Genomic DNA, 115,343 nt, shown 5'->3' with positions numbered 1-115,343 from the left:
ACCGCCCCTCGGCCCGCTGCTCCCGTGCGCGCTGCACGGCCAGCGAGCGGTCGGTCGGCTCGATGTCGAACTCCAGGTGTACGACGCCGTCCTCGAAGCTGCGCTTCTGGATGTACCCGGCGTCCGTGAACACCTTGATCATCTTGGTGTTGGCCGGAAGCACCTCGGCGGTGAAGCGCCGGATGCCGCGCTCACGGGCGACGGCCGCGATGTGCTCCAGGAGCGCGGAGGCGACCCCGCGTCCCTGGTGGGCGTCCTGCACCAGGAAGGCGACCTCGGCCTCGTCGGAGGGCGCCGAGGCGGGCATGCCGTCCGCGCCGATGCGGTCGTAGCGTACGGTGGCGATGAACTCGCCGCCGACCGTGGCCGCGAGTCCCACCCGATCCACGAAGTCGTGGTGCGTGAAGCGGTGGACGTCCTTCGCGGAGAGGCGCGGGTAGGGCGCGAAGAAGCGGTAATACTTGGATTCGTCCGACACCTGTTCGTAGAAGCTGACCAGACGGCCGGCGTCATCGGCGGTGATGGGGCGGATCCGTGCGGTGCCGCCGTCGCGCAGTACCACGTCGGCCTCCCAGTGGGCGGGGTACTCGTGCCGGTCCGGCGAGGTCTGCATGGGGCCCAGCGTACGGCTCGCGTCCGGCACCGGCGCGAGGCAGTCTGTGGAGGACACACGTCGGACCGAGGCCGCGGTCCGACGCCCCCCGGAGCGGCGCACACCCCCGCTCCGGGCTCGCTTCACGTGTGGAAAACTGGTCTAGACAACCCTGATCACCCGAAGGGCAGCAACACATGGCTGAGCGCCGCGTCAACGTCGGCTGGGCCGAGGGCCTCCACGCCCGCCCCGCCTCCATCTTCGTCCGGGCCGCCACGGCCGCAGGCATCCCCGTGACGATCGCCAAGGCCGACGGGACGCCCGTCAACGCGGCCTCCATGCTGGCCGTGCTCGGCCTCGGCGCCGAGGGCGGCGAAGAGGTCGTCCTGGCCTCCGACGCCGACGGCGCGGACGCCGCGCTGGACCGGCTGGCCAAGCTGGTCGCCGAGGGTCTCGGGGAGCTTCCCGAGACCGTCTGACCGGCAGGACCGGTCCAGCGCCGAAGCCGTGCCGCCCGGATCGGGTGGCACGGCTTCGGCGTGCCCGGCGGGGCCCCGGAACACCGGAACACCGGAACGGAACACGGAGGGGGACACCGGAAGCCCCGGCTCGGGAGCCGGGGCTTCGGGAGTGTCGCGTGGCGCGCCGGGCGGTGCGCCGGCGCGGCGGGTCAGACGTTGACGCCGTGCTTGCGGAGGTAGGCCACGGGGTCGACGTCGGAGCCGTAGTCCGGGGACGTACGGGCCTCGAAGTGCAGGTGCGGTCCGGTGACGTTGCCGGTCGCGCCGGACAGGCCGATCCGCTGGCCCGGGACGACCTGCTGGCCCACCGAGACCCCGATGGACGACAGGTGCCCGTACTGGGTGTACATGCCGTCGGCCATCCTGATCACGACCTGGTTGCCGTACGCCCCGCCCCAGCCGGTCTCGACGACGGTGCCGATGCCGACCGCGTGGACGGTGGTGCCGCTCGCGGCGTGGAAGTCGATGCCGGTGTGGGCGCCGGAGGACCACAGGGAGCCGCCGGTGCGGTAGCCGGTCGATATGTACGAGTCGAGGATCGGCGTCACGAAGGCGTTGAGACGCTCGCGCTCCGCCTCGCGGGCGGCGCGCGCCTTGGCCTCGCGCTCCTCCGCGGCCTTCTTGCGCGCGGCCTCCTCGGCCTGCTTGCGCGCGGCGGCCCTGTGCTGGGCGACGGCCTGGGCGTCGATCTTCTCGGCGACACTGTCGCCGATGGTGACGACCGGGGTGAGGCCGGTGTCCTCGGGGGCGGGGGCCTCCGCGGCGAGGGCCGGGGCGGCGAGGGTGCCGATGACGCCGGTGGTGGCCAGGGCCGCGACGCCCGCCGCGCGGGCGGTGGTGCGGTGCATCCGGCTCGGCCGGCGGTGCTTCCCGGCGGCGCGGGTGAACGCCATGGAGACGTGGGTCCTTTCCTTCCCTGTCGCCTACCGGGTTAGCTGACGGGTTCGGAGCAGGAAGGTCTCCTACGGCCCCCTCGCGGCGTGCGCGGGTGTCCGATTCACCCCAGGGACGGTGGGTCCCCGGCTCCCCTGGCTCACGCCGTACGGGGACTCGGCGATGACTGTCCGGTGCCGCGGACGCGGCGCACTGCCCGACGAACAGCCGGACCGACGCTAAACGGGGCCGCTTTCAATTCCCAAACGGATCAGAAGTTTTGTAGCGCATACCACAGGGCAGACAGGCAACCTCCCCCTCAATTCGGACATCGTGGGGCCCTGGTGACGCTTCGGTCACCAGGGCCCCACGTGCGCGTGTGCCGTTCGTCGCGCGTGCGACGGCGGCGGCAACGAGGTGCTACCGCTACTCGGCCGCGACGACGGTGACCCGGCCGGCGCCCAGGGCCTCGACCGGCTCCCTGATCTGCGCCGCGTCACCGACGAGGACCGTCACCAGCCGGTCCACCGGGAACGCGTTGACGACGGCCGCGGTCGCCTCCACCGTGCCGGTCGCGGCGAGCTGCTGATAGAGCGTCGCCTGGTAGTCGTCGGGCAGGTGCTGCTCGACCTGGTCGGCGAGCGTGCCGGCCACGGCGGCGGCCGTCTCGTACTTCAGCGGCGCCACGCCGACGAGGTTCTGCACGGCGACGTCCCGCTCGGCGTCGGTGAGACCCTCGGCGGCGAGCTTGCGCAGCACCGTGAACAGGTCGTCCAGGGCCGGGCCGGTGTTCGGGGTGTCGACCGAGCCGCTGATGGCGAGCATCGCGGCGCCCGACCCGTCGGGGGCCGAGCGCAGCACCTGGCCGAACGCCCGCACCCCGTAGGTGTATCCCTTCTCCTCGCGCAGGACGCGGTCCAGGCGGGAGGTGAGGGTGCCGCCGAGGCAGTAGGTGCCGAGCACCTGGGCGGCCCACACGCGGTCGTGCCGGTCGGGGCCGATCCGGCCGATGAGCAGCTGCGTCTGCACGGCGCCGGGCCGGTCCACGATGACCACGCGGCCGGTGTCGTCGGCGGTCACCGGCGGCACGGGCCGCGGCTTGGCGGGCGAACCGGTCCAGGCGCCCAGGGTCCGGCCCAGCAGCTCGTCGAGGTCGACGCCGGTGAGGTCGCCGACGACCACGGCGGTGGCCGTGGCCGGGCGCACGTGCCGGGCGTAGAAGGAGCGGACGGCCGCGGAGTCGATGGTGACGACCGTCTCCTCGGTGCCCTGGCGCGGACGCGACATGCGCGAGCCGGCCGGGAAGAGCTCCTTGGACAGCTCCTTGGCGGCGCGGCGGGCCGGGTTGGCCAGCTCGTGCGGGATCTCGTCGAGCCGGTTGCGCACCAGCCGCTCGACCTCGGAGTCGGCGAACGCGGGCGCCCTGAGGGCGTCGGACAGCAGGCCGAGGCCCTTGGCCAGACGGGAGGCCGGGACCTCCAGGCTCAGCCGTACGCCGGGGTGGTCGGCGTGCGAGTCGAGGGTGGCGCCCGCGCGTTCCAGCTCGGCGGCGAACTCCTCGGCGGAGTGCTTGTCGGTGCCCTCGGAGAAGGCCCGCGCCATAATCGTGGCGACGCCGTCCAGGCCGGCCGGCTCCGCCTCCAGGGGCGCGTCCAGCAGCACCTCCACGGCGACGACCTGCTGGCCGGGGCGGTGACAGCGCAGCACCGTCAGGCCGTTGTCCAGCGTCCCGCGCTCGGGCGCGGGGAACGCCCACGGCTTGGCCGCGCCGGCCCGGGGCTGGGGGTGGAACTCCATCGTGGCGAGCTCGGTCACTTCGCCGCCTCCTCGGTCTCGTCGGTGGCCGCGGCGTCCGCGTCCCGGTCGTCGTCCTGCACGTCGGCGGCGGTCGGCTCGTAGACGAGCACCGCGCGGTTGTCGGGGCGCAGGCGGGACTTGGCGGCCTCCTGGACCTCCTCGGGCGTCACCTCCAGGACGCGCTTGACCGCGGTCAGGGCGAGTTGCGGGTCGCCGAACAGGACTGCGTAGCGGCACAGTTCGTCGGCGCGGCCGGCGACAGTGCCGAGACGGTCCAGCCACTCGCGCTCCAGTTGGGCCTGGGCGCGCTCCATCTCCTCGGCCGTCGGGCCCTGTTCGGCGAACCGGGCGAGCTCCTCGTCGATGGCCGACTCGATGACGGGGACCTCGACGTCGCCGGAGGTCTTCACGTCCAGCCAGCCCAAGGAGGGCGCGCCGGCCAGCCGCAGCAGTCCGAAGCCGGCCGCGACGGCCGTACGGTCGCGGCGCACCAGCCGGTTGTAGAGCCGGGAGGACTCGCCGCCGCCGAGGATGGTGAGCGCCAGGTCGGCCGCGTCGCACGCGCGCGTGCCGTCGTGCGGGAGCCGGTAGGCGGCCATCAGGGCGCGGGCCGGGACCTCCTCCTCGACGACCTCGCGCAGCTGCCCGCCGATGACCTCGGGCAGGGAGCCGTCGCGGGGCTCGGGCTTGCCGTCGTGGGACGAGATGGAGCCGAAGTACTTCTCGATCCAGGCGAGCGTCTGCTGCGGGTCGATGTCACCGACGACCGACAGGACGGCGTTGTTGGGCGCGTAGTACGTGCGGAAGAACGCGCGCGCGTCCTCCAGGGTGGCCGCGTCCAGGTCCGCCATCGACCCGATCGGCGTGTGGTGGTACGGGTGGCCCTCCGGGTAGGCGAGGGCGGTCAGCCGCTCGAAGGCGGTGCCGTAGGGGACGTTGTCGTAGCGCTGGCGGCGCTCGTTCTTGACGACGTCCCGCTGGTTCTCCATGGACTCGTCGTCCAGCGCGGCGAGCAGGGAGCCCATGCGGTCGGCCTCCAGCCAGAGGGCGAGCTCCAGCTGGTGGGCGGGCATGGTCTCGAAGTAGTTGGTGCGCTCGAAGCTGGTGGTGCCGTTGAGCGAGCCGCCCGCGCCCTGCACCAGCTCGAAGTGGCCGTTGCCCTTGACCTGGGCGGAGCCCTGGAACATCAGGTGCTCGAAAAGGTGAGCCAGGCCTGTACGCCCCTTGACCTCGTGGCGCGAGCCGACGTCGTACCAGAGGCACACCGCCGCGACCGGGGTCAGGTGGTCCTCGGAGAGCACCACGCGCAGGCCGTTGGCCAGGCGGTGCTCGGTCGCTGTCAGGCCGCCGGAGTCTGCCTCGGCTGCGGCCGTGTGACCCATGGGCATGTACGTCCCTTCGATCGCGGTGGCGGTCTGCGAACCGCCCTTTTCCTACCGGTCCTGCCACTGTATGCAAGCGTGCGGATCCCTGGCGAAGTTCCCACGACCCGTACGCCGAGAGCGAGACGGAAAGCCACGCGCCACGGCGGCGGGGCAGCGGAGTAGGACGTGAAGGGGCTTCGCACGCGCCACAGAAGCACCACCGACCTCAGGAACCACGGGACGGACAAGCGCGCGGCAGCCGACGGCGGGAGGGCGCCACGGCGGCGGGACGGGATGGCGGAACGGCCCTGTGGGGACGGGGCGTGGTCCGCGTTGTCGGTCGCGCGGTCCACAATGGTCCGCGTCAGATCCCGTCACGCTTCAGCAAGGAGCCGGCAGCGATGGCCCGCCGCAGCACGAAGACCCCGCCGCCCGACGACTCGTACGAGGAGAGGATCCTCGACATCGACGTCGTCGACGAGATGCAGGGCTCCTTCCTCGAGTACGCGTACTCGGTCATCTACTCCCGCGCCCTGCCGGACGCCCGGGACGGACTCAAGCCGGTGCACCGCCGCATCGTCTACCAGATGAACGAGATGGGGCTTCGTCCCGACCGCGGCTACGTGAAGTGCGCGCGCGTCGTCGGCGAGGTCATGGGCAAGCTGCACCCGCACGGCGACGCGTCGATCTACGACGCCCTGGTGCGCCTGACCCAGCCCTTCTCGATGCGTGTCCCGCTCGTCGACGGCCACGGCAACTTCGGCTCGCTGGGCAACGACGACCCGCCGGCCGCCATGCGGTACACCGAGTGCCGGATGGCCGAGGCCACGAGTCTGATGACGGAGTCCATCGACGAGGACACCGTCGACTTCTCCCCCAACTACGACGGCCAGGAGCAGGAGCCGGTGGCCCTGCCGGCCGCCTTCCCGAACCTGCTGGTGAACGGCTCCTCGGGCATCGCCGTCGGCATGGCCACGAACATGCCCCCGCACAACCTCAACGAGGTCATCGCGGCCGCCCGCCACCTGATCCGCCACCCCAACGCGGACCTGGAGGCCCTGATGCGGCACGTCCCGGGTCCGGACCTGCCCACCGGCGGCCGGATCGTCGGCCTGTCCGGGATCAGGGACGCCTACGAGAGCGGCCGCGGCACCTTCAAGATCCGCGCGACGGTCTCGGTGGAGACCGTGACGGCGCGCCGCAAGGGGCTGGTCGTCACCGAGCTGCCCTTCTCCGTGGGCCCGGAGAAGGTGATCGCCAAGATCAAGGACCTGGTCGGTTCCAAGAAGGTCCAGGGGATCGCCGACGTCAAGGACCTCACCGACCGCGAGCACGGACTGCGCCTGGTCATCGAGATCAAGAACGGCTTCGTGCCGGAGGCCGTCCTGGAGCAGCTCTACAAGCTGACGCCGATGGAGGAGTCCTTCGGCATCAACAACGTCGCCCTGGTCGACGGCCAGCCCCTCACGCTCGGCCTGAAGGAGCTGCTGGAGGTCTACCTCGACCACCGCTTCGACGTCGTACGGCGCCGCAGCGAGTACCGCCGGACCAAGCGGCGCGACCGGCTGCACCTGGTCGAGGGCCTGCTCACCGCGCTGGTCGACATCGACGAGGTCATCCGTCTGATCCGCTCCAGCGACAACTCCGCGCAGGCCAAGGAGCGCCTGATGCGGCGCTTCTCGCTGAGCGAGGTGCAGACGCAGTACATCCTCGACACCCCGCTGCGCCGTCTGACCAGGTTCGACCGCATCGAGCTGGAGGCGGAGAAGGACAAGCTCGTCGCGGAGATCGAGGAGCTGACCCGGATCCTGGAGTCCGACGCGGAGCTGCGCAAGCTGGTCTCTGCCGAACTGGCCGCGGTCGCCAAGAAGTTCGGCACTCCGCGGCGCACGATGCTGCTGGAGGCGAGCGACACCCCGACCGCCGTGGTGCCGTTGCAGGTGGCGGACGACCCGTGCCGCGTCGTGCTGTCCTCGACCGGCCTGATGGCCCGCACGGCGAACGGCGACCCGTTCGCGCGGGGCCGGGACGGCAAGCGGCAGAAGCACGACGTGATCGTCTCGGCGGTCCCGGCGACCGCCCGGGGCGAGGTGGGCGTGGTGACGTCAGGGGGCCGCCTGCTCCGCGTGAACGTCGTCGACCTGCCGCAGTTGCCGGAGACGACGTCGGCGCCGAACCTCGCCGGCGGCGCGCCGCTGGCGGAGTTCGTCTCCCTGGAGGACGACGAGACCGCGGTCTGCCTGACCACGCTGGACGAGTCGTCGCCGGGCCTGGCGCTCGGCACCGAACAGGGCGTCGTCAAGCGGGTCGTCCCCGACTACCCCTCCAACAAGGAGGAGTTGGAGGTCGTCACGCTCAAGGAGGGTGACCGGATCGTCGGCGCCGCCGAGCTGCGCACCGGCGAGGAGGACCTGGTCTTCATCACGGACGACGCCCAGCTCCTGCGCTACCAGGCCTCCCAGGTCCGCCCGCAGGGCCGCGCGGCCGGCGGCATGGCCGGCATCAAGCTCGCGGAGGGCGCCAAGGTCATCTCGTTCACGGCCGTCGATCCGGCCGCGGACGCGATCGTCTTCACCGTGGCTGGCTCGCGCGGCACGCTGGACGACTCCGTGCAGACGACGGGCAAGGCCACGCCGTTCGACCAGTACCCGCGCAAGGGCCGCGCCACCGGCGGCGTGCGCTGCCAGCGATTCCTGAAGGGCGAGGACTGCCTGGCCTTCGCGTGGGCGGGTCCCACCCCGGTCCTGGCCGCCCAGAAGAACGGCAGCCCGGCCGAACTCCCGGAGATCGACCCGCGCCGTGACGGCTCGGGCGTGTCGCTGCCGAAGACGGTGGCGGTGGCCGCCGGGCCCGTTTAGACCGGCAGTTCCGCAGGGTCCGGGTCCGGGTCCGGGAGGTCCGGGTCCTCGGGGTGGTGTCCCTCGGGATCCCGCACGTAGCGCAGGACGCCCCACATGCCGTGCTCGTCGGCGTGCGGGGCGTCCTGCTTGCACGCCTCCAGTTCCTTGCCGAGGGCGCCCGCGTCGATGCCGGAACCGATGAGCACGAGCTGGGTGAGGCGGGGCCCGCCGTCCGGCCAGCGCTCGGGGTAGAAGCGCAGGAAACGCCCGACGGCGTGCACGGCGTAGCGGTTGCGCGCGTCGTACGGGCCGAAGCCGACGTATCCCTTGATCCGGTAGAGCCCGTCGGGGCGGCTGTCCAGGAACCGCATCAGCCGGCGGGGATCGAGCGGCACGTCGGAGACGAAGGAGAGGCTGTCGTAGCCGGCGTGCAGATGCCCGGCGTGGTGGCCGTGGGCGTCGTCCGCCTCGGGCACGTCCAGGTCGTCGAAGGAGAGCTGCCCCACCCGCTCCTCGCTCGGCCGGCAGTCGAAGAGGAACTCGGGGTCCACCCTGCCGTACGAGGCAGGGACGACGGCGGCCCCGTCGGCCAGGGACCGTACGAGTCCGAGCACCTCCTCGCCGTCGGCGGCCCGGTCGGTCTTGTTGACCACGACGAGGTCGGCGAGCGCCAGATGCCGGTCGATCTCGGGATGCCTCGCGCGGGTGTCGCCGAACTCGGCGGCGTCGACGACCTCGACGAGCCCGCCGTAGACGACCCTGGGGTTCTCGCTCGCCAGCACCATGCGGACGAGTTCCTGGGGTTCGGCCAGTCCGCTGGCCTCGATGACGACGACGTCGATACCGGCGGCCGGGCTCGTCAACCGGTCGAGGTACACGTCGAGTTCACTGGCGTCGACCGCGCAGCACAGGCACCCGTTGCCGAGGGAGACGGTGGAGTCACCGAGGGCGCCCGCGACCGCCATGGCGTCGATCTCGACGGCCCCGAAGTCGTTGACGATCGCGCCGATGCGGCTGCCGCCGCCGCGGTGCAGCAGATGGTTGAGGAGCGTGGTCTTCCCCGAGCCGAGAAATCCGGCGAGCACCACGACCGGGATCTGCGCCGCGCTGCGACTCGGACTCGGGTAACGGCTCGGCTGACTCACCGTGCGACCTCTCTCACGCCGACGCGTGCACCGGCTCAGGGCCCGGCGCACGTACGAGGATGGAATGCCGACCAAGGATACGAGCCGTGCGCATCACGGCTGCCGGAACCGCCGCCCGGCGACTTCCGGAGGAGAACACTCCGACGACTGGAACTCGATCCGGCTCGAGTCAGGTTAGGCTCACCTGTGTGAGTACGTGCTCGACCGCCTCCAGGCAGCTCGACGAGCCGATGGCCGCCACCGCGGCCACGGCGACGACATGGCTGCTGCTGGAACAGCCCGGCCCCTGGGGTGCCAAGGCGCTCACTTCGAGTCACCTGGACCCCGCGCTCGGGCGTGCGCTGGAGCGCGCGGCGCGGGGCACCGGCGTCCGGATCGCGCTCATCCGCCGACCGGGGCGGCACGCCGACCGCCGCACCCAGTCCGTACGGCATGTGTACGCGGCACACACCGTCCCGGGGAACGTATGGCTGCGCAGCGCCATGACCGCCGACCCGGAGCACCTGCTGGACCTCGACTTCGCCGCCCTGGGCAAGGGTGACCACCACACCTTCGACGCCGCGCTCCAGGGCGGGCCCCACACAGGCGATCCGCTCGCGCTGGTGTGCACCAACGGCAAGCGGGACCAGTGCTGCGCCCTGCTCGGCCGCCCCCTCGCGGCCGAACTCGCCGCCTCCGGGGTCCAGGACGTCTGGGAGGTCACCCACCTGGGCGGCCACCGCTTCTCGCCGACCCTGCTCGTGCTGCCGTTCGGATACGCCTACGGCCGGGCCGAGGCCCACGCCGTCAAGGAGGTCCTGCACAGCGTGGGCGAGGGCCGGGTGGTCCTCGACGGCTGCCGGGGCCGCACGGCCTGGGAACGGCCCGGACAGGCCGCGGAACTGGCGGTGAGGGAGACGGCGGGCGAGTACCGGGCGGACGCGCTGAGCGTCGTGCGCACCGACGACGTGCCCACCGACGGCCCGGCGCCGTGCTGGGAGGTCACCGTCGCCCATACCGACGGACGCCGCTGGCACGTGACCGTGGCCCAGGGGGCCGCCCTGCCGCCGCACCCGGAGAGCTGCGGCGCCTCGCTGCTGGGCGGGCCGACGCGCATGGAGGTGGTCGCCGTCCGCGAGTCGGCGACCGCGCGGCTGGCCGGCTGACCGCTCACCGCTGACGGCTCACGGCTCACGGCTCACGGCTCACCGTCCGGGCCGTCCGCTGAGGCGCATGGCGGGAGATCCGCACCACACCCCGGGAGCACACCGCGCACCCCGACGTACTGTCATGGTCATGAGCGTCTCTCCTCCCGCACGCCGCCGGCGGCTGGGCCTGCCGCGACGCGTGTTCTCGCAGGTGCTGTTGATGCAGCTGGCGATCGCCGCCGGAGTCGCCGTGCTCGCGACCGGCCTGTTCCTCGCGCCGCTGGGCCACCAGCTGGACGATCAGGCGATGCGCCGGGCCCTCGCCATCGCCGAGGCCACCGCCGAGAACCGGCAGATCGCACGGGACCTCCAGCGCACCGCACCGAGCGTCGACGGTCCCGTGCAGCAGGAGGCGGAGCGGATCCGGAAGGCGACCGGCGCCGAGTACGTCGTGGTGATGGACACGCGGGGAACGCGCTGGTCGCACACGGATCCCGAGCAGGTCGGCAAGCACGTGTCGACGGAGCCCTGGACGGCCCTGGCCGGCCGGAAGGTCATGGAGATCGACACCGGCACGCTGGGGCGCTCGGCACGCGGCAAGGTCCCCCTGTACGACGCCGGCCACCACATCGTGGGCGCGGTGTCGGTCGGCATCGCCTACGACAGCGTGCGGGCCAAGCTGATCGACGCCATACCGGGCCTGTTCGCCTACGCCGGCGGCGCCCTGGCCGCGGGCGCGCTGGCCGCGTGGCTGATCTCCCGTCGGGTCCAGCGGCAGACGAGGGACCTGGCCTTCTCGGACATCGCGGCCCTGCTCGCCGAGCGCGAGGCCATGCTGCACGGCATCCGGGAGGGGGTCGTGGCCCTGGACCGCGGCGGGCGGATCCGGCTGCTCAACGACGAGGCACAGCGGCTGCTCGGCCTCGGCGACGAGGCGGTCGGCCGGTCGCTCGACGAGGCGCTCGGGGAGGGCCGTACGACCGACGTCCTGGCCGGGCGGGTGACGGGCACGGACCTGCTCACCGTGCGCGGGCAGCGCGTCCTGGTCGCCAACCGGATGCCGACCGACGACGGGGGTGCCGTCGCCACCCTGCGGGACCGCACCGAGCTGGAGGAGCTGGGCCGGGAGCTGGACTCGACACGCGGCCTGATCGACGCCCTGCGCGCCCAGGACCACGAGCACGCCAACCGCATGCACACGCTGCTCGGGCTGCTGGAGCTGGAGATGTACGACGACGCCGTGGAGTTCGTCGGAGAGGTGGTCGGCGACCACCGGGCCACCGCCGAGCAGGTCACCGAGAAGATCCAGGACCCGCTGATCGCCGCCCTGCTCGTCGGCAAGGCGACCGTCGCGGCCGAGCGCGGGGTCGCGCTGTGGCTGTCGGACCGCACGCACCTGCCGGACCGGGTCGTCGACCCCAGGGGGCTGGTGACGATCGTCGGCAACCTGGTCGACAACGCGCTCGACGCCGTCGCGGCGACCCCACACGCGCGCGTGGAGGTCGAACTGCGCGCGGAGGCACGTACCGCCGTGCTCCGGGTGCGCGACACCGGGCCCGGGGTCCCGGCGGGCCGGCGCGACCTGATCTTCACGGAGGGGTGGTCCACCAAACAGCCGCCGGCGCACGGCAGGCGCGGTATCGGTCTGTCCCTGGTGCGCAGGCTCGCCGAGCGGCAGGGCGGAACCGTGGCGGTGGGCGAGGCCCACGGCGGCGGCGCGGAGTTCACGGTCGTACTGCCCGAGGCGCTGGCCGAGGCGGAGCCGGCACCCGTCCTCGGCGCCGCCGGGACCGGCGCGCACGAGGAGGAGCGGTGATCGAGGTCCTGATCGTGGACGACGACCTCCGGGTCGCGCGGGTCAACGCCGCCTATGTGGAGAAGGTGCCGGGCTTCCACGTCGCCGGTGAGGCGCACAGCGCGGCCGAGGCGCTGCACCGGCTCGATACGCTGCCGCGGCTCGACCTGGTCCTCATGGATCACTGCCTGCCCGACGACACGGGCCTGTCGGTCGTACGGGAGATGCGCAGCCGCGGCCTCCGTACCGACGTGATCATGGTGACGGCGGCCCGGGACGTGTCGACCGTGCAGGCGGCGATGCGGCACGGTGCGCTGCAGTACCTGATCAAGCCGTTCACCTTCGCCGGGCTGCGGTCCAGACTGGAGGCGTACGCGGCGCTGCGCCGTGTCCTGGACGGTGGCGGCGAGGCCGAACAGGCCGAGGTCGACCGGCTCTTCGGGGCGCTGTCGGCGGCGCCGGAACCCGGGCTGCCCAAGGGGCACTCCCCCGCCACCACCGATCTCGTCCGCCGGACCCTGATGCGGGCCGACGGGCCCCTGTCGGCCCAGGAGGTCGCCGAGCGGACCGGGGTGAGCCGGCAGACCGCCCAGCGCTGTCTGAAGTTCCTGGAGCGCACCGGGCGGGCCAGGCTGACGCTGAAGTACGGCGGCGCGGGCCGCCCGGAACACCGTTACGTGTGGGCGGCCCGCGCCTGAGGCCACGGCTCGGGGGGAGGGGAAGAGGCCGTGCCCCCCGTGCATACGGATGTCAGCCCGCGGCCTTCTCAACGAACTCGGTGGTGAACGTCTTGCTCAGGTCCACGTCGGCGTTCTGGATGTTGGGGTTGAACGCCTTGAGCACCTTCTCCACGGTCTCCGGGCCGTTCTGAGGCATGACGCCGTCGGTGGTGAACATCGGCAGCGTGCTCTTGATCGCCTCCGCGTAGAGCGCCTTGTTGCCCTGGGAGTAGTCGGCGGGCATCTTGGCGGCGATCTCGTCGGCGCTGTGGGTGGACATCCACTTGAGCGTCTTGACGAACGCGTTGGCCAGCTTCTGGACGGTCTCCTTGTGGCCGTTGACCCAGTCCGTCTGCATGTACAGGCTGGACGACGGGTACGGGCCGCCGAGCGCCTCCTGCGAACCCTCGGGCGTCCGCATGTCGACGAGGACCTTGCCCGCCTTCTTGTCCAGGATCGTCGCGACGGTCGGATCGGTCGTCATGCCGCCGTCGATGGAGCCCTTCTCGAGCGCGGCGATGAAGGTCGGTCCCGCGCCGACGGCGACCGGGCTGAACTCGCTGACCGCCACACCGTTCTTGACCGCCAGGTACTTGGTGAGGAAGTCGGTGGAGGAGCCGAGGCCGGTGACACCGAGCTTCTTGCCCTTGAAGTCCTTCGGCGACTTGATCTTGTCCGCCGCCTTGTTGGAGACGACCTCCACCTCGCCGGGCGCGTGCGAGAACTGCACCACGGACTCGACGTACTTGCCCTTGGTCTGGAGGTCCAGGGTGTGGTCGTAGAAGCCGACGGCGCCCTGGACCTGGCCGGAGACGAGCGCCGTCTCGGCCTGGACGCCGGCGGGCTCGCTCAGCAGCTCGACGTCCAGGCCCTCGTCGGCGAAGTAGCCGAGGCGCTGGGTGAGCATCGCGGGCATGTAGATGACCTTGTCCAGGCCACCCACCATGATCTTGACGTGCTCGCCCTTGCCGCCGCCCCCGCCGCTGCCGGCGTGCGTCGAGCTCGCCGCGTCGTTGGCGCAGGCGGTGAGGGAGGACAGGGCGAGCAGGCCGGCGGCGGCCGACGCGGCGAATCTGGCGGTCTTGCGCATGAGGGTCACGTCCTTGTGAGAAAAGCGGTACGGGAAGCGGGGAGCCTGGGGGAAAGCCGGTGCGGCGGGGGGCCGTCAGTGCCCGGAGTCGGCCGGCTTCCAGCGGAAGATGCGGCGCTCGGCGAAGGTGAGCAGGCCCTCGGCGACGAGCGCGACCGCGGCGAGGATGACCATCGCGGCGTACACACCGGCCGCGTTGAACGTGCCCTGGGACGCCGCGACGAGCAGGCCTATGCCCTTGGTGGCGCCGATGTACTCGCCGACGATGGCGCCGATGAGCGCGAAGCCGAAGCTGACGTGCAGGCTGGTGAAGATCCACGAGGTCGCGGACGGGATGACCACCTGGAAGGTGACCCTGCGGTCGCTCGCGCCGAGGATCCGCGCGTTGGCCACCAGGTTGCGGTCGACCTCCCGGGCGCCCTGGAAGGCGTTGAAGAACACCGGGAAGAACACGAGGACCACGGCCGAGGCGATCTTGGAGACCGGTCCGAGCCCGAACCAGATCACGAAGATCGGGGCGAGCACGATCCTGGGGAGGGAGTTGAGCACCTTGATGTAGGGACCGAGGACGTCGGCGAGGAAGGGGATGCGGCCGAGCGCGATACCGAGGATCACACCGGCCACCACGCCGAACACCCAGCCGATCAGGGCCTCGTAGAGCGTGTACCAGATCTGCTCGCCCAGCGAGCCCTGCGCGGTGCCGTGCGTGATCCAGGTCCAGATCTGGTCCCAGATCTTCGAGGGCATCGAGAAGTTGAACGGGTCGATGACCGCGGCCCGGGAGAGCGACTCCCACAGGCCGAGCACGGCCACCAGCACCAGGACGCGGGCGCAGGTGACGACCACCTTGCGCCTGCGGGCGGCGCGGGCCCGGGAGTGGGCGCGGTCGGTCGTCTTGACCGTGTCGACGACCGGAGTGCTGAGAACCTCAGGCGACATGGGCGGCACCTCTTTCACGGGTGATGCGGACCTCTTCGCCGAGCGACTCCCAGATCTCGCGGTAGATGTCGATGAACTCCGGCAGCAGGCGCACCTGCTCGACCTTGCGCGGCCGCGGCAGGCCGATGTCGAAGACCTGCTTCACGGTCGCGGGGCCGGCGGTCATGACGACGACCTTGTCGGCCAGGGCGATGGCCTCCTCCAGGTCGTGGGTGACGAAGACGACCGAGGCGCCCGTGCCCTCCCACAGCTCCAGGAGCTCGTCCGACATCAGCGCCCGGGTCTGCACGTCGAGCGCCGAGAAGGGCTCGTCCATCAACAGGATCTCGGGGTCGTTGACGAAGGTGGCGGCGAGGGCGACGCGCTTGCGCTGACCGCCGGAGAGCTGGTGCGGGTAGCGGTCCTCGAAGGCGGCGAGTCCGACCCTGGCCAGCCAGGCGCGGGCCTTCTCCTTCGCCTCGGCCTTCGGCACGCCGCGGAATCGCGGCCCGGCCATCACGTTGGACAGCACCGAGCGCCAGGGGAAGGTGGCGTCCTGCTGGAAGACGAAGCCGACCTTGCCGCCGACGCCGGTCACCGGCTCGCCGGCCACCAGCACGTCACCCTCGGTGGGCTCCTCCAGCCCGCTGACCAGGGTCAGGGTGGTCGACTTGCCGCAGCCGGTGGGGCCGACCACGGCCACGAACTCGCCGCGCCGCACGGTGAGATCGAGGTCCCTGACGGCCGTGTGCAGGCCCCCTGACGGGGTCCTGAACGTCTTGCTGGCGCCCCGCAGTTCGATGGCGGGGCTGGTGTCTGTGCTCATGGCCGGGACGGTAGATGTGGCCCCGGCCACAGCAGCAGTCTTCTGTGCGCAACCCGTTGTTTTGCTCGCAAGCACCTGTTGTGCTCGTTTTGCGCGCGCTACAACAGCGGAGCCGAAACACGGGCGCAACATTGCCCGCATGGCCTTGAGGGAGAGAGGCCCGATGATCGACGTCCTGGTGGTCGACGACGACTACCGTGTCGCTGAGATAAACGCCAAGTACGTGGGAAAGGTTCCCGGCTTCCGGGTCACCGCCCGCGCGCACAGTGCCGCACAGGCCCTGACCACCGTGCAGCGCGGAAGCATCGACCTGGTCCTGCTCGACCACTACCTGCCCGACCGCACGGGTCTGGAACTCGTCAACCGCATGCGGGAACAGGGCATCGGCACCGACGTCATCATGATCACGGCAGCCGGGGACGTGGCGACCGTCCAGCAGGCGATGCGGCTGGGCGCGCTGCACTACCTGGTCAAACCGTTCACCTTCGTCGCGCTGCGTACCCGCCTGGAGTCCTACGCCGCCCTGCGCCGCACCGTCGACCGCGTCGGGGGACACGGTGTCACCGGGCAGGAGCAGGTGGACCGGATCTTCGGCGCCCTGCGCGCCGCGCCCGCGCCCCCGTCGCCGGGGCTGCCCAGCGGCCACTCGGAGCCGACGACGGACCTCATCTGCGGTGTGCTGCACCGCGCCGACCAGCCCCTGTCCGCCCACGAGGTGGCCGCCCGCACCGGCCTGAGCCGCTCCACCGCCCAGCGCTACCTGCGCCACCTGGAACAGGCCGGACGCCTGCGCCTGTCCCTGAAGTACGGCGACACGGGACGACCGGAGCACCGCTACGCCTGGGTGGCGCCGTAGGTCCTGTCGTCACGTTCCCGTCGTCCGCCCGACGGGTGGGCCGCGCGGGGTCTGGTGCGTGCGATCGCAAGGTGCCGGAGCGTCCTCGTGGCGGAGCCACGTGGGCGGTTCGGCAACGCGGCTGGGGGTCCCCCTGCTCGAAGAGCTTGGGGGAGTGCGTGCCAGACGCCGTGCGGCAGGCGGGAATGTGACGACAGGGCCCAGGTGGGCCGTCCCGGGACGCACGGCAGTACGCCGCCGCGCGGCGCTACACGGCCCCCGCGCCCGTCAGCGACCGCACCTCCGTCTCGGCGTGTTTGGCCTTGTCCGGCGCCTCGGTGGAGGTGGCGGTGCCCAGCCAGCCGGCGAGGAATCCCAGCGGGACGGAGACGATGCCGGGGTTCTCCAGCGGGAAGAGCTGGAAGTCGACACCCGGGAACAGCGCGTCGGGGCTGCCGGAGACCACCGGGGAGAGCACGACGAGCCCGAGCGCGGGAACCAGCCCGCCGTACACGGCCCACACCGCGCCGCGGGTCGTGAAGCCGCGCCAGAACAGGGAGTAGAGCAGCACCGGCAGGTTCGCAGAGGCGGCGACGGCGAACGCGAGGCCCACCAGGAAGGCCACGTTGAGGTTGCGGGCGAGCAGGCCGAGGGCGATCGCGACCACGCCGATGCCGACCGCGGCGACGCGCGCCACGGCCACCTCGCCGCGCTGCCGGGCACCGCGGCGCCGCAGCGACGCGTACAGGTCGTGGGCCACGGACGCCGAGGAGGCGAGCGTGATCCCGGCGACCACCGCGAGGATCGTGGCGAAGGCGACCGCGGCCACCACCGCGAACAGGACCGTCCCCGCCGTGGAGTCGGCGCCGCCGCCGAGGTCGAGTGCCAGCAGCGGGACCGCCGTGTTCCCGGCCGCGTTGGACCCGCGCAGGGCGTCCGGTCCGACGATCGCGGCCGCACCGAAGCCGAGGACGATCGCCATCAGGTAGAAGCCGCCGATCAGTCCGATGGACCAGATCACCGAGCGCCGGGCGGCCCGCGCGGTCGGCACGGTGTAGAAGCGGGACAGGATGTGCGGCAGCCCCGCCGTGCCGAGCACCAGCGCCAGTCCGAGACTGATGAAGTCCAGGCGCGCGGTCAGGTCCCCGCCGTACTTCAGTCCGGGCACCAGGAAGGCGTCCCCGTGGCCGCTGCGCTCGGCCGCGGTGAGCAGCAGCCGGTCGAGGTCGCCGTGGAACCTGACCAGGACGAGCACGGTCAGCACGACGGTGCCGCCCAGCATCAGGACCGCCTTGACGATCTGGATCCAGGTGGTGGCCCGCATTCCTCCCAACGACACGTAGATCACCATCAGCGCGCCGACGCCGACGACGGTCCAGGTCTGCACCCCTGCGCCGGTCCGGCCGAGGAGCAGCGCCACCAGGCTGCCCGCGCCCACCATCTGCGCCACCAGATACAGAACGGACACGGTGACCGAGGAGGTTCCCGCCGCGATCCGCGCCGGCCGCTCGCTCATCCGCGCCGCGACCACGTCGGCGAGCGTGAACCGCCCGCAGTTGCGGACCAGTTCGGCGACGAGGAACAGCACGACCAGCCAGGCCACCAGGAAGCCCACCACGTACAGCACCCCGTCGTAGCCGAACAGGGCGATCAGCCCGGGGACCCCGAGGAAGGAGGCGGCCGAGGCGTAGTCGCCCGCGACGGCAAAACCGTTCTCCATGGGCGTGAACAGCCGCCCGCCCGCGTAGAACTCCTCCGCCGACCCGTGCCGGTTGCGGCTCACCCACGTGGTGATCCCCAGGGTGACCGCCACGATCACGCTGAACAGCACCAGTGCCAGCGTCTGGTGGTCTCCCGTCACGAGGCACCTCCGCGCGCGCCGCGCGTCAGCTCCTGGGTGTCCCAGCGCAGTTCGAGCGCCGCGCGGTCCCTGCGCAGCCGTGCGTGCCGGGCGTAGGCCCAGGCGAGGAGGAAGGTGCTGAGGAACTGCCCGAGGCCCGCCAGCATCCCCACGTTCACCGCGCCTGCCACCGGTCGCGCCATGAACCCCGGCGCGGTCGTGGCGGTCACGACGTAGCTCACGTACCAGACGAGGAAGAGGGCGACCGCCGGCATCACGAACCTCCGGTAGCGGGTGCGCACCTCCTGGAACGCCGCGCTGCGCTGCACCTCGAGGTACGCCTCGGCCGCCGCACCGGCCTCCGGCCCGGTCTGCCCCTCCCGGCGAGCCGCCGGTACCGGTGCGGTAGGAGCTCCCGTGCCGTTGCCGTCGCCCCAGCCGGAGGCCAGCGCGTCGTACCAGGGGTCGCGGTACCTGATGTCCTCGGGCTCCGGGTCCTGGCCTTCGTCGGTCCCGGGCACGTTCCCGGGACCGTCACCGCCAGCGCGGAAGCGGTCGTTGCTTGACTGCATGCCCAAGGATGGGCAGAACCGGAAGTTCCCTGACTTCTCTTCTCCCCGCTCTTCACCCCATCAGGTGACTCACCCCTGTCGGTGGACGCGCCGGCACCGACAAGTCGGCGCGGGCCTCCCCCGGAAGGGAAGGCCCGCGCCGGAAGGGACAGAAAGGGACAGAAAGGGACAGGACCGGACCGGAAAGGACCGGAGGGGCCCGGTGCCCTAGGCGTCGATGCGCGAGCGGTCCAGGGTCGCGGCCGAGCTGGCGATGAACTCCTTGCGGGGTGCCACGTCGTTGCCCATCAGGAGGTCGAAGACCTGCTCGGCGGCCTCCAGGTCGGAGAGGTTGATCCGGCGCAGGGTGCGGTGGCGCGGATCCATGGTGGTCTCGGCGAGCTGGTCGGCGTCCATCTCACCGAGGCCCTTGTAGCGCTGGATCGAGTCCTTGTACCGCACGCCCTTGCTCTGGAACTCGAGCAGCTTGTCGCGCAGTTCGCGGTCCGAGTAGGTGTACACGTACTTGTCCTGGCCCCGCTTCGGCTGGACCAGCTCGATGCGGTGCAGCGGCGGCACCGCGGCGAACACCCGGCCCGCCTCCACCATGGGGCGCATGTAGCGGTGGAACAGCGTCAGCAGCAGGGTCCGGATGTGGGAGCCGTCCACGTCGGCGTCGGTCATCATGATGATCTTGCCGTAGCGGGCCGTGTCCAGGTCGAAGGTACGGCCCGAGCCGGCTCCTATCACCTGGATGATCGCGCCGCACTCGGCGTTCTTCAGCATGTCCGTGACGGACGACTTCTGCACGTTGAGGATCTTGCCGCGGATCGGCAGCAGCGCCTGGAACTCGGAGTTCCGCGCCAGCTTCGCCGTACCGAGCGCGGAGTCGCCCTCGACGATGAACAGCTCGCTGCGGTCGACGTCGTCACTGCGGCAGTCGGCGAGCTTGGCCGGCAGCGAGGAGGACTCCAGGGCCGTCTTCCGGCGCTGCGCGTCCTTGTGCTGGCGGGCGGCGATGCGCGTACGGGCCGCGGCGACCGCCTTCTCCAGCACCACGCGCGCCTGTTGTGCGGCGTCGCGCTTGGTGGAGGTCAGGAACGCCTTGAGTTCCTTGGTGATGACGTTGTTCACGATGCGGCGGGCCGCCGAGGTGCCGAGGACCTCCTTGGTCTGGCCCTCGAACTGGGGCTCGGCCAGGCGGACCGTGACGACCGCGGTGAGGCCCTCCAGGGCGTCGTCCTTGACGATGTCGTCCTCGGCGACGCGCAGCATCTTCTTGGCCCGCAGCACCTCGTTCATCGTCTTGGCGACGGCCTGCTCGAAGCCGGCCACGTGCGTGCCGCCCTTGGGCGTGGCGATGATGTTGACGAAGGACCGCAGCGTGGTGTCGTAGCCGGTCCCCCAGCGCATGGCGACGTCGACGCCGAGCTCGCGGGTGACCTCGGTGGGCGTCATCTGGCCGTGCTCGTCGAGGACCGGGACCGTCTCCTTGAAGGTCCCGTGCCCGGTGAAGCGGAGGACGTCGCAGACCGCCCTGTCGCTCGCCAGGTACTCGCAGAACTCGCTGATGCCGCCGTCGTATCGGAAGGACTCCTCACCCTTGCTGCCGCCGTCGCCGAGACCGTACTCGTCACGGACGACGATGGTCAGCCCCGGCACCAGGAACGCCGTCTGGCGGGCGCGCTGGTGCAGGGTCTCCAGGGAGAGCTTGGCGTCCTTGAGGAAGATCTGGCGGTCGGCCCAGTAGCGCACGCGGGTGCCGCTGCGGCTCTTGGGGATCTTCTTGGCCTTGCGCAGCCCGCTCCCGGCCTCGAACCTGGCGTCGGGTCCGCCCGACGTGAACGCGCCGGGCACGCCGCGCCGGAAGCTGATGGCGTGGGTGTGGCCGCCGCGGTCCACCTCCACGTCCAGCCGGGCGGACAGGGCGTTGACCACGGAGGCGCCGACGCCGTGCAGACCGCCGGAGGCGGCGTACGAGCCGCCGCCGAACTTGCCGCCCGCGTGCAGCTTGGTCATCACGACCTCGACGCCGGACAGGCCGGTCTTGGGCTCGACGTCGACCGGGATGCCTCGGCCGTTGTCCCGCACCTCCACCGAGCCGTCGTCGTGCAGGACGACCTCGATGTGGTCGCAGTAGCCGCCGAGGGCCTCGTCGACGGAGTTGTCGATGATCTCCCACAGGCAGTGCATCAGACCGCGGCTGTCGGTCGAGCCGATGTACATGCCCGGGCGCTTGCGCACGGCTTCCAGTCCCTCGAGGACGAGCAGGTGCCGAGCGGTGTAGTTGGAACCGTCGCGGTCTGCTCCTGCCAGCAGCGCTGTGGACGGCACGGACGTCTCGGCGGTCACGCGGTTCGCTCCTCGCTGAATTTCAGTTGGGGCCCTGATGGGTAAGGGCACGGCTCGGGTAGCCGCTCAGAGGGTACCGAGGCCTGGTAGAGCCCTTGTAACGCAACCCTCGGCAGAAACACAGACTAGTAGAGAGTCGCATACACGTTCGATCCTTCAGCCGAGTGAAGCACATATCACGTTCCCTTCGAGGCATGAACCATTTAGGCTCCGGGCACGTCCTCATGAACAACCGGCAACCCGGCCGGGGAGGACCGACCATGACCGATAGCGCGAACCCGTACGACACATAGACACGCAATACGGCACATTCGCCGCCAAACCGGCAGCAGCCCACCGCCCCGAAGAAGAATCTTCGAGGAAAAGCCACGATCGGGAACGTTTGGGGCTGGTTGGATGTTGACCCTGGTACGACAGCTCGTCGAGCTAGAGAAGAGGCGACGTGACTACTGTTCTGACCCCCGCGAGCCCACTGACGGCCGCTGATCGCTGCGACCGCTGCGGCGCCCAGGCATACCTGCGCGTCGTCCTGCTCAGCGGCGGAGAACTGCTCTTCTGCGCCCACCACGGTCGCAAGTTCGAGCCAGAACTCAAGAAGATCGCCGCTGAGATACAGGACGAGACCGAGCGCCTGACCTCCGTTCCGGCGAACGCCTCCGAGGAAGAGCGCTGACCTCCCCGCCCGACGAGCCTCCGGCGCAGGCCGGCGAACGGGCGGTCGCTTCTGGCACCCAGGAGCGACCGCCCGTCCTCGTGACCCACGAAGCCGGTCAGGACTCGCCGGACGACAGGCGGGGCACCTTCGTGCCGGCCCGGCTCAGCGCCCGGACCACTTCGGACACCCGCGTGTAGACGCCGGGGCTCCCGGCGCGCCCGCAGCCGCTGCCCCATGACACAAGCCCGATCAGCCGCCCCTGCGCGACGAGGGGCCCTCCGCTGTCCCCCTGGCACGCGTCACGGCCCCCGGCGGTCTCCCCCGCGCACAGCATGCTCTGGGGCAGGTATTTGCCCTCGCTGCCGCCCGGATAGGCCTTCTTGCATTCGGCGTCGGGCAGGATATGGAGTGGCGCGGCATACAGGCTGTGGGCATAGGCGGCGGTACCCGTGGTGTCCCCCCATCCGTAGACCGTGGCACTCGTGCCCGGCGAGTACGCCGGGTCGCCCGCCCTGGCCATGGGGATGACGGCACTCTGCGGCAAGGTCTCGGCAAGGGTGAGCACGGCGAAGTCACCGGCATTGGTGGTGGAATCGTAGTGCGGATTGACCCAGGTGCCACGCACGGAGACCTCCTTGCCCTGATGCGAGAGCAGATCCGTACGTCCCGTGATCACCTTCAGATCCGGCGTCGGTGGCGCGCCCACGGCCTCTCTGGACAGACAGTGGGCCGCGGTGAGCACCACGGTGCGGCCGATGGCCACGCCCCCGCAGAACTGCCCCGCACGGGTGCCTCCGAACCGGTCACGGCTGGAGAGCGCCACCGTCCACGGGCTCTGCGAGACATCGATGGGGAAGCCGCCGATGACAACGCTGTCGGCGGCGGCGGGCGCCGCCGCGGCCAGCGGTATCGCGGCTCCGGCGGCCGCCAGGACCAGCGGCCCGATCAGGGCACGGGCAATACGGCGTCGCATGGATGCTCCTCACTCTCGAGTGATCACGGAACACCCAGAGTCATGCACGGTGGCGCGACGCGCAGCACGAGGGCCCGGTCCCCCTGGGGGACCGGGCCCTCGTTGTCGTATGCCCGGACTAGTCGAGGTAGTCGCGCAGCACCTGCGAACGCGACGGGTGGCGCAGCTTCGACATGGTCTTGGACTCGATCTGACGGATCCGCTCACGCGTGACGCCGTAGACCTTGCCGATCTCGTCGAGGGTCTTCGGCTGACCGTCGGTGAGACCGAAGCGCATGGAGACGACGCCCGCCTCACGCTCGGACAGGGTGTCGAGGACCGAGTGCAACTGCTCCTGGAGCAGCGTGAAGCTGACCGCGTCGGCCGGGACGACCGCCTCGGAGTCCTCGATGAGGTCACCGAACTCGCTGTCGCCGTCCTCGCCCAGCGGGGTGTGCAGCGAGATGGGCTCGCGGCCGTACTTCTGGACCTCGATGACCTTCTCCGGGGTCATGTCGAGTTCCTTGGCCAGCTCCTCCGGGGTGGGCTCGCGGCCCAGGTCCTGGAGCATCTGACGCTGCACGCGCGCGAGCTTGTTGATGACCTCGACCATGTGCACCGGGATACGGATGGTGCGGGCCTGGTCTGCCATGGCGCGGGTGATCGCCTGACGGATCCACCAGGTGGCGTACGTGGAGAACTTGTAGCCCTTGGTGTAGTCGAACTTCTCCACCGCGCGGATCAGACCGAGGTTGCCCTCCTGGATGAGGTCCAGGAAGAGCATGCCGCGGCCGGTGTAGCGCTTGGCCAGGGAGACCACCAGACGGAGGTTGGCCTCCAGGAGGTGGTTCTTGGCGCGGCGGCCGTCCTCGGCGATGATCTCCAGCTCGCGCTTGAGCTTGGGGGCGAGCTTGTCCGAGTTCGCCAGCTTGTCCTCGGCGAAGAGACCCGCCTCGATGCGCTTGGCCAGCTCCACCTCCTGCTCGGCGTTGAGCAGGGGGACCTTGCCGATCTGCTTGAGGTAGTCCTTCACCGGGTCGGCGGTTGCGCCGGCCGCGGCGACCTGCTGGGCGGGCGCGTCGTCCTCGTCCTCGTCGGAGAGCACGAAGCCGGCGCTCTCGGCGCCCTCGGGCTCCTCCGCGCCCTTGGCCTCCTCGAGCACCTCGTCCTCGAGAAGCTCGGCGTCGTCCTTCTTGGCGGAGGTGGTCTTCTTGGCCACCGTCTTCTTGGCGGCCGTCGTCTTCTTGGCCACCGTCTTCTTGGCGGCGGTCGTCTTCTTGGCAGCGGCCTTCTTCGCGGGGGCCTCTTCCTCGACGGACGCGTTGGCGGCGGGCGCCGCCGGAGCTGCGGCGGCGGTGGCCTTCCTGGTGGTCACCGTCTTCGCCGCGACCGTCTTGGTGGCGGTGCGCTTGGCCGGACTCTTCGCTGCGACGCTCTTTCGGGTGCGCTTGTTGGGCTCCGCGGCACTGACCATCAGCGTCACACCCTCTTCCTCGAGGATCTGGTTGAGGCTGCGCAGTACGTTCTTCCACTGAGTGGCCGGAATCTGGTCAGCTTCGAAGGCCCGACGCACATCGTCGCCGGCGATCTGCCCCTCAGCCTTTCCCCGCTCAATGAGCGCCATGACAGAGACGGACTCGGCGATCTCCGGCGGGAGCGTACGGGATGTGCTGGCCGACACGAACAACCTCTCGGAACGTTGGAAAACGGCTTCCGGCCCCGTCCATCGTGGACAGGAGCCGACCACCGGCCTGGGGATTGGGCCGACGGCGCGGGCGGGAGCCGGGAAGTTGCACAGCGCCGTGTACGGCGTCCGTATTCCCTCCGCGGCTGTCACCTCTTAGGTCATCGCGTTGTACCCAGGAGTGTTACGCCCAATCTGCGTGGCCCCAGTCACACCCCGTAAGTGCGTAAAAACGGCCAGACGTGGGCAGATGGAGTGGGGTGGTCGCCACGCACATACGACCCCACCGGCGGCTCGCCCCGGTCACTCGTAGCCCCCGCCGGCTCGCGGAGGGATCGGCGCCCGCGGTCGGCCGGCGAACCGCCTCTCACCGGACCCCGCCGGAGGACGGCAGGGCCACAGCCGTGCCGCCCACGCAGGGATCGACGCCCGAGCGGTTCAGTGCTCGCGCGGCGCGGGGACCACCCGCTCGACCTCCGGGTGCACCGTGAGCAGTTGGCGCATGGCGTTCTCCGCCGCGGTGCCGTCGCCGCCCGCGACCGCGTCGACGATCCGGGCGTGCTGCGCGAGGGAGGCCTCGTTCGGCCGGTCGCAGCCCGTGACGGGGCCGCCGGACACCTGGAGGGCGGCCGAGACGATCCCGGAGAGGTGCTCCAGCATCCGATTGCCCGCGATCTGGATGAGCAGCGAGTGGAACTCGGCATCCGCGCGGGAGAAGGTGAGCGCGTCGCTCTGCCCCAGGGCGTGCCCCATGATCTCGACCATGTCGGACAGGCGCTGCTGGATGTCCTCGCGCGCGTGCCCGGCGGCGAGACGCGCGGCGAGCGGCTCGATCGTCCAGCGCAGTTCGCTGAGCTCGCGACGCTGGTCGTCGCGCTGCGGCCCGAAGGCCCGCCACTCGATGATGTCGGGGTCGAGGAGGTTCCAGTCGCTGACCGGGCGCACACGCGTGCCGACGTTCGGGCGGGCGCTGACCAGGCCCTTGGCCTCCAGGACGCGGAGCGACTCGCGGACGACGGTACGCGAGACCTCGAAGCGCTGGCCGATCTCCTCGGGCACCAGCGGACGGTCGGCGCCCAGGTCCCCGGAGACGATCATCTGACCCAGCTGCTGGACGAGTTGGCCGTGCAGTCCGCGGCCGCGGCTGCCCGCGGTACGCCGGCCCACGCGCCCCAGTTCCGGGTCGGCGCCCTCCCAGGCGGGGCTCGCGACGCGGTCGGGGGCGGTCGCCTCGGTGTAGGGGTAACGGTCGAGTTCGCCCGGGCCGACGAGACCTGAGTCTGTGGAGCGGGCGGCGGTCATCATGGTGTGCGCAAGGGTACTCACGGATCCTTTGTCGGCGTCGTCTCCAACTCCCTTGAGGTCTTTGGTGAAAAGCACACGAAAGGGTGATCGCTCACTTCGCCTCAATTGACGCCTTATCGGAAAGAAATGGGCTCTCCCTGGGAAGTTGCGTGCAGAGCCCGACCGAAAGGGAGCGAACCCCCGTCATCGGGTCCGGCTCCGCAGGGCTGTCAGCAGGTAGGCGCACAGCAGCGCGACGAGCGTCAACGCCAGGGCGCCGCCCACGGGTTGGGCGATCATCCGCGCCGCGGCGGCCAGGTAGCGGTCACCGCCGAAGGGCCACTGGAGCAGGAAGACGTGGCGCAGCCGGGCGGGCAGACCGGTGGCGTTCCACGCCTTCCCTCCCATCGCCCACCGCACCAGGGGAGCGACGAGCACCGGTACGGAGAGCACGGCCGCGAGACCTCCCGTGGTGGACCGGAACACTCCCCCGGCCAGCACGCCGGCCCAGGCGCATCCCACCGCGAGGCCGATCCAACTCACGCTCAGCGAGAGCCAGTCGCCGGGAACCTGGGTGAGTTCCTGCCCGTACACGGCATAGAGCACTTCGGCGTTGCAGCCGACCGTGAGGAAGGCGAGCAGCAGCGCGGTCGCGGTGGCCACGGTCAGCTTCGCGGCGAGCAGTCCGAGCCGGCGCGGGACGGTACCCCGGTCCGCCGCCAGCGCGGGGTGGCGGAACTCGTCGCCGAAGGCGAGCGCGCCGAGCAGCCCGGCGCCGAGGGCCGCCGGCGGCAGGGGCAGTTGTCGCGGCCATGCCGCCAGCAGCCGGGGCTGGGGGGCGTGGCCCATCCGCCCCATGACCAGGGCCGTGACGGCGGAGCAGACGAGGACGGAGGCACTGACGAGGAAGCCGGTCCGGACACCGGCGGCCCGGCGCAGTTCGTACCGCAGGGGACGCAGGGGGCTGGGCCCGCGGCGGACGGAGATCGGGGGTGGGAGAACGGACGAGGCAGCGAGTGCGACGGCCTCGGCGGGGCGAGGAGTCGGGATCGAAGGCTGCGGGATCGAAGGCTGCGGGATCGAGGGCTGCGGGGGTGCGGGGTGGTCGGTCGCAGGGTGGGCGAGCGCGGGGTGGGCAAGCGCGGGGTGGCTGGGCGCGGGGTGGCTGGGCGTGGCGTGGGTGGGCGCGGGAGGTGCGGGCGCGGGGTGGACGGTCGTGGAGTGCGCGGCCATGGGCTGCCCGGTCGCGGAGTGGCCGGCCGCAGAGTGCCCGGCCGCAGAGTGCCCGGCCGCAAGGTGCCCGGCTGCGGGCTGCCCGCTCATGGGGTGCGCGGCCGCGAGGTGCCCAGTCGCGGGATGAGCGGCCGCCCGCTGCTCGGCGGGAGGTTGGTCGGGGCGCGTGGTTGCCGCGGCGGCTCCGTCCGGGGCTTCCGCAGATGCAGACGGCTCCCGGGAGGGCGCGGAGACGCAGGCGGCGCCGGTGGCGGTAGCGGCCCTGGCCTCGGAGTCGGCGGTCGGGTCGCGGGGTTCGGGGGTGGTGGTGGGGCCGAGGACTTCGGAGCCGCTGGTCGAGTCGCGGGTTTCGAAGTCGGCAGCGGAGTCGAGGGGCAGGGAAGCGGTGGCAGGGGTCCTGGCCTCGGGGCCGTGAGTCGGTCCCGGTGGCTGGGAACCATTGGTGTGGGCCGCACCGCCGGGGTGGGTCGCGGGCCACGAAGCACCGCTGCCGGCACCGGCACCGGTAAGAGCGACCGAGTCGTCGGGGTGAGTGGTGATGTCCGGGCCATCGGAGCCGATTGTGAGATCCGGGCCGTCGGAACGGGTGGCGGGCGCCTCTTCGCCGGGGCCGGCCGCCCCTTCGTCGGCGCCGGCCGCCGGGACTCGGCTTCCCGTGTGAGCCGCGGGGGAAACCACCTTCGCCCGCGGCTCCGGGGGTGCGCCGACGCCTTGCGCGGCGCCTGACGCATTGTCGGGACGCGGACTGACCGAAGGCGTCTCGCGCGTGGCGACGGACGGCTCCCCCGGGTACGTGCTGACGGACGGTTCCTCCAAGACCGAGCTGACGGAGCCGTCGCCTCCGGCCGAAGCGGCGTACGTGCCCCGTTCACCCCCCGCGAGCCGGGCCCCCTCGGAGCACGGGACGCCTGCGGCGCTCGCTGCGAGCGCGGCCGCGGCCGGCTGCCTCTTCCCGGCGGCCGGTACGACAGCGGACGGCTGCCGCCCGTCGGGGGCCGTCACCGTGTCCTCGGCCCCGGACTCCTCGACCGGGGTCGCCGCCGAAGCCGGTGAACCCGCACCGGCGCCCATGTCACCGACCTCGTCGGCGAGTTGGTGGATGAGGATGCCGTGACGGAACGCCGCCTCGCCGACATCGGCACACGTACTGCCGTAGACGTACAGACGGTTGCCGCTCTCGCCTACGACCTCGACGGAGCGGCGGGCGGTCCGGGCCTCCTTGGCCAGGAGGGCTCCCAGGCGGGAGGCGTGCGGACTGCGCACGGTGACTCGGGGACGCAGCCGGTGGCGGGCGAAGTCCGCGGCCTCCTGATCCGCGACGAGCCTGCCGCGTTCGAGCGTGACGACTCGGTCGGCGGCGCGGGCCGCCTCCTTGGGGTCGGCCGTGGTGAACAGGACAGTACCGCCCTGGTTCGCATGGGCCCGCAGCACACCGTGCAGCCAACGGCATTCCCGCGCCGGCAGTCCGTCGGCGGGTGCGTCGAGCACCAGCGCGTGCGGGTCGGCCAGCAGGACGCAGGCCAGGCCCAGTCGGCGGTCCGCCCCCCGGGACAGTGTGCCCAGTCGCTCCTCTCGGAAGCTGACGAGGCCAACGGTCTCGAGGACTTGGTCGGCGCGCCGCGCCGGGAGACCCACCACGGCACAGAGCATGCGCAGATGGCCACGGACCGTACGTGCGGGGTGTCCTGGGACGCCGCCCAGGAGAACGCCGACCTCGCGCGAGGGATGGGCGACACGGTGCAGGGGGCGACCCCTGAAGTAGGTGACGCCGCAGCCCTGTTGGAGCTCGAGCATGAGTCTGAGCGTCGTCGTCTTGCCCGAGCCCGCCGTTCCGAGGAGTGCGGTGACACGGCCCGCGTGCGCTTCGAAGGAGACGTCGTCGACGGAGGGCGGAAGGTCCTTACGGGAATCGCTGGTCAGTCCGAAGGCCTGGATCACCCGCAGCAAGATAGCGCGTCATGTCCGGTTTTTTCGGGTATCACGCCTCGCATTCGACAACCGCTGGCGTTACTCGGCTCCCTTCTCCGATGGGGCGACAGGATCCGTTCGGCGGGCCCGGCACCGACTTGGCGAACGCGCCGACGCACGACGGCGACGGGCGGACGAGGGTCAGACCTCCGGGCGCAGCATCGGCGGGTTGAGCAGGGTGGCTCCCCCGGCCCGGAAGAGCTGGGCCGGCCGGCCGCCCTGGCGAGTGGTCGTCCCTCCGGTCGGCACGAGGAAGCCCGGGGTGCCCGTCACCTTGCGGTGGAAGTTGCGCGGGTCGAGGGCCACGCCCCACACCCCCTCGTACACACGGCGCAGTTCACCGACGGTGAACTCGGGCGGACAGAACGCGGTCGCCAGCGAGGAGTACTCGATCTTCGAGCGTGCCCGTTCCACTCCGTCCGCGAGGATCTGGGCGTGATCGAAGGCCAGCGGCGCCACCGGCTCTCCGTCACGGCCGTAGCCGCCCTGTTGCAGCAGTTCCTCCACGGGCGCCCAACGGGCGTGTTCGGCGTCGCCGCCCGCCCGAGGCGCGGGCAGGTCGGGAGCCAGGGCGAGGTGAGCGACGCTGACGACCCTCATCCGCGGGTCACGCTTGGGGTCGCCGTAGGTCGCGAGCTGCTCCAGGTGCGCGCCGTTGTCCTGGACCGGGGCCAACGGGTCGTGCACGCACAGCCCGGTCTCCTCCACCAGCTCCCGCGCCGCCGCCTGCGCCAGATCCTCGTCGGCCCGTACGAAGCCTCCGGGAAGCGCCCACCGGCCCTGGAACGGCGGCTCACCCCTGCGCACCGCCAACGCGCACAGGGAATGACGACGCACGGTCAGCACGACCAGGTCTACGGTGACGGCGAAAGGCGGAAAGGCTGACGGGTCGTAGGGCATGCCGCGATCATAGTCGTCTGCCTGACGATAAACACTCCCTTCGCCGGTCGCATCGATGGCTGATCCACATCGGTCCTCCGCTCTCCCGCGAGCCCGGCGGGCGTTCGTTCACGGGCGCTTCTCGGCGGCGCCGCTCCCCCGGTCGGCACCCGACCTGTCGGCGCCTCGGCGACGCGGACCACCCCGTCCCGAGGTGCGCGTACGCGGACGACCCGGCGCCCTTGAAGGACCCGCGCACGGGCCGCCGGTCCGCGAGGTCGCGGGGCGCGACCCGGCCGGGACGGGTCCGTCCACGCGCGTCCGGCGGCAAGGGCGGGACGCCGGTTCCGGCCCCGTTGGGGCAGCGCCTCCGTCGGTTCCGATCGCCTCGCGCGGCACCGTGGCGACCGCGTCGGCCCCTGCGGCCGCGTCGTCCCTGGCGGCCGGTCCGTCCTGCGGCGTCTCGGCCCCGACCGCTGCCGCTACCGCACCGGCGTCCGCGGTTTTCGACCGAGCGCGTCCCTGTCGCTCGGCGCGCAGGCAGCGCCGGACCGACTCGGGGTCGAGCCCCTCGTTGCAGGCCTGGTGCAGAAGGCGGGCGAAGAGGTAGTCGGGGTCCGCTCCCAGCGCCATGGCCAGGGCCTCCCGGGCCTCCAGCTGGTCCCCGGCCGACCAGGCCACCCAGCCCGCGAGGGTCAGGGGCGCCGCGGCGTGCTCTCCGTACGGACCGACGCAACGTCGGGCGAGCGCCCGCCACAGCCGCAGCGCCGGACCGGCCTCGTCTCCCTCCATCCACTCGGCGGCGCGGTCCCGTGTCGTACGGTCCTGGAGGCCCAGGATCAGCGCTGCCGCTTCCTCATGGTCGAGCAGCTGGTCGTCGCGGAGGTCCGCACGGGCGTCACCGGGCAGGAAAGCCGTCTCGGCGAACCGGGTCATGACGCGCTCGGCGAGCTTCAGGGTCTCCTCGGCCACCGACGCGCGCTCGACCTCGTCGAGGATCCTGGGCACCAGGGACAGTCCGGCGGTGTCCAGGGCGATCTCCTGCTCCAGGGCCGCGGCGGTCTCCCAGGGGAGCAGCCTGGCCCGCAGCTCCTTCAGGCTTCCTCTGACCTGGACGCCCGCGTACGCCGCCGCGGCGGCCAGCACGGAGGTGCCGGGCAGTCCCATGGGCAGTCCGTCGTCGGGACAGCAGCCGTCGGTCGGGCAGCAGTACGACCAGAAGCGCCCGTCGGAGATGCACAGCGCCTCGATCACGGGGACGTCGAGGTGGCCGCATTCCGTACGCAGTTTCTGGGCCAGCGGCTCCAGCCGCTGCACGACGTCCCGGCCCGACTCGTCCGCCGCCGGCTCCTGACAGAGGAAGGCCACCATCTGCTCGGGCTTGGCACCCCTGCGCTCGCTGCCCGTGATCAGGCCGTGGGCCAGCTGACGGGCGGCGAAGGGCCAGTCGTCCTTGCTGCCCGGAATGCCGAGCCGGGCACGGCCACCGAAGCGGCCACGCCCGCCCCGGTCGTTCAGCGCGACCAGGACGATGCTGTCCTCGGGGCGGTACCCGAGGAGATACGGCAGGGCGTCGGCGAGCTCGGCGGGGGTGCGGAGGGTGACCTGGTGTTCGGGGGCGGATCCGTCGTACGCGATGTCACCGTTTTCGAAGGATCCTGTCGTTTCGCTGTGATTCGTCATGTGCCGACGATCTCGCGGATCGCGAAAGTCCGCTTGGGCCTGTGGACAACTCTGGACGAGGACACGTCAGCCACAGCCCGCCTTCCGGCACGGCCCGGCTGCCGCCCACCTCTGGTCTTTCCCGGTTGTCAGTGCCGTCCTGTTGTATGGGACGCATGGAGCACACGAACAACGCGGACCTCAGGGCGGCGGCCGACGCGGTCCTCGCCCGTCTGGTCGCGGACGGCACGGGCACGGCCCGACTGCGCGAGGACCAGTGGAAGGCCATCGAGGCCCTGGTCGCCGACCGGCGCCGGGCCCTGGTCGTACAGCGCACCGGCTGGGGCAAGTCCGCGGTGTACTTCGTGGCCACCTCCCTGCTCCGGGCGCGCGGAAGCGGCCCCACCGTGATCGTCTCCCCGCTGCTCGCCCTCATGCGCAACCAGGTCGAGGCCGCGGCCCGCGCCGGCATCCACGCCCGGACGATCAACTCGGCGAACACCGAGGAGTGGGACACCGTTCAGGGCGAGATCGCCGAAGGGGCGGTCGACGTCCTGCTGGTCAGCCCCGAGCGGCTCAACAACCCGGACTTCCGCGACCAGGTCCTGCCCAAGCTCGCCGCGGCGACGGGACTGCTCGTGGTGGACGAGGCGCACTGCATCTCCGACTGGGGCCACGACTTCCGCCCGGACTACCGGCGGCTGCGCACCATGCTCACCGAGCTCCCGCCCGGCGTCCCCGTCCTCGCCACCACCGCCACCGCCAACGCGCGTGTGACCGCGGACGTCGCGGAGCAGCTGGGGACAGGAGACGCCTTCGACACCCTGGTACTGCGTGGTCCGCTGGACCGGGAGAGCCTGAGCCTGAACGTGCTGCGGCTGCCGGACGCCGCGCACCGGATGGCCTGGCTCGCCGACCACCTCGACGAACTGCCGGGTTCCGGAATCGTCTACACGCTCACGGTCGCGGCGGCCGAGGAGGTCACCGCCTTCCTGCGGCAGCGCGGCCACACGGTCGCGTCCTACACCGGCAAGACGGAGAACGCCGACCGGCAGCAGGCCGAGGAGGACCTGCTCGCGAACAAGGTCAAGGCCCTGGTCGCCACCTCGGCGCTGGGCATGGGCTTCGACAAGCCCGACCTCGGTTTCGTCGTGCACCTGGGGTCGCCGTCCTCCCCCATCGCCTACTACCAGCAGGTGGGCCGCGCGGGCCGTGGCGTGGAGCACGCCGAGGTGCTCCTGCTTCCCGGGAAGGAGGACGAGGCGATCTGGGAGTACTTCGCGTCGCTCGCCTTCCCCTCCGAGGATCTGGTGCGCCGGACCCTCGACGTGCTCGCCCGCGCTGAGGGGTCCCTGTCGCTGCCCGCTCTGGAGCCCCTGGTCGAGCTGCGCCGTTCCCGGCTGGAGGCGATGCTCAAGGTGCTCGACGTGGACGGAGCGGTCAAGCGGGTCAAGGGCGGCTGGATCGCGACCGGCCGGCCGTGGACGTACGACGCGCGGCGGTACGAGTGGGTCGCGCGGCAGCGGGAGGCCGAGCAGCAGGCGATGCGCGAGTACGCGGCGGCGACGGGCTGTCGGATGGAGTTCCTGCAACGCCGGCTCGACGACGACAGCGCCAGGCCCTGCGGTCGCTGCGACAACTGCGCGGGCGCCCGTTTCACCGCGGACACCTCCACCGCGGCGCTGGACGCCGCGCGCGTGGACCTCGGCCGGGCCGGTGTGGAGGTGCAGCCCCGACGTATGTGGCCAACTGGCCTGCCCGCGGTGGGCGTCGATCTCAGGGGGCGTATCCCGGCCGGTGAACAGGCCGCTGAGGGGCGGGCTTTGGGGCGTCTCTCGGACATCGGCTGGGGCAACCGGCTGCGGCCGATGCTCGCGTCCCGGACATCCGACGCTCCCCTGCCGGAGGACGTGGCGCGTGCGGTGGTGGGCGTACTGGCCGACTGGGCGAAAGGACCCGGCGGCTGGGCCCCGGGCGCGGCGGACGCGGGACCGCGCCCGGTCGGCGTCGTCACCATGCCCTCTCGCACCCGGCTCCGGCTGATCCACTCCCTGGGCACGCACATCTCGGAGGTCGGCCGTCTGCCGCTGCTGGGCGGCGTGGAGTACACGCCGGAAGCGCGGCGTGTACCGCGGAGCAACAGCGCCCAGCGTCTGAAGGCCCTGGACGGGGCACTGACCGTGCCCTCCGACCTGGTCTCCGCCCTGGCCGTCCATCCCGGCCCGGTGCTGCTCGTGGACGACTTCACCGAGACCGGCTGGACCCTCGCGGTCGCCGCCCGCCTGCTCAGAAGGGCCGGCGCGCAGGCGGTGATGCCACTGGTCCTGGCGGTGCAGGGCTGATGGGACACGTCTGGGTCCCATGTGCACGACGCGGTCGGTCCCAGGAGTCGCGGGGCGAGCGCCGGGTAGGGATATAAGCCGTGGGTCGCCTGATAACGGCCGGTGCCCTCAATTGCTCGTTGCCGCATCCCAGTTCGACAGGAAGAATTGAAGTCCGCTCCCCGCACGGCTCAGCCGTTGGCCGGTAGGGCTCTCCTGCGGTGTGCGCTCCCCCGAATCCGATCCCGCCCGCAGTGTGGGCGCGTAGCCGAAGGGAGGAACGTGACCTTCGGATTCGCTCCGTCCTCGGCGGCATCGTTGTCGACGTCCGCCACCTCCGTCCACCGTGTGCTCGAACCCGCGGAGTGGGCGGCCGCGGGCATCCCGCTGCTGCGCAATCCGCGGGAGGTCGTCAGCGGACTGCACGCCCGGCACCACCCCAGGCCCGCCACCGCCGTGGTCGCGGTCCTCGACCTGGACGAGCGGCTGCGGGCGAGCGCCTCCTTCTCCCGTCGGTCGGCGCCCGCCGACGGCTGGATGTTCCGCAACGCGCTGCTGGCCCAACTGCGCCAGGTCATCCCGCACGACCTGCGGCGCCGTACCCCGGTGCGCACCGCCGTACTGCTCTACTGCCGTGACGGGGACGCGCGTTGGACCGAGGAGGACGGGGCGTGGATGTGGGGACTGCGTGACGCCTGCACACTGCACGGGCTGCGCTGCGGGGCGTACATCACGCTGACCCGGGACGGCTGGCAGGTCCTCGGCGAGGGCCGCGGGGGCCGGCGGCCGCACGCGTACTCGGCACCCGAGCCCTTCGGCACCGCCGAGGCTCCGTCCCCGCTGCCGCGCACCGGCGGCGCGGCCTCCGAGGTGCTGCGCCGCGCGGCGGCCCGCTGACGGACGGCACGCCCCCTGCCGTCCGCTCGTGCCGGACGGGCAACCGGAGCGCGCACGCCGAAGGTCCCGCCGCCGGTCTTGCGGCGCGGCGGGCACGACGTCACCTTCTCTCGGCCCCCGAACAGGTTCAGGACCCCCCGGGAGGGCCGCAGGACCGCCGGACGGACTGAAGGCCGCACGGACTCGAAGCGGTACGGGCTCAGGACCGCCGGACGGGCCGGACGCGGCTCAGACAGCCGCGCCCAGCGCCGAGTTGATCTGCTGTGGGTCGCCGCAGACGACCAGCAGCGCGCCGGCCTTGGTGTGCGCCAGGGACAGGGTCTTGGCGCCGGCGGCCTCGGGGCCGCCGTTGACCGCGACCACGACCACGGGGCGGGACGCGGCACGCGAGGCCACGGCGGCGTCCGTGTAGAACACGTCGTCGCGCGCGTCGTGCTGCGCCCAGTAGGACGCTTCACCGAAGGACAGTTCGTGCACGGCCCACGGATGCGACTGACCGGTGGTGATCACCAGTACGTCGCCGGGGGCACGGCCCGACTCCAGGAGCAGGTCGACCGCTTCCTCGGCGGCGTCGAGCGCGCCGTCCGCGGAAGCCGGAACGAGTTGGATCTGAGGGGTCGCCGAGGCGGCGGGGGCGGTCGCCCGCGACGGCGCGGACTTGGCCGGGGCCGATTCCCGCGACACGCGCTGCGCCGGCGGCGCGGGCCGTACGGGACCTGGACGACCGGGGCGCGGCGGAGCCGCGGGACGGGGGCCGGGAACGGGGCGGGGGGTCGGCGCGGTACGGCCGGCGGACGGCGTGACGCGGGGACCCTGGGCACTCTCGTGAATCTGAGGCTCCTCGGGAATGAGAGGCATGGGCTGATATTTATCAAACGTTGGTGCGGCTCGCGTGGGCGGGTGGCACTTCGGGCCGAGCGGAACGATCAGAAGTCGAAACCGAGCTGGCCTTCGACCTCCGGAACGCCTCCGTCTGCCCAGACGCGGACCTTCTTGAGATGCCGCCACCGGGGCAGCGCATCAAGATACGCCCACGACAGCCGGTGGTACGGGGTGGGTCCCCGCTCCTCCAGCGCGGCCTTGTGCACGGGCGACGGATATCCGGCATTGGCCGCAAAGCCGAAGTCTGCATGCTCGATACCCAGTTCGGCCATCATTTTGTCGCGGTGAACCTTGGCGATCACCGAAGCCGCCGCGACGGCCACGCACGACTGGTCCCCCTTGATGACCGTACGGACCCTCCAGGGGGCGCCGAGGTAGTCGTGCTTCCCGTCGAGGATGACCGCGTCCGGGGGGATGGGCAGTGCCTCCAGGGCGCGCACGGCCGCGAGCCGCAGCGCCGCCGTCATCCCCAGGCTGTCGATCTCCTCCGGAGAGGAGTTACCGAGGGCGTACGCGGTCACCCACGTCTGCAGTTCCGACGCGAGTTCGGTGCGTCGCTTGACGGTCAGCAGTTTCGAGTCGGTGAGCCCGACGGGCGGCCGGCGCAGTCCGGTGACCGCCGCGCAGACGGTGACGGGGCCGGCCCAAGCGCCGCGCCCCACCTCGTCGACACCGGCAATGACCTTCGCTCCGGTCGTGGCCCTGAGAGAGCGCTCGACGGTGTGAGTGGGTGGTTCGTACGGCATGGCGCCCTTAGCCTACGCTGCGCGGATCCCGCTTCGACACCCCGGTTTCCCCGGAGAACCGCGACGTCCCGCACCCGTACGGTCAGCGGTCGGTCGGGGCGGTGGCGGAACCATCGGCCGACCGGTCACCCCTTGGCGATCACGGCCCGCTCGTTCGCTCGTGCACATCCCGGCGTGGCGGGTCGTCGCCACCCGGACGGCTGTGCACACGAGGCTGCCAGCAGCGTCGGACCCCGCTCCACCCGGCCGCGTTCCAAGAATTACAACGTCCAGAAGAAGCCTGATCGTCGGCTCGATCGCCCCTGCGGAGATCACACCTGGAAGCACTCCGCCCGCGTCGGATCGCATTCGTGAATCGACGTGCGAAACACGGAGCGGGGACGCCCCGGGCGCTCGCCCCCTGCGCCGGCAGCGACCGCGAGCCGGAGGTCACACGGACATCGGGACCCAGTCGGGCAGCGCCTCCGTGCGCCGCACCCACTCGGCGGGCGGGGCTCCGGCCTTCCCCGAGGCGAGCACGCCGCCCACGATGGCGCAGGTGGTGTCCACGTCGCCGCCGGCCCGGGCGGTCGTCCAGAACGCGTCCTCGAAGTCGGCCAGGCACCTGGCGGCGGACCACAGCGCGAAGGGCACCGTGTCGTGCGCCGTCGTGCGCCGTCCGCTGCCGAGGACCGCGGCGACGGTGGCCACGTCGCCGTAGTCCAGCATGTCTCGGGCACGCCGCAGACCGGCGCCGACGGCGCTCCTGGCCGGTACGAGGTCGATGACACCGCCGAGCAGCGCCTCCGCGCTCGGCGGCCCGCCGGGCGCTGCGGCCAGCGCGGCGGCCGCGGCCACGGCCATGGCGCCGACGACGGCCTCACGGTGCTGATGGGTGGGGTAGGCGGAGATCTCGGCCTGGTGAGTGGCCTGCTCCGGGTCGTCCGCGTACCAGGCGCCCAGGGGCGCCGTGCGCATCGCGGCGCCGCTCCCCCACGACCCGTGCCCCTTGAACAGCGCGGGCGCCAGCGTGCGCCAGTCGCCGCCCTCACTGATCCGCCGCAGCAGACCGGCCGTCCCCGCGCCGTACCCGCGCTCCGGTGCGTGGCGCCGGGCGAAGGACTCGGCCAGGGCGTCCTGGTCGACACGGTGATGGGCGGCCAGGACGGTGACGACGGAGCAGGCCATCTCGGTGTCGTCCGTCCACTGCCACGGGCCGGACGGCAGCTCGCGGCGCCTGAGCAGCGGGTAGTTCACCGGGGCGAAGAACTGCGAGCCCAGCGCGTCCCCCACGGCGAGCCCGCGCATGCTGGCCAGGGCGCGCTCCAGGCGCACGCCCGGAGAGGAGTCAGGGATCATCGCTCAGCCGTTCCATCCAGTGGTCCCGTACGATTCCGGCTCACACCACTGCTCGAACGGACGGTCGAGCGTGTACTTGCCGTCGTCCCCGAGAACGAGCATCCGCATCTCGGCGTTCCCCGGGTTCGAAAGGCTCTCGAACTCGGCGACGGTCCAGTGGAACCAGCGCATGCAGAAGAGCCGCATGGCCAGGCCGTGGGTCACCAGGAGGACGTTGGGCGGGTGGTCGGGGTCCTCGAAGCTGCGGAAGAGGCTCTCCAGGAAGCCGCCGACCCGGTCGTAGACGTCGGCTCCGGACTCGCCCTGTACGAAGCGGTAGAAGAAGTGCCCGTAGGCGTCCCGGTAGGTCTTCTGGAGGCGCACGTCGTCGCACTCCTGCCAGTTCCCCCAGTCCTGCTCGCGCAGCCGCGGCTCTTCGCGCACGCGTATGAGGTCGGGGTCCAGGTGGAAGGAGCGGAGGGTCTCGTGGGTGCGCCGGTAGGGGGAGACGTAGACGCTCACGCGTTCGCGTCCGAACAGGTCACGCAGTTCCTTGCCGGTCTCCTCGGCCTGTCGTCGGCCCCGCTCGGTGAGTGCCAGCGCGTGGTCGGGTTCGCGCTCGTACACGGTGTCATCGACGTTGCCCGTTGACTCGCCGTGCCGGACAAGGATGATGCGCCGTGGTCGTGCCATGCCAGAACAGTAGATCGGGTCGGCGCTGATCGAGGACTCCAGCGGGCCTCGTACGGCGCAGATCACACAAATCACGCGGCCCACGCCACACGAGCCCGTGGGCGCCCGTCCGCCGTCAGACCGTCCAGGAGCTCTCGAGTTCCACGATGTCGCCCGTGAGCGACACCATGTCGGCCTCCGTCTGGGCGCGCAGCGCCAGGCGCTCCACACGCTCCGTGCGGTACTTGCCGTGCTCGGCGGAGGACTGCCACATGGACAGCACGAGGAACTCGTTGCCGGGAGCCTCACCGAACAGGCCGCGCACCATGCCGGGCGAGCCGGCCATCGCCGGGTTCCAGACCTTCTCCTGCATCAGCGTGAAATGCTCGGCGCGCTCCTCGTGGACCCGGCAGAGGGCGACCCGCAGGAGATCGGCGTCCGCGAAGCGGGGTTCGAAGCCCGTCTTCACGTCGAACCGGTAGTCGAACAGCCGGACCTGGGCGTCCTTGAAGGTGCCGGCCTGCGCCGCCGCCAGCCGGTCGTGGGAGCGGGCCATGAAGGAGTCGTAGAAGGCACGGCTCTCCCAGAAGGCGAAGATGTGCGCGACACCCGGCCGTCCCCGGCTCCACCCGCCCCCCTGTCCCCGAAACCCCGGCTCCCCCAGAAGCCCCGCCCACTTCCGCTGCCCCCGCTCGAAGCCCCGGCGGTCCACCACGGTGCAGCGAATCCACTTGACCAGCACCGCGCCATCGTAAGGCCCTGCGACGTGGCATCGGTCACTCCTGTGGGGACAGCGCCCGCGCAAGCGCCCCCGCGCGCGTGGCACGATGGACAACAAGCGCCCCTGGAACGGAAGTTGAGGCAGAGGGGCGCACGGGGTCGGTCAAGGGGGAGTCGGATGAGCGGACTCAGCAAGGGGATCGGCAAGGTCGAGGTCGCGGTCAAGTGGGATCCCAGTCCCGCGGGGCAGCCACCCACTGATCTGGATCTGGTCGCCGCGGCCTACAGGGCCGGCGACCCGCATGGTGATCCGGCCTATGTGGTGCATTTCGCGAGCCGTTCCCCCGACGGAACCATCTATCTCAGCCGGGACAGCAGGGACGGCCAGGGCTTCGGGTGGGACGAGGTCATGACGCTCGAACTCGACCGGCTCGACGACGGGTACGCGCGCGTGGTGGTCGGCGTCGTCATCCAGCAGCGTCCGGCGCACCGCACCTTCGCCGGCGTGCTCGGTCCGGGAATGCGCGTCCGCGAGGGATACACCGTCCTGGCGGAGTACGACTTCGGCGGTGTGCTCGGCGCGACGGCGGCCACGGTCGCGGAGTTCGTGCGGAACGGGGCGGGCAACTGGGAGTTCCGCCCCGGCGTCCTCGGCTTCGCGGACGATCCGGAGACCTTCACCCGCGCCATGGGCCGGGCGCGCCCGTCATAGCCGAAACGCGTAAGGGGCGCGGCCCATGGCCGACGCCCCTTACTTCACGGCGTTACCGTCAGGTACTGGCGCAGACCACTTATTTCTGGGGCGTCGTATTCCTCTGCCGACGAAGGTCTGCGGCGCGGGCGGCGAGGTAGTCGGCCCAGGAGGTCTTGGCGAATCCTGCCCAGCGGACTGCAGTGTTGGGGTGGAGGCCGAGGATGCTCGCGAGGACTGGTGCGGGCAGGTCGCTGGCGAGCGCGACCAGGGCCGCGTTTCGGGCTGGCCTGGTGTCGATGCCGTGCGACAGGAGTTTTGAGCTGAGGCCGGTCTGAGAGGTGGGGCGGCCGGGGACGAGGCCGGGGAAGAGCCATGGCTCGCCGCGGTTGGTGCGGGTGAGGGCGGCCCGGGTGTGGGGTGCTTCGGCCAGTTGGTGGAGGAGCCTGGCGAGCCGGGGCGGCAGCAGGATCGGGTGCCGATCGATGGTGAGGTAGCTGTTGCCGTCGCGGTGGGTGAGTTGGGTCGCGGTGAGGTGCCGGACGTGGGACGCGTGCAGGCCGAAGAGCAGGATCAGTGCGCCGGCGGCCCGGGTGTCCAGGGCCAGGGTGGAGTCGGTCAGGCACCGTTTCAGCAGTTGCCAGCGGCCGTCTTCGTCCATCAGCCGGCTGGGCTGCTGGCGCGGGATGGAAGGGACGGTGAGTTTGTCGGTGAGGCCGCGGCTGGTGGTCCAGGACAGGAAGTAGCGGATCGCGTAGGTGCGGGTGTTGCCCGCGTCCAGCCAGCGGTCGAGGCCGTCTTGCCGAAGTCCGTCCAGGTCGAGGCCGTGCTCGTCCAGCCAGGCGAGGAACTCCAGAGCCACCAGGACGCGGGTGCGGAGGAACGAGCCCGGCTCCGCCGGGCGGCGTCGCTGGGTGGCGCGTCGTCGGGCTCGTCGCAGCAGGTGCCAGTGCGCGTAGGGGCGGACCAGTTGGATGTGGCCGGCGGGACGGTCGGCCAGGACGGTGTCAAGCCAGGCGGGGATTCGGTCGAGTTCCTCATCTCGCTCTGGGAGGGCTCCGAGGTGCACGAGGGTGTGGCGGACGTAGTGCAGGTGTCGGCTGGGTGGGAGCTGATCGAGCCGCTGGTGGGTGATCGGTTCGCCGGAGGCGGCCAGGCTGGCGAAGAGGGCGGCGTTCGGGCTGTGCGTGAGCCAGTGCAGGATGCCGCGGGGCCGTTCGGCCAGGGCGAGAGTGTCCCGCAGCGGCTGTAGGGGTGCTGGGATGTGCCCGGCGGGGCTAGCCAGCAGCTGCTTGAGGCGGGAGGTGAGGACGCAGCGGGCGCATTGGGCGTCGGCGTAGGTTCGGCCGCCGAGCCCGCAGGTGCGGCAGGTGTAGTCGAAGGCGGTGCCCGCGCAGGCTCCGCAGATCCTGGTGCCGTCCTCGGTGATGCCGATCAGCGGCTGGTGGCGGCCGCAGCCGGTGCAGGTCGCGGGTGTGTCCAGCACGACGGTGTAGCAGGTCGAGCAGACCGGGCCGATCGGCCAGCGGGTGTGGACGCGGCGGGTCCGCCCGCAGCGGCAGCATTTCTGGGTCAGCCTCGGGCGACAGCTCCGGCAGGCCCAGGCGCCATTCGTCCCGCGGTGGCAGGGGCGGACTTTCCTGCAGATGGAGCAGGTGTTGGTGGGCCCGCTGTGGCAGTCCTCGCAGATGTCCGGCCGCGAGCCGGTGGCCCGACGAGCGATGCGTCGGACTTGTCCGCAGCGGCCGCACTCCCGGACCGGCTTCTGCTGCCGGTGGTGGCAGGACGCGCAGAGTGGTCCGTCCGGGCCGTTCGACTTGGCCGGTCCAACGGTGCCGCAGCTCACGCAGGTGTGCTGGGGGCCGACCCAGCAGGACACGCAGAGCGGGGAGTTGTCCGGGCGGCGGGTGACCGGCATGCGGAGTTGGCCGCAGACGGCGCATTCCTCAACGACGTCCGCGTCGACGCGGTAGCAGGAGTAGCAGATGAGGCCCTCGGTCCGGCGGGCAGCGAGCCGGGTGTCGGTGCGACCGCACCGGTCGCAGGTGCCCTTGCTGCTGCGGGCCGAGCAGTTGATGCAGAGGCGTCCGTTGGGGCCGAGCCGTGGGAGGTCCAGGTTGGATCTTCCGCAGTCGGTGCAGGCCGGTCGGACCACGGCTGTGTGTCCCGCAGTGTGCAAGATCTTGGCGAGGCGGACGACGGCAGGCGGGCAGTGGGCTTCGCCGGAGATCAGGGCCGTGGGGTGGTCGGCGAGGTGCTGGTCGAGGTCGCGGAGCGGGATGCCCCGGGCGGCTTGTGCCTCGGACACGGCCTGGACGGCCTCCGCCCGATCGAGGTCGGGCAGCGAGGTGGTGAGCACGGTGATCACGCGGTCCAGGGCGGCCTGCCGCTGTTCGGCTCGGCGGCGGTCGCGAGCCTTGGTCATAGTCCCTCGGGGCGACGGATCGTGGTCCGGCGTGCGGCCGGCAGCGGCCGGACCGGTGCTTCGTCTGCGGTCTTGCGGATCTCCTCGTTGACGACCCGGACCTCGATGAGGTCGCCGGGCTGGCAGCCGAGGATGTCGCAGAGCGCCGCGAGGGTGTCCATCGAAAGCCGCTGTGGGGGCTGGGTAACCAGGCGGAAAACCTGTTCCCGGGACAGGGTGATGCCTCGCTCGGCGAGTGGGCCAACCAGGTCGGTGGTCAGGAACATCTGCCGGGTGGCCATGATCTGCCGCAGGTGCCACTGGTAGCCCATCTTCTTGATCACGTCTCGTCCTCCTCCCAAAGCTCGGCGTGCCGTTCCTTCAACATCCGCTGGAGCAACCGGTTGCGGTACTCGTCCGAGACGCCGGTGTAGATCGCGGTGGTGCTGGCGTAGGCGTGGCCGACCTGGTCCTGGACGAACCGCTCGGGGTAGCCGAACTCGACGAGATGCGTGACGTAGCTGTGGCGAAGCCCGTGCAAGTCGAGTTCTTCGGGCAGGTCTGCAGCTTTGCGGGCGGTCTCGAAGGCTTCGTCCAGGCGGCGGGCGGACATCCGACCACGGCGTTCGGTGATCCAGAGGGCGGGGTGCCTTCCCGGGGAGAAGGCCGGGCGGACCTCCTGCAGGTACTGGTCGAGGAGGTCGACACTCCAGTCCAGTTCGGGGACGGTCAAGACGGTGCGGCGCTTGGGCGGCCCTCCCTTCGAGGACTTTCCGTAGCGTACGAACAGGCCGCCAAACCGGCCGTACTGCGGCATCTTCGGATTCCGACGTAGGTCAGCCACGTCCAGCCCGCAGGCTTCCTGACGGCGGAGCCCGTAGGCGTAGACGGTTTTGAGGAGGATCGCGTCCCGAAGGGCAGCAAGCGAGCCCTTGCGACGCCGGGCCCGGATCTCGGCGACCCGTGCGTCAGCCGCGTCGAACAGAGCCTGGACCTCGTCGTAGGTCAGCGGGCGCCGACCGGCGTCGCCCTCGTATTCGCTGCTGTGGGTGACCGTGTTCCACTCGTGCAGGATCTGCACGGGCGCCTGGCCGAAGCGTTCCAGACAGCGCACGGGCCAGCCGTAGCGAGCGTCAGTGGCGTACTCGCAGAACATTCGGAGCGCGTTCTGGTAGTTCCGCCCGGTGGACGCGGCGAACTTCTTGCGCCGCGACCTTAGGTGGTCGATGAACGCCTCGACCTCGGCAGGCTCCCACTGCCAGGGGTACTGATTAGTGAACTCCGCGAACCGCCGCACCACCGACAGCCGCGGCTTGATCGTCCCGTCCTCGTCCAGGAACCGGGTCCTTTGCTGCCGGGCCCAGCCGTCCAGCATCGCCTCGAAAACCGCCGGCTCCGGTTCCAGATGCACGACGCCGTCGGCCAGCACCAGGTGCGCGGCACCCGGCAGATCCACCCCTCGACTCACGATGCATTCAACGCAACATCGTTGAATCGGTTACGGCGGCGTGCCTGGCCAGCGGAAACGGGGCTGGCCGCCCCGGGTGTAGGCCCGGGACGGCCAGTATCACTTCTTCTTGGTCTTGCCGGTCTTCGTCTGCGACAACGCGCTGGCCGCCACAGACTTCTGCGCCGGGGTCGACTTCGGGCTGGTCAGCTGCTTGCTGGCCTTCGCGGCGACCTTCTTGCTGGTCTGACGCTTGTTCGTCATGTCCATCACTCCCTTCCTGGTTGCTTTTGCATCGCAGACCAGGACGTGATGTCATGCAGGTCCTTACACGCGCAGGACATTACGTTCCTGACCGCAACGACCGCCCGGCCCCCTACAAGGCTGGGCGTTCGTCATTCCAGGGGCTTGCGCCCCCGGAACGATCTCTTCTCGCGCCTTCGGCGCGACGCGTGTTCTCAAACGCAGTCGTGGTGTACCAACTGCGGAAAGGGAGGGGCGTGAGCCCAGGGCTGACGCCCCTCCCTCTCAGAGATCACGCTTCAGGTGCAGCTACGTCGGGTGTTGCATCTGACGCAATTCCGCCCGGTATCAGCTGCAACCGCTGGTCGAGCCACAGCCCTCGCAGATGTAGCAGGAGCCGGCCCGCTGCATCTTCGTACCGCAGGAGAAGCACAGCGGGGCGTCGGCCTGGATGCCCAACTGCATCTCCACCAGCTCGGCGCTGGTGTGCGCCTGCTTGGGGGCGGGCTTGGCCGCCTCGACCTCGGCCTTCGGCGTGGCGACCGCCTTCAGGTCGGTCTGCCGGGGCGCCGACTGGGCCAGGCCCTCGACGTCGAGCTCGTCGTCGGTCGGCTCGTAGGAGCCGGTCTCGAGGTGGCGCTGACGCTCCTCGGCGGAGTGGATGCCGAGCGCGGAGCGCGTCTCGAAGGGCAGGAAGTCCAGCGCCAGGCGGCGGAAGATGTAGTCGACGATCGACTGCGCCATCCGCACGTCCGGGTCGTCGGTCATACCGGCCGGCTCGAAGCGCATGTTGGTGAACTTCGAGACGTACGTCTCCAGCGGCACGCCGTACTGAAGGCCCACCGACACGGCGATCGAGAAGGCGTCCATCATTCCCGCGAGCGTCGAGCCCTGCTTGGACATCTTCAGGAAGACCTCGCCGAGACCGTCGTCCGGGTACGAATTGGCGGTCATGTAGCCCTCGGCACCGCCGACCGTGAAGGAGGTGGTGATGCCGGGCCGGCCCTTGGGCAGGCGCTTGCGGACCGGGCGGTACTCGACGACCTTCTCGACCGCGCTGCGGATCGTGCCCTCGGCCTTCTCGGTGATCTCGGCCTTCTCGTCCTCCTTCTTCTTGGCGGAGAGGGGCTGGCCGACCTTGCAGTTGTCGCGGTAGATGGCGAGCGCCTTGACGCCCAGCTTCCACGCCTCGAAGTAGATCTCCTGGACCTCCTCGACGGTCGCCGACTCCGGCATGTTGACCGTCTTGGAGATGGCGCCGGAGATCCACGGCTGGATCGCGGCCATCATGCGGACGTGGCCCATCGGGGAGATGGCGCGCTCGCCCATGGCGCAGTCGAACACCTCGTAGTGCTCGTGCTTGAGGCCGGGGGCGTCGATCACGTTGCCGTGCTCGGCGATGTGGGCGACGACCGCCTCGATCTGCTCCTCCTGGTAGCCCAGGCGGCGCAGGGCCTGCGGGACGGTGCCGTTGACGATCTGCATCGAGCCGCCGCCGACCAGCTTCTTGAACTTGACCAGCGCGAGGTCGGGCTCGACACCCGTGGTGTCGCAGGACATGGCCAGGCCGATGGTGCCGGTGGGCGCCAGGACGGACGCCTGGGAGTTGCGGAAGCCGTTCTTCTCGCCGAGCCGCAGCACGTCCTGCCAGGCCTCCGTGGCGGCGGCCCAGACCGGCGTGTCCAGGTCGTCCATGCGGACGGCCGTGGTGTTGGCGTCGGCGTGCTGCTTCATCACCCGCAGGTGCGGCTGGGCGTTGCGGGCGTAGCCGTCGTACGGGCCGACGACCGCGGCGAGCTCGGCCGAGCGCCTGTAGGCGGTACCGGTCATCAGGGAGGTGATGGCACCGGCGAGGGCGCGGCCGCCGTCGGAGTCGTAGGCGTGGCCCGTCGCCATCAGCAGCGCGCCGAGGTTGGCGTAGCCGATGCCGAGCTGGCGGAACGCGCGGGTGTTCTCGCCGATCTTCTGGGTCGGGAAGTCCGCGAAGCAGATGGAGATGTCCATCGCCGTGATGACCAGCTCGACGACCTGGGCGAAGCGCTCGACCTGGAAGGACTGGTTGCCCTTGCCGTCGTCCTTGAGGAACTTCATCAGGTTCAGCGAGGCCAGGTTGCAGGACGTGTTGTCCAGGTGCATGTACTCGCTGCAGGGGTTCGAGCCGTTGATGCGGCCGGACTCCGGGCAGGTGTGCCAGTGGTTGATCGTGTCGTCGTACTGGATGCCCGGGTCGGCGCAGGCCCAGGCGGCCTCGGCCATCTTCCGGAACAGGTCCTTCGCGTCGACCTGCTCGATGACCTCGCCGGTCATCCGCGCGCGCAGGCCGAACGTCCCGCTCTGCTCGACCGCCTTCATGAACGTGTCGTTCACGCGGACCGAGTTGTTGGCGTTCTGGTACTGAACAGAGGTGATGTCCTCGCCGCCGAGGTCCATGTCGAAGCCCGCGTCGCGCAGGGCGCGGATCTTCTCCTCCTCCTTGACCTTGGTCTGGATGAAGTCCTCGATGTCGGGGTGGTCGACGTCGAGGATGACCATCTTGGCCGCGCGGCGGGTGGCACCGCCGGACTTGATGGTGCCCGCGGAGGCGTCGGCACCGCGCATGAAGGAGACGGGCCCGGAGGCGTTTCCGCCGGAGGAGAGCAGCTCCTTGGAGGAGCGGATACGGGAGAGGTTCAGGCCGGCGCCGGAGCCGCCCTTGAAGATCATGCCCTCTTCCTTGTACCAGTCGAGGATCGACTCCATGGAGTCGTCGACGGACAGGATGAAGCAGGCGGAGACCTGCTGGGGCTGCTTGGTGCCGACGTTGAACCAGACGGGGCTGTTGAAGCTGAAGATCTGGTGCAGGAGGGCGTAGGCCAGCTCGTGCTCGAAGATCTCGGCGTCGGCGGGCGAGGCGAAGTACTTGTGGTCCTCGCCGGCCTTCCGGTACGTCTTCACGATGCGGTCGATCAGCTGCCTGAGGCTGGTCTCGCGCTGCGGGGTGCCGACGGCACCGCGGAAGTACTTGCTGGTGACGATGTTGACCGCGTTCACCGACCAGAAGTCGGGGAACTCGACGCCACGCTGCTCGAAGTTGACCGAGCCGTCGCGCCAGTTGGTCATGACGACGTCACGGCGCTCCCAGGCCACCTCGTCGTACGGGTGCACGCCGGGGGTGGTGTGGATGCGCTCGATACGCAGCCCCTTGCTGGCCTTGGTGCCCTTGGCTCGGGAACCTCGTGCCGGACCGCTCGCCGTCTCTGTCATGCCGCCTCCCTGTACGGGCGTAAACGCCCTGAAGTGCCCCTGTGTTCCGGAGCACGGTGTTCTGTCTGGTGTCGCGGGCAACCCTCGCTGCCACCCGCGACAGGTCTTCCTCACCGCCGCCGAGCCGGGTCCGGACGCACCGCCCGGACCGGCCCGCTGCTCAGTCGGCGGTGCCTGCGGGCAGGGGGACCTCAGCCGTCCCGCCGCGCCCGCGGCCGTCTTCCTGGCACCCCTCACAAACGCCGTCGCCGTCCTGCGCGGCGAGGTGTCCCGTTCCTTCCCTGAGTTCCGCGATGGCGGACTCGAAGTCCTCGAGCGAGTCGAACGCCCGGTAGACCGACGCGAACCGCAGATAGGCGACGAGGTCGAGCTCCTTCAGGGGGCCGAGTATGGCGAGCCCCACGTCATGAGCGGCCACCTCGGCGCTCCCGCTGGCGCGCACCGCCTCCTCGACCCGCTGGCCCAGCTGGGCGAGCGCGTCCTCGGTGACGGGCCGCCCCTGGCATGCCTTGCGCACACCGTTGATGACCTTGATCCGACTGAAGGCCTCGGTGACTCCGGACCGCTTGACCACCATGAGCGAGCACGTCTCCACTGTCGTGAACCGACGGGAGCAGTCAGGGCACTGGCGGCGCCTGCGGATGGACGTGCCGTCGTCCGTCGTACGACTGTCGACCACGCGGCTGTCGGGGTGCCTGCAGAAGGGGCAGTGCATGGACTCCAACCCTCCTCACAGCAGGCTCAATGGCCTCACCGGACCCATGGGCCCCGCGAAGCAGCCACAAGCATAGGCGATGAACGGCGGCCCGAAGACCGGGGGGAACACAATCTGTGGGCTGCTGTAGCTATCCAACCACTACATGTGGGGATTGGCTCCATACAGGCAGGCGAGGCGCGCGTGTCGCACGGATACGGCGGCGCGCCGTGCGCCGGAGCCGCCGCGGGCAACACGTCGGTGGCGCCCGTGCCCGCCGGGGAGCTTACGGAGATACCGTGAGCGCCGCACGGAGGACGCGTGGGACTCCCGGGCAGACGGGAGGCGGCACCCGGCCGGCGGGACCCCGGATGGCAGACTGGGGCGGCAGCCCACGAGGTCGCATCCCGGCGGTGAAGAGTACAACAATGAGCCCTTTTGCCAGCCGGGCACCGCGTTGCCCATACACCCAGAAACGCGATCAAGTCCGGTTGACGGCGTTTTTTCACTCGAACGTGTGTTTGGCGCAACCTTTCGAAAGCAACTACCGTTGTGCCGGAGGGAGACCATCGAGAGGGGCCGACGTGACCACCACCGCAGACAGTGCCACCATCACTGCCCAGGACCGCTCCCAGGGCCGACTCGAGCCGGTGCATGCGATGAACGAAGCCACGAATCCCGAGGGGCACAAGCGCTCCCTGCCGGGCCGACCTCCGGGCATCCGGGCCGACAGCTCGGGCCTCACCGACCGTCAGCGCCGGGTGATCGAGGTCATCAGGGACTCCGTGCAGCGGCGCGGCTACCCGCCGTCCATGCGGGAGATCGGGCAGGCGGTCGGCCTCTCCAGCACTTCCTCGGTCGCACACCAGCTGATGGCGCTCGAGCGCAAGGGATTCCTGCGGCGTGATCCGCACCGTCCTCGCGCGTACGAGGTCCGCGGTTCGGACCAGGCCACCGCGTTGCAGCCGACGGACACGGTGGGCAAGCCGGCCGCCTCCTACGTCCCTCTGGTCGGCCGGATCGCGGCCGGTGGTCCCATCCTCGCCGAGGAGTCGGTCGAGGACGTCTTCCCCCTGCCCCGCCAGCTGGTCGGTGACGGAGAGCTGTTCGTCCTCAAGGTCGTCGGTGACTCGATGATCGAGGCCGCGATCTGTGACGGCGACTGGGTCACCGTCCGCCGCCAGCAGGTCGCCGAGAACGGCGACATCGTGGCCGCGATGATCGACGGCGAGGCCACCGTCAAGCGCTTCAAGCGCGAGGACGGGCACGTCTGGCTCCTCCCGCACAACGCGGCGTACGAGCCGATCCCGGGCGACGACGCGACCATCCTCGGCAAGGTGGTGGCGGTGCTGCGGCGCGTGTGAGAACCGCGCCGGGCGGCGGGCTCGCCCACCTGCCCCTTGATCGGGCCCCGGGACCCCTGCGCCGGTTCCGGGGCTCCGTGCTGCGCGTCGCCCCCGTACTGAACGGCCCTGGTCGACGCGCTTTCGGATCGCGGGGGTAGCCTGACCGGCGCCGGTCAGGCTACCCCCGCGATCACTTCCCCTCCTGCTCGGCCATCGCGTTGATGGCCGCCAGTGACTTGCGCACCTGGTTGCGGTCCGTGGTGTTCCAGAAGTCGGGCAGCGACGCCTTCAGATAGCCGCCGTACCGGGCCGTCGCCAGACGCGGATCCAGTACGGCGACCACACCCCGGTCCCCCGAGGCCCGTACGAGACGTCCGGCGCCCTGGGCCATGAGGAGCGCCGCGTGGGTGGCGGCCACCGCCATGAAGCCGTTGCCGCCGGCGTCCTCCACGGCCTTCTGGCGGGCGCTCATCACCGGGTCGTCGGGACGCGGGAACGGGATCTTGTCCATGACGACCAGCTGGCAGCTGGGCCCGGGGACGTCCACGCCCTGCCAGAGCGACAACGTGCCGAAGAGGCAGGTCTTCGGATCCGCCGCGAAGTTCTTGATCAGTTCGCCCAGCGTCTCCTCGCCCTGGAGCAGGATCGGGAACTCGGGGATACGGCTGCGCAGCTCCTCCGCGGCCAGCTGGGCGGCCCGCATGGAGGAGAACAGCCCGAGCGTGCGTCCGCCCGCCGCCTGGATCAGCTCCGTCAGCTCGTCGAGCATGTCGCCCCGGTCACCGTCCCGCGCGGGACGCGACAGGTGCTTGGCGATGTACAGGATGCCCTGCTTGGGGTAGTCGAACGGCGAGCCGACGTCGACGCCCTTCCACTGCGGAACGTCGTCGCCCTCGGTGCCCTCCGGCGCGAGGCCGAGGGAGGCGCCGACGCCGTTGAAGTCGCCGCCGAGTTTGAGGGTCGCGGAGGTCAGGACGACGGAGCGGTCCGTGAAGAGCTTCTCCCGCAGCAGGCCCGAGACGGACATGGGCGCGACGCGCAGAGAGGCGCCGAAGCGGTCGTGGCGTTCGTACCAGACGACGTCCCACTCGGAACCGTTGGTGATGCGCTCCGCCACGTCGTGCACGTTCTCCACCGAGGCGAGTGCCTGCTTGCGGACGGCGTCCTCGTCCTGGACCGACCTGTCCCGGGTCGTGCCGAGTGCGGAGATGACGTTGCGCGAGGCGTCCCGCAGCGCCAGCAGCACATAGCCGAGGTCCTCGGGGATCTCCTCCAGGCGGCCGGGCAGGGCGAGCTCCATCAGGCGCTCGAAGCCCTCGGCCGCGGTCTGCAACTGGTCGGCGGCCTTCTCGTTCACCAGCTTGGCGGCACGGCGCACCGCGCGGTTGACCTGGCCGGGAGTGAGCTCACCGGTGGCGACGCCCGTGACCCGGGAGACGAGTTCGTGTGCCTCGTCGACGATGAGCACCTCGTGCTGCGGGAGGACCGGCGCGCCCTCGATGGCGTCGATCGCGAGCAGCGCGTGGTTGGTGACGACGACCTCGGCGAGCTTGGCGTGTTCCCGGGCCATCTCGGCGAAGCATTCCGCACCGTAGGCGCACTTGGAGGCGCCCAGGCACTCCCGCGACGAGACCGACACCTGCGCCCAGGCCCGATCGGACACTCCGGGCGCCAGGTCGTCGCGGTCACCGGACTCGGTCTCGTCTGCCCAGTCGCGCAGCCGCAGCAGGTCCTGGCCCAGCTTGCTGGTGGGCGCGGCGGCCTCGAACTGGTCGAACAGTCCCTCCTCCTCGTCCTGCGGCATGCCCTCGTGCAGGCGGTGCAGGCACAGATAGTTCGACCGGCCCTTGAGCATGGCGAACTCCGGGCGGCGGCGCAGCAGCGGGTGCAGGGCGTCGACGGTGCGCGGCAGGTCCCGCTCGACGAGCTGGCGCTGGAGGGCGAGGGTGGCGGTGGCCACGACCACTCTCTCCCCGTGGGCGAGGGCGGGCACGAGATAGCCGAGGGACTTTCCGGTGCCGGTGCCGGCCTGGACCAGCAGATGCGAGCTGTCGTCGATCGCGTCCGCGACGGCTTGGGCCATGGTCACCTGGCCGGGGCGCTCCGTACCGCCGACGGCGGTGACGGCGGCATGCAGGAGTTCGGGGAGGGAGGGCTTCGTCATAGCGCGACCACCCTACGGCTCGGGACCGACAATCGGGCGATCAAGGCGGGGACCGGTGGCCGGGTATCCCTCATGCGGATCCGGCGGGGCGGGAACCGGATCGGCCCGAGGGGTGTACCAGAAGTGATGACACTGTGGCGCGCTGTCACAGCAGATCACGCAGGGACCGGTCGCGGATCATGAGGGCGGCCCGCTTGGCGGGCAGGTCGACCTCGGCGGCGAACCGGAAGCCGGCGCTCAGAAAAGCGGCCAGGGAGGGTGCGTTGCGAAGGTCGGGTTCCGCCAGGACGCGGGCACAAGGGATGCGTTGGTCGAGTACCAGGTCGGCCACGGCTCTGAGCAGGGTGCCGCCGAGCCCCCGCCCACGGTCGGCGACGCCGCCGATGAGGAGATGGATACCGGTGTCGTGCGGTCGGGCCGGGTAGTGCCGGGCCAGCGGATCGAGGTCGGCCCGGTAGATCTCCCAGTAGCTCATCGGAGTGCCTTCGAGCAGGCCGATGCAGGGGACGCTGCGACCGTCGCCGTCGAGTTGCGCGAGCAGATGAGCCTCGGTCACGTCCCGCGGCCCGGCCAACTGCCAGAACTCCGCGACGGCGGGGTCGTTCATCCAGCGGCTGATCAGCGGCAGATCCTGCTCGAGCCGGACGGGGACCAGCTGGAAGGTGCCGGCGGGTGTGCGGGTGGGGCCCCAGCCACCCACGCCGTCGAGCAGGTCGGCCGTGGCCGGGGTGTCCGTCCCGGTCGTCTGCCGGAAGAGCGCGACGAAGTCGTCCGGCAGACGCAGGTCGAGCGTGTCCTCGCCGTCGGCGCCCGCCTTGGCCGGACGGCGGTGGGGAGCGGTTGCCTGCGCTTGACCGGTGTCGGCGCCGGCATCGGTGGGAGGCATGGCGCGCTCCTCTCGGAAGACGGGTTTACGGGGGACGGAGGGTTTACGGCTGACGCGAGTCGGGGTGCGGGTCAGAGGTAGGGGCGCGGATCAGAGGTACAGGGGGTTGGCGATGGTGACGTAGACGGACTGGGTGTCGACCGGGCCGACGAGTTCGTCGAGGCCGTGCAGCCGGGTCAGCAGGTTGGCCTTGCAGCGCAGGACCGGGGAGTCGAGCAGGCGGAAGGGCAGGGTGGAGCGCGTACGGGCGGGGCCGGAGGCCGCGTCGGCGAGGAAGCGGCGGAAGGCGGCCAGCAACAGCCGCTCGTCGGCGAGCCGTTGGGAGCCGAAGGCGCCGATGAGACCGAACACGTTGTTGATGGCGAGGTAGTAGGCGAAGCGTTCGTCGGTGACGTCGTCGGAGACGAAGGTGTCGCTGTGCTCGCCGATGCCGGGCAGCCGGGCGTCGAGTTCCGCGTGCCGGGAGACGCGGAAGTAGTAGCCCTGGTTGTCGCGGTAGCGACCGCCCGCGGGCCAGCCTTCGTCGTCCAGCAGGAGCAGCGTGTTCTGCTGGTGGGCCTCCAGGGCGACTCCGGCCTCGCCGTCCAGCCACAGCACGGGGCGGACCACCTGCTCGAGGTAGCGCAGGAACCACTCGGTGGCGACGGCTCTCGACGGGCGGCCGGTGCGTAGGGCGAGGCCGGTGACGACCTCGGCCAGGCGGGACCGCAGGGTGAGGGGGGCGTCGGCCCGGGGGTAGGGCCGGGGTGCCACGAGTCCGGCGACGCAGGAGACGTCGTCCGACGGGTTGAACGGGTTGTGCCGGATCATCACGTCCAGGCCCGGCACGGGTGTCCCGTCCTGGTCGTCCACGGCAAGCCAGGCCGGGTCCCGGACGATGTCGAAGCCGGGGTGCGCCGCACGCAACTGCTGGGAGAGCCCGCTGCGCAGCAGCCGGTGGACCTCTACACCCCGGTGCAGTTCCTTGCGGAGGTTCTCACGACGGGAGTTGGTGATGTGCAGGCCCAGTGACAGCTTGAGCATGGCGGCCGCGCCCGTGCGGTGGACGGTGCGCACGGAGGAGGTGGGATACCAGGGCGGCCCGTAGGGACCCAGATCGCGCAGCAGTCCCGCGTCGAGCAGGGCCGCCGTGCCCGCGCGGTGGCGCACTTCGCGCAACTGCCATGGATGCAGCGGCAGGGCGGCGTATCCGTCGGGCAGGGGCAGGCCCGCTCCGGCGAGCCGGGCGGTGAGCAGGTCGGCGGGTACGGTCCGGCCGCATTCGGTCCAGGCCGAGTCGGTGGCCAGGACGGAGCGGGCGACCGCCATCCAGTGCAACGGGAAGGAGCCTCGCAATTCGGGCGAGTAGTGGCGGACTTCGGCCTCCGACAGGCCCTCGCGGCTCTTGGGGGTCGGGTGCAGCGGGTGTCCGAGCAGGAGGGCCTGCTCGGCGGAGAGGAAGCGGTCGGTTCCGTCGGTGGGCCGGTGCCGGCGGTCACGAAGGAAGAGGGTGGTGCCACGAACGGAGTCGGCGACACGGGCGACGAGGTCGAGGGCGGCGGTGCCGGTGGGCTCGGTCAAGGCCCGGTTCGCTGACGGGGCGGCGGCTGTGGGCGCCTGCGAGGCCCTGGGGGCGCGGTTCCTGGTGCGTGCTTCCCGGACCAGCAGGGTGGCGACCGTGACGGCGTCGGCCGGCGGGGCGTCTTCCGGGGCGTCGGCCAGGTACGGGAGGCCGAAGCGGTGCCAGCCCGTTGGGGACCAGTGGTGAACGGGGACGAGCAGGGCTGTCCCGCTGGCCCGGAGGGGAATACGGAGGGTGCCGTAGCAGGGAGCCGCCGTTCCGGTCTCGCGCACCCAGCAGCGCAAGAGGTTCTCCACGGCCGCGGCCTGGGCGGCGGTGTGAGGGTCGGGGTGTTCGAGGAGGTCTGTGGCCCTGCCGTCGGGCCGCAGGGCGGCCGGTGTCCTTCTCGGCTGACGGGGGACCTTCTCGGCCGGGTCGTGGGTGTGGGAGCGGCCGTGGGGGGCGGAGGTGAGGTTCAAGACGGCTCCTCAGGGTGATGTTCGGGTCGATGCGTCCGGGCGGATGGCGGGCCGGCCGGGCGACGGCGGGGGCGGGGCGGGGCGGGGCGGGGCGGACCAAGCGGTAGGGCTCGGAAGGGGTGAGGATCTGGGTGTTTCGAAGGGTGCTGGTGGGGCGCCCGGGGGGGTGGGGCGGTCGCCTTCGGCGGTCTGTCCGGCTCCAGGCTCCAGGGTCTGGCGGGGTGGGGGCGGCGGGGCCGGACGAGGCAATCGGCTCAGCCGTCCGAGTCCGCCCCCGGTGGCACGGTCCGGGTCGGCCGAGCGGGGTCGGTGTCGGCTCGGACCTGCTCGCCCGAGGCGCCCGGGGCGCCCGGGGCGCCCGCCGACAATCGCGGCACAGGGGCGCTACCCCGTGCCTGCCGTGTGACCGGTGGGTTGCGGCCGTCTCCGCGGGGCCCCGCGCTCCTGACCGTCTCGGCCGGTGTGGCTCCGGGCCGCCGCCTCGACCGCGTCGGCCAGGCGACCGACGACCGCGGCGGCCTGCTCGTCGCTGATCGTCAGCGGGGGAAGGAGCCGTACGACGCTTGCGTGGCGGCCGCCGAGTTCGACGATCAGGCCCCGCCGCAGGCATTCCCGTTGGACGGCGGCGGCGAGTTCGGGTGCGGCGGGATGCGGCTCCCGGACGCGGGTCAACGTCGGCCCGGCACCCGGGCCGTGCTCGACACCGCCACGCCCGCCACCACCGCCACCACCGCCACCACCGTCGACGCCCCCGGCGCCCCTGGGGCAGATCAGGTCCGAGCCGGCGCCGGCCCCGCTGTCGCCCTCGGGTTCCCCCTCAGGGTTCACCAGTTCGAGGCCGATCATCAGTCCCCGTCCCCGTACCTCGCCGACGCAGGGGAAGTGGCCAGCCAGGTCGCGGAGTTGGGTCAGCATGTGGAGGCCGAGGGATGCCGCGCGTTCGGCGAGGCGGTTCTCCCGGACGTGGGCCAGGGTGGCCGTGCCCGCGGCCATGGCGAGTTGGTTGCCGCGGAACGTTCCCGCGTGGGCACCGGGTTGCCAGACGTCGAGGTCGTCGCGGTAGACCACGACGGCCAGCGGAAGGCTGCCGCCGATGGCCTTGGACAGCACCATCACGTCCGGTGTCACACCGCTGTGCTCCACCGCCCAGAAGGTGCCCGTGCGGCCCACCCCCGTCTGGATCTCGTCGGCGATCAGCGGGACGGACCGGTCCTCGGTGATCCGGCGCATGCGCCGCATCCATTCGTCCGGGGCGGGAATCACCCCGCCCTCGCCCTGGACGGGTTCGAGGATCATCCCGGCGGGCAGCGGTACGCCCGACTTCGGGTCGTCCAGGACGGACTCGGTCCAGCGGGCGGAGAGTTCGGCCCCGCGCGCGCCGCCGACGCCGAAGGGGCAGCGGTAGTCCTGCGGGTAGGGCAGGCGCGCGACCCGTACGTCGGTGGCGTGGCCCGAGGCGGCGAGCGCTCCCTCGGTCATCCCGTGGTAGGCGCCGGAGAAGGCCAGGATTCCGGTGCGGCCGGTGGCGGCCCGGACGAGTTTGAAGGCGGCCTCCACCGCGTCCGTGCCGGCCGGGCCGCAGAACTGCACGCGCGCCCGGTCGGCGAGTCCGGGCGGCAGAGTGTGGAACAGCTCGGTGACGAAGGCGTCCTTGACGGGTGTGGCGAGATCGAGGGCGTGCAGGGGCGCGCCCGAGTCGAGTACGTCGCGGATGGCCTCCAGGACGACGGGGTGGTTGTGGCCGAGGGCGAGGGTGCCCGCACCCGAGAGGCAGTCCAGGTAGCGGCGGCCGTCCGCGCCCTCGATGGTGAGCCCGCGGGCCCGGACGGGCACGATCGGCAGGGCGCGCGCATAGGTGCGCGCCGCCGACTCACGCGCCGACTGCCGCCGCAGGATCCCCTCGAACGAGGCGGGCGCCCCCGCCGACGCACAGCCTCCGGGCGCAGACTCCGTCACGGTCACGGTCCTTGTCCTCCCGCTGTCCCAGAGCGTCGGCCTGCCACTGATACGAGGCGCCGGCATCACGCCACCGGGGCGAGTGGCCGCCCACGGCAGGGGGTCCCGGACGCAGACATCAGGACCCTCACCGCTACAACCCCGGACGGTCCGCACGGTTACGGGTGCGCTCAAGATCCTTGCGTTCGTGGAGCGTTGCTCACCGGCGTCCTCGGCCGGACCTGGCGAGACCACGGGGACCACTCACGGCCCGCGGCCGCACAAGGCCGGCGTGCGACGGCAGGGGCGGGAGGCAGAACAACAGACGCCGGGAGGCACCGTGAGGCGGCAGGCGAATCACCGTGCCGCGGGAAGCACCGTGAGGCGGCAGGCGAATCACCGTGCGGCGGGAGACAACTCGCATCGGACTCGCATCGGACAATGGGGATCGCAGGGGAAGCCGGCCGAGCGAGGTACGGGGACATGAGCGACGAAACACCGCCCGCGGCGGGGCTGACCACGGGCGCCCTGGCCCGCCGCCTGGGCGTCTCCCCGACCACCCTGCGCTCCTGGGACCGCCGGTATGGTCTGGGGCCCGCCGTCCGGGAGCGGGGACGACACCGCCGCTGGAGTCCCGAGGACATCGCGATGGTGGAGGAGATGTGCCGGCTGACGGCGGCGGGCGCGCCACCCGCAGAGGCCGCCCGGCTGACCCGCCTCGGGCGCGGCCCGGCCGGGCGTGCCGAACCGGCCGCCGCCGTGACCTCCGACCGGCCCGCGCCGTCGTCCGGCGCGGGAGAGCCGCCCCGCCGCGGGGGCGCCGGCGGCGGGCTGCCGCTGGGCGACGTGCGGCAGGAGTGCCGGGGCCTGGCCCGCGCCGCGGTGCGCCTGGACTCGCCGGAGCTGGAGAGCCGGCTGCTGGAGGCGGTCGGGCGGTACGGGCTGACGGTGGCGTGGGAGGAGGTGATGGTGCCGACCCTGCGCGCGGTGGGCCGTAAGTGGGAGTCGTCCGGCGACCGGTACGTGGAGGTGGAGCACCTGCTGTCCTGGCAGGTGTCGAGCACACTGCGCAGCGCGCCGCTGCTGCTGCCGCGCGCAGCGGCGCGGGTGGACATTCCGCCGGTGGTGCTGGCCTGCGCGCCCGGTGAGCAGCACTCCCTCCCCCTGGAGGCGCTGAACGCGGCGCTGGGCGAGCGCGGGGTGCCGACCCGGATGCTGGGCGCCGCCGTGCCGGTGGAGGCGCTGATCGCCTGCGTCCGTCGCACCGGTCCGACCGCCGTGGTCCTGTGGTCGCAGGCCCGCTCCACCGCGTCGGTGCCGCTGGCGCGGCACGTCGCGGCCCTGGAATGGGGGGCGCCGGGTGCGCGCAGGCGGCCTGCCGTCCTGCCCGCCGGTCCGGGCTGGGAGCGGCGGACCTGCGGAGGCTTTCCGCGCTGCGCCGGTCTGCGGGACGCGGTCGAGACGCTGAGCCGCCTCTGCGGTGACGACGGTGCCGTGGCGCACGCCCCACGGGCCCGCTGAGGGGCGGGACTCGGACGAACTGCCAGACCAGGCAGCCTGTGGCGAAACCGCTGCCCGTAGCGAAACCGTTGCCGATCCGTCGGCGGTCCCCCGCGCCGAGCGCATAGTGTGTGGTGCCGTTCGCGCCCGCCGAGAGACCAGGGTGAACTGGGCCTGATTTCAAGGTGGGAACGCGAAGGCAAGGGGCAAGTCCGTTCACAGCAGGGGGAGTCAGAGCATGCGACCCATACGCCCGTTCTTCAACGCTCGTCGAGGAGGGGGCGCCCGCCGCACAACCTCACCCGTGCTGACCTCCGTGGCCCTGGCCTCGGTGCTCGCGCTCTTCGCCACCGGCTGCGACTCGGGCGACAGCGAGGCCGACAACCGGCCCACCGCCGTCGCGACCGCCGACGACACGGGCGCAGCCGGCGACGGAAAGATCAAGATCCCGGACGACCTCAGGAAGAAGCTCAAGGAACACGGGATCGACATCGACAAGTGGAAGAACGGCGCCTGGAAGGACTGGAACGAGGACGACTGGCTCCGTGAGGCGAAGGACTTCGTCAACCCGATCATCAAGGACCTGTGGGATCCCGACCGCATGCGCCGTGCGAAGGACCCGGACAAGGGCGTGGACGACAACGACCTCTCCGGCGACCAGGGTGTCACCGACCCGACCCCGGCCCCGGTGAAGGCGGCTGCGGTCCAGCCGACGTACCACGCGAACGCGGCGACGGCGGGGAAGGTGTTCTTCGACTCCCCCGAGGGCACGATGGTCTGTTCGGCGACGGTCGTTCAGGACCCGGCCCACCCGGGCAAGTCCAACCTCGTGTGGACGGCCGGCCACTGCGTGCACGCGGGCAAGAAGGGCGGCTGGTACCGCAACATCGCCTTCGTGCCGTCGTACAACGACGCGGGCCGCAGCACCGCCGAGCTGGAGAACGCCGGCAGGGACGAGGTCGCGCCGTACGGCGTGTGGTGGGGGGACTGGGCGCAGACCTCGGAGCAGTGGATCGAGCAGGGCGGTCCGACCGGCGGGCAGGGTGCCGCCTACGACTTCGCCGTCATCCATGTGACGCCCGAGCAGGGCGGCGCCGGCAAGTCGCTGGAGGAGACCGTCGGCGCGGCGCTGCCCGTGGACTTCGCCGCCCCGGCCGTACCGCAGGTGCGGAGCCTGACCGCGACCGGTTATCCGGCCGCGCCGCCGTACGACGGACAGCGGCTGTACCAGTGCCAGGACAAGCCGGGCCGGCTGTCGCTGAACGCCTCGGACCCGACGATGTACCGCATCGGCTGCACCATGACCGGCGGCTCCTCCGGCGGCGGTTGGGTCGCGACCGGCTCGGACGGCAAGCCCGCTCTGGTCTCCAACACCTCGATCGGTCCGGTGACGGCCGGCTGGCTGGCGGGTCCGCGGCTGGGCCCGGCGGCCAAGGGCGTGTACGACTCGGTCAGCGGCAAGTTCGCAGGACAGTAGGCAGGCCGAAGGCGGCGGGGTGTCTCACGGGAACCTTCACCATCCCGCCGCCGTTCGCACTCGACTCCCCGGGCATAGTGGGGTGCCGCTCCGGACGGCTCCGCGGGGAAACGCCCGGATGACAAGCGCGTGACACCAAGGGCGCACGGCGCTCGGTCCGGGCGCACGGCGTCTCACACCAACCGACGGGGGTTCATCGCACCATGCAGTTCATACCTGGTTCCGCCACGCCCCGGCGCGCGCGCCGGCGCACCGTCCTGGCCGCCACCGGGCTCGTCGCGGCCCTGGCGCTCACCGCCACCGCCTGCGACGGCTCGGGCAAGACCGACGCCGCCGGCACGCCGGACGCCGCCGCCTCGCAGTCCGCGGACGGCGGCAGCGGCGACGGCAAGGTCAGGATTCCGGCCGACATCGCGGACAAGCTCAAGGAGCACGGGATCGATGTCGACAAGTGGCAGCGCGGCGGCTGGAAGAACTGGGACAAGGACAAGTGGCTCAGTGAGGCCAAGGACTTCGTCAACCCGGTGATCAAGGGCCTGTGGCAGCCCGAGCGGATGAAGTCCGCCCAGGAGGCGAACAAGACGGTCTCCACCCAGGACGCCGCCGCAGACCAGGGTGTCAGCGACCCGGCGCCGCAGCCGGTCCGGGCGCAGGCGGAGAAGACGCCGTACCACGAGAACGCCGCTCCGGTCGGCAAGGTCTTCTTCGACTCGCCCCAGGGCTCGATGGTCTGCTCGGGCACGGTCGTCAAGGACGTCAACCACCCGGGCAAGTCCAACCTGGTGTGGACCGCCGGCCACTGCGTGCACGCAGGCAAGAAGGGCGGCTGGTACCGCAACATCGCCTTCGTGCCGGCCTACAACGACCTCGGCAGGTCCGCGGCGCAGCTGAGCAACGCGAAGGCCTCCGAGGTCGCCCCGTACGGCGCCTGGTGGGCGGACTGGGCATCCACGTCCAGCCAGTGGATCCAGGGCGGCGCGGAGACGGGCGGCGCGGGCGCGGCGTACGACTACGCAGTACTGCACGTGAAGCCGGAGTCCGGTTCCCGGTCGCTGGAGGAGACCGTCGGGGCGGCGCTGGACGTGGACTTCTCCGCGCCGCCGACGGCGCGGGTCGCCACGATGGGCGCCTGGGGCTACCCGGCCGCGCCTCCGTACAACGGTCTGAACATGTTCCGCTGCGTCGACCGGCCGGGCCGGCTGTCGCTCAGCCCGTCGCTCCCGACGATGTACCGCATCGGCTGCACCATGACCGGCGGCTCCTCCGGCGGCGGCTGGTTCCGCGTGGTGAACGGCAGGACGAAGCTGGTGTCCAACACCTCGATCGGCCCGGCGGACCACACCTGGCTGGCGGGTCCGCAGCTGGGGCGGGGCGCGGAGGCGCTGTACCAGAACATGAGCAGGACCTACGGCGGCCGCTGACCCGGTGACGACGCCGAGGGCCCGCCCCCTTCGACAGGGGGCGGGCCCTCGGGCCGTACTGCTGTGGGTCAGAGCGCGGGGGCGGGCACGAACGGCGCCAGTTCCGCCGCGAGCTCCTCGTGCACCCGGGCCTTGAGCAAGGTGCCCTCCGCGGTGTGCTCCTCGGAGATCACCTCGCCCTCGGTGTGGGCACGGGCGATCAGCTTGCCGTGGGTGTACGGCACCAGCGCCTCGATCTCGACGGACGGTCGGGGCAGCTCGCTGTCGATCAGTGCGAGCAGCTCGGTGATGCCCTGCCCGGAGCGGGCCGAGACGACGATCGAGCGCTTCTCGATCCGCAGCAGCCGCTGGAGCACCAGCGGGTCCGCCGCGTCCGCCTTGTTGACCACGACGATCTCGGGTACGTCGGTGGCGCCGACGTCCCTGATCACCTCGCGCACCGCGGCCAGCTGCTCCTCCGGGTCGGGATGGGAGCCGTCCACCACGTGCAGGATCAGGTCGGAGTCGCCGACCTCCTCCATGGTGGAGCGGAAGGCCTCGACCAGGTGGTGCGGCAGGTGCCGGACGAAGCCGACGGTGTCCGCCAGGGTGTAGAGCCGCCCGCTCGGGGTCTCGGCCCGGCGCACGGTCGGGTCCAGGGTCGCGAACAGCGCGTTCTCGACCAGGACACCCGCGCCGGTGAGCCGGTTGAGCAGGGAGGACTTGCCGGCGTTGGTGTAGCCGGCGATGGCGACGGAGGGCACCTTGTTGCGGCGCCGCTCCTGGCGCTTGATCTCGCGGCCGGTCTTCATCTCCGCGATCTCCCGGCGCATCTTCGCCATCTTCTCGCGGATCCGCCGACGGTCCGTCTCGATCTTGGTCTCACCGGGACCGCGGGTGGCGAGGCCGCCGCCGCTGCCGCCGCCCATCTGCCGGGACAGCGACTGACCCCAGCCGCGCAGCCTCGGCAGCATGTACTGCATCTGGGCGAGCGCGACCTGCGCCTTGCCCTCTCGGGACTTGGCGTGCTGGGCGAAGATGTCCAGGATCAGGGCCGTACGGTCGATGACCTTGACCTTGACGACGTCCTCGAGGTGGATCAGCTGGCCCGGGCTGAGCTCACCGTCGCAGATGACGGTGTCCGCGCCGGTCTCCAGCACGATGTCGCGCAGCTCGTTCGCCTTGCCGGAGCCGATGTAGGTGGCCGCGTCGGGCTTGTCGCGGCGCTGGATGACGCCGTCGAGCACGACCGCGCCCGCGGTCTCGGCGAGGGCGGCCAGCTCGGCCAGGGAGTTCTCCGCGTCCCGCGCGGTCCCCGAGGTCCATACGCCGACGAGCACGACCCGCTCCAGGCGGAGCTGGCGGTACTCGACCTCGGTGACGTCCTCGAGCTCGGTGGACAGACCCGCGACACGGCGCAGCGCCGCCCGCTCGGAACGGTCGAACTGATCGCCGTCCCGGTCTCCGTCGAACTCGTGGCTCCAGGTGACGTCCTCTTCCATCAGGGCATCGGCCCGGAGACCTTCGGGGTAGGAGTGCGCGAGGCGCTTGCTGTCCTGGGACGCCTCGAACGACTGGGAAGAGGAAGAAGAGGAGGTCATTTGGTCCTTACGTGGTGGGAGAGTCCGTCACCGGTCACAACGTACGGGCGCCCCGGGAGATTCCCGTGGCCCCGTGCGGCGCCGGTCCGAAGATGGTCGCACGGTACGGCCCGTCTCGTCACTGCGATATTCCTCCGGGTCCCACCACCGGGTTCCTCCATTCGCGTTCCCCACGTCCGTTCACGTCCACTCACCTCTTCGCCGTCTTCGGCGGCGGGGCGGGCTTCCAGTCGGGGTGGCCGGGCATGGGCGGGGTCTTCTCGCCGTACAGCCAGGCCTGGAAGAAGCCGCTCAGGTCACGTCCGGCGATGCCCGAGGCCAGGCGCTCGAAGTCGGCGGTGGTGGCCGTGCCGTCCCGGTGGGCCCGCACCCAGGCGCGCTCCAGGCGCTCGAAGTCCGGCTTGCCGATCTCCTGGCGCAGCGCGTACAGGACGAGGGCGGCGCCGTCGTAGACGTTCGCGCGGAAGACCCCGATCTTCCGGCCGGGCTTCGGCGGCTTGGGCAGCGCGGGCGGTCCGCCGGCCTCGCGCCAGCGGTCCGAGGCGCCGTAGGCGGCCTTCATGCGGGTCTCCAGCGGCTTCTTCGCCTTCTCGTCGGCGTACAGGGCCTCGTACCAGGTGGCGTGGCCCTCGTTGAGCCACAGGTCGGACCAGGTGCGGGGGCTGACGCTGTCGCCGAACCACTGGTGGGACAGCTCGTGCACCATGATCGACTCGACGTACCACCGGGGGTAGGCGGGTTCGGTGAACAGCTTCTTCTCGAAGAGGGACAGGGTCTGCGTCTCGAGTTCGAAGCCGGTGGCGGCGGAGGCCATGAGCACGCCGTACGTCTCGAAGGGGTACGTCCCGACCTTGCTCTCCATCCAGGCGATCTGGTCGGGGGTCCTGGCCAGCCAGGGTTCGAGCACCTCGCGGTCCTCGGTGGGGACGACGTCGCGCAGGGGCAGGCCGTGCGGGCCGGTGCGGTGCACCACGGTGGAGCGGCCGATGGACACCTGAGCCAGTTCGGTGGCCATGGGGTGCCGGGTGCGGTACGTCCAGGTCGTCGTCCCGCCGGTCCGCGTGACACCGGCCGGGAGGCCGTTGGCGACGGCCGTGTACCCGTCGGGCGCGGTGACGTGGAAGGTGAACATCGCCTTGTCGGAGGGGTGGTCGTTGCACGGGAACACCAGGTGGGCGGCGTCGGCCTGGTTGGCCATGGCGAGACCGTCCGTGGTGCGGACCCAGCCGCCGTCGCGTCCCTTCCTGGACACGGGATCGCTGGTGTGGTGCACGGTGACACGCATCCAACTGCCCCGCGGCAGCGGGATCTTCGGGGTGACCACGAGATCCTCGCCCGCGGTCGTGAAGTCGGCCGGCAGCCCGTCGACCTCCACGGCGTCGACCTTGCCGTGCGCGAAGTCGAGGTTCACGCGCTCCAGGTCCTCGGTGGCCCACGCGTCGATCGTGGTGACGGCCTGGAGCGGCTTGCCGTTGTCTCCGGCATAGGTGAACGACAGGTCGTACGACGACACGTCGTACCCGGGGTTGCCCAGGTAGGGGAAGAGCCGGTCACCGACGCCCAGCGGCTCGGCCGGAGCACTCGCGGCGACGAGACAGACGGAGACGGCGGACGCGAGGAGGGTCGCCTTCAGGCGACGCGGGACACGTGATCCAAGGCTGAGCGGCATGGACCACCGCTACCAGCGCCCACTCGCCCCACCGCGCCGACGCGCGCCCAACCCACCCGAAAGAGCCCCACGGGAGCACGCCGAGGGCCGCGGGGGCGCGGGGTCCTACCGCTCACACCCCTGGTGGCTGAGGCTGGGTGCGGCTCACGTCGTAGACGCCCGGAACGTTGCGCATCGCGCGCATCAGGGCCGGGAGCCCGGCCGCGTCGGGGAGTTGGAGGGTGTACGTGTGGCGGACGCGCTGCTGGGCCGGCGGGGCCACGGTCGCGGAGACGATCTCGACGCCCTCGAGGGCGATGGCCTCGGTGAGGTCGGCCAGCAGGTGGGGGCGGCCGAACGATTCCGCGAGCAGGGTGACACGGCACGCGGCGTTCTCCCCCCAGCGCACGCCGAACTCCGCGCGCCCCGCGTTTCTCATCCGCGCGACCGCGGCGCATTCCGCGCGGTGCACGGTCACCATTCCCCCGCGCACGGCGAAGCCGGTGATCTCGTCGGGCGGCACGGGCGTGCAGCAGCCCGCGAGCCGTGCGGCCGTGTCGGGCCGGCCGACGACCACGACGCTCGCCGCCGGCCCGAAGGCGCCCGGCACGTCGAGCCCGGCCGGCGGGACCGCTCCGGCATGCACCGGAACCGGCGACGGGCCGGGGTCCGCGCCGGCCCGCGCGGCCGCGGCGGAGTCGGCGCGCGCAGGACTGCCCGCGGCCGGTGCGGCGTCCCCGCCGGCGTCGTGGACTTGGTCCGCGGCCGACTGACGGGTGGCCAGGCGGCGTTGGATGGCGATGCGGGCGGCCGGGGTGTGGGCGTGGTCCAGCCATTCCCGGGAGGGCTCGGAGGCCGGGTCCTGGCCCATCAGCAGCTGGACGGTGTCGCCGTCCTTCAGCACGGTGCTCAGCGTCGCCAGACGGCCGTTGACGCGGGCGCCGATGCATGCGTGCGCGTCCTCGCCGTACTGGGCGTACGCGGCGTCCACGCAGGTGGCGCCCTCGGGCAGGCCCAGGGTGCCCCCGTCGGGCCGGAAGACGGTGATCTCGCGGTCCTGGGCGAGGTCCTCGCGCAGGGTGGACCAGAAGGTGTCGGGGTCCGGCGCGGCCCGCTGCCAATCGAGGAGGCGGGAGAGCCAGCCGGGGCGGGTGGGGTCGGCGCGCTCGCCGTCACTCGCGGAGTGCTCCTCCCCGGGAGGGGCGTAGGGATTGCCGAGTGCGACGACCCCGGCCTCGGCGACCTTGTGCATCTGGTGGGTGCGGATGAGGACTTCGACGACCTGTCCGTCCTCGCGGGCGACGGCGGTGTGCAGCGACTGGTACAGGTTGAACTTGGGTACGGCGATGAAGTCCTTGAACTCCGAGACGACGGGCGTCATGCAGGTGTGCAGCTCGCCGAGTACGGCGTAGCAGTCGGCGTCCTCGTTCACCAGCACCAGCAGCCGCCCGAAGTCGCTGCCGCGCAGTCGGCCGCGTTTGCGCGAGACCCGGTGCACGGAGACGAAGTGCCGTGGTCTGACCAGCACTTCGGCGGGAACGTCCGCCTCGCGCAGCACCCCGCGCACCTGCTCGGCGACCTCGGTGAGCGGGTCGCCCGGGCGGCCCGCGTTCTCCGCGATCAACTCCCGCGTGTGCGCGTACTCCTCGGGGTGCAGGATCGCGAAGACGAGGTCCTCCAGCTCGGTCTTGAGCGCCTGCACGCCGAGCCGTTCGGCGAGCGGGATGAGGACGTCCCGGGTCACTTTCGCGATACGGGCCTGTTTCTCCGGGCGCATCACGCCGAGAGTGCGCATGTTGTGCAGCCGGTCGGCGAGTTTGATCGACATCACGCGGACGTCGTTGCCGGTGGCGACGAGCATCTTGCGGAAGGTCTCGGGCTCGGCGGCCGCGCCGTAGTCGACCTTCTCCAGCTTGGTGACGCCGTCGACGAGGTAGCGGACCTCCTCGCCGAACTGCTCGCGTACCTGGTCCAGCGTCACGTCGGTGTCCTCGACGGTGTCGTGCAGCAGGGACGCGGTCAACGTCGTGGTCTCGGCGCCGAGTTCGGCGAGGATGAGGGTCACCGCGAGCGGATGCGTGATGTAGGGCTCGCCGCTCTTGCGCATCTGGCCGCGGTGCGAGGACTCGGCCAGGACGTAGGCGCGGCGCAGCGGTTCGAGGTCCGTTTCCGGGAAGTGCGCGCGATGGGCCTCGGCCACGTGGCCGATGGCGTCCGGCAGCCGGTCGCGGGCGGTCGTCCCGAGCAGTGCGGCACGGCCGAGCCGGCGCAGGTCGATCCGCGGGCGGGCCCTGCGCCGTGGCCCCACGGGAACCACCGGGCCCGGGGCCGCAGGATTCGTGGCATCCGCACTCATGGGCACCTCCGGCTGCGTGGACCGGCGGACGGGGCGCCCCAGGGCATACTCGGCACAGGGGTTGGCTACGGATCCCCCGTCCGGGCCGGTGATTGATGCTACCGAGCCCAGCACGCCCGACCGGCCGTCTCTCGGCGAGCGTGAAACGGATCACCCATTCGAGCGATGGCCAGGAGGTTTACGGTTTTGAGTCACCTGTCAGGTGGTCAGCCGTGGATTCGCCGCCCGTTCCCGCCTCCGGGCATACGTATGACCTTCCCATGGGCCGCCGGGGCTGCGATATCCAGCCGACCGACCGTCAGCCAGCCGCTGTTTCCAGCCACTTCGCGTCGATCTCGCCCTCGGCGACGATCACGGCGGAGCCGGTCATCTCGATCTCGCCGTCCGGCCGCTCGGTGATCACCAGCGTTCCGCCGGGGAGGTCCACCGTGTACGTCGCCGGGGTCCCGGTGGCCGTCGGGTCGGCGCCGTCGCGCCGGGCGGCCGCCACAGCGACGGCACACGCGCCCGTGCCGCACGAGCGGGTCTCGCCCGAGCCGCGCTCGTGCACGCGCAGGGCGACGTGGCGGGGGCCGCGGTCGACGACGAACTCGACGTTCACGCCGTCCGGGTAGGCGGAGGCCGGGCTGAAGGGCGGCGGGGAGAGCAGGTTGCCGGCGTCGGCGAGGTCGTCGACGAAGGCGACGGCGTGCGGGTTGCCCATGTTCACGTTGCGCGCGGGCCAACTGCGCCCGCCGACGCTCACGGTGACGTCCCCTTCGGGGAGCCTCGCCCGGCCCATGCCGACGGTGATGTCACCGTCCTTGGCGATGTGCACCGCCTTCACGCCCCCGCGCGTGGCGATCGCGAGGTCGCCCTCCGTCGTGTGTCCGGCGTGCTGGAGGTAGCGCGCGAACACCCGCACGCCGTTGCCGCACATCTCCGCGACGGAGCCGTCGGCGTTGCGGTAGTCCATGAACCACTCCGCCTCGGCCGCCATGCCGCGGGCCTCGGGGTGCGCTGCGGAGCGCACGACGTGCAGCACCCCGTCCCCGCCGATGCCCGCGCGGCGGTCGCACAGGGCGGCGACGGCCGCCGGGGACAGCTCGACGGCGTTCTCCGGGTCCGGGACGATCACGAAGTCGTTCTCCGTGCCGTGGCCCTTGAGGAAGGGGATGCGCGTGCTCATGGCTCGATCGTACGGGGTCGCTCAGGCAACCCGGTGATCATGTCCAGCGGCCGCAGGGGCCGGTCCGCGGTGAGCGCGGTGCCCGGGTCTTGGCGGAGCCGGTGTCCGGGCGCGCCGCCGGTGAAGCCGGGGCCCGGTGCGCGGCCCAGTGCTGTGACCGGAAAGGGTCACCGGCTCGCGACGCCCGGCAGGGCACTAGCGGAGCCGGGCGACCCGCCAGACGGCGAGGACCACGACCACGGCGACGACGACGACGTACGCGCCGATCACCCGCCAGTCCAGGCGCCGCCCGGAACCGCGCGGCGGCAGGCCCGGCCAGGTGTGGCCGACGCGGCGGGCGGCCATCATGCCCCAGCCCGCCGAGCAGGAGCAGATCAGCAGGCCCAGCATGGCGATCACGGCGCCGTTGTCGCCGTCGAAGGCCAGCGGGAAGGCGAACATCAGGGAGCCGATGACGGCCAGGCCCACGATCGGGGCCAGCTGCCAGAGGCGCAGCCGCCGCTGGGGGCGCAGCTCGACCTCCACCTCGGGCCCGGCGAACATCTCCTCGGGCCCGGGTCCGTCCGCGGTCACGCCGCCCTGCGTCTCGTCGGGCCCGTCGGGGCTCAACGAGTCGTCGTCCGGTTCCGCGCCGCCACGTTCCACGGTGATGCGGTCGGTGTCTTGTGCGGTGTCGCGAGGGCCGGCCTCCATCGCCACGCGCCCTCCCAACTAGGACTTCACTCGGTCGATCCGAGCTTGATGATGGCACGGCGCCGGAGGCCTGGATGACGGCCTGGGCGTCCCGATGCCATGACGTGATCAGGCTGTAACCGGTCGTTCGACCAACGCCAGGGCGAGATGCGGAAGTTCTGTGAGATCCGCCGCAGCCCCGCTCAGCCAGTGCACACGGGGGTCCCGCCGGAACCACGAGTCCTGACGCCGCGCGAAGCGTTTCGTGGCGCGCACCGTCTCCGCGCGCGCCTCGTCGAGCGTGCACTCCCCCGCGAGCGCCGCGAGCACCTGCTGGTAGCCGAGTGCACGCGATGCCGTACGCCCCTCGCGCAGGCCCCGCGCCTCCAGCGCGCGCACCTCGTCCACGAGCCCCGCCTCCCACATGCGGTCGACCCGGCGCGCGATGCGTTCGTCGAGTTCGGGGCGGGCGACGTCGACGCCGATCTGGACGGTGTCGTAGACCGAGTCGTGGCCCGGGAGGTTCGCGGTGAAGGGGCGGCCGGTGATCTCGATCACCTCGAGGGCCCGCACGATCCGGCGGCCGTTGCTGGGCAGGATCGCCCGCGCGGCCTCGGGGTCGGCGGCGGCGAGGCGGGCGTGCAGAGCGCCGGAGCCGCGCAGCGTGAGCTCGTCCTCCAGCCGGGCGCGCACCTCGGGATCGGTACCGGGGAACTCCAGGTTGTCCACGGCCCCGCGAACGTACAGACCGGAGCCGCCGACCAGGACCGGCCAGCGCCCCTCGGCGAGCAGCGCGTCGATCCGCTCCCGGGCGAGCCGCTGGTACTCGGCGACGGAGGCCGTGACCGTCACGTCCCAGATGTCGAGCAGGTGGTGCGGCACGCCACCGCGCTCCTCGGGCGTCAGCTTCGCGGTGCCGATGTCCATCCCTCGGTAGAGCTGCATGGAATCGGCGTTGACGACCTCGCCGCCGAGGCGCTGGGCCAGAAAGACGCCCAGATCGGACTTTCCGGCCGCAGTGGGGCCGACGACGGCGATGACGCGGGGGGCGGGGGGTGCGCTGCTCACCGCACCAGTCTCCCAAACCCCGCAGGAGGCGCCTCGCACGAGTCGTGTGACGGCAGGTGACGGGGTAGGACGAGTAAGGTATCGAGTGAGTATGGGCGTTTTTGCGTGACTCCTTCGGTAGTCGATGGGCCGGAGGGGAACTCGACCGCCGGGGAGAAGGAATCCGCCCCGTCAGGGAAGGTGAACCATGGGTCTGCTGGACAACATGAAGGCCAGGATCGGCCCGGCGAAGGAGAAGGTGTCGGACCTCGCCCAGCGCCACGGCGGCTCGATCGGGCAGAGTCTCGACAAGGCCGCGAAGGTGGTCGACGAGAAGACCAAGGGCAAGTACAGCGACAAGATCCACGCGGGCACGGACAAGGCCAAGGACGCCATGGACCGGCTCGCCCACAAGGGCGGGACGACCCCGGAGACCCGTACGGCCCCGGAGGCGGGCACGAGCCCGGACCAGGGCCCCGGCACGGCGCCGGGCGGCACTTCCGCTCCGACGCCGCCGGAGGGACCGCCGTCCACGTCCTGAGAGGCGTCGGCGGACGGCCGGGAGGCGCGATGCGTCCCGGCCGTCCGCCGTGTCCGCCGCGTCTCGCTCACGACCAGGCCGCGACCAGGTACCCCACTCCGTACGGCGCGTCGTCGTGGAGCAGCGTGCCGGAGAGACCGGCGCCCTCGGCCGCGCCGGCCAGCACCTGCCAGGGGGCCCGGCCCGAGGCCTTCAATTCGTGCGCCGGCTCCGGGCCGAGCGCCAGGAGAGCCGATGTGTCGGCCTCCCCCAGTGCTCGGGCGATGCCCGCGTCGAAGGGTCCGGCCCGTTCGTCGAGATAGCCCGGCGCCTTGAGCGTACGCCGCGCGCTGGCGTCGCCCATCACCAGCAGCGCCACGCGGTCTGCCCGCGCGGCGAGGTCCCGGCCGGCCGCCGCACACCGCTCGGGTGCCGTCGACTCCCCCACGCCGAGTCCCTCGACCGGGGCGTCGGACCAGCCGGTGCGCTCCAGGAGCCAGGCGGCGACGGAGAGCGAGGGCGGCAGCTCGCCCCCGGCCCCGGCGCCCGTGTCCCGGCCGAGCCGTACCTCCAGGTCCACGCCGAAGCCGCGGAACGAGCCCCGGGTGCCCTCCGGGAAAACGCCGTGCCCGGAGACGTCGGCGGGGCCGACGACTACCAGCAGGTCGGGCCGGGCGGCGGCGAGCACGCCCAGCGCGTCCGTGCAGGCGGCCCGGGCGGAGTCCAGCTCGGGTGCGGCTCCCGCGGCCACTTCGGGCACGAGGAGGGGCGGGCAGGGGCAGACAGCGGCGGCGACAAGCATGATCCGCAGGGTAACGCCGCCGGACGGCCGGTCGCCGGGCGGCCGCTCGCCCGACGGGTCAGTCGCAGCCGCAGCCGCTGCTCGCGGCGGCCGGCAGCGGCTCGGGCACCCCCACCTTCGGCAGGCCGAGCATGACACCGGCCGGCTGGGCGGCCTCGGCGGCGTTGCGCTTCTCCCACGCGTCACCCGCGCGCGTGCGCCGCACGTCGAGCACCGGGCCCTCGGCGAGGAGGTGGTGCGGGGCGGCGTAGGTGATCTCGACCGTGACCACGTCGCCGGGGCGCACGTCCTGCTCGGGCTTGGTGAAGTGGACCAGGCGGTTGTCGGGGGCGCGGCCGGAGAGACGGTGGGTGGCGCCGTCCTTGCGGCCCTCGCCCTCGGCGACCATGAGCTCCAGCGTGCGGCCGACCTGCTGCTTGTTCTCCTCCCAGGAGATCTCCTCCTGGAGCGCGACCAGCCGCTCGTAGCGCGCCTGGACGACCTCCTTGGGGATCTGGTCCTCCATCTCGGCGGCCGGGGTGCCCGGACGCTTGGAGTACTGGAAGGTGAACGCCTGCGCGAAGCGCGCCTCGCGCACGACGTGCAGCGTCTGCTCGAAGTCCTCCTCGGTCTCGCCGGGGAAGCCCACGATGATGTCGGTGGTGATCGCGGCGTGCGGGATGGCGGCGCGGACCTTCTCGATGATCCCGAGGTAGCGCTCCTGCCGGTAGGAGCGGCGCATAGCCTTCAGCACCGTGTCGGAGCCGGACTGGAGCGGCATGTGCAGCTGCGGCATGACGTTCGGGGTCTCGGCCATCGCGGCGATCACGTCGTCGGTGAAGTCGCGCGGGTGCGGCGAGGTGAAGCGGACCCGCTCCAGCCCGTCGATGTTCCCGCAGGCCCGCAGCAGCTTGCTGAACGCCTCGCGGTCCCCGATGTCGGAACCGTAGGCGTTGACGTTCTGGCCGAGCAGCGTGATCTCGGAGACGCCCTCGGCGACCAGGGCCTCGACCTCGGCGAGGATGTCGCCGGGGCGGCGGTCCTTCTCCTTGCCGCGCAGAGCGGGGACGATGCAGAACGTGCAGGTGTTGTTGCAGCCGACGGAGATCGAGACCCAGGCCGCGTACGCGCTCTCGCGCCGCGTCGGCAGCGTGGAGGGGAACGCCTCCAGGGACTCGGCGATCTCGACCTGCGCCTCCTGCTGCACGCGGGCGCGCTCCAGCAGGACGGGCAGCTTGCCGATGTTGTGCGTGCCGAAGACGACGTCCACCCAGGGCGCCTTCTTCACGATGGTGTCCCGGTCCTTCTGCGCCAGGCAGCCGCCGACCGCGATCTGCATCCCGGGCCGCTTCGCCTTCTGTGGCGCGAGGTGCCCCAGGTTGCCGTACAGCCGGTTGTCGGCGTTCTCCCGGACGGCGCAGGTGTTGAAGACGACGACGTCCGCGTCGCCGTCCGCCCCTTCCGGCGCCCGCACGTAGCCGGCGTCCTCGAGCAGGCCCGCCAGCCGCTCGGAGTCGTGGACGTTCATCTGGCACCCGTAGGTGCGGATCTCGTAGCTCTTGGGTCCTTGAACGTCCACTGCGGGGCTCCGGTCGCTGCTGCTGGTCATGCGTCAAGGGTAGGCGGTTCCCGGACGGCCCCGGGACGGCGCAGCGTCACGCCCGTCCAGGCCGGGCACCGCGCGGATCCAGGGGGGCGACGCCCCGGCGGAGGGCTTTGCGTCCTCGTGACGGCGACACGACCGGCCGCTTCCTCCCGCATGGGGTCAACTGGCCCAAAATGACACGCGTGACGGAGCTTCGTGACGCCCTGCGGGCACCCGTGCCGGACGTGCCCCCGACCGCGGTGCTGCGCACATGGCTGCTGCGGCCGGCCGGTCCCGTCCCGGTCGCCCTCCTCGCCGTCGTCCTGTTCGCCCGCGCCGCGCGCGTGGCCGTCGTGTTCGCCCGGGGAGGCATGGACAACGCGTTCGTCGTCCATGCCGGGCAGATCTGGCTGGGCGGTGGCGCTCCGTACGCCGACCGGCGCTTCCTGTACCTGCCGAGTGCCGTGCTGTTCGCCGCCGGGCAGGCCGCGCTGCCGGCGGCCGTGGTGCGCGTCGCCGCGCCGCTGGCCTGCGTGGCCCTGATCACGGGCGGCTGGTGGTGCGCGGTGCGCCTGTTCCGGGTGCCGGCGTGCAGCCGGTTCGCGGTGCTGGGGCTGCTGGGGCTGGTGCTGTGCTGGGCGCCCGTCGGCCACCTGGTGAACCTGGGGAACTGGACGGCGGTCGGCGCCCTGGCGTTGCCGCTGGCGCTGCTGCTGGCCGACCGGGGCCGCTGGGACCTGGCCGGGGTGGTCCTGGGCCTCTCGGTGGCGGTGAAGCCGCTGCTGCTGCCCGTGGTCGTCCTGCTGGTGCTGGCCCGGCGGTGGCGGGCGCTGGCCTGGATGGTGGCGGTGCCCCTGGCCCTGTCGCTGGGCGCGGCCCTGATCATGCCGGACCCGGGCGGCTTCTTCACCCGCACCCTGCCCTTCCTGCTCAAGGGCGGGGACGGTCTGATGCGGCCGTTCGACTCGTCCCTGCCGGCGGTGCTGCCGCGGCTGGGGCTGCCGCCCGTCCCGGCCGAGGCGGTGGCCCTGGCCGCGGCGGCGGCCGGTGTGCTCTGCGCCCGGCTGCGCTGGCTGCGCGCCGATCCCGGTCCGGCGCGGCTCGCGGACACGGCCGCGCTGCTGATGCTGGCCTCCTGCCTGGTGTCCCGGCCGTCCTACGACCACTACCTGGTCGTCGTGGTGCCGCTGCTGGTCGCCGGGGCGCTGGAGGCGGACTCGGTGACGCGTTCGCCGTGGTTCTGGGTCGCGCTCGTCCCGCAGGTGCCCCAGTTCACCTTCCCGGAACTGGACGCCTCGACCCGCAGGGCGTTCAAGGACGCGGCCACGCTGTCCGCGCTGGCGCTGGTGCTCGCCGTGCGGTGCGCCCGGTCCTCACCGCGGTGGCCCGCCGGCTCGGACGTACGCGGCCCGCGTCAGGCGCCGTCGGGGACCCAGCCCTGCCGGCGCAGCACGGCCGACACGTCGGGCGCCACGTAGTGCTCTCCCTTGAGCACCTTGCCGTCGGCGCGGCGGGCGACCCGGCCGTCCGGACCGAGCTTGGTCATGTTGGCGCGGTGGATCTCGGCGATCACCTCGTCGAGGTCGATGCCGTGCACCAGGGCGGTGCCGTACGCCACGTACACGACGTCCGCCAGCTCGTGCGCGAGCCGGTCGAGCGGGCCGCCGACCGAGACCTCCGCGACCTCGGCCGCCTCCTCCGCGAGCAGTTCCCCGCGGTGCGCGGCGAGTTCCGGCGGCACCCGGGTGGGCGTGGGGCGGGCGTCGAGCCCGAAGGCACGGTGGAACTCACGGACCAGTTCGGCGGGCGAGGAACTCATACCCGCGAGGTTAGCCGCCGGCCGGGACGGCACCGGCCGCCCGCCTGACCGGCCGCCCCTGGTCAGCACGCCGTCCCGCTGGCAGGATCGCGCGCATGCCAAAGCCGTTCCCCCGCATCGGACGACGTCGCGGCCTCCAGGGCACGGCCGCCGGGGTCGTGGTCCTCGGGCTGCTGCTGTGGTGGCTGCTGCCCCTGGGCGAAGCCCCGCCGAGCGGGACGATCACCTTCAGCACGGGGACCCTGCGCGGGGTCTACCAGGAGTACGGCGTGCGGCTGCGCACCGCGTTCGCCAAGGACATGCCCGATCTGAAGGTGCGGCTGCTGACCAGCGACGGCTCACAGGAGAACGTCGCGCGGGTGGCGACCGGCCGGGCCGACTTCACCATCGCCGCGGCGGACGCGGTGGAGACGTACGAGGTGAACCACGGCCCGGGCGCCGCGGGGCTGCGCGGTGTGGCCCGCCTCTACGACGACTACGTGCAGCTCGTCGTCCCCAGCGACTCGCACATCCGCTCCGTGTCGGACCTGCGCGGCAAGCGGGTGTCGGTCGGGCCGCCGGAGTCCGGTGTCCGGCTGATAGCCGAGCGGGTGCTCAGGACGGCCGGGATCGACCCGGAGACGGACATCCGCCCGATGGGCGACGGCATCGGCACCGCTCCGGACCGGCTGCGGCGGGGCGAGCTCGACGCGTTCTTCTGGTCGGGCGGGCTGCCGACGGACGGTCTGCGGCGGCTGGCCGAGAAGTTCGCGTTCCGTTTCGTGCCGATCGAGGCGGAGCTGGTGGCCAGGCTGCACGCCGAGGGCGGCGCCACACGCTACTACCGCGCCACCAACATGCCGGAGTCGGCGTACCCGTCGGTCCAGAAGGGCGCGACCGTGCCGACGATCGCCGTGTCCAACGTGCTGATGACGCGCGAGGACATGGACCCGAGGCTGACGGAGTGGGTGACCCGCACCGTCATCAAGAGCCGCGACGGCATCGGCGCGCACGTCCACTCCGCCCAGCTGGTCGACCTGCGCACCGCGATCTACACCGACCCACTGGCCCTGCACGAGGGCGCGCGGCGCTACTACCGTTCGGTCAAGCCGTAGGCACCGACCTCGGCACGGCCACCGTCACCCGCAGTCCGCGCGGCTCCTCCTCCCGGTGCCGGACGTAGGAGATCGAGCCGCCGCCCGCCGCGAGCAGCGCGCGGGAGATGGACAGGCCGAGGCCGGAGCCGTTGATGTTCTGGTGACGTCCGCTGCGCCAGAAGCGGTCGCCGACGCGGGCGATCTCCTCGTCGGTGAGGCCGGGTCCGTGGTCGGCGACCACGATCGTCGACGTGTCGCGGTCGAAGGAGACCGTCACCTCCACGCGCTCGCCGCCCGGCGTGAACTTCACCGCGTTGTCGATCACCGCGTCCAGCGCGGACGACAGTGCCACGGGGTCGGCCCAGCCCGTGGTGGCCGGGCAGTCGCCGACCAGCCGCACCCCCTTGGCCCCGGCGGCCGGCGCCCAGGCCGCCACCCGCTCGGCGGCCAGCTCCCCGATGTCGATGAGCTTCAGATCCGGTTCCGCGTGCTCGGCGAGCGCCAGGTCGAGCAGGTCGTCCAGGACCTGGGCGAGGCGTTTGCCCTCGGTGCGCACGGAGGCGATCTCCTCGTTGTCCTCGGGCAGTTCGAGCGCGAGCAGCTCGATGCGCAGCAGCAGCGCGGAGAGCGGGTTGCGCAACTGGTGCGAGGCGTCGGCGACGAAGGCGCGCTGCTGTTCCAGCACGTCCTCGACGTTGTCCGCCATCTCGTTGAACGATATGGCGAGCCGCCGCAGCTCGGGCGGCCCACCGGCGGCCGCCACCCGGGACTTCAGCCGCCCTGTGGCGATGTCGTGGGTGGTGGCGTCGAGGATCCGCACGGGTCTGAGCACCCAGCCGGTCAGCCGCAGTGCCGCGCCGACGGCGAGCAGCATCGCGGCGATCTCGCCGGTGCCGATGAGCAGCCAGCCGTGCACGGTCCGCGAACGCACCTGCCCGGTCGGCGAGTCGGTGACGACGACCGCGACGACGTCACCGTCCCGGATCACCGGGGAGGCGACCACGAGCCGGTGGCGCTGCCAGGGCCAGACCTGTTCCGGGTCGTGGCTGCGCCGGCTCAGCAGCGCCTCGTCAAAAGCGTCGCGGACCTCGCCGAACGCGGGCAGCGACCAGTCGGCCGGGGCGTTGGCCATCGGGATGCCGGTCCGGTAGAAGACGCCGGCCCGGATGTCGTAGACCTCGTGGTAGCTGCCGAGTTCGCGGCGGAGGGTCTCCAACCGCTCGTCCGGGACCGTGCGTCGGGGACCGCTGGTCCCGTCGGTGACGAACTGGGCGAGGGCGGCGAAACGCGCGGCGTCGTCGATGCGGTCCACGACCGCCTTCTGCTGCTCGGCTCCGGCGACGCTGACGGCGAGCGGGACGCCGAGGGCGAGCAGGACGGCCGCCATCAGGACGATGAGCAGCGGCAGCAGACGTGAACTCACCCTTCCCCGCTAGGCGGCCGGGGCGACGAGGCGGTAACCGACGCCGCGCACGGTCTCGATGAGCGCCGGTGTGCGCAGCTTGGAGCGCAGGGAGGCCACGTGCACCTCCAGGGTCCGTCCGGTGCCCTCCCAACTGGTCTGCCACACCTCGCTGATGATCTGCTCCCGCCGGAAGACCACTCCGGGGCGCTGGGCGAGCAGCGCGAGCAGGTCGAACTCCTTGCGGGTGAGCTGTACGACCGCTCCGTCCACGCTGACCTGCCGGGTGGGCAGTTCGATGTGCACGGCGCCCAGGCGCAGCGTGCTCTCGCCGCCGGCGTTCGCGTCCTCGTGGGCGGTGCGGCGGCTGACGGCGTGGATACGGGCGAGCAGTTCGCCGGTGTCGTAGGGCTTCACCACGTAGTCGTCGGCGCCGAGGTTGAGGCCGTGGATGCGGGAGCGGACGTCGGCGCGGGCGGTGACCATGATCACGGGGATGCTGGTGCGCTTGCGGATCCTGGCGCAGACCTCGTAGCCGTCCTGGTCGGGCAGGCCCAGGTCGAGCAGGACCACGCCGAAGGAGGCGCTCTCGGGGACGAGCGCCTGGAGGGCCTCCTCGCCGCTGCGGGCGTGCGTGACGTCGTACCCGTGCCGCGCCAGGACCGCGGACAGGGCGGCGGCGACGTGGTTGTCGTCCTCGACGAGGAGCAGTCGCATTCCGGCCCCCTCCGGTTCATGTGTCATACGGTCACGGCGTGTAAACGTGGTGCACGCGCGCGTGCACCATGGAAGTGACGCCGATGGACGAGGACGGCGTCAAGAGGGTTCCGGTTGCGCACCGTGTGTCGTTATCCAGCCGGTACGTGCCCCGGCCGGTCACGCTACGACATGTGTGCGCCCGCTACCGGATCGTGATGCTCAGATCTCCCTCAGATGTAATGACGCAGGTCGCACAGGCCGTTACTGTCCCCCGAAACCGAGGAGGACGGAGCCTGAAAGCGATGACCGAAGTATCGATGGCCAAGGAAGACGTGGCCTCGACCGCCGATCTGGTCGTCCTGAAGAGCGTCAACAAGCACTTCGGCGCGTTGCACGTGCTCCAGGACATCGAGTTGACGATCACCCGCGGCGAGGTCGTCGTGGTCATCGGGCCCTCCGGGTCCGGCAAGTCCACCCTGTGCCGCACCATCAACCGCCTGGAGACCATCGATTCGGGCACCATCACGATCGACGGCAAGCCACTGCCCCAGGAGGGCAAGGAGCTGGCCCGGCTGCGCGCCGACGTCGGCATGGTCTTCCAGTCCTTCAACCTCTTCGCGCACAAGACCGTGCTCGAGAACGTGATGCTCGGCCAGGTCAAGGTCCGCCGCACGGACAGGAAGAAGGCCGAGGAGCGGGCCCGCGAACTGCTCGACCGGGTCGGAGTGGGCGCGCAGGCCGACAAGTACCCCGCGCAGCTCTCCGGCGGCCAGCAGCAGCGCGTGGCCATCGCGCGGGCGCTGGCCATGGACCCGAAGGTCATGCTGTTCGACGAGCCGACCTCCGCGCTCGACCCGGAGATGATCAACGAGGTGCTGGAGGTCATGCAGCAACTCGCCCGGGACGGCATGACGATGGTCGTCGTCACCCACGAGATGGGCTTCGCCCGATCGGCTGCAAACCGGGTGGTCTTCATGGCCGACGGCCGGATCATCGAACAGGCTGCGCCCGACCAGTTCTTCAGCAACCCGCGCAGCGACCGGGCCAGGGACTTCCTTTCGAAGATCCTGCACCACTGACACGACGGCCCCGCCGGTGACGCCGTGCGCCGCCGGCCCCTGATCGTGCCGTCGCCGTCCCGACGGCTCCGCATCTCCTCAACACCGAAGGAAGTTCACATGAAGCTCCGCAAGGTCACCGCCGCCTCGGCCGTCGTCCTCGCCCTCGCCCTCTCGGCGACGGCGTGCGGCTCGAACGACAAGAAGGACGAGGGATCGTCGGGCGGTGGCGGCAAGATCAAGGTCGGCATCAAGTTCGACCAGCCCGGCCTGGGCCTGAAGCAGCCCGACGGCTCCTACGCCGGTTTCGACGTGGACGTGGCCACCTACGTGGCCAAGGAACTCGGCTACAAGGCCGACCGGATCGAGTGGGTCGAGACCAAGAGCGCCGACCGTGAGAACGCGCTGGCCCGCGGCGACGTGAAGTTCATCGTGGCCACGTACTCGATCAACGACGAGCGCAAGCAGAAGGTCGACTTCGCCGGGCCGTACCTGCTGGCCCACCAGGACCTGCTGGTCAAGGCGGACTCGAACATCTCCAAGGGCACGGACCTCAACGGCAAGAAGCTGTGTTCCGTGACCGGCTCCACCTCGGCGCAGAACGTGCAGAAGTCGATCGCCCCGAAGGCCGACCTGAAGGAGTACGGCGGCTACTCGGAGTGCATCGCCGGCCTGCAGAGCGGTGCCGTCGACGCGGTGACCACCGACGACTCGATCCTCGCGGGCTTCGCCTCCCAGGACAAGTACAAGGGCCAGTTCAAGCTCGCCGGTCTCAAGCTGAGCAACGAGAACTACGGCATCGGTGTCAAGAAGGGCGACACCGCGACCGTGGACAAGATCAACTCCGCGCTCGAGAAGATGGTCAGCGACGGTTCGTGGGACACCGCGGTCAAGAAGAACCTCGGCCCGGCGAACTACAAGAACGAGCCCGCGCCGAAGATCGGCGACATCGTCAAGTGACCCGGCTCGTCCGGTAAGCAGGGATCCGCAGGCCTCGCAGGGTTCCCCGGGCGCGCCGCCGCCCGCCGCGCTCACGGCGGCGGCGCGCCACGCCCTCCTCGTACGCCACACACCCGGAAGCGCGGGAGATCGTGTTCGATTTTCTTCAAGGTTACGACGTCCTAGGGGCGTTCTGGATGACGGTGAAACTCACCGTCCTCTCCGCCCTGGGCTCGCTGGTCTGGGGCACCCTGCTGGCCGCGATGCGGGTCAGCCCGGTTCCGTTGATGCGCGGCTTCGGCACCGCCTACGTCAACATCTTCCGGAACATCCCCCTGACCGTGCTCATCGTCTTCACCTCCCTCGGCCTCGCCGACATCTTCGGGGTGACGATGGGCGCGTCCGACTTCAAGATCCAGGGCTTCCGGCTGGCGGTGCTCGGGCTCGCCGCCTACCACGCGGCGTTCGTCTGCGAGGCGCTGCGCTCCGGCATCAACACCGTGCCGGTCGGGCAGGCGGAGGCGGCGCGCGCGATCGGGCTCAACTTCAGCCAGTCCCTGCGGCTCGTCGTGCTGCCGCAGGCGTTCCGCGCGGTGATCGGACCGCTGGCCAACGTACTGATCGCACTGACCAAGAACACGACCGTGGCGGCCGCGATCGGTGTGGCCGAGGCCTCCTACCTGATGAAGACGATGATCGAGAACGAGGCCCAGACGCTTGCCATCGGCGCCGTCTTCGCCCTCGGGTTCGTGGTCCTGACCCTGCCCGTCGGCCTCTTCCTCGGCTGGCTCGGCAAGCGACTGGCGGTGAAGCGATGAGTTCCGTGCTCTACGACGCCCCCGGCCCCCGGGCCAAGCGGCGCAATGTGATCCTCTCCGTCGTGTTCGTCGCCCTGCTCGCACTGCTCGTGTGGTGGATCTGGTCGACGATGAACGACAAGGGCCAGCTCGAGTGGGCCCTGTGGCAGCCCTTCACCACCTCCGCCGCCTGGACGACGTACCTGCTGCCCGGCCTCGGCAACACCCTGAAGGCTGCGGCGCTCGCCATGGTCATCGCCCTTCCGCTGGGCGCGGTCTTCGGCATTGCCAGGCTGTCCGACCACCGGTGGATCCGCGTTCCGGCCGGCGCGGTGGTCGAGTTCTTCCGGGCGATCCCGGTGCTCCTGCTGATGCTGTTCGCCAACGAGTTCTACGTCCGCTCCACGGGCATCGCCAGCGACGTGCGCCCCCTCTACGCGGTCGTCACCGGCCTGGTGCTCTACAACGCCTCGGTTCTCGCCGAGGTCGTACGGGCCGGCATCCTGGCCCTCCCCAAGGGGCAGACGGAGGCCGCCTACGCGATCGGACTGCGCAAGGGCCAGACGATGACCGGCATCCTGCTCCCGCAGGCGGTCACCGTCATGCTGCCGGCCATCGTCAGCCAGCTGGTCGTCATCGTGAAGGACACCGCGCTGGGCGGCGTGATGCTCGGCTTCACCGAACTGCTGAACTCCCGCAGCACGCTCGCGGCCAACTACGCCAACGTCGTCGCCAGCTTCATCGTGGTGGCCATCATCTTCATCCTGCTCAACTTCGCCCTCACCAGCTTCGCGAGCTGGCTCGAGCGCAGGCTGCGCCGCAGCAAGCGGAGCACCGGCGTCGTCCTCGCCGTGGACGATGAGGAGGTCAACCCGGCCCAGGTCGGCGGCACCTACGGAACGGGTGCGGGCGGCTCGATCTGACGGCCGCTCAGGCGGCTTCGAGGGACCCGTCGGGGGTGTGGTGGCCGGTGCCGCCGCACCCCCGTCGGCGTTCGGCGCCGAGCAAGGAGCACGGCGGTCGGCCGCGCACACGAGCCGCCGCACGGCGCACGCCACCGCGCACCTGGAGCACCGGCGTGCGTCCCGCTTGACCGGCTGGCGCCCAGTCTGTTGCATACATTCTGTGATCGTGCACCGTGCTCCGGCTTCCTGTTCACCTGTGACCCCCAGGACACCACTGCTGGCAGGGGGCGCCGCGCCGTGGACCCGGTGATCGTTGTCGGAGCGGGGCCCGTCGGGCTCACGCTCGCCCTGGCGCTGGCGCGTCAGGAGGTGCCGTCCGTCGTGCTCGACGAGGGACCCGGCACGGACGCGCCGCGTGCCGCGCGCACGGTCGTCCTGCGCGAGGACACCGCCGCGCTCGTGGAGCGTCTGGCCGGTGCGCCGCTCGGCGGGGCCGGGCACCGTTGGGCCGGATGGCGGTCGCTGCGGCGCAAACAGGTGATGCGCGAGATCACCTTCGACGACGCCGAACTCGCGCCGCTGCACATCGCCCAGCACGTGCTGACCGGCGCCCTGCGCGCGGCCGTCGCCCACGAACCGCTGGTCGAACTCGCCGTGGACAGCCGCCTCGACAGCATGGAGCAGGAGTCCACGGGGGTCACCGTCCACACCCGCGGCCCGGGCGGGACATGGTGGCGCGGCAGTTACCTGGTCGGCTGCGACGGCCCGCGTTCGACCGTGCGCAAGCTCCAGGACATCCGCTTCCCCGGCCGTACGGCCGTCGAACGGCACGCCGTCGCCGCGGTGCGCACCGAACTGCCCCGGCCCGGCGAAGCGTTCCTCCACCGGCTGCCGCCGTGGCGGACGACCGGCCCCTTCGCCGGGGAGATCGCCGCCCGTCCGCTCCCGGACGAGGTGTGGCGGCTGGACTGGCTGCTGCCGCCCGGCAAGGACCTGGTCACACCCGAACTGCTGCTCGCCCGCATCCGGGAGACCCTCGCCGGCTGGACCGGCGAAACCTCGCCGTCGTACGAACTCCTGGACACCGGAGTCCACACGGTCCACCACCGGGTGGCCCGCCGCTGGCGCGCCGGGCGGGTCTTCCTCGCCGGGGACGCGGCCCACCTGCTGGGCGCGCTCGGCACCCAGGGTCTCGACGAGGGCCTGCGGGACGCCGACAACCTCGCCTGGAAGCTGGCGCCGGCCTGGCACCACGGGCCGCACGAGGGGCTGCTGGACAGCTACCAGACCGAACGGCGCGCGATCGTCGCCGCCCGGCTACGCGCCGCCGACCAGCTGCTGCCGGTGCTGCGCGGGGGCGGCGGACTGCGGTCCCTGGTGCCCGGGTCCGGCCGTGGACACGACGCCCTGCTGATGGACGGCCATCTGGGGCGCGGGGCGCTGGGCGCGCCGGGGGCGTACACGGACTCGCCGCTCACTCCCCCGCCCCTCGACGGTGAGATCCTCGTGGACACACCGGCCGGCGCTCCGGTCGCCGACGTGCTGGTGACTGCGGAGGACGGCTCCTTCGTGCCGCTGAGGGACCGGCTGGGCCACGGCACGCTGCTCGTGGTGCTGATCGCGCCGGGCACGGGTGTGTGGGAGCGCCGGCACTGGGTGGGCGCCGGCATCATGCCCCGGCTGGCCGCCGCGGTGACCGCGCTGCCGCACCCCGCCGAGCTGCTGGTCGCCGAGAGCTACCCGGGCGCCGCTCCCCACACCGTCCTCCTGGTACGGCCCGACGGGCACCTGGTCACCGCGCTGAGCGGGGTGCGCCCGGCCGACCTGTACACCGCGGCGGAGACGGCGCTGGGCGGCGCCGGACACGCCGAGGACCGTGCCGGGGCGGGCGCACGCTGACCGCGGAGCCCTGTGGACCGTACGCGCCGTGCGGTCCACAGGGTGGCGGCGAGTTGACCGGCCGGTACCGCCGTGGTCTACTCCGGAACGTGACCGACACCGATGTGCGCCTGTGGCGGAGGGTCCACATGGACCTCGTCCGCTATGCGGGCTGCGTGTGTCGTCCGGCCTGTTGAACTCGCCTTCCCTCCCCCGGCGCGCCGCCTCATCCGCACACTCCCGTACGTCCTTCGCCCGTACCCTGTGCCGCCGCGCGCCTTTCGCGAACGCTCCTCAGGACGGTGCACGTGTCTGTCTCGCCCCTCGGCCCCTCGCTCCCCGACCTCTCCCCTGACACCTCCTCACCCGCCGCGTCCGCGCCCTCCGTACGGGCCCCGACCCAGGCGGAACTCCTCGACTTCGTACGGCGCGCCGCCGCCGACACCGCGCTGATCGCCTCGCTTCCGCTCGACCCGGAGGGCCGCACCTGGGTGCGCCTGGAGGGGCCCGGCGGCAGCGAGGCCTGGCTGATCGGCTGGCCGCCCGGCACCGGCACGGGCTGGCACGACCACGCCGACTCGGCGGGCGCCTTCGTCACCGCGGCGGGCGAGCTGAAGGAGAACTCGCTCGCGGCCCGGCTGCCCACCGACGGCTGGAAGACCCTCGAACTCACCGAGGGGGTGGACCGCGAACGACGGCTCCCGGCGGGGCGGGGCCGCTCCTTCGGCCGCCACCACGTGCACGAGGTGCTCAACGAGTCCACCGACCGGCACGCCGTCTCCGTGCACGCCTACCATCCGCCGCTGCCCCGCATCCGCCGCTACAGCCGCACCGGGCAGACACTGCGCCTGGAACAGGTCGAGCGTCCGGAGGACTGGCAGTGAGCACACCCCAACCACCTGTCGGGATCGACGAGTTGCTGGAGCGGATCCGCCAGGGCTACGAGCGCGTCGAGGCGCGCGAGGCGTACGCGGCCGCCCACGCCGGCGACGCGCTCCTGGTGGACATCCGCTACGCGGCCCTGCGCTCGAGGGACGGCCTGATACCGGGCGCCCTCGTCGTGGAGCGCAACGAACTGGAGTGGCGGCTGGATCCGCTGGGCAGCCACCGTGTCCCCGAGGCCACCGGCCACGATCTGCGCGTGGTCGTCGTCTGCAACGAGGGTTACGCCTCGAGTCTCGCGGCCGCTTCACTGCACCAGCTGGGGCTGCTCCGGGCGACCGACCTGGTGGGCGGCTTCCAGGCATGGCGCTCGGCCGGGCTGCCGGTGACGCCGTGGGACGGCCGCGTTCAGTCGTCGTAGAGGGAATCGCACACCAAGCCCGCGCGCTCCCCGTGGTGGTCCGCGCTTCCCGGCGCCGGCCGCCCGGCGGGCGCCGGCTCAGTACCCCTCGTCGGCCAGGAAGTCCGTGTCCTCGCCCTCCTCCTCCAGCGCCTGCCGGACCACGCGCAGGGCCAGGCCCTCGGAGTAGCCCTTGCGGGCGAGCATTCCGGCGAGGCGGCGCAGCCGCTTGTCGCGGTCGAGGCCGCGGGTGGAGCGCAGTTTGCGGGCGACGAGCTCGCGCGCGGTGGCCTCCTCCTGATCGGCGTCGAGCCGGCCGACCGCCTCGTCGATCAGTGCCGCGTCGACGCCCTTGGTCCGCAGCTCCCGAGCGAGCGCGCGCCGGGCCAGTCCGCGCCCGTGGTGCCGGGACTCCACCCAGGCGTCCGCGAACGCGCTGTCGTCGATCAGCCCGACCTCCTCGAACCTGGACAGGACCTCGTCCGCCGCCTCGTCCGGGATCTCCCGCTTGCGCAGGGCGTCCGCGAGTTGCTTGCGGGTGCGCGGGGTCCCGGTGAGCAGGCGCAGGCAGATGGCGCGCGCCCGCTCCACCGGGTCCCCCGGAGGCTCCCCCTGCTCAGCCCTCGGCAAGGAGAAGGTGCCCCCGTCGCTGCCCCCGTCCTCGGCGGACGCCTCGCCGAAGCCGCGCCGGCGGCGTCCGCGTCCACCGTGCGACCCGCCGTCACGCGAGCCTCCCCGGCGCGCACCGCCCACGGGTGGGCCACCCGCGCGCCGCTGTCCGCCGTCGTCCCAGGGCACGCCGGCGTCCGGCTCGGCATCCCCGTGCATGCCGTCTCCGTCCGTGCCCGGGCCGAGCGCGTCCCCGGTGCCCCTCCCCCGTGGGGCACCGAAGGCGGCGTGCTCGTACGCCTGCTCGTGCTCGTACCCGGCCCAGTCGGTTCGCCGTGTCACGGGTCAGCTCTTGGCCGAGGAGGCCTTGGGCTTGGTGGCCTTGGCGGGCGCCGCCTTGGCCGCGTCGTCCGCGGCGGTGGTGACCGCGGCGTCCGCGCCCGGCTCCGCGGCCGGCTCCTGCGGCCGTACGCCGACGCCCAGCTTCTCCTTGATCTTCTTCTCGATCTCATTGGCCAGGTCGGGGTTGTCCTTGAGGAAGTTGCGCGCGTTCTCCTTGCCCTGGCCGAGCTGGTCGCCCTCGTACGTGTACCAGGCGCCGGCCTTGCGGACGAAGCCGTGCTCCACGCCCATGTCGATCAGACCGCCCTCGCGGCTGATGCCCTGGCCGTAGAGGATGTCGAACTCGGCCTGCTTGAAGGGCGGCGCGACCTTGTTCTTGACGACCTTGCAGCGGGTCCGGTTGCCGACCGCCTCCGTGCCGTCCTTCAGGGTCTCGATACGGCGGATGTCGATGCGCACCGAGGCGTAGAACTTCAGGGCCCGGCCACCGGTCGTGGTCTCCGGGGAGCCGAACATCACACCGATCTTCTCGCGGAGCTGGTTGATGAAGATCGCGGTGGTCTTGGACTGGTTGAGCGCGCTGGTGATCTTGCGCAGGGCCTGGCTCATCAGCCGGGCCTGGAGACCCACGTGGCTGTCGCCCATCTCGCCCTCGATCTCCGCGCGCGGGACGAGCGCGGCGACGGAGTCGATGACGATGAGGTCGAGGGCGCCGGAGCGGACCAGCATGTCCACGATCTCCAGGGCCTGCTCGCCGTTGTCCGGCTGGGAGAGGATGAGGTTGTCGATGTCGACGCCGAGCTTCTTCGCGTACTCGGGGTCGAGGGCGTGCTCCGCGTCCACGAACGCGACCTGGCCGCCCGCCTTCTGCGCGTTCGCCACCGCGTGCAGGGTCAGGGTCGTCTTGCCGGAGGACTCCGGTCCGTAGATCTCCACGACTCGGCCGCGCGGCAGGCCACCGACGCCGAGGGCCACGTCGAGCGCGGTCGACCCGGTCGGGATGACCTCGATCGGCTCCTTCGACCGCTCGCCCATGCGCATGACCGCGCCCTTGCCGAATTGTCGTTCAATCTGTGCGAGCGCGGCGTCGAGCGCCTTCTCGCGGTCGGTTCCTGCCATGGGTTCCACCCGGTTTGCTTGAGTCGATCGCTTCACGTCAAAGACGCTAACGCCTGCCACTGACAATGCGCCCCGACGCACGTCCGGCCTGTGGATAACTCAGGCACTTCTCCCCCTGAACCGGGGCGAAATCCCTTCCGTTGAGCCTCGCCGGAGCTTCCATGAGAATGGATGTTCGATTTTCGTGTCAAGCGCACCCGACGGCGCCCCGCCGAGTACGCCCTACCGGGCCCGCCACAGGCGGCGCGCGCGGGCGAGCAGGCCCGGGACCGGGCCGCGTCCGCGGTGGCCGTGGACGCGGGGGTCGTCCGTGACGGCGTACCGCCTCACATAGGCGCCCAGGAAGGCCTGGAGGGTGGCGACCGCGGGAATGGCGATCAGCGCGCCCACGGCGCCGAGCAGGGCGGTGCCGGCGATGACCGAGCCGAAGGCGACCGCGGGGTGGATGTCCACGGTCCTCGCGGTCAGCTTGGGTTGCAGCATGTAGTTCTCGAACTGCTGGTAGACCACCACGAAGACCAGCACCCACAGCGCGTACCAGGGGTCGACCGTGAAGGCGATCAGCATCGGCAGGGCGCCCGCGAGATAGGTCCCTATGGTGGGGATGAACTGCGAGACCAGGCCCACCCAGACACCGAGCACGAGCGCGTACGGCACTCCCAGGGCCTGGAGCAGGACGTAGTGGGCGATCCCCGAGACGAGTGCCATCAGGCCGCGCGAGTACAGGTAGCCGCCGGTCTTGTCGACCGCTATCTCCCACGCGCGCAGCACCTCGGCCTGGCGGGCGGGCGGCAGCAGGGAGCAGATGGTGCGGCGCAGGCGCGGACCGTCGGCGGCGAAGTAGAACGAGAACAGCGCGATCGTCAGCAGCCGGAACAGGCCTCCGAGCACCTGGGCGGACACGTCGAGCACGCCCGCGGCGCTGTTCTGCGCGTACTTGCGCAGCCAGTCGGAGTGGAGCAGTCCCTCCTGCACGTCCACCCGTCTGAGCTCGGTGTGGAACGTGGTGTTGACCCAGTTGATGACGGAGTCGAGGTACTCCGGGAAGCCCTCGACCATCTTGATGATCTGCCCGGCGAGCATCGAGCCGAGCAGCGTCACGAAGCCCGCCGACGCGATCGTCAGAGCGAGGAAGACCAGGAAGGTCGCGAACCCCCGCCGCATCCCGCGGGAGGCCATGCGGCTGACCGCGGGCTCGATGGCGAGGGCCAGGAAGAACGCGATGAGGACGTTGAGGAGCAGGCCGGTCAGCTGGTGGAAGGCCCAGCTGCCGAGCTGGAAGGCGGCGACGAGGCCGATCGCGAGCACCATGGCGCGCGGCAGCCAGCGGGGCATGCGGGCGCCCGGCCCGGCTGCGCCCTCGGCCGGTACCGGAGACCGGGGAGGCGGTGTCGTAGCGAACGGGGATGCGTGCGGGGCCGTCTGCCCGGTCTCGTCAGTGGGTGCCACGGTGCAAGTCTCGCCGACGCCGCCGGCGGCCCGGCACCGGCCCGCGATCCTCGGGTCCGGTCAGTGCCTCTCCCGCGGGACGTTCATGACCTGGCACACCACGCGCCACACGTCCTTCGCGTCCCAGCCGGCCGCCAGCGCCTCGTGCACCGTGCGCCCCCCGAGCTCCGACATCACGTGGTCACGCGCGAAGGTTTCGGCGTACCCCGTGCCGAAGTGCTCCGCCATCCGCTCCCAGAAGACCGTCAACCGCATGATCCCAGTATCCCGCCCCTGCGGGTGACCTCGTTCCGGGGCCACCTGGGGAGACCGCTTTCCGCCCTACGGTCTGACGCATGGCCGAGACCGGAGCTCCCCCTTCTCACCCTTCTCCCCCGCCGCCGGCTTCTCCCCCGCCGCCGCCGGCTTCTCCCCCGCCGCCGCCGGCTTCTCCCCCGCCGCCGCCGGCGTCCTCCCCGCTGTTCCGCGCCGAGCACTTCGTGTGGCTCACCGCGCGCGTGCTGGAGCAGCGGCTGTTCGCGTACCACTTCCTGAACGGCGGCGCGGATCCGGTGGAGACCGCGCTGGACGCCTACCGCAACGAGGACGGCGGATACGGTCACGCGCTGGAGCCCGATCTGCGCGGCCCCGTCAGCCAGCCGCTGCACACCGCGCACGCGCTGCGTGTGCTGGACACCGTCGGCCGCTGCGGCGGACAGCGGGTGGAGCGCGTGTGCCGCTATCTGACCTCCGTCTCCACTCCCGACGGCGCACTGCCCGCGGTCCATCCCGGCCAGCGCGGCTATCCGGCGGCCCCCTTCGTGCCGATCGTGGACGACCCGCCGAGCGACCTGCTGGCCACCGGACCGGTGGTGGGCCTGCTGCACCGCAACGAGGTGTGGCACGCCTGGCTGTTCCGGGCCACCGACTACTGCTGGCAGCGGGTCGAGTCCCTGGCGACCTCCCATCCGTACGAGATCGAGGCGGCCGTCACCTTCCTGGACTCGGCACCCGACCGCACACGCGCACGTGCGGCCGCCGACCGGCTCGGCCGTCTGGTGCGCGACCGGCGCCTGGCGCTGCTGGACCCGGAGCGGCCGGAGGCCTACCCGGTCGCACCGGGCTACGCCCCAGGAGAGCACCACTTCCCGCACGACTACGCGCGGACACCCGGCTCCCTCGCGCGCGCGTGGTTCACGGACGAGGAGATGAAGCGCTCCCTGGACCACCTGGCCGGACGTCAGGAGGAGGACGGCGGCTGGCCGGTCACGTGGCACCAGTGGGCTCCGGGCACCGCGCTGGAGGCACGCCCCATGGTCACGATCGAGGCGCTGCGCACCCTCAGGGCCTACGGCCGGCCCGTCGGCTGAACCGCCACCGGTACGCGCCCCGGCTCACGCCGGCTCACCCCGTCAGGGCCCGCACCCCGGCCGTCACCGCCACGGCCGCCCCGACCACCACCAGGAACGGCGCCCGCAGCAGCAGCGCCACGGCGGCGGCCGCGAGCCCGGCCGCCCGCGCGTCCAGCACGAGCGTGTGCCCGTCGGCGAACGTCTGCTGGGCGGTGAGCGCGGCCAGCAGGGCGACGGGCAGCAGCGCGGCGAGCCGCTTCACCAGCGGCCGTTCCAGGGCACCCGCGGGGACGAGCAGCCCGGCCAGCTTGACGGCATAGCAGCCGACAGCGGTCACTGCCACCGCGATCCAGATGTTCAACGATCTCCCTCTCGTACGTCGTCACGGGCGCCGCCGCCGCGACGGCCCCGCAGGTACAGCACGGCCGGCGCGGCGAACGCGGCCGCCAGGACCGGCACCCCGGCCGGCAGCACGGGCAGCAGACCGAGCCCGAGCAGTACGGCCAGAGCGGCGACGGCCCGCTCGGTGGCGGTCTTCAGCATCGGCGCGAGCAGCGCCAGGAACACGGCCGGCCCGGCCGCGTCCAGACCCCAGGCGTCGGTGTCGCCGAGGGCCTTGGCGCCCAGGGCGCCCAGCAGCGTGGTGAGGTTCCACAGCACGTAGAGGGTGACCCCGGTGACGGTGAAGCCGATCCGCGCGCTGCGCCGCGTGGGCTGGGCCAGCGTCACCGCGGTGGTCTCGTCGATGACCCATTGGGCCGCGAACGGCCGTACCGCGCGCGGGAGGGCCAGCAGCTGCGACAGGCGCAGCCCGTAGAAGGCGTTGCGCACGCCCAGGAAGAAGGCGCCCGCGGCCGCCGTGAACGGGTTGCCTCCGGCCGCCAGCGCCCCCACCAGCGCGAACTGGGAGGCCCCGGTGAACACCAGCAGGCTGAGCGCGCACGTCTGCCAGAGCGTGAGCCCGCTGCCCGCCGAGGTCACCCCGAAGGCGAACCCGGACAGTCCTACGGCGACCCCGACCCCCAGGGCGTCCCGTACGACGGCGGCGTCGGGCTTTCCTCCGTCGTCGGCGCGTATGTCTGCGAGAGCTGTCTGTTCTGCCACGGCGTCGAGGGTAGGAAGAGCCGGGACCTGGAGTCTTGTACGTTCTTGCGCTCGCGCTGGTAGGCCCCCGGGGGCACGCCCACGATCCGGGAGAAGTGCCGGCTCAGATGCGACTGGTCGGTGAAGCCGACGGCGACGGCGGCCTGGGAGGGCGCGGTGCCCGCGTCCAGCAACCGCCTGGCCCGGCGCACCCGGGCGTCGGTCAGCCAGGTGTGCGGCGGCATTCCGTAGGCGTTGCGGAAGGCCCGCAGCAGCGCGAACGGGCTGCTGCCCAGATCGGCCGCCAGTCTCTCCAGGCTCGGCGGCTCGGCCATCCGCTCCTCCAGGACGGCACGCGCGCGTGCCGCGGTCCGCGCCCCCGCCGTCCGTATCTCCCGCTGCGGCAGCGCCCCGCCGTTGAGCCGCAGCAACCGCGTCACGGCGACCCGCAGCAGGGTGTCGGCCGCCAGCGCGTTCCCCTCGTCCGCGGCCCGCAGCACCTGGTGCACCAGGCCGACGGCGTACGGATCGTCGAGCACGGGACGGACGAAGCCCGGCGTCCCGCGAATGCCCGTGGTCTCCCCGGCGATCTCGGCGACCAGCTCCGGCGACGGATACACCGCGCCGTACCGCCATCCCTCGGGCACCGCCGCCCGCCCGGTGTGCGGTGTGTCGGGATTGACCAGCGCCAGCGTCCCCGGGCCCGCGTACTGGTCGGACCCCCCGTGGTGGAACACCTCCACGCCCTCGACGACGGCGGCGATCACGAAGTGCTCGTGGGTGTGCCGCACGAACTCCTTGCGGACGTAGCGGGCCCGCAGCAGATCGACACCGGGCAGTTCCTCGTACTGCCAGTGCCGCGCCCGCTCCTCACCCGCTGCCGCCATACCCCCGATTCTCCGTCGTTGGCGCGGCTCCACCCGTGCGGGGGCCGCCTCGGGCGACCGGGCACGCCCAGGTCGGAGGGCGTTGTCAGTGGCCGGGTGCACGATGGACACATGGTCAGCGACGCACACCGGGCCCTCGACGGCTTCTCCCCCGCGACCCGCGGCTGGTTCACGGGGGCGTTCTCCGCGCCCACCGCGGCCCAGGCGGGGGCGTGGCAGGCCATCGGCGAGGGCTCGGACGTGCTGGTGGTCGCCCCGACCGGCTCCGGCAAGACCCTCGCCGCCTTCCTCGCCGCGCTCGACCAGCTCGCCTCCGCCCCGCCCCCGGCCGATCCGAAGAAGCGCTGCCGGGTGCTGTACATCTCCCCGCTCAAGGCCCTCGCCGTGGACGTGGAGCGCAACCTGCGCAGCCCGCTGACCGGTATCCACCAGGAGTCCGTCCGCCGCGGCCTGCCCGAGCCGGAGGTGAAGGTCGGCATCCGCTCCGGCGACACCCCGGCGGCCGAGCGCCGCGCCCTGTCCACCCGCCCGCCGGACATCCTGATCACCACGCCCGAGTCGCTGTTCCTGATGCTGACCTCGGCCACGCGGGACGCTCTGACCGGTGTGGAGACGGTGATCCTGGACGAGGTGCACGCGGTGGCCGGCACGAAGCGCGGCGCGCACCTCGCGCTGTCCCTGGAGCGCCTGGACGAGCTGCTGCCGAGGCCCGCCCGCCGCATCGGCCTGTCCGCGACGGTCCGCCCGGTCGACGAGATCGCCCGCTATCTGTCGCCCCGCCGCAAGGTGGAGATCGTCCAGCCGGAGTCCGGCAAGGAGTTCGACCTGTCGGTGGTCGTCCCGGTCGAGGACCTGGGCGAGCTGGGCGGATCCCCGGTCGCCGACGGCGGCGACGGGGCGGAGCGGCCCTCGATCTGGCCGCATGTCGAGGAGCGGATCACCGACCTGGTCCAGGCGCACCGCTCGACGATCGTGTTCGCCAACTCCCGCCGGCTCGCCGAGCGCCTGTGCAACCGGCTCAACGAGATCGCCTACGAGCGGGCGACGGGCGAGTCCCTGGACGAACACCACTCCCCCGCCGAGCTGATGGGCGGCTCCGGCGCGGCGCACGGCGCGCCGCCGGTCATCGCCCGCGCGCACCACGGCTCGGTCTCCAAGGAGCAGCGCGCCCTGGTCGAGGAGGACCTCAAGGCGGGCCGGCTCCCCGCGGTGGTCGCCACCTCCAGCCTGGAGCTGGGCATCGACATGGGCGCCGTCGACCTCGTCGTCCAGGTCGAGTCCCCGCCCTCGGTGGCCTCCGGACTGCAACGGGTCGGCCGCGCGGGACACCAGGTCGGCGCGGTCTCCACCGGCGTGGTCTTCCCGAAGTACCGCGGCGACCTGGTCCAGGCCGCGGTGGTCACCGAGCGGATGCGCTCCGGCGCCATCGAGTCCCTCAAGGTGCCCGCCAACCCGCTGGACGTCCTCGCCCAGCAGCTCGTGGCGATGACGGCGATGGACACCTGGCAGCTGGACGACCTGCTCGCCCTGGTCCGCCGGGCGGCGCCGTTCGCCTCACTGCCGGAGTCGGCGTTCACCGCCGTCCTGGACATGCTCGCAGGCCGCTACCCGTCCGACGCGTTCGCGGAACTGCGCCCGCGCGTGGTGTGGGACCGCGTCGCGGGCACGATCACCGGCCGCCCCGGCGCGCAGCGCCTCGCCGTCACCTCCGGGGGCACGATCCCCGACCGCGGCCTGTTCGGGGTGTTCCTCGCCGGCTCGGACCCCAAGAAGGGCGGCGGCCGGGTCGGCGAGCTGGACGAGGAGATGGTCTACGAGTCCCGGGTCGGCGACGTCTTCACGCTCGGCACGAGCTCCTGGCGCATCGAGGACATCACGCGCGACCGGGTCCTGGTCTCGCCCGCGCCGGGCGTGCCGGGCCGGCTGCCGTTCTGGAAGGGCGACCAGCTGGGCCGCCCGCTGGAGCTGGGCCGCGCGGTGGGCGCGTTCCTGCGCGAGGTGGGCTCCCTGCCTGAGGAGGACGCGCGGCTGCGCCTGCTGGCCGCCGGCCTCGACGCGTGGGCCGCGGACAACGTCCTGTCGTACCTGGAGGAGCAGCGCGCCGCCTGCGGGCACGTCCCCGACGACCGGACGATCGTCGTGGAGCGGTTCCGCGACGAACTCGGCGACTGGCGGGTCGTGGTGCACTCCCCCTTCGGCGCCCAGGTGCACGCCCCCTGGGCGCTGGCGCTCGGCGCCCGTCTGTCCGAGCGGTACGGCATGGACGCGCAGGTCATGCACGCCGACGACGGCATCGTGCTGCGCCTGCCCGACGCCGATCTCTTGGGCCTGGACCTGCTCGACCAGGAGCCGGTGAAGGCCGGCCTGGAGTACGACGCGGAGCAGGCGCCCGTCGGGGCCGCGGACGTCACCTTCGACAAGGGCGAGATCGACCAGACCGTCACCGACCAGGTCGGCGGCTCGGCCCTGTTCGCCTCCCGCTTCCGCGAGTGCGCCGCCCGCGCGCTGCTGCTGCCGCGCCGCAACCCGGGCAGGCGCACCCCGTTGTGGCAGCAGCGCCAGCGCGCCGCCCAACTGCTCCAGGTGGCGAGCGAGTTCGGCTCGTTCCCGATCGTCCTGGAGGCGGTCCGCGAATGCCTCCAGGACGTCTTCGACGTGCCGGGCCTGGTCGAGCTGATGGGCGACGTCGAGTCCCGCAAGGTGCGCCTGGTCGAGGTCACCACCCCGGAGCCGTCCCCGTTCGCGCGTTCGCTGCTGTTCGGGTACGTCGCCCAGTTCCTGTACGAGGGTGACTCGCCGCTCGCCGAGCGCCGTGCCGCCGCGCTGTCCCTGGACTCGCGGCTGCTGTCCGAGCTGCTGGGCCAGGCGGAACTGCGCGAACTGCTCGACGCCGAGGTGCTGGTGGAGCTGGAGCGCGAGCTTCAGTGGCTGACCGAGGACCGCCGTGTGAAGGACGTCGAAGGGGTCGCCGACGTACTGCGGCTGCTCGGTCCACTCTCGGAGGCCGAGCTGGCCGAGCGGGGCGCCGAGCCCGGCTGGGCGCGGGAGCTGGCCGGGGCGCGCCGGGCCATCCGGGTCCGGATCGCCGGAGCCGGCCACTGGGCCGCGATCGAGGACGCGGGCCGGCTGCGCGACGCGCTCGGCACCGCACTGCCGGTGGGCGTCCCGGAGGCGTTCACCGAGCCGGTGAAGGACCCGTTGGGCGACCTCCTGGCGCGCTATGCCCGCACCCACGGCCCGTTCACGTCGGCGTCGGCCGCGGCCCGCTTCGGCCTGGGCGTGGCGGTCACCGAGGGCGCGCTCCAGCGGCTCGCCGCGGGCGGCCGTGTCGTACAGGGCGAGTTCCATCCGGCGGGCATCGGCCAGGAGTGGTGCGACGCGAGCGTGCTGCGTAGGCTGCGCCGGCGTTCGCTGGCCGCGCTGCGGCACGAGCTGGAGCCGGTGCCGCCGGCCGCGCTCGCGCAGTTCCTGCCGCAGTGGCAGCACATCGGCAAGGGGCACGGACTGCGCGGCGTCGACGGACTGGTGCGCGCCGTCGAGCAGTTGCAGGGCGCGTCCGTGCCCGCCTCCGCGCTGGAGAAGCTGGTCCTGCCGTCCCGCGTGGCGAACTACACCCCGTCGATGCTGGACGAACTCACCGCGGCCGGCGAGGTGGTGTGGGCGGGCGCGGGCGCGCTGCCCGGAAAGGACGGCTGGGTCTCCCTGTACCTGGCGGACACGGCCCCGCTGCTCCTGCCGCCCCCGCACCCGCTGGAGCCGACCGCGCTCCACCAGTCGGTCCTGGACGCCCTCTCCGGCGGATACGGTCTGTTCTTCCGTCAGATCGCCGACCAGGTCCGCGCGACCACCCACCCCGAGGCCACGGATCCCCAACTGGCCGACGCGCTGTGGGACCTGGCGTGGTCCGGACGGCTCACCAACGACACGCTCGCCCCGATGCGCTCCCTGCTGGGCTCGGGCCGCACCGCGGGATCCACCGCGCACCGGGCCAAGCGCGCGGTTCCGCGCGGGCGTTACGGATCGCTGACGGCCGCCGCCCGCACCGCGTCCCGCAGCGGCCCGCCGACCGTCGCCGGCCGCTGGTCGCTGCTGCCGGTTCACGACCCCGACCCCACCCTGTGCGCCCACGCCCTGGCCCGCACGCTCCTCGACCGGCACGGTGTGGTCACGCGGGGCGCGGTGGGGGCGGAGGGCGTCGAGGGCGGCTTCGCGGCGGTGTACCGGGTCCTGTCCGCCTTCGAGGACAGCGGCCAGGCCCGGCGGGGCTACGTGGTGGAGGGCCTGGGTGCCGCGCAGTTCGCGATGGACGGCGCGGTGGACCGGCTGCGCGCGGTGGCGAACGCCCGTGAGCGGGGCGAGGGCCTGCCCGGCGCGATCTCCGGGGGCGGTGGTCCCGACGGCTTCGGTTCCCCCGACGGCTCCCGGGCCCCCGGTGTCATCGACTCCGGCTTCCCCGCCGCCGAACTCGCCGGCGACCTCGGCGGTGACTTCGGCGGTGACGTCGACTGGCTGGACTCAGTCCGCCCGGCCCCCGGTGACTACGTCTCGCCAAGGGACCTCGCCTCACCGGGTCACGGTGGCCCGAGGGGCGGTGGGCAGGCCTTCCCGTACGGCAACGGCTTCGGCGACCGCCGTGCCCGCACCGCCGGCACCGGACCCCGAGGGGTCGTCCTCGCCGCCGCCGACCCCGCGAACGCCTACGGCGCCGCCCTCTCCTGGCCCGAGCCGCCGACCGGCGCGGGACACAAGCCGGGCCGCAAGGCCGGCTCCCTGGTGGTGCTCGTCGACGGCGAACTGGCGCTGTACATGGAGCGCGGCGGCAAGACGCTGCTGGCCTGGCCGGCCGACCCGGACGGCGCGGCCGGTGACGACCCGCGCCTGCGTGCGGCCGCCGAGGCGCTCGCCGAGGCCGCCCGCGCGGGCTCGCTGGGCACGGTGACGGTGGAGCGGGTCAACGGCGCCTCGGCCCTGACCTCCCCCCTCGGCGCCCTCCTGGAAGGAGCGGGGTTCATAGCGACCCCCCGCGGACTGCGCCTGCGCGCCTGATCCGGGACAGCGGAAGCCGCCCACACGCGCACCCGTACGTGTCGCCCACCCGTACGTGTCACCCTTGACGCATGCCCGAAGGCGACACGGTCTGGCAGACCGCGAGGCGGTTGCACGACGCCCTCGCGGGCAAGGTGCTGATTCGCAGCGACTTCCGGGTGCCGAAGTACGCCACGGTCGACCTCACCGGACGGACCGTCCTGGGCACCGTCTCCCGCGGCAAGCACCTGCTCACCCGTTTCGAGGGCGGCCTCACGCTGCACTCGCACCTGTTGATGGAGGGCGCCTGGAGGGTGTACGGCACCGGCGAGCGGTGGAAGGGCGGCCCCGGCCACCAGATCCGCGCCGTTCTCGGCGCCGCCGACCGCGCGGCCGTCGGCTACCGCCTCCAGGTCCTGGAGCTGCTGCGCACCTCGGAGGAGGACCGCACCGTCGCCCACCTCGGCCCGGACCTCCTCGGCCCCGACTGGGACCCCGACCTGGCCCTGGCCAACCTCCTGGCCGACCCGGGCCGCCCGCTCGGCGAGGCCCTGCTCGACCAGCGCAATCTCGCCGGCATCGGCAACGTCTACAAGAGCGAGCTGTGCTTCCTGCTCGGCGTGACCCCGTGGCTGCCGGTCGGCGTCCTGCCCGCCGACCGCGCCGCGCAGCTGCCCGTCCTGGCCAAGAAGCTTCTGGAGGCCAACCGCGACCGTGTCGTCCGCCGGACCACCGGCATGCGGGGCCAGGACCTGTTCGTGTACGGCCGGGCACCCCGCCCCTGTCTGCGCTGCGGCATCTCCGTCCGGGTGGCCGACCAGGGCGACGGCTCCCAGGAGCGGCCCACGTACTGGTGTCCGAGCTGCCAGGCAGGCCCCGCACCACAGCCTGGCACCGCGCAGAAGTGGCGGGACCGTTATCCCCGCACCACCGGCTGATATCCCCGCACCACCGATTGACCGACCCATCCTTCGCTACGTCCCGGATTCCTCGTCCTCGCGGTGGGGCGACGATGCCGTCGCGGTGCCGAACGGCCATCCCCCGTCGGCGGACGGCGGCCCGCCGAAGACGCCGTACGGCCACCCTCCGGAGGCCGGAAACGGCGCCCCACCGCCCTCCGCGAGCGCCGGCTCCTCAAGCCCCTTGTCCCCCCTCGCCTCCGGCCCCACGTCCGGCCCCTCGTCCGGTACTTGTGTCGGCCCCTCCCTGCGGTCCTCCTTGGGCACGCAGTGCACGGGCAGCAGGCTCAGACCCCATCCCCCGGCCGCGACGGCCCCCTCCAGCACCCCCGTCTCGCCCGACAGCAGCAGCCGCAGCACCGCCCACCACCACACCGCACCGAGCCCCAGAGCGGCCCCCCAGCGCACTATCGGCCCCGCCATCGCACCCACCACCACCTCCAGCCGACGCCGGACCGCCGCACTGGCCTCCACGATGGCGGCACCACGCGGCACGGGCAAACGCGCGCAACAAAACCCGGCCTAAACCCCCGGACAAGGTGAAGGCCCCGGCCGCGTCCCTCCAGGTCTCCCCGGAGAAGCCCCGGCCGGGGCCTCACTCACGTGTGCGTAGGTTCACGCGCGCGTGCGACAGGTCACGCGGCGACCACGTCCACCGCCTCGGCGGCGGGCGCCTTGATGGTCACCCGTTCCGGTGGCACACCGGTCACCGACACGGAACCCAGCATCGGGCGAACCGGCGTGGGCACGGGCTCGGTGGCCGCAGCAGACCGGGCCAGCTCGGCGAGGGCGAGCTCGTCGCTCACTTCCCGCATGAGCTCGGACATCCGTACGTCCAGCGCGTCGCAGATGGCGGCGAGCAGCTCGGAGGAAGCCTCCTTCTGCCCCCGCTCCACCTCGGATAGATAGCCGAGCGAGACTCGGGCGGACGAGGAGACTTCGCGCAGAGTACGGCCCTGGCGCTGGCGCTGCCGACGCAGCACGTCACCCAGCAGGCGACGGAGCAGAATCATCGGTGGCTCCCTCCTCGGACCGCGTAGCCGCATCCTTCACGCCCCACCGTACCGCCTTGCGCCGCGGCCGTGCGGGGAGCGATGTCGTGTTCACTCAGGGCTGCAAACATCAAAACCCCCCGTTCCGTTCCGTATCCTGTGCCCGCTCATTTCCGGTCTGTTCGCCCGCGATCTGCTCCAAAAGCAGTGCGAGCACGCTCCGTACACTCTCCATACGAATTTCCGCCCGGTCGCCGTTCAACCGCAGCGCGGCCGTTTTCCCGCAGCGATCGGCGCCGGTTTCCGTCACGCGCGGCCCGGCCACGGCCACGAAGACCGTCCCGACCGGCTGCCCGTCCTGGGGGTCGGGGCCGGCGACTCCGGTGGTCGCGATGCCCCAGTCGGCTTCCAGGGTTTTCCGTACCCCGGCCGCCATCTGGGCCGCGACCTGCGGATCCACCGCTCCCCGCTCGGCCAGCAGGGTGGCGTCGACGCCGAGGAGCCGGTGCTTGAGCTCGGTGGCGTAGGCGGTGACCGAGCCCCGGAACACCTTCGACGCCCCCGGCACCGCGGTGATCTCCGCCGCGACCAGGCCACCGGTCAGCGACTCGGCCACGGCGACCGTCTCGCCCCTCACCGTGAGTAGTGTCACTACGTCGACGGCCGGCGAACTCACGCTTGCGACTCCTCCAACGCGGCACGCTGCTCGGCGATTCCCCGCCTGCGCAGCACGATGGCCTGTCTCACGTAGTCGAGGCCCGTGACCACGGTCAGCACGACCGCCGCGGCCATCACCCAGAACCTCAACGTGGCCAGCCAGCCCGTCAGCGCCAGCACGTACATCCCGACGGCCACGCCCTGCGTGAGCGTCTTCACCTTGCCGCCGCGGCTCGCGGGGATGACGCCGTACCGGATGACCAGGAAGCGCAGCAGCGTGATCCCCAGTTCGCGACCGAGGATCACCCCGGTCACCCACCAGGGCAGATCGCCGAGCCCGGAGAGGCAGATCAGCGCCGCCCCCATGATCGCCTTGTCGGCGATGGGATCGGCGATCTTCCCGAAGTCGGTGACGAGGTCGTACGTCCGCGCCAGATGGCCGTCGAACAGGTCGGTGATCATGGCGATGGCGAAGGCCGCCCAGGCCAGCGACCGCCATGCCGGGTCGTACCCGCCCTCGGCCAGCATCAGGGCCACGAAGCAGGGCACGAGGAGCAGCCGGAGCATGGTCAGCAGATTGGCGACGTTCCACACACTCGCCTGGTTCACGGCGGCGGCCGCGATCTTCCCGCCCCGCGGTGCCTTGCCGGAGCCCTGCGCCCGCGCGGTCTCGTCGGCAGCACCCGTCGCACCGGAACCGGCAGGAGCGGCGGAAGCGGCAGGGCGGGAAACCTGGGAGGCGCGGGAAGCGCCCGAAGCCCCGTCTGCACCGGCGCGCCGCGAGGCCGCCCCCGCGGCCCTCCCCTGCGCGCCCGAGGAGCCGCCCGCGGCGGATGCCGGGACTCCCGTCATCTGCCCGCCTCCTCGCTCCACGCGAACGTGCCCGCCAGCGGCTCGGCCACCAGGTCGACACCTTCGGTGCCGACGACCTTCGCCTCGACCATACGACCGACGTCCAGGCCCTCGCCGCCGACGAGCAGCACCTGGCCGTCCGTCTCCGGTGCCTGGTGCGCCGCCCGGCCGCGGACGCCCTCCTCGGCGTCCACGGACTCGACCAGCACGTGCACCGTCTGGCCGACGCGCTCCTCGGCCCGCTGGGAGACGAGTTCCTCGGCCAGCCGGGAGACACGCGCCAGCCGCTCGGCGACGACGTCCTCGTCGAGCTTGCCGTCGTACGTCGCCGCCTCCGTGCCCTCCTCGTCGGAGTAGCCGAAGACGCCGATGGCGTCCAGCCGCGCACCGTTCAGGAACCGTTCGAGCTCGGCCAGGTCGGCATCGCTCTCGCCGGGGAAGCCGACGATGAAGTTGGACCGCACGCCGGCCTCGGGGGCCTTGGAGCGGATGGTGTCGAGCAGTTCCAGGAAGCGGTCGGTGTCGCCGAAGCGGCGCATGGCGCGCAGCACGCCGGGCGCGGAGTGCTGGAACGACAGGTCGAAGTAGGGGACGACCTTCGGGGTGGAGGTCAGGACGTCGATCAGCCCGGGACGCATCTCGGCCGGCTGGAGGTAGCTCACCCGCACCCGCTCGACGCCCTCGACCTCGGCGAGCTCGGGCAGCAGGGACTCCAGGAGGCGGATGTCGCCGAGGTCCTTGCCGTAGGAGGTGTTGTTCTCGGAGACCAGCATGATCTCCTTGACGCCCTGCTCGGCCAGCCACCGCGTCTCGTTCAGCACATCGCTCGGGCGGCGGGAGATGAACGAGCCGCGGAAGGACGGGATGGCGCAGAACGAGCAGCGCCGGTCGCAGCCGGAGGCGAGCTTGACCGAGGCGACCGGGGCGCCGTCCAGGCGGCGGCGCAGCGGCGCGCGCGGGCCGGAGGCCGGGGCGACGCCTTCCGGGAGGTCCGCGGGGCCGTGCCCCGGAATGGCCACCTCCGTGCCGGCGTCCTGCCGCTCGGCCGGGCTGATCGGCAGGAGCTTGCGGCGGTCGCGCGGGGTGTGCGCGGCGTGGATGCCGCCGCTCAGGATCGTCTGGAGGCGGTCGGAGATGTCCGCGTAGTCGTCGAAGCCGAGCACGCCGTCGGCCTCCGGGAGGGCCTCGGCGAGTTCCTTGCCGTACCGCTCGGCCATGCAGCCGACCGCAACCACCGCCTGGGTTCTGCCGTGGTCCTTGAGGTCGTTGGCCTCGAGGAGGGCGTCGACGGAGTCCTTCTTGGCGGCCTCCACGAAGCCACAGGTGTTGACCACGGCGACGTCCGCTTCCGCGGCGTCCTCCACGAGCTGCCAGCCGTCCGCCTCCAAACGGCCTGCGAGCTCCTCCGAGTCCACCTCGTTACGGGCGCAGCCGAGAGTGACGAGTGCGACGGTACGGCGTTCAGGCATGGGCTCAAGACTACTTTGTCTCTCCGACCGCCCAAGTCGACGGGGTTGGCCGATCTTGGCCAACCCCGTGCTCGCCTGTCTGTTCGGCCCTTTGTGCACGGGCCGCCCGTCCGCCGCTACCCGACCTGCGGGTCGCCCTTGGTGTACGTGAGGCGCTCCACGGCGCCCGGCTGGAACTGGTCCTCGATCTTCTTGCCGTTGACGTACAGCTGGATCGCGCCGGCGTCGCCGAGGATCAGGTTGATCTTGGAGCTGTCCTGGAAGGTCTTGGACTCGCCCTTCTGCAGGAGCCCGTCGAAGAGCATCCGGCCGTTGTGGTCCTTGGCCGAGATCCAGCTGCGCCCGTTGTCGGCGCTGACCTGCACGGTCACCTTGTCCTGCGGCGCGGCCGCGATGGCGCTGTCGGACGGCGCCGGTGCCGGGTCGGCGGGCTTGCTGCTCTTCGGCGTGGCCGAGGCCGACGTACCGGCCGTGGGCGTGGCGCCCTCGCCGATCTGCCCCTTGGCGCTCGTGTCGTCGCCGCCGCCCTTGACGGCCGTGAAGCCGACGAAGCCGATCACGACGACGATCGCCGCGACCATGGCCGCGGTCCAGTTGGGCCCGCGCCGTTCCGGGCGGATGCGTTCCGCCTCGAACAGGGGGGCTGCCGGGGTCGGGGCGGGGCGGCCGCCGCGCTCGGCGTCGAAGCGCGCGATCAGCGGGGCCGGGTCGAGGCGCACGGCCTTCGCCAGGTTCCGGATGTGGCCGCGGGCGTAGACGTCGCCGCCGCAGGGCGCGAAGTCGTCGGCCTCGATGGCGTGCACGATGGCGACGCGGACCCGGGTGGCGCTGCTGACGTCGTCGACGGTCAGCCCGGCGGCCATCCGCGCCTCCTTCAGGGCACGGCCGACGGAGGGGCGGGCTTCCTCGGAAACGTCTTCGAAGGGACGCTCGTCTTCAGGGGAGTTGCCGATGGACACGGGGGCGCCTTTCGAGCGTGTAGCCGCCTGTGCTGGAGGTTCAGTCTAGGGATGTGCCAAAGGGTGAAGCGACCCGGCGGTGGACTTTGTACGCCATCGGAATGGCCGGACAATCCGATGGTGGGACAGATGTGGCGCCCAGGGCGGGACCCGCACCGGTCCTCTCGCTCAACTTGACGTACGCCCAGGCGAAACGGTTGCCCGCCGCTCGCTAACGGGTGGATCACGGTCCACGCGTCCACCCGCGGCGAGCACATCCGCCGGACGGCGTCTTCCTGCTACCCCTCAGACTCCCCACGAATCACGGCCAGCACGCCGTCCAGGTCGTCGGGCTTCACAAGAACGTCACGCGCCTTGGATCCCTCACTGGGTCCGACGACGCCGCGGGACTCCATGAGGTCCATCAGCCGCCCCGCCTTGGCGAAGCCGACACGCAGCTTGCGCTGGAGCATGGACGTCGAGCCGAACTGCGTGGAGACGACCAGCTCGGCCGCCTGGCACAGCAGGTCGAGGTCGTCGCCGATGTCCTCGTCGATCTCCTTCTTCTGCTTGGTGCCGACGACGACGTCCTCCCGGAAGACCGGCGCCATCTGGTCCTTGCAGTGCTGGACGACCTCCTGGACCTCCGCCTCGGTCACGAACGCGCCCTGAAGACGGGTCGGCTTGCTCGCGCCCATCGGCAGGAACAGCCCGTCGCCCTTGCCGATCAGCTTCTCCGCGCCCGGCTGGTCGAGGATGACGCGCGAGTCGGCCAGCGAGGAGGTGGCGAACGCGAGCCGCGAGGGCACGTTCGCCTTGATCAGACCAGTGACCACGTCGACCGAGGGGCGCTGGGTGGCGAGCACCAGATGGATGCCGGCGGCGCGCGCGAGCTGGGTGATGCGGACGATCGCGTCCTCCACGTCGCGCGGCGCGACCATCATCAGGTCGGCGAGCTCGTCCACGATCACCAGCAGGTACGGGTACGGCTTCAGCTCCCGTTCACTGCCCTCCACCGCCTTGACCTTGCCGTTGCGCACGGCCTCGTTGAAGTCGTCGATGTGCCGGAACCCGTACGCCGCCAGGTCGTCGTAGCGCAGGTCCATCTCGCGCACGACCCACTGCAGGGCCTCGGCGGCCCGCTTGGGGTTGGTGATGATCGGCGTGATCAGGTGCGGAATGCCCTCGTACGCGGTCAGTTCGACGCGCTTGGGGTCGACGAGGACCATGCGCACGTCCTCCGGGGTCGCGCGCATCATGATCGACGTGATCAGGCAGTTGATGCAGGAGGACTTGCCGGAGCCGGTGGCGCCGGCGACGAGGATGTGCGGCATCTTCGCGATGTTGGCCATCACGTAGCCGCCCTCGACGTCCTTGCCGAGCGCGACGAGCATCGGGTGGTCGTCCTCGGCGGCGGCCGCGAGGCGCAGCACGTCCCCGAGGTTCACCATCTCCCGGTCGGTGTTGGGGATCTCGATGCCGACCGCGGACTTGCCGGGGATCGGGCTGATGATCCGCACGTCCGGGCTGGCGACGGCGTACGCGATGTTCTTGGTCAGCGCGGTGATCCGCTCGACCTTCACGGCGGGCCCGAGTTCGACCTCGTAGCGCGTGACCGTCGGGCCGCGGGTGAACCCGGTGACCCGGGCGTCGACCTTGAACTCGGTGAAGACGTTGGTGAGCGAGTCGACGATGGCGTCGTTGGCCGCGCTGCGCGCCTTGCCCGGGCCGCCCCGCTCGAGCAGGTCGAGGGAGGGCAGGGAGTAGGTGATGTCGCCGGAGAGCTGGAGCTGCTCGGCGCGCGCCGGCAGGTCGCGGGGCTGGGGCGGCGGGGTCTTCGTGAGGTCGGGGACCCCGGACTGCTTCTGGTCGGCGGGACGCGGGGCGGGCGGGTCCTGTTCGGACCGACCGGTCCGGCCGTCCTGGCCGGGGCGTGCGGCGGGCACGGGCGTCGGAGTGGTGCTCTCCCCGCGGTCGCCCACGCCGACGCCCTGGGTGAGGTCCGCGACGATCGGCGAGGGCGGCATGCCGTGCAGCACCGCGCCGTCGAGCGCGGCGGCGGCAGCGGCGGCGACGTCCACGGCGTCCATCCGCCGTTCCATGTCCGGCTGCGGCACCGCCGAGCGCCGGGGACGGGAACGCCGCTTGGAGAGGGCCTCCTGCTCCGCGGTGTCGGGGTCGTGGTCCTGGGGGGCGCTCGGCCGCTTGCGGGAGCGCGCGGGCAGCGCCTCGCGCCACTGCTCCTCGTAGCGCGCGTCGTCGTCGCCGTACTCGTCGGACTCCGGGTCGTGCACGATGCCGAGGCGCACCCCGAGCAGCCGCAGCCGCTGCGGGATCGCGTTGACCGGGGTCGCGGTGACGACCAGCAGGCCGAACACCGTGAGCAGCACGAGCAGCGGTACGGCGAGGACCACGCCCACCGCGTAGGTCAGCGGCGTCGCCGCGCCCCAGCCGATGAGCCCGCCGGCGTCCCTTATCGCCTGCATGCCGTCGCTGCGGGCGGGCGAGCCGCAGGCGATGTGGACCTGCCCCAGCACGCCGATCACCAAGGCGGACAGTCCGATGACGATCCGGCCGTTGGCGTCGGGCTTCTCCGGATGCCGGATGAAGCGGACGGCGATGACCGCGATCAGGATCGGCACCAGCAGGTCCAGCCGGCCGAAGGCACCGGTCACCAGGATCTCGACCAGGTCGCCGACGGGCCCCCGCAGATCGGCCCAGGTGCCGGCGGCGACGATCAGGGCCACGGCGAGCAGCAGCAGGGCGATGCCGTCCTTGCGGTGCGCGGGGTGGAGGTTCTTGGCGCCCTGCCCCACTCCGCGGAAGACGGCGCCGACGGCGTGCGCGAGCCCGAGCCAGAGGGCGCGCACGACCCGGTACACGCCTCCCGTCGGACTGGGCGCCGGCCGGGCCGCCGGTTTGCCCGCGGCCTTTTTGGCGGGCGCCTTCCTGGCGGGCGACTTCTTCGCCGCGGCCTTCTTCGCCGGAGCCGCCCCGGAAGCGGCGGCCTTCTTCGCGGGCTGCTTCTTGGCTGCGGAGGGACGTGAGGCCATGGGTGTGAGGTTACCGGTGGAGACGACAGTGGACACGTGCGCCCGCTGCTTCACCCGTTCGTGTCGGGTCCGGAGAGGAGCCTGGCTGACACGCCCTCAAGAGCCGTACATCACGGGGAGCGTGGCCCGATCCCGCCGCTCGCCGAGCGGGCCGGGCCCGCGCCCCGGATTCGGACTCAGCCCTGCGAAGGCACCGAGGAGGTGCTCCCCGTGCCCGGCTCCAGCGCGTCCAGGGCGCGTCGCAGGCCCGTCAGCTTGCGCTCCAGATGAGCCGCCGTGGCCACCGCCGCCGCGTCGGCGGACTCGTCGTCCAACTGCTTGGACAGGGCCTCCGCCTGCTCCTCGACGGCCGCGAGGCGGGCGGAGAGTTCGGCGAGCAGACCGGCCGACTCCTTGCCGTCGCCCACCGCGCCTTTGCCGCCGCCCTCCAACTGGAGCCGCAGCAGGGCCGCCTGCTCCTTCAGCTGGCAGTTCTTCATGTACAGGTCCACGAAGACCGAGACCTTCGCACGCAGCACCCACGGGTCGAACGGCTTGGAGATGTAGTCCACCGCGCCCGCCGCGTACCCCCGGAAGGTGTGGTGGGGGCCGTGGTTGATGGCGGTGAGGAAGATGATCGGGATGTCCCGGGTCCTCTCCCGCCGCTTGATGTGCGCGGCCGTCTCGAAGCCGTCCATGCCCGGCATCTGGACGTCCAGCAGAATGACCGCGAAGTCGTCCGTGAGCAGTGCTTTGAGCGCTTCCTCCCCGGACGATGCCCGCACCAGCGTCTGATCGAGCGCGGAGAGGATGGCCTCCAGCGCCAGCAGATTCTCCGGCCGGTCATCGACCAGGAGGATCTTGGCCTTCTGCACCATGGCCCGCCCTCCTCGCCCCGGCTTGGGGCCGCCCCTGTCCGCAGGAACCGGGGAGGCACCGGCGGGTGCCGCCCCAGGGGACGACTCCCTTGCGCCGCCCGTCCTTGTGCCGGTCATCGTAGCCGCACCCCGCCCGTCGCCACACCCTGTCACCGTGATGTCACTGTGCACCTGGCAGAAACGTCGCGGGAGACCAGAAGGTTCCCCGGATTCCGCACTTCTACACGGCTTCCTGGCCTCCGAGTCGACAACGTCCCACGCCCTCCGAACGTTCCGGTCACCGGTCCGTCGTCACTCCCCGCTCATCCACTGCGCCATCACGCTCAGCAGGTGATCGGGGTCCACCGGCTTGGTCACGTAGTCGGAGGCGCCCGACTCGATCGCCTTCTCCCGGTCGCCCTTCATCGCCTTCGCGGTCAGCGCGATGATCGGCAGCCCCGCGAACTGCGGCATCCGCCGGATCGCTGTGGTCGTCGCATAACCGTCCATCTCGGGCATCATGATGTCCATCAGGACGACCGCCACGTCGTCGTGCTGCTCCAGCACCTCGATGCCCTCGCGCCCGTTCTCGGCGTACAGCACGGACAGGCCGTGCTGCTCCAGGACGCTGGTCAGGGCGAAGACGTTGCGGATGTCGTCGTCGACGATGAGCACCTTCTCGCCGCCGAACCGGATGTCGTGGTGCCCCTGCGGGGCGGTCTCCGGCTCCGCCGGGCCCGCCGACGCCACCATCCACCGGTCCTGGAACGGCTGTCCGTGCCGCGCCTGCCTGTGGTCGGCGGCGGGCAGGGCCCTGCGGCGGCGCCGGAAGAGCGCGGCGGGACCGTTCTGCGTCTCCCGGTACGACTTCACCTCGGCCGGCGTCTCGACCTGTGCGGCGGCCTGCCCGGACGGGTCCGGCCCGGGTGCGGCGACCAGGTCGCCGGCGTCCAGCACGGAGCCGGGCTGCTGGTATCCCTGCGGCGGCAGGTCCCCCGGGTGCAGCGGCAGATACAGGGTGAACGTCGAGCCGCGGCCCGGCTCGCTCTGGGCGTGGATCTCACCGCCGAGCAGTTGCGCGATCTCCCGCGAGATGGACAGCCCGAGTCCGGTACCGCCGTACTTGCGGCTGGTGGTGCCGTCGGCCTGCTTGAACGCCTCGAAGATCACCCGCATCTTGCTGGCCGCGATGCCGATCCCGGTGTCGGTGACGGAGAAGGCGATCATGCCCGCGTCCGGGTCGGTCAGCGAGCCGGCCTCCAGCAACTGCTCGCGGATCGGCTGCGGAACGTCGTCCCGGGCGGGACGGATGACCAGCTCCACCGACCCGGAGTCGGTGAACTTCACCGCGTTGGACAGCAGGTTGCGCAGCACCTGGAGCAGCCGCTGCTCGTCGGTGTGCAGGGTCGCGGGCAGCTCCGGCGACACCCGTACGGACAGGTCGAGGCCCTTCTCCGCGGTCAGCGGGCGGAAGGTGGCCTCCACGTAGTCGATGAGCTGGACGAGCGCGATGCGCGTCGGGGAGACGTCCATCTTGCCCGCCTCGACCTTCGACAGGTCCAGGATGTCGTTGATCAGCTGGAGCAGGTCGGAGCCCGCGCCGTGGATCGTCTCGGCGAACTCGACCTGCTTCGGGGAGAGGTTGCCCTCGGCGTTGTCGGCGAGCAGTTTGGCCAGAATCAGCAGGGAGTTGAGCGGCGTACGCAGCTCGTGCGACATGTTGGCCAGGAACTCGCTGCGGTAGCGCATGGAGACGGCGAGCTGTTCGGCGCGCTCCTCCAGGACCTGCCGGGCCTCCTCGATCTCGGAGTTCTTCGCCTCGATGTCGCGGTTCTGCTGGGCCAGCAGCTCGGCCTTCTCCTCCAGTTCGGCGTTGGACGCCTGGAGCGCCTTCTGCCGCTGCTCCAGCTCCTCCGACCTCAGCCGCAGTTGCTCGGTCAGCTCCTGGGACTGCTTCAGCAGTTGCTCGGTCTTGGTGTTGACGGAGATGGTGTTGACGCTGGTGGCGATCATCTCCGCGATCTGGTTCAGGAAGTCCTTCTGGATGTGGGTGAACGGCGTGAACGAGGCCAGCTCGATGACGCCGAGCACCGTCCCCTCGAACAGCACCGGCAGCACGATCACCTGCGCGGGCGGCGCCTCGCCGAGCCCGGAGGAGATCTTCAGATAGCCGCTGGGCGCGTTGTCGACGAGGATGGTCCGCTTCTCCTCCGCGGCGGTCCCGATCAGCGCCTCGCCCGGCCGGAACGACGTCGGCATCGAACCCAGCGAGTAGCCGTAGGAACCCAGCATCCGCAGCTCGTAGGAGTCCTCGCCCTCGCCCCCGAGGTCCGTGTCGTCGGCGAGCGGCATGGCGACGAAGAAGGCACCGTGCTGTGCCGAGACCACCGGCGTCAGCTCGCTCATGATCAGCGAGGCCACGTCCTGGAGGTCACGGCGGCCCTGCATCAGCGCGGAGATCCGGGCGAGGTTGCCCTTGAGCCAGTCCTGCTCCTTGTTGGCGATCGTGGTGTCGCGCAGGTTGGCGATCATCTTGTTGATGTAGTCCTGGAGCTCCTGGATCTCCCCGGAGGCGTCCACGTCGATCTTCAGGTTCAGGTCGCCGCGGGTGACCGCGGTGGCCACGCGCGCGATGGCACGCACCTGCCGGGTGAGGTTACCGGCCATCTCGTTCACGGACTCGGTCAGGTCCCGCCAGGTGCCGTCGACGTCACGCACGCGTGCCTGGCCGCCGAGCTGGCCCTCCGTGCCCACCTCTCGGGCGACCCTGGTGACCTCCTCGGCGAAGCTGGACAGCTGGTCGACCATCGTGTTGATGGTCGTCTTCAGCTCCAGGATCTCCCCGCGCGCGTCGATGTCGATCTTCTTGGTCAGATCGCCCTTGGCGATGGCGGTGGTGACCATGGCGATGTTGCGCACCTGACCGGTCAGGTTGGACGCCATCTGGTTCACGGACTCGGTGAGGTCCTTCCAGGTGCCGGCCACCCCCGGGACGTACGCCTGGCCGCCGAGGATGCCGTCCGTGCCCACCTCGCGGGCCACCTTGGTGACCTGGTCGGCGAACGAACTCAGCGTCTTCACCATGGTGTTGAACGTGTCCGCGAGCTGCGCGACCTCACCGCGCGCCTCGATCGTCACCGTCCGCGTCAGATCGCCGTTGGCGACCGCGGCCGCCACCTGGGAGATGTTGCGCACCTGCATGGTCAGGTTGTTGGCCATCAGGTTGACGTTGTCGCTGAGGTCCTTCCAGATGCCCACGGCGCCGGCCACGTGCGCCTGGCCGCCGAGGATGCCCTCCGTGCCCACCTCGCGCGCCACCCGCGTGACCTGCTCGGCGAAGGACGACAGCTGGTCGACCATCGTGTTGACGGTGGTGACGAGTTCGAGGATCTCGCCCTTGGCGTCGACGGTGATCTTCTTCGACAGGTCGCCCTTGGCGACCGCGGTCGTGACCTCGGCGATGTTGCGCACCTGGCTGGTCAGGTTGTTCGCCATGAAGTTCACGGACTGGGTGAGGTCCTTCCAGGTGCCGGAGACGCCCTGGACCTCGGCCTGACCGCCGAGGATGCCCTCCGTACCCACCTCACGGGCCACCCGCGTGACCTCCTGCGCGAACGAGGAGAGCTGGTCCACCATCGTGTTCAGGGTGTTCTTCAGCTCCAGGATCTCCCCGCGCGCGTCCACGGTGATCTTCTGCGACAGGTCACCGCGGGCCACGGCGGTGGCGACCTGGGCGATGTTGCGCACCTGGGCGGTGAGGTTGCCTGCCATGCCGTTCACGGAGTCCGTGAGGTCCCGCCACACACCGGCGACGCCGGGCACCTGCGCCTGACCGCCCAGACGCCCCTCCGTGCCCACCTCACGGGCGACCCGGGTGACCTGGTCGGCGAAGGCCGAGAGCTGGTCGACCATCGTGTTGATGGTGTTCTTCAGCTCCAGGATCTCCCCGCGCGCGTCGACGTCGATCTTCTGCGACAGGTCGCCGCGGGCCACGGCCGTCGTCACCTGTGCGATCTGCCGCACCTGGGAGGTGAGGTTGCCGGCCATGAAGTTGACGGAGTCGGTGAGCTCCTTCCAGGTGCCGGACACGCCGTCCACGCGGGCCTGACCGCCCAGGCGGCCCTCCGTGCCCACGTCCCGGGCCATCCGTGTCACCTGGTCGGCGAACGACGACAGCTGGTCCACCATCCTGTTCACGGTGTTCTTCAGCTGGAGCATCTCGCCGGAGACGTCCACGGTGACCTTCTGCGACAGGTCCCCGTTGGCCACGGCCGTCGTCACCTGGGCGATGTTCCTCACCTGCCCGGTGAGGTTGCGGAACGCGGTGTTGACGGAGTCGGTGAGGTCCTTCCAGGTCCCCGCCGCGCCCGCCACCTGCGCCTGACCGCCCAGCTCGCCCTCGACCCCGATCTCCCGCGCCACCCGCGTGACCTCGGCACCGAACGACGACAGCTGGTCGACCATGCCGTTGACGGTGTTCTTCAGCTCCAGCATCTCGCCGGCCACGTCGACGGTGACCTTCTGCGACAGGTCGCCGCTGGCGACGGCCGTCGTCACGGTGGCGATGTCCCTCACCTGTGTGGTGAGGTTCCGGAACACCGTGTTGACGGAGTCCGTCAGGTCCTTCCAGGTGCCGGCCACCCCCGGCACGTTCGCCTGCCCGCCCAGGCGGCCCTCGGCGCCGACCTCGTTGGCCACCCGTGTGACCTCGTCCGCGAAGATGCGCAGCGTCTCGGTCATCTGGTTGATCGTGTCGGCGAGCTGCGCGACCTCGCCACGCGCCGGAACGGTCACCTTCTGCGACAGGTCGCCGTTCGCCACGGCGGTGGTGACCTGGGCGATCCCGCGCACCTGCGCCGTCAGGTTGCCGGCCATCAGGTTCACCGAGTCGGTGAGTTCCTTCCAGGTGCCGTCGACCCCGGGCACATGCGCCTGACCACCGAGGATGCCGTCCGTGCCCACCTCACGGGCGACCCGCGTCACCTCGGAGGAGAACGCGGAGAGCTGGTCCACCATCGTGTTGACGGTGTTCTTCAGCTCCAGCATCTCGCCGGCGACGTGGACGGTCACCTTCCGTGACAGATCGCCCTTGGCCACCGCCGTGGTGACCAGCGCGATGTCCCGCACCTGCGCCGTCAGCCGGGACGCCATGGTGTTGACGGAGTCCGTGAGGTCCTTCCACGATCCGGACAGACCGCGCACCCGTGCCTGCCCGCCCAGCTTGCCCTCCGTGCCCACCTCGCTGGCCACGCGCGTGACCTCGTCGGTGAACGTCGACAACTGGTCGACGAGGTTGTTGACGGTCCGCCCGACCTTCAGGAACTCGCCGCGCAGCGGATGCCCGGCCCCCTCCGGCACCTGCGTGCGCAGCTCCATGCGCGGCGACAGATCGCCCTCGGCGACCGCGGAGAGGACCCGGCCGACCTCGGAGACCGGTCGTACGAGATCGTCGACCAGTGCGTTGGAGTGGTCGATCGCGGCCGCCCAGGAGCCCTCGCAGGCGCCCGTCTCCAGCCGCTCGGTGAGTTTTCCCTCACGTCCCACCATGCGCCGCACCCGCGACAACTCGCCCGTCAGATGCAGATTGCGGTCGGCCACCTCGTTGAAGACCGCCGCGATCTCCGACATCACGCCGTCCCCGGACACCGTGAGCCGCCTGCGGAAATTGCCGTCGCGCATCGACACCAGAGCGGCCAGCAGTCGGTTCAGGGAAGCCGTGTCCACCTCGGTGGTCCCGTTGCGCGTCGTGCGCCGGTTCTTCGGGGACTGTCCGCCTTTCGCGCGCGTCTTCGTGCTCCGCGTCGCTGCGCCAGACTCCACTGTGTCCCTCCCGCAGGGGTCGACCGTTACCGCCGTGCTGCGGTACGCCTGCTCGCGTACCGGTTACTGCTGCGCATTCCTGTCCGATGTAATCAGCCCACAGGGAGAGCTACTGCCCTGGGTGCAGAGAACACACTCAGCCTGCCCGGACCTTCACCAGAAGCCTGCCCAGTGTTTCACCCCGGCCGAACCAGGCCATAACAGTTCGGCAGCTTCGCACACCCTCCGCACACCCTCGGGGCGGAAACACTGGCGACCGGCATCCGCGTGGACGGCGAAGGTAAGTAACCTTGCACGGGGCTGTCCAGCCGCACCGGTCCGTCCGGCCTGGGCGGTGGCACGGGAACGAGCGGGCATCGGAGGGCGGCCGCAGACATGACCACCGGAGTGATCCCCGGGGGACAGCCCCCGGAGCCACAGCCGAACGGCCCGCAGCTGCCCGAGCAGCGCCGCGAGCCCATCGGCCACCAGGGTCTGCACGTCGACAACCGGACAAGGAGTTCTGTGATCACCGCGCGCGCGGCCGCCAGTTTCGATCCCCTGGGGCGATCGGTCGCGACCGCCCGGTCCTTCGTCCGCGACACCCTCCAGGGGTGGGGCTTCGGCGACATCGTCGACGACGCGGTGGTCCTCACCAGCGAACTGGTCACCAACGCCGTCGTCCACGCCGGAACCGCCGCCGACGTGCTGTGCCTGCGCAGCGACGACGGGGTGCGCATCGAGGTGTCCGACCGCTACCCCGAGCGCGAGCTCCCGGTGCAGAGCTCGGCGATCAACATGGGCAGCCCCGACCGCGAGGGCGGCCGCGGCCTGCAACTGTGCGCGGCCCTGGCCGGCCGCTGGGGCGTGGAGTACACGCCGACGCACAAGAAGGTCTGGTTCCAACTGGACCTGCCCGAGCGCCCGGTCGGCACCCGCGCCGCCGGCCCCTGCCTGCCCGCAGACCTCCTCCCGCTCGCCGACGGCCGGGTCCGCGTGGCCGTCGTCCAGATCGAACGCGGCGGCTCCATCAGCGCCTGGAACGAGGACGCCGAGGAACTGTTCGGCTACGCCTCCAAGCAGGTCACCGGCAGGCCGCTCACCGATCTCGCCGCCTGGCCGCACACCCCCGGCACCAGCACCGGCATCGCCGAGGCGCTCCAACTCTCCCGCTGGGAAGGCAGCTACGGCATCCGCGGCGCCCACGGCCGCGTCATCCCCGTCTACGCCTCCCACCTCCGCGTCCGCGACACCGACGGCGAACCCTCCACGGTCTGCCTGCTCGTACGGGATCACGAACGGGCCGTGCTCCAGACACCGTTGCGCCTCCCGGCGTCCGCCGACGCGGGCAGCGCCACCGAGGGATCCAGCGCCGACCCCTTCGAGGTCTTCATCGGCTCTCCGGCCCCCGACGACCTCGACGGCCTGCTGCAACGCACGGTGGAACGCGCCCGCGACATGCTCGACGGCGACGCCGCCTTCCTCCTGCTGGCCACCGACGACGAAACGGAGTTGGAGGTCCGCGCCTCCACCGGCCTGCCCTCCGCGCGCCAGCGTTTCGCCCGCGTCCCCGTCGAGGCGGGCCCCGGCCGCTACGGTTCGGCCCGGATGCCCGCCGTCCACGACGACCTCACCGCCGTCCCGGGCGCCGTCCCCCTCCTCAACAGCACGGGCATGCGCTCGGTCGTCACGGTCCCGCTGAAGGTCGAGGGCCGCCTCACCGGCTCCCTCGGCGTCGCCGCGGAGGCACCCGGCCGGTACTCCAACGAGGAGGCGCTGCGTCTCCAGTTCGCCGCCGACCGCATCGCCCTGGCCGTCGAGTCGGCCCGCCTGGGCGAACTGGAGCGGCTGCGCCGCGGCTCCCTCAGCTTCCTCGTGGAGGCCTCCGACCTGCTGGCCGGCACCCTGGACCGCGACCAGACCCTCGCCCTGATGGCCCAGATGACGGTCCCGACCCTGGCCACCTGGTGCGCCGTCTACACGATCGCCGACCAGGCCTCCGACCCCTACCTGTCCTACGTCCTGCACGAGGACGAGGAACTGATCGACGGCATCAAGTCCCTGCTGTCCAAGATCGCCCCGCCGGACCCGGTTCCCACGCCGGGAGCACGCGTGTGGACCGCTCCCGGCGAGGCCGCCCACCAGGCGGCCCTGCGCAGCTCCATGCGCAGCCTCAGCCTGGGCGACTCGCACCACCACATCGGAACGACCATCGGACCGACCCTCGCCACGGCCTCCGCGGTCGGCGGCGAGACGGTCGTCCTGCCGCTGGTCGCCCGCAACCGCGTCATCGGCATGCTCACCCTCGGCAAGCCCACCGACGAGCACTTCCGCCAGGAGATCCTGGAACTGGCCGAGGACCTGAGCCGCCGCGCCGCCCTCGCCCTGGACAACGCCCGCCTGTACTCGGAGCGCACGGCCATCAGCCAGTCGCTTCAGCGCAGCCTCCTGCCGCCGGGACTCCCCGACGTCGAGGGCGTGGAGGTCGAGGTCATCTACCGCGCGGCCGGCGAGGGCAACGAGGTCGGCGGCGACTTCTACGACCTCTTCCCCATCCGTGACGGCGCCTACGGCTTCGCCATCGGCGACGTCTGCGGTACGGGCCCGGAGGCGGCCGCGGTGACCGGACTGGCCCGGCACGCGCTCAGGCTGCTGGCCCGCGAGGGCTTCGCCGGCCCGGCGGTGCTGGAGCGCCTGAACTCCGCGATCCTCGACGAGGGCGCCCGCAGCCGCTTCCTCACGCTTCTGTACGGCGAGTTGTGGCCGCAGGAGGACGGCAGCGCCCGGCTGAAGGTCGTCTGTGCCGGCCATCCGCTGCCGCTGCGCCTGCGTCAGGACGGCACGGTGGAGCCGGCCGCCGACCCCCAGCCGCTGCTCGGCGTCATGGAGGACCTGGAGCTGTACGAGCAGACGATCACGCTGGACCCGGGCGACGTGCTGCTGTGCGTCACGGACGGCGTCACCGAGCGCCGTGAGGGCACCCGGATGCTGGGCGACGACGGTCTCGCCGACGTGCTCACCACCTGTACGGGGCTGACGGCCGGTGCGGTGGCGGCCCGCATCATGCGCGCGGTGGAGCGCTTCGCCTCGGACGCCCCGTCCGACGACATGGCGATCCTGGCGATGCGGGTGCCGGGCCTCCAGCAGTAGGGCGCCACAGGGCATGGAAAAGGCCCTCACCCGATGGGTGAGGGCCTTTTCCGTTGGAGCCCCCAAACGGAATCGAACCGTTGACCTTCTCCTTACCATGGAGACGCTCTGCCGACTGAGCTATGGGGGCCTGTCACCTTTTCGGGGTTCCCCCCGCGGCAACGGAATAGATCATACCCCGAACAGGACCGTGCTCCCAACCGCGATCGGTCCGCCGAGCGCGTTGCACACCGAGACGATCCGCTGCATCTCCCGACGCGTCAACGAGGCGTCCACGGGCAGCGTGAGCGTCTCCTCGGCGGCCCGCTCGGTCTCCGGCAGGGACACGCACCGGCGGAACTCCGGCAGCCGGTGCACGGGGGTCTTCACCGGCACCCGGCAGTCGACTCCCCTGGCGCGTACGGCGCGTGCGTAGGCGTCCCGGTCCGGCCGGCCGTTCCCGGGCACCCGCACCACGTACTGCTGATAGGTGTGCCCGTCACCACCGTCGGGGGTCCGCACGCCCCGCAGCCTGGTGTCCAGATATGCGGCACGCTCCCTGCGCCGCGCCATCTCGTCGTACGGCGCCTCGGACTCGCCCTGCTCCAGCACCAGCAGTCCGTGTCGCCGGCCCATCTCGTGCAGCCGTCCCATGTCGGCGGACCGGCCGAAGCGGTGTACGACGACCACGGCCACCGTGCGCGACGTCAGGGCCTGTTCGACGGTGGAGGCGTCGAGGCAGTACGTCATCGGGTCTATGTCGGCGAACACCGGCAGCGCGCCCACCTGTGTCACGGCCTCGGCGACCTCCACGTTGCCGAATGCCGGCACGACGACCTCGTCACCGACTCCGACGCCGGCGGCGCTGAGCAGAGCTCCAATACCCATGAGGCGGATGCTGGTTGCGCAACATGAACTTCAAGTAACGGAAAACAAAAAAGGGTTGGACCCGGAACCGAAGTTCGGGGCCCAACCCTTTCAAAATTTGTTCGGCGGCGTCCTACTCTCCCACAGGGTCCCCCCTGCAGTACCATCGGCGCTGTGAGGCTTAGCTTCCGGGTTCGGAATGTAACCG

At 71.6% G+C, this 115,343-nt stretch carries 89 protein-coding genes, 1 tRNA gene, 1 rRNA gene and 1 riboswitch (1 of these 92 running past the window's edge); of the genes, 29 read left to right on the top strand and 62 right to left on the bottom strand.

The annotated features are described in order from the left end of the window. A protein-coding gene (locus tag ACWC91_RS09305; RefSeq protein WP_450640158.1) for a bifunctional acetate--CoA ligase family protein/GNAT family N-acetyltransferase crosses the window boundary here: on the bottom strand, positions 1 to 613 show its 5' end (the start). It extends 2,594 nt beyond the left edge of the window; the window shows 613 of its 3,207 coding nt (coding positions 1-613); it begins with the start codon at positions 611 to 613; its stop codon lies off the left edge, out of view. Positions 614 to 789: 176 nt separating this feature from the next. Between ACWC91_RS09305 and ACWC91_RS09300 the strand changes: the two genes are divergently transcribed. Next, a complete protein-coding gene (locus tag ACWC91_RS09300) occupies positions 790 to 1,071 on the top strand; it encodes an HPr family phosphocarrier protein (RefSeq protein ID WP_141357587.1) in 282 nt (93 codons plus the stop codon). Positions 1,072 to 1,262: 191 nt separating this feature from the next. Here the strand turns inward: ACWC91_RS09300 and ACWC91_RS09295 are convergent, their stop codons facing one another. The 3 genes from ACWC91_RS09295 to ACWC91_RS09285 all read right to left on the bottom strand — a co-directional run bounded on the left by ACWC91_RS09295 (position 1,263) and on the right by ACWC91_RS09285 (position 5,171). Further along, positions 1,263 to 2,006 carry a M23 family metallopeptidase gene (locus ACWC91_RS09295; protein ID WP_225075893.1) on the bottom strand — a complete coding sequence of 248 codons (744 nt, stop codon included), beginning with the start codon at positions 2,004 to 2,006 and terminating at the stop codon, positions 1,263 to 1,265. A gap of 12 nt (positions 2,007 to 2,018) precedes the next feature. Beyond that, positions 2,019 to 2,179, bottom strand: a riboswitch (cyclic di-AMP (ydaO/yuaA leader). A 233-nt stretch (positions 2,180 to 2,412) separates the two neighbouring features. After that, entirely contained in the window at positions 2,413 to 3,801 is a 1,389-nt protein-coding gene (locus tag ACWC91_RS09290) for a M16 family metallopeptidase (protein ID WP_225075894.1), read from the bottom strand. After that, positions 3,798 to 5,171 (bottom strand): M16 family metallopeptidase, encoded by a 1,374-nt coding sequence (locus ACWC91_RS09285; RefSeq protein WP_225075895.1) that lies wholly within the window; start codon positions 5,169 to 5,171, stop codon positions 3,798 to 3,800. Before ACWC91_RS09285 ends, ACWC91_RS09290 begins: the two co-directional genes overlap by 4 nt. 377 nt (positions 5,172 to 5,548) lie before the next feature. Here ACWC91_RS09285 and ACWC91_RS09280 point away from each other — a divergent pair, with 377 nt between their 5' ends. Next, on the top strand, positions 5,549 to 8,005 hold the full coding sequence (locus ACWC91_RS09280; protein WP_225075896.1) for a DNA gyrase/topoisomerase IV subunit A: 2,457 nt from the start codon (positions 5,549 to 5,551) through the stop codon (positions 8,003 to 8,005). On the opposite strand, the gene ACWC91_RS09275 is transcribed toward ACWC91_RS09280, so the two are convergent. Continuing rightward, positions 8,002 to 9,132: a CobW family GTP-binding protein gene (locus ACWC91_RS09275; protein WP_450640161.1), complete on the bottom strand. Its 1,131-nt coding sequence runs from the start codon at positions 9,130 to 9,132 to the stop codon at positions 8,002 to 8,004. The two genes, ACWC91_RS09280 and ACWC91_RS09275, sit on opposite strands and share 4 nt — an antisense overlap. A gap of 188 nt (positions 9,133 to 9,320) precedes the next feature. Between ACWC91_RS09275 and ACWC91_RS09270 the strand changes: the two genes are divergently transcribed. From ACWC91_RS09270 to ACWC91_RS09260, 3 genes are all read left to right on the top strand, one after another. Further along, positions 9,321 to 10,277, top strand: a complete 957-nt coding sequence (locus tag ACWC91_RS09270; RefSeq protein WP_450640162.1) for a sucrase ferredoxin — start codon at positions 9,321 to 9,323, stop codon at positions 10,275 to 10,277. A 130-nt stretch (positions 10,278 to 10,407) separates the two neighbouring features. Then, positions 10,408 to 12,075, top strand: coding sequence for a sensor histidine kinase (locus tag ACWC91_RS09265; protein ID WP_225075899.1), 1,668 nt, complete (start codon positions 10,408 to 10,410; stop codon positions 12,073 to 12,075). After that, entirely contained in the window at positions 12,072 to 12,752 is a 681-nt protein-coding gene (locus ACWC91_RS09260) for a response regulator (RefSeq protein ID WP_225075900.1), read from the top strand. Before ACWC91_RS09265 ends, ACWC91_RS09260 begins: the two co-directional genes overlap by 4 nt. Positions 12,753 to 12,804: 52 nt before the next feature. Here the strand turns inward: ACWC91_RS09260 and ACWC91_RS09255 are convergent, their stop codons facing one another. The 3 genes from ACWC91_RS09255 to ACWC91_RS09245 form a co-directional block, all read right to left on the bottom strand. Then, positions 12,805 to 13,863 (bottom strand): ABC transporter substrate-binding protein, encoded by a 1,059-nt coding sequence (locus ACWC91_RS09255; protein WP_225075901.1) that lies wholly within the window; start codon positions 13,861 to 13,863, stop codon positions 12,805 to 12,807. A 75-nt stretch (positions 13,864 to 13,938) separates the two neighbouring features. Next, positions 13,939 to 14,802, bottom strand: a complete 864-nt coding sequence (locus ACWC91_RS09250; RefSeq protein ID WP_225075902.1) for an ABC transporter permease — start codon at positions 14,800 to 14,802, stop codon at positions 13,939 to 13,941. After that, positions 14,792 to 15,607 (bottom strand): ABC transporter ATP-binding protein, encoded by an 816-nt coding sequence (locus tag ACWC91_RS09245; RefSeq protein ID WP_450640164.1) that lies wholly within the window; start codon positions 15,605 to 15,607, stop codon positions 14,792 to 14,794. Before ACWC91_RS09245 ends, ACWC91_RS09250 begins: the two co-directional genes overlap by 11 nt. A 163-nt stretch (positions 15,608 to 15,770) precedes the next feature. On the opposite strand from ACWC91_RS09245, the gene ACWC91_RS09240 reads away from it, so the two are divergent. Beyond that, on the top strand, positions 15,771 to 16,463 hold the full coding sequence (locus ACWC91_RS09240; RefSeq protein ID WP_225075904.1) for a response regulator: 693 nt from the start codon (positions 15,771 to 15,773) through the stop codon (positions 16,461 to 16,463). A 247-nt stretch (positions 16,464 to 16,710) separates the two neighbouring features. Here ACWC91_RS09240 and ACWC91_RS09235 read toward each other — a convergent pair whose 3' ends face one another. The 3 genes from ACWC91_RS09235 to ACWC91_RS09225 all read right to left on the bottom strand — a co-directional run bounded on the left by ACWC91_RS09235 (position 16,711) and on the right by ACWC91_RS09225 (position 21,185). Beyond that, positions 16,711 to 18,303, bottom strand: coding sequence for a solute symporter family protein (locus ACWC91_RS09235; protein ID WP_225075905.1), 1,593 nt, complete (start codon positions 18,301 to 18,303; stop codon positions 16,711 to 16,713). Further along, a complete protein-coding gene (locus ACWC91_RS09230) occupies positions 18,300 to 18,854 on the bottom strand; it encodes a DUF485 domain-containing protein (RefSeq protein ID WP_225075906.1) in 555 nt (184 codons plus the stop codon). The genes ACWC91_RS09235 and ACWC91_RS09230 overlap by 4 nt, the downstream gene beginning before the upstream one ends. A 207-nt stretch (positions 18,855 to 19,061) precedes the next feature. Then, a complete protein-coding gene (locus tag ACWC91_RS09225; protein WP_281154281.1) occupies positions 19,062 to 21,185 on the bottom strand; it encodes a DNA gyrase/topoisomerase IV subunit B in 2,124 nt (707 codons plus the stop codon). Positions 21,186 to 21,627: 442 nt separating this feature from the next. On the opposite strand from ACWC91_RS09225, the gene ACWC91_RS09220 reads away from it, so the two are divergent. Continuing rightward, positions 21,628 to 21,858: a DUF7455 domain-containing protein gene (locus tag ACWC91_RS09220; protein ID WP_141357618.1), complete on the top strand. Its 231-nt coding sequence runs from the start codon at positions 21,628 to 21,630 to the stop codon at positions 21,856 to 21,858. A gap of 97 nt (positions 21,859 to 21,955) precedes the next feature. Here ACWC91_RS09220 and ACWC91_RS09215 read toward each other — a convergent pair whose 3' ends face one another. From ACWC91_RS09215 to ACWC91_RS09190, 6 genes are all read right to left on the bottom strand, one after another. Next, positions 21,956 to 22,813 carry a serine protease gene (locus tag ACWC91_RS09215; RefSeq protein WP_450640168.1) on the bottom strand — a complete coding sequence of 286 codons (858 nt, stop codon included), beginning with the start codon at positions 22,811 to 22,813 and terminating at the stop codon, positions 21,956 to 21,958. Positions 22,814 to 22,931: 118 nt separating this feature from the next. Next, positions 22,932 to 24,473 carry an RNA polymerase sigma factor gene (locus tag ACWC91_RS09210; RefSeq protein WP_281154282.1) on the bottom strand — a complete coding sequence of 514 codons (1,542 nt, stop codon included), beginning with the start codon at positions 24,471 to 24,473 and terminating at the stop codon, positions 22,932 to 22,934. A gap of 441 nt (positions 24,474 to 24,914) precedes the next feature. Next, positions 24,915 to 25,802, bottom strand: coding sequence for a FadR/GntR family transcriptional regulator (locus ACWC91_RS09205; protein ID WP_225075910.1), 888 nt, complete (start codon positions 25,800 to 25,802; stop codon positions 24,915 to 24,917). Positions 25,803 to 25,964: 162 nt separating this feature from the next. Further along, positions 25,965 to 28,931, bottom strand: coding sequence for an ATP-binding cassette domain-containing protein (locus ACWC91_RS09200; protein ID WP_450640170.1), 2,967 nt, complete (start codon positions 28,929 to 28,931; stop codon positions 25,965 to 25,967). Positions 28,932 to 29,102: 171 nt separating this feature from the next. Continuing rightward, positions 29,103 to 29,861 (bottom strand): NUDIX hydrolase, encoded by a 759-nt coding sequence (locus tag ACWC91_RS09195; RefSeq protein WP_141357628.1) that lies wholly within the window; start codon positions 29,859 to 29,861, stop codon positions 29,103 to 29,105. Between the two features lie 108 nt (positions 29,862 to 29,969). Next, the gene (locus ACWC91_RS09190; protein WP_450640172.1) at positions 29,970 to 31,523 is read right to left on the bottom strand and encodes a DUF4192 domain-containing protein; all 1,554 of its coding nucleotides are present in this window, start codon (positions 31,521 to 31,523) and stop codon (positions 29,970 to 29,972) included. Between the two features lie 155 nt (positions 31,524 to 31,678). On the opposite strand from ACWC91_RS09190, the gene ACWC91_RS09185 reads away from it, so the two are divergent. Both ACWC91_RS09185 and ACWC91_RS09180 read left to right on the top strand, forming a co-directional pair. Continuing rightward, complete coding sequence (locus ACWC91_RS09185) at positions 31,679 to 33,844, top strand: RecQ family ATP-dependent DNA helicase (protein ID WP_450640174.1); 2,166 nt, start codon at positions 31,679 to 31,681, stop codon at positions 33,842 to 33,844. A 261-nt stretch (positions 33,845 to 34,105) separates the two neighbouring features. Beyond that, positions 34,106 to 34,720 (top strand): hypothetical protein, encoded by a 615-nt coding sequence (locus tag ACWC91_RS09180; RefSeq protein ID WP_225075914.1) that lies wholly within the window; start codon positions 34,106 to 34,108, stop codon positions 34,718 to 34,720. A gap of 228 nt (positions 34,721 to 34,948) precedes the next feature. Here the strand turns inward: ACWC91_RS09180 and ACWC91_RS09175 are convergent, their stop codons facing one another. The 5 genes from ACWC91_RS09175 to ACWC91_RS09155 form a co-directional block, all read right to left on the bottom strand. Next, positions 34,949 to 35,578 carry a hypothetical protein gene (locus ACWC91_RS09175; RefSeq protein WP_450640177.1) on the bottom strand — a complete coding sequence of 210 codons (630 nt, stop codon included), beginning with the start codon at positions 35,576 to 35,578 and terminating at the stop codon, positions 34,949 to 34,951. Positions 35,579 to 35,646: 68 nt separating this feature from the next. After that, positions 35,647 to 36,348, bottom strand: coding sequence for a ribonuclease HII (locus ACWC91_RS09170; RefSeq protein ID WP_225075916.1), 702 nt, complete (start codon positions 36,346 to 36,348; stop codon positions 35,647 to 35,649). 429 nt (positions 36,349 to 36,777) lie between these two features. Next, on the bottom strand, positions 36,778 to 37,686 hold the full coding sequence (locus tag ACWC91_RS09165; RefSeq protein ID WP_225075917.1) for an ADP-ribosylglycohydrolase family protein: 909 nt from the start codon (positions 37,684 to 37,686) through the stop codon (positions 36,778 to 36,780). Positions 37,687 to 37,689: 3 nt separating this feature from the next. After that, complete coding sequence (locus tag ACWC91_RS09160; protein WP_225075918.1) at positions 37,690 to 38,358, bottom strand: histidine phosphatase family protein; 669 nt, start codon at positions 38,356 to 38,358, stop codon at positions 37,690 to 37,692. Positions 38,359 to 38,473: 115 nt separating this feature from the next. After that, on the bottom strand, positions 38,474 to 39,079 hold the full coding sequence (locus ACWC91_RS09155) for a YdbC family protein (protein ID WP_281157259.1): 606 nt from the start codon (positions 39,077 to 39,079) through the stop codon (positions 38,474 to 38,476). Positions 39,080 to 39,235: 156 nt separating this feature from the next. On the opposite strand from ACWC91_RS09155, the gene ACWC91_RS09150 reads away from it, so the two are divergent. Further along, positions 39,236 to 39,769 (top strand): TerD family protein, encoded by a 534-nt coding sequence (locus ACWC91_RS09150; protein ID WP_450640180.1) that lies wholly within the window; start codon positions 39,236 to 39,238, stop codon positions 39,767 to 39,769. Positions 39,770 to 39,848: 79 nt separating this feature from the next. On the opposite strand, the gene ACWC91_RS09145 is transcribed toward ACWC91_RS09150, so the two are convergent. The 6 genes from ACWC91_RS09145 to nrdR all read right to left on the bottom strand — a co-directional run bounded on the left by ACWC91_RS09145 (position 39,849) and on the right by nrdR (position 47,800). Continuing rightward, on the bottom strand, positions 39,849 to 42,173 hold the full coding sequence (locus tag ACWC91_RS09145; protein ID WP_450640181.1) for an XRE family transcriptional regulator: 2,325 nt from the start codon (positions 42,171 to 42,173) through the stop codon (positions 39,849 to 39,851). Next, positions 42,170 to 42,496 (bottom strand): helix-turn-helix domain-containing protein, encoded by a 327-nt coding sequence (locus tag ACWC91_RS09140; RefSeq protein WP_450640183.1) that lies wholly within the window; start codon positions 42,494 to 42,496, stop codon positions 42,170 to 42,172. The genes ACWC91_RS09145 and ACWC91_RS09140 overlap by 4 nt, the downstream gene beginning before the upstream one ends. Further along, positions 42,493 to 43,608, bottom strand: a complete 1,116-nt coding sequence (locus tag ACWC91_RS09135; RefSeq protein WP_450640184.1) for a tyrosine-type recombinase/integrase — start codon at positions 43,606 to 43,608, stop codon at positions 42,493 to 42,495. Before ACWC91_RS09135 ends, ACWC91_RS09140 begins: the two co-directional genes overlap by 4 nt. Positions 43,609 to 43,719: 111 nt before the next feature. Then, the gene (locus ACWC91_RS09130) at positions 43,720 to 43,863 is read right to left on the bottom strand and encodes a hypothetical protein (RefSeq protein WP_167358901.1); all 144 of its coding nucleotides are present in this window, start codon (positions 43,861 to 43,863) and stop codon (positions 43,720 to 43,722) included. 327 nt (positions 43,864 to 44,190) lie between these two features. Further along, positions 44,191 to 47,085, bottom strand: coding sequence for a vitamin B12-dependent ribonucleotide reductase (locus tag ACWC91_RS09125; protein ID WP_225075921.1), 2,895 nt, complete (start codon positions 47,083 to 47,085; stop codon positions 44,191 to 44,193). Between the two features lie 160 nt (positions 47,086 to 47,245). Then, positions 47,246 to 47,800, bottom strand: coding sequence for a transcriptional regulator NrdR (gene nrdR, locus ACWC91_RS09120; RefSeq protein WP_225075922.1), 555 nt, complete (start codon positions 47,798 to 47,800; stop codon positions 47,246 to 47,248). 563 nt (positions 47,801 to 48,363) lie between these two features. Between nrdR and lexA the strand changes: the two genes are divergently transcribed. Continuing rightward, positions 48,364 to 49,143: a transcriptional repressor LexA gene (gene lexA / locus ACWC91_RS09115; protein ID WP_141357653.1), complete on the top strand. Its 780-nt coding sequence runs from the start codon at positions 48,364 to 48,366 to the stop codon at positions 49,141 to 49,143. A 172-nt stretch (positions 49,144 to 49,315) separates the two neighbouring features. Here the strand turns inward: lexA and ACWC91_RS09110 are convergent, their stop codons facing one another. From ACWC91_RS09110 to ACWC91_RS09095, 4 genes are all read right to left on the bottom strand, one after another. After that, entirely contained in the window at positions 49,316 to 51,289 is a 1,974-nt protein-coding gene (locus ACWC91_RS09110) for an ATP-dependent DNA helicase (protein ID WP_281157257.1), read from the bottom strand. Positions 51,290 to 51,434: 145 nt separating this feature from the next. After that, the gene (locus tag ACWC91_RS09105; protein WP_450644689.1) at positions 51,435 to 52,175 is read right to left on the bottom strand and encodes a GNAT family N-acetyltransferase; all 741 of its coding nucleotides are present in this window, start codon (positions 52,173 to 52,175) and stop codon (positions 51,435 to 51,437) included. Between the two features lie 90 nt (positions 52,176 to 52,265). After that, on the bottom strand, positions 52,266 to 54,194 hold the full coding sequence (locus tag ACWC91_RS09100) for an IucA/IucC family protein (protein WP_450644691.1): 1,929 nt from the start codon (positions 54,192 to 54,194) through the stop codon (positions 52,266 to 52,268). 384 nt (positions 54,195 to 54,578) lie between these two features. Next, on the bottom strand, positions 54,579 to 56,156 hold the full coding sequence (locus ACWC91_RS09095; protein WP_450644693.1) for a diaminobutyrate--2-oxoglutarate transaminase family protein: 1,578 nt from the start codon (positions 56,154 to 56,156) through the stop codon (positions 54,579 to 54,581). A gap of 456 nt (positions 56,157 to 56,612) precedes the next feature. On the opposite strand from ACWC91_RS09095, the gene ACWC91_RS09090 reads away from it, so the two are divergent. The 3 genes from ACWC91_RS09090 to ACWC91_RS09080 all read left to right on the top strand — a co-directional run bounded on the left by ACWC91_RS09090 (position 56,613) and on the right by ACWC91_RS09080 (position 60,527). Continuing rightward, complete coding sequence (locus tag ACWC91_RS09090; RefSeq protein WP_450725861.1) at positions 56,613 to 57,650, top strand: MerR family transcriptional regulator; 1,038 nt, start codon at positions 56,613 to 56,615, stop codon at positions 57,648 to 57,650. A gap of 217 nt (positions 57,651 to 57,867) precedes the next feature. Beyond that, entirely contained in the window at positions 57,868 to 59,106 is a 1,239-nt protein-coding gene (locus ACWC91_RS09085; protein WP_450642124.1) for a trypsin-like serine peptidase, read from the top strand. 203 nt (positions 59,107 to 59,309) lie between these two features. Then, positions 59,310 to 60,527 (top strand): trypsin-like serine peptidase, encoded by a 1,218-nt coding sequence (locus ACWC91_RS09080; RefSeq protein WP_450642125.1) that lies wholly within the window; start codon positions 59,310 to 59,312, stop codon positions 60,525 to 60,527. A 68-nt stretch (positions 60,528 to 60,595) separates the two neighbouring features. On the opposite strand, the gene hflX is transcribed toward ACWC91_RS09080, so the two are convergent. From hflX to miaA, 6 genes are all read right to left on the bottom strand, one after another. Further along, positions 60,596 to 62,107, bottom strand: a complete 1,512-nt coding sequence (hflX, locus tag ACWC91_RS09075; protein ID WP_281157492.1) for a GTPase HflX — start codon at positions 62,105 to 62,107, stop codon at positions 60,596 to 60,598. A gap of 190 nt (positions 62,108 to 62,297) precedes the next feature. Continuing rightward, complete coding sequence (locus ACWC91_RS09070) at positions 62,298 to 63,776, bottom strand: M1 family metallopeptidase (protein WP_450642127.1); 1,479 nt, start codon at positions 63,774 to 63,776, stop codon at positions 62,298 to 62,300. A 112-nt stretch (positions 63,777 to 63,888) separates the two neighbouring features. Continuing rightward, complete coding sequence (locus ACWC91_RS09065) at positions 63,889 to 66,111, bottom strand: RelA/SpoT family protein (RefSeq protein ID WP_376503842.1); 2,223 nt, start codon at positions 66,109 to 66,111, stop codon at positions 63,889 to 63,891. 298 nt (positions 66,112 to 66,409) lie between these two features. Beyond that, a complete protein-coding gene (gene dapF, locus ACWC91_RS09060; RefSeq protein ID WP_281155913.1) occupies positions 66,410 to 67,279 on the bottom strand; it encodes a diaminopimelate epimerase in 870 nt (289 codons plus the stop codon). A gap of 195 nt (positions 67,280 to 67,474) precedes the next feature. After that, positions 67,475 to 67,972, bottom strand: a complete 498-nt coding sequence (locus ACWC91_RS09055; RefSeq protein WP_450642143.1) for a hypothetical protein — start codon at positions 67,970 to 67,972, stop codon at positions 67,475 to 67,477. A 108-nt stretch (positions 67,973 to 68,080) separates the two neighbouring features. Continuing rightward, positions 68,081 to 69,019 carry a tRNA (adenosine(37)-N6)-dimethylallyltransferase MiaA gene (gene miaA / locus ACWC91_RS09050; RefSeq protein ID WP_376495023.1) on the bottom strand — a complete coding sequence of 313 codons (939 nt, stop codon included), beginning with the start codon at positions 69,017 to 69,019 and terminating at the stop codon, positions 68,081 to 68,083. Positions 69,020 to 69,206: 187 nt separating this feature from the next. Here miaA and ACWC91_RS09045 point away from each other — a divergent pair, with 187 nt between their 5' ends. Further along, a complete protein-coding gene (locus ACWC91_RS09045) occupies positions 69,207 to 69,539 on the top strand; it encodes an antitoxin (RefSeq protein WP_225075934.1) in 333 nt (110 codons plus the stop codon). 67 nt (positions 69,540 to 69,606) lie between these two features. On the opposite strand, the gene ACWC91_RS09040 is transcribed toward ACWC91_RS09045, so the two are convergent. Together ACWC91_RS09040 and miaB are read right to left on the bottom strand one after the other, a co-directional pair. Continuing rightward, positions 69,607 to 70,320 (bottom strand): class III extradiol dioxygenase subunit B-like domain-containing protein, encoded by a 714-nt coding sequence (locus tag ACWC91_RS09040; protein WP_376503836.1) that lies wholly within the window; start codon positions 70,318 to 70,320, stop codon positions 69,607 to 69,609. A gap of 58 nt (positions 70,321 to 70,378) precedes the next feature. After that, positions 70,379 to 71,908, bottom strand: a complete 1,530-nt coding sequence (gene miaB, locus ACWC91_RS09035) for a tRNA (N6-isopentenyl adenosine(37)-C2)-methylthiotransferase MiaB (RefSeq protein WP_225075936.1) — start codon at positions 71,906 to 71,908, stop codon at positions 70,379 to 70,381. A gap of 179 nt (positions 71,909 to 72,087) precedes the next feature. Here miaB and ACWC91_RS09030 point away from each other — a divergent pair, with 179 nt between their 5' ends. Then, positions 72,088 to 73,362: a glycosyltransferase 87 family protein gene (locus tag ACWC91_RS09030; RefSeq protein ID WP_225075937.1), complete on the top strand. Its 1,275-nt coding sequence runs from the start codon at positions 72,088 to 72,090 to the stop codon at positions 73,360 to 73,362. Here ACWC91_RS09030 and ACWC91_RS09025 read toward each other — a convergent pair. Further along, positions 73,299 to 73,703, bottom strand: coding sequence for a pyrophosphohydrolase domain-containing protein (locus ACWC91_RS09025; protein ID WP_225075938.1), 405 nt, complete (start codon positions 73,701 to 73,703; stop codon positions 73,299 to 73,301). The two genes, ACWC91_RS09030 and ACWC91_RS09025, sit on opposite strands and share 64 nt — an antisense overlap. Before the next feature lie 95 nt (positions 73,704 to 73,798). On the opposite strand from ACWC91_RS09025, the gene ACWC91_RS09020 reads away from it, so the two are divergent. Continuing rightward, positions 73,799 to 74,797: a TAXI family TRAP transporter solute-binding subunit gene (locus ACWC91_RS09020; protein WP_225075939.1), complete on the top strand. Its 999-nt coding sequence runs from the start codon at positions 73,799 to 73,801 to the stop codon at positions 74,795 to 74,797. Here ACWC91_RS09020 and ACWC91_RS09015 read toward each other — a convergent pair. Then, positions 74,787 to 76,202 carry a sensor histidine kinase gene (locus ACWC91_RS09015; protein ID WP_225075940.1) on the bottom strand — a complete coding sequence of 472 codons (1,416 nt, stop codon included), beginning with the start codon at positions 76,200 to 76,202 and terminating at the stop codon, positions 74,787 to 74,789. The genes ACWC91_RS09020 and ACWC91_RS09015 overlap by 11 nt on opposite strands. Before the next feature lie 9 nt (positions 76,203 to 76,211). Next, complete coding sequence (locus ACWC91_RS09010; protein ID WP_225075941.1) at positions 76,212 to 76,898, bottom strand: response regulator transcription factor; 687 nt, start codon at positions 76,896 to 76,898, stop codon at positions 76,212 to 76,214. Between the two features lie 284 nt (positions 76,899 to 77,182). On the opposite strand from ACWC91_RS09010, the gene ACWC91_RS09005 reads away from it, so the two are divergent. From ACWC91_RS09005 to ACWC91_RS08970, 8 genes are all read left to right on the top strand, one after another. After that, on the top strand, positions 77,183 to 77,959 hold the full coding sequence (locus ACWC91_RS09005; protein ID WP_225075942.1) for an amino acid ABC transporter ATP-binding protein: 777 nt from the start codon (positions 77,183 to 77,185) through the stop codon (positions 77,957 to 77,959). A gap of 99 nt (positions 77,960 to 78,058) precedes the next feature. After that, complete coding sequence (locus ACWC91_RS09000; protein WP_225075943.1) at positions 78,059 to 78,898, top strand: glutamate ABC transporter substrate-binding protein; 840 nt, start codon at positions 78,059 to 78,061, stop codon at positions 78,896 to 78,898. A gap of 131 nt (positions 78,899 to 79,029) precedes the next feature. After that, positions 79,030 to 79,695, top strand: coding sequence for an amino acid ABC transporter permease (locus ACWC91_RS08995; protein ID WP_281155902.1), 666 nt, complete (start codon positions 79,030 to 79,032; stop codon positions 79,693 to 79,695). After that, complete coding sequence (locus ACWC91_RS08990) at positions 79,692 to 80,597, top strand: amino acid ABC transporter permease (RefSeq protein WP_281155900.1); 906 nt, start codon at positions 79,692 to 79,694, stop codon at positions 80,595 to 80,597. The genes ACWC91_RS08995 and ACWC91_RS08990 overlap by 4 nt, the downstream gene beginning before the upstream one ends. Positions 80,598 to 80,876: 279 nt before the next feature. Then, complete coding sequence (locus tag ACWC91_RS08985) at positions 80,877 to 82,478, top strand: FAD-dependent monooxygenase (RefSeq protein WP_450642131.1); 1,602 nt, start codon at positions 80,877 to 80,879, stop codon at positions 82,476 to 82,478. A gap of 89 nt (positions 82,479 to 82,567) precedes the next feature. Next, positions 82,568 to 82,654 carry a putative leader peptide gene (locus ACWC91_RS08980; protein WP_348638505.1) on the top strand — a complete coding sequence of 29 codons (87 nt, stop codon included), beginning with the start codon at positions 82,568 to 82,570 and terminating at the stop codon, positions 82,652 to 82,654. A gap of 111 nt (positions 82,655 to 82,765) precedes the next feature. Further along, positions 82,766 to 83,341, top strand: a complete 576-nt coding sequence (locus tag ACWC91_RS08975; RefSeq protein WP_376503827.1) for a cupin domain-containing protein — start codon at positions 82,766 to 82,768, stop codon at positions 83,339 to 83,341. Further along, entirely contained in the window at positions 83,332 to 83,760 is a 429-nt protein-coding gene (locus ACWC91_RS08970) for a rhodanese-like domain-containing protein (RefSeq protein WP_450642144.1), read from the top strand. The genes ACWC91_RS08975 and ACWC91_RS08970 overlap by 10 nt, the downstream gene beginning before the upstream one ends. Before the next feature lie 78 nt (positions 83,761 to 83,838). Here ACWC91_RS08970 and recX read toward each other — a convergent pair whose 3' ends face one another. From recX to ACWC91_RS08950, 4 genes are all read right to left on the bottom strand, one after another. Further along, positions 83,839 to 84,690, bottom strand: a complete 852-nt coding sequence (recX, locus tag ACWC91_RS08965; protein WP_450642132.1) for a recombination regulator RecX — start codon at positions 84,688 to 84,690, stop codon at positions 83,839 to 83,841. A 3-nt stretch (positions 84,691 to 84,693) separates the two neighbouring features. Continuing rightward, positions 84,694 to 85,809 (bottom strand): recombinase RecA, encoded by a 1,116-nt coding sequence (gene recA, locus ACWC91_RS08960; protein ID WP_225075950.1) that lies wholly within the window; start codon positions 85,807 to 85,809, stop codon positions 84,694 to 84,696. A 222-nt stretch (positions 85,810 to 86,031) separates the two neighbouring features. Continuing rightward, a complete protein-coding gene (locus ACWC91_RS08955) occupies positions 86,032 to 87,258 on the bottom strand; it encodes an AI-2E family transporter (RefSeq protein WP_450642133.1) in 1,227 nt (408 codons plus the stop codon). Positions 87,259 to 87,318: 60 nt separating this feature from the next. After that, positions 87,319 to 87,513, bottom strand: coding sequence for a DUF3046 domain-containing protein (locus ACWC91_RS08950; protein ID WP_225075952.1), 195 nt, complete (start codon positions 87,511 to 87,513; stop codon positions 87,319 to 87,321). An 80-nt stretch (positions 87,514 to 87,593) separates the two neighbouring features. On the opposite strand from ACWC91_RS08950, the gene ACWC91_RS08945 reads away from it, so the two are divergent. Further along, a complete protein-coding gene (locus ACWC91_RS08945) occupies positions 87,594 to 88,607 on the top strand; it encodes a hypothetical protein (protein WP_450642135.1) in 1,014 nt (337 codons plus the stop codon). 34 nt (positions 88,608 to 88,641) lie between these two features. Here the strand turns inward: ACWC91_RS08945 and ACWC91_RS08940 are convergent, their stop codons facing one another. The 3 genes from ACWC91_RS08940 to ACWC91_RS08930 are packed head-to-tail and all read right to left on the bottom strand — an operon-like array spanning position 88,642 to position 90,559. Further along, positions 88,642 to 88,950, bottom strand: a complete 309-nt coding sequence (locus ACWC91_RS08940) for an AzlD domain-containing protein (RefSeq protein WP_225075954.1) — start codon at positions 88,948 to 88,950, stop codon at positions 88,642 to 88,644. After that, the gene (locus ACWC91_RS08935) at positions 88,947 to 89,693 is read right to left on the bottom strand and encodes an AzlC family ABC transporter permease (protein ID WP_225075955.1); all 747 of its coding nucleotides are present in this window, start codon (positions 89,691 to 89,693) and stop codon (positions 88,947 to 88,949) included. Before ACWC91_RS08935 ends, ACWC91_RS08940 begins: the two co-directional genes overlap by 4 nt. Beyond that, the gene (locus ACWC91_RS08930) at positions 89,594 to 90,559 is read right to left on the bottom strand and encodes an AraC family transcriptional regulator (RefSeq protein WP_225075956.1); all 966 of its coding nucleotides are present in this window, start codon (positions 90,557 to 90,559) and stop codon (positions 89,594 to 89,596) included. Before ACWC91_RS08930 ends, ACWC91_RS08935 begins: the two co-directional genes overlap by 100 nt. Positions 90,560 to 90,670: 111 nt before the next feature. On the opposite strand from ACWC91_RS08930, the gene ACWC91_RS08925 reads away from it, so the two are divergent. Beyond that, positions 90,671 to 95,605, top strand: a complete 4,935-nt coding sequence (locus ACWC91_RS08925) for an ATP-dependent helicase (RefSeq protein ID WP_450642137.1) — start codon at positions 90,671 to 90,673, stop codon at positions 95,603 to 95,605. A 71-nt stretch (positions 95,606 to 95,676) separates the two neighbouring features. Beyond that, positions 95,677 to 96,522, top strand: a complete 846-nt coding sequence (locus ACWC91_RS08920; RefSeq protein ID WP_450642139.1) for an Fpg/Nei family DNA glycosylase — start codon at positions 95,677 to 95,679, stop codon at positions 96,520 to 96,522. A 36-nt stretch (positions 96,523 to 96,558) separates the two neighbouring features. On the opposite strand, the gene ACWC91_RS08915 is transcribed toward ACWC91_RS08920, so the two are convergent. The 9 genes from ACWC91_RS08915 to ACWC91_RS08875 form a co-directional block, all read right to left on the bottom strand. After that, positions 96,559 to 96,966, bottom strand: coding sequence for a hypothetical protein (locus ACWC91_RS08915; RefSeq protein ID WP_225075981.1), 408 nt, complete (start codon positions 96,964 to 96,966; stop codon positions 96,559 to 96,561). Between the two features lie 212 nt (positions 96,967 to 97,178). Beyond that, the gene (locus ACWC91_RS08910) at positions 97,179 to 97,556 is read right to left on the bottom strand and encodes a helix-turn-helix domain-containing protein (protein ID WP_225075959.1); all 378 of its coding nucleotides are present in this window, start codon (positions 97,554 to 97,556) and stop codon (positions 97,179 to 97,181) included. Between the two features lie 109 nt (positions 97,557 to 97,665). Next, entirely contained in the window at positions 97,666 to 98,211 is a 546-nt protein-coding gene (locus ACWC91_RS08905; RefSeq protein WP_225075960.1) for a CinA family protein, read from the bottom strand. Next, the gene (pgsA, locus tag ACWC91_RS08900) at positions 98,208 to 99,044 is read right to left on the bottom strand and encodes a CDP-diacylglycerol--glycerol-3-phosphate 3-phosphatidyltransferase (protein WP_225075961.1); all 837 of its coding nucleotides are present in this window, start codon (positions 99,042 to 99,044) and stop codon (positions 98,208 to 98,210) included. Before pgsA ends, ACWC91_RS08905 begins: the two co-directional genes overlap by 4 nt. After that, the gene (gene rimO / locus ACWC91_RS08895; RefSeq protein WP_388478654.1) at positions 99,041 to 100,513 is read right to left on the bottom strand and encodes a 30S ribosomal protein S12 methylthiotransferase RimO; all 1,473 of its coding nucleotides are present in this window, start codon (positions 100,511 to 100,513) and stop codon (positions 99,041 to 99,043) included. Before rimO ends, pgsA begins: the two co-directional genes overlap by 4 nt. Positions 100,514 to 100,629: 116 nt before the next feature. Continuing rightward, positions 100,630 to 101,472: a helix-turn-helix domain-containing protein gene (locus ACWC91_RS08890; protein ID WP_225075963.1), complete on the bottom strand. Its 843-nt coding sequence runs from the start codon at positions 101,470 to 101,472 to the stop codon at positions 100,630 to 100,632. A 278-nt stretch (positions 101,473 to 101,750) separates the two neighbouring features. After that, entirely contained in the window at positions 101,751 to 104,504 is a 2,754-nt protein-coding gene (locus ACWC91_RS08885) for a DNA translocase FtsK (RefSeq protein ID WP_281155884.1), read from the bottom strand. 176 nt (positions 104,505 to 104,680) lie between these two features. Beyond that, positions 104,681 to 105,361, bottom strand: a complete 681-nt coding sequence (locus ACWC91_RS08880; RefSeq protein WP_225075965.1) for a response regulator — start codon at positions 105,359 to 105,361, stop codon at positions 104,681 to 104,683. A 291-nt stretch (positions 105,362 to 105,652) separates the two neighbouring features. After that, the gene (locus ACWC91_RS08875; RefSeq protein ID WP_225075966.1) at positions 105,653 to 111,160 is read right to left on the bottom strand and encodes a HAMP domain-containing protein; all 5,508 of its coding nucleotides are present in this window, start codon (positions 111,158 to 111,160) and stop codon (positions 105,653 to 105,655) included. A 375-nt stretch (positions 111,161 to 111,535) separates the two neighbouring features. Between ACWC91_RS08875 and ACWC91_RS08870 the strand changes: the two genes are divergently transcribed. Then, entirely contained in the window at positions 111,536 to 114,289 is a 2,754-nt protein-coding gene (locus ACWC91_RS08870) for a SpoIIE family protein phosphatase (protein WP_450643936.1), read from the top strand. Between the two features lie 54 nt (positions 114,290 to 114,343). Here ACWC91_RS08870 and ACWC91_RS08865 read toward each other — a convergent pair. From ACWC91_RS08865 to rrf, 3 genes are all read right to left on the bottom strand, one after another. Beyond that, positions 114,344 to 114,419 (bottom strand) — tRNA-Thr (locus tag ACWC91_RS08865). A 41-nt stretch (positions 114,420 to 114,460) separates the two neighbouring features. Continuing rightward, positions 114,461 to 115,141 (bottom strand): DegT/DnrJ/EryC1/StrS family aminotransferase, encoded by a 681-nt coding sequence (locus tag ACWC91_RS08860; protein ID WP_450643937.1) that lies wholly within the window; start codon positions 115,139 to 115,141, stop codon positions 114,461 to 114,463. Between the two features lie 114 nt (positions 115,142 to 115,255). Then, positions 115,256 to 115,343, bottom strand: a 5S ribosomal RNA gene (gene rrf / locus ACWC91_RS08855); the annotation flags it as partial.

The organism is Streptomyces sp. NPDC001204 (assembly GCF_053598035.1).
This window is presented reverse-complemented; position numbering and strand designations above follow the sequence as displayed.

Coding starts and splice junctions, on each gene's coding strand:
- ACWC91_RS09300 (WP_141357587.1), top strand. CDS start 790: ATGGCTGAGCGCCGCGTCAACGTCGGCTGGGCCGAGGGCCTCCACGCC.
- ACWC91_RS09295 (WP_225075893.1), bottom strand. CDS start 2,006: ATGGCGTTCACCCGCGCCGCCGGGAAGCACCGCCGGCCGAGCCGGATG.
- ACWC91_RS09285 (WP_225075895.1), bottom strand. CDS start 5,171: ATGCCCATGGGTCACACGGCCGCAGCCGAGGCAGACTCCGGCGGCCTG.
- ACWC91_RS09280 (WP_225075896.1), top strand. CDS start 5,549: ATGGCCCGCCGCAGCACGAAGACCCCGCCGCCCGACGACTCGTACGAG.
- ACWC91_RS09265 (WP_225075899.1), top strand. CDS start 10,408: ATGAGCGTCTCTCCTCCCGCACGCCGCCGGCGGCTGGGCCTGCCGCGA.
- ACWC91_RS09255 (WP_225075901.1), bottom strand. CDS start 13,863: ATGCGCAAGACCGCCAGATTCGCCGCGTCGGCCGCCGCCGGCCTGCTC.
- ACWC91_RS09250 (WP_225075902.1), bottom strand. CDS start 14,802: ATGTCGCCTGAGGTTCTCAGCACTCCGGTCGTCGACACGGTCAAGACG.
- ACWC91_RS09245 (WP_450640164.1), bottom strand. CDS start 15,607: ATGAGCACAGACACCAGCCCCGCCATCGAACTGCGGGGCGCCAGCAAG.
- ACWC91_RS09240 (WP_225075904.1), top strand. CDS start 15,771: ATGATCGACGTCCTGGTGGTCGACGACGACTACCGTGTCGCTGAGATA.
- ACWC91_RS09230 (WP_225075906.1), bottom strand. CDS start 18,854: ATGCAGTCAAGCAACGACCGCTTCCGCGCTGGCGGTGACGGTCCCGGG.
- ACWC91_RS09215 (WP_450640168.1), bottom strand. CDS start 22,813: ATGCGACGCCGTATTGCCCGTGCCCTGATCGGGCCGCTGGTCCTGGCG.
- ACWC91_RS09195 (WP_141357628.1), bottom strand. CDS start 29,861: ATGCCCTACGACCCGTCAGCCTTTCCGCCTTTCGCCGTCACCGTAGAC.
- ACWC91_RS09190 (WP_450640172.1), bottom strand. CDS start 31,523: ATGACGAATCACAGCGAAACGACAGGATCCTTCGAAAACGGTGACATC.
- ACWC91_RS09185 (WP_450640174.1), top strand. CDS start 31,679: ATGGAGCACACGAACAACGCGGACCTCAGGGCGGCGGCCGACGCGGTC.
- ACWC91_RS09175 (WP_450640177.1), bottom strand. CDS start 35,578: ATGCCTCTCATTCCCGAGGAGCCTCAGATTCACGAGAGTGCCCAGGGT.
- ACWC91_RS09170 (WP_225075916.1), bottom strand. CDS start 36,348: ATGCCGTACGAACCACCCACTCACACCGTCGAGCGCTCTCTCAGGGCC.
- ACWC91_RS09165 (WP_225075917.1), bottom strand. CDS start 37,686: ATGATCCCTGACTCCTCTCCGGGCGTGCGCCTGGAGCGCGCCCTGGCC.
- ACWC91_RS09160 (WP_225075918.1), bottom strand. CDS start 38,358: ATGGCACGACCACGGCGCATCATCCTTGTCCGGCACGGCGAGTCAACG.
- ACWC91_RS09150 (WP_450640180.1), top strand. CDS start 39,236: ATGAGCGGACTCAGCAAGGGGATCGGCAAGGTCGAGGTCGCGGTCAAG.
- ACWC91_RS09145 (WP_450640181.1), bottom strand. CDS start 42,173: ATGACCAAGGCTCGCGACCGCCGCCGAGCCGAACAGCGGCAGGCCGCC.
- ACWC91_RS09130 (WP_167358901.1), bottom strand. CDS start 43,863: ATGACGAACAAGCGTCAGACCAGCAAGAAGGTCGCCGCGAAGGCCAGC.
- ACWC91_RS09125 (WP_225075921.1), bottom strand. CDS start 47,085: ATGACAGAGACGGCGAGCGGTCCGGCACGAGGTTCCCGAGCCAAGGGC.
- nrdR (WP_225075922.1), bottom strand. CDS start 47,800: ATGCACTGCCCCTTCTGCAGGCACCCCGACAGCCGCGTGGTCGACAGT.
- ACWC91_RS09110 (WP_281157257.1), bottom strand. CDS start 51,289: ATGACGAAGCCCTCCCTCCCCGAACTCCTGCATGCCGCCGTCACCGCC.
- ACWC91_RS09105 (WP_450644689.1), bottom strand. CDS start 52,175: ATGCCTCCCACCGATGCCGGCGCCGACACCGGTCAAGCGCAGGCAACC.
- ACWC91_RS09090 (WP_450725861.1), top strand. CDS start 56,613: ATGAGCGACGAAACACCGCCCGCGGCGGGGCTGACCACGGGCGCCCTG.
- ACWC91_RS09085 (WP_450642124.1), top strand. CDS start 57,868: ATGCGACCCATACGCCCGTTCTTCAACGCTCGTCGAGGAGGGGGCGCC.
- ACWC91_RS09080 (WP_450642125.1), top strand. CDS start 59,310: ATGCAGTTCATACCTGGTTCCGCCACGCCCCGGCGCGCGCGCCGGCGC.
- hflX (WP_281157492.1), bottom strand. CDS start 62,107: ATGACCTCCTCTTCTTCCTCTTCCCAGTCGTTCGAGGCGTCCCAGGAC.
- ACWC91_RS09070 (WP_450642127.1), bottom strand. CDS start 63,776: ATGCCGCTCAGCCTTGGATCACGTGTCCCGCGTCGCCTGAAGGCGACC.
- ACWC91_RS09065 (WP_376503842.1), bottom strand. CDS start 66,111: ATGAGTGCGGATGCCACGAATCCTGCGGCCCCGGGCCCGGTGGTTCCC.
- dapF (WP_281155913.1), bottom strand. CDS start 67,279: ATGAGCACGCGCATCCCCTTCCTCAAGGGCCACGGCACGGAGAACGAC.
- ACWC91_RS09055 (WP_450642143.1), bottom strand. CDS start 67,972: ATGGAGGCCGGCCCTCGCGACACCGCACAAGACACCGACCGCATCACC.
- ACWC91_RS09045 (WP_225075934.1), top strand. CDS start 69,207: ATGGGTCTGCTGGACAACATGAAGGCCAGGATCGGCCCGGCGAAGGAG.
- ACWC91_RS09040 (WP_376503836.1), bottom strand. CDS start 70,320: ATGCTTGTCGCCGCCGCTGTCTGCCCCTGCCCGCCCCTCCTCGTGCCC.
- miaB (WP_225075936.1), bottom strand. CDS start 71,908: ATGACCAGCAGCAGCGACCGGAGCCCCGCAGTGGACGTTCAAGGACCC.
- ACWC91_RS09025 (WP_225075938.1), bottom strand. CDS start 73,703: ATGAGTTCCTCGCCCGCCGAACTGGTCCGTGAGTTCCACCGTGCCTTC.
- ACWC91_RS09020 (WP_225075939.1), top strand. CDS start 73,799: ATGCCAAAGCCGTTCCCCCGCATCGGACGACGTCGCGGCCTCCAGGGC.
- ACWC91_RS09010 (WP_225075941.1), bottom strand. CDS start 76,898: ATGCGACTGCTCCTCGTCGAGGACGACAACCACGTCGCCGCCGCCCTG.
- ACWC91_RS09005 (WP_225075942.1), top strand. CDS start 77,183: ATGACCGAAGTATCGATGGCCAAGGAAGACGTGGCCTCGACCGCCGAT.
- ACWC91_RS09000 (WP_225075943.1), top strand. CDS start 78,059: ATGAAGCTCCGCAAGGTCACCGCCGCCTCGGCCGTCGTCCTCGCCCTC.
- ACWC91_RS08990 (WP_281155900.1), top strand. CDS start 79,692: ATGAGTTCCGTGCTCTACGACGCCCCCGGCCCCCGGGCCAAGCGGCGC.
- recA (WP_225075950.1), bottom strand. CDS start 85,809: ATGGCAGGAACCGACCGCGAGAAGGCGCTCGACGCCGCGCTCGCACAG.
- ACWC91_RS08950 (WP_225075952.1), bottom strand. CDS start 87,513: ATGCGGTTGACGGTCTTCTGGGAGCGGATGGCGGAGCACTTCGGCACG.
- ACWC91_RS08945 (WP_450642135.1), top strand. CDS start 87,594: ATGGCCGAGACCGGAGCTCCCCCTTCTCACCCTTCTCCCCCGCCGCCG.
- ACWC91_RS08930 (WP_225075956.1), bottom strand. CDS start 90,559: ATGGCGGCAGCGGGTGAGGAGCGGGCGCGGCACTGGCAGTACGAGGAA.
- ACWC91_RS08925 (WP_450642137.1), top strand. CDS start 90,671: ATGGTCAGCGACGCACACCGGGCCCTCGACGGCTTCTCCCCCGCGACC.
- ACWC91_RS08920 (WP_450642139.1), top strand. CDS start 95,677: ATGCCCGAAGGCGACACGGTCTGGCAGACCGCGAGGCGGTTGCACGAC.
- ACWC91_RS08915 (WP_225075981.1), bottom strand. CDS start 96,966: ATGGCGGGGCCGATAGTGCGCTGGGGGGCCGCTCTGGGGCTCGGTGCG.
- ACWC91_RS08910 (WP_225075959.1), bottom strand. CDS start 97,556: ATGATTCTGCTCCGTCGCCTGCTGGGTGACGTGCTGCGTCGGCAGCGC.
- pgsA (WP_225075961.1), bottom strand. CDS start 99,044: ATGACGGGAGTCCCGGCATCCGCCGCGGGCGGCTCCTCGGGCGCGCAG.
- rimO (WP_388478654.1), bottom strand. CDS start 100,513: ATGCCTGAACGCCGTACCGTCGCACTCGTCACTCTCGGCTGCGCCCGT.
- ACWC91_RS08885 (WP_281155884.1), bottom strand. CDS start 104,504: ATGGCCTCACGTCCCTCCGCAGCCAAGAAGCAGCCCGCGAAGAAGGCC.
- ACWC91_RS08880 (WP_225075965.1), bottom strand. CDS start 105,361: ATGGTGCAGAAGGCCAAGATCCTCCTGGTCGATGACCGGCCGGAGAAT.
- ACWC91_RS08870 (WP_450643936.1), top strand. CDS start 111,536: ATGACCACCGGAGTGATCCCCGGGGGACAGCCCCCGGAGCCACAGCCG.